Source organism: Clostridioides sp. ES-W-0016-02 (assembly GCF_020641035.1).
GTDB lineage: Bacteria > Bacillota > Clostridia > Peptostreptococcales > Peptostreptococcaceae > Clostridioides.
The window spans coordinates 1,459,282-1,574,624 of sequence record NZ_CP061361.1 but is presented as its reverse complement, the minus strand read 5'-3'; the positions used below and the strand labels follow the sequence as shown (position 1 = coordinate 1,574,624).

111 protein-coding genes, 1 pseudogene, 1 riboswitch and 2 other annotated features are annotated in these 115,343 nt (G+C 27.2%); of the genes and pseudogenes, 32 read left to right on the top strand and 80 right to left on the bottom strand.

What is annotated here, in order from left to right:
* Positions 1-92 precede the first annotated feature (92 nt).
* Entirely contained in the window at positions 93-1,037 is a 945-nt protein-coding gene (locus IC758_RS07615) for a DMT family transporter (RefSeq protein ID WP_227831134.1), read from the bottom strand.
* A 370-nt stretch (positions 1,038-1,407) separates the two neighbouring features.
* Between IC758_RS07615 and IC758_RS07610 the strand changes: the two genes are divergently transcribed.
* Positions 1,408-2,289 carry a polysaccharide deacetylase family protein gene (locus IC758_RS07610; RefSeq protein WP_227482337.1) on the top strand — a complete coding sequence of 294 codons (882 nt, stop codon included), beginning with the start codon at positions 1,408-1,410 and terminating at the stop codon, positions 2,287-2,289.
* Positions 2,290-2,345: 56 nt separating this feature from the next.
* Here the strand turns inward: IC758_RS07610 and tyrS are convergent, their stop codons facing one another.
* Positions 2,346-3,554 (bottom strand): tyrosine--tRNA ligase, encoded by a 1,209-nt coding sequence (gene tyrS, locus IC758_RS07605; RefSeq protein ID WP_227432906.1) that lies wholly within the window; start codon positions 3,552-3,554, stop codon positions 2,346-2,348.
* Between the two features lie 71 nt (positions 3,555-3,625).
* Positions 3,626-3,878 (bottom strand) — a binding site (T-box leader).
* Positions 3,879-4,029: 151 nt separating this feature from the next.
* Positions 4,030-4,998: a DUF2232 domain-containing protein gene (locus IC758_RS07600; RefSeq protein WP_227831136.1), complete on the bottom strand. Its 969-nt coding sequence runs from the start codon at positions 4,996-4,998 to the stop codon at positions 4,030-4,032.
* Between the two features lie 180 nt (positions 4,999-5,178).
* Here IC758_RS07600 and IC758_RS07595 point away from each other — a divergent pair, with 180 nt between their 5' ends.
* The 3 genes from IC758_RS07595 to feoB (IC758_RS07585) all read left to right on the top strand — a co-directional run bounded on the left by IC758_RS07595 (position 5,179) and on the right by feoB (IC758_RS07585) (position 8,319).
* Positions 5,179-5,619 (top strand): GNAT family N-acetyltransferase, encoded by a 441-nt coding sequence (locus IC758_RS07595; protein ID WP_227432904.1) that lies wholly within the window; start codon positions 5,179-5,181, stop codon positions 5,617-5,619.
* A gap of 326 nt (positions 5,620-5,945) precedes the next feature.
* On the top strand, positions 5,946-6,173 hold the full coding sequence (locus tag IC758_RS07590) for a FeoA family protein (RefSeq protein WP_227432903.1): 228 nt from the start codon (positions 5,946-5,948) through the stop codon (positions 6,171-6,173).
* Positions 6,174-6,198: 25 nt separating this feature from the next.
* On the top strand, positions 6,199-8,319 hold the full coding sequence (feoB, locus tag IC758_RS07585; RefSeq protein WP_227432901.1) for a ferrous iron transport protein B: 2,121 nt from the start codon (positions 6,199-6,201) through the stop codon (positions 8,317-8,319).
* Between the two features lie 141 nt (positions 8,320-8,460).
* On the opposite strand, the gene IC758_RS07580 is transcribed toward feoB (IC758_RS07585), so the two are convergent.
* Together IC758_RS07580 and IC758_RS07575 are read right to left on the bottom strand one after the other, a co-directional pair.
* Positions 8,461-9,279, bottom strand: coding sequence for a MerR family transcriptional regulator (locus IC758_RS07580; protein WP_227432899.1), 819 nt, complete (start codon positions 9,277-9,279; stop codon positions 8,461-8,463).
* A gap of 346 nt (positions 9,280-9,625) precedes the next feature.
* Positions 9,626-9,850 carry a BlaI/MecI/CopY family transcriptional regulator gene (locus IC758_RS07575; protein ID WP_227860856.1) on the bottom strand — a complete coding sequence of 75 codons (225 nt, stop codon included), beginning with the start codon at positions 9,848-9,850 and terminating at the stop codon, positions 9,626-9,628.
* A 252-nt stretch (positions 9,851-10,102) separates the two neighbouring features.
* On the opposite strand from IC758_RS07575, the gene IC758_RS07570 reads away from it, so the two are divergent.
* The 4 genes from IC758_RS07570 (at position 10,103) to IC758_RS07555 (ending at position 11,719) form a co-directional block, all read left to right on the top strand.
* Positions 10,103-10,336: a helix-turn-helix transcriptional regulator gene (locus tag IC758_RS07570; protein ID WP_227860855.1), complete on the top strand. Its 234-nt coding sequence runs from the start codon at positions 10,103-10,105 to the stop codon at positions 10,334-10,336.
* A complete protein-coding gene (locus IC758_RS07565; protein ID WP_227860854.1) occupies positions 10,320-10,733 on the top strand; it encodes a hypothetical protein in 414 nt (137 codons plus the stop codon). The genes IC758_RS07570 and IC758_RS07565 overlap by 17 nt, the downstream gene beginning before the upstream one ends.
* 89 nt (positions 10,734-10,822) lie before the next feature.
* Entirely contained in the window at positions 10,823-11,023 is a 201-nt protein-coding gene (locus IC758_RS07560; RefSeq protein WP_227823737.1) for a hypothetical protein, read from the top strand.
* Positions 11,024-11,401: 378 nt separating this feature from the next.
* Positions 11,402-11,719: a hypothetical protein gene (locus IC758_RS07555; RefSeq protein ID WP_227432892.1), complete on the top strand. Its 318-nt coding sequence runs from the start codon at positions 11,402-11,404 to the stop codon at positions 11,717-11,719.
* A gap of 59 nt (positions 11,720-11,778) precedes the next feature.
* Here the strand turns inward: IC758_RS07555 and IC758_RS07550 are convergent, their stop codons facing one another.
* The 5 genes from IC758_RS07550 to IC758_RS07530 form a co-directional block, all read right to left on the bottom strand.
* Positions 11,779-11,946, bottom strand: a complete 168-nt coding sequence (locus IC758_RS07550) for a hypothetical protein (RefSeq protein ID WP_227823736.1) — start codon at positions 11,944-11,946, stop codon at positions 11,779-11,781.
* 6 nt (positions 11,947-11,952) lie between these two features.
* On the bottom strand, positions 11,953-12,180 hold the full coding sequence (locus IC758_RS07545) for a DUF2829 domain-containing protein (RefSeq protein ID WP_227823735.1): 228 nt from the start codon (positions 12,178-12,180) through the stop codon (positions 11,953-11,955).
* Positions 12,181-12,248: 68 nt separating this feature from the next.
* Positions 12,249-12,467: a hypothetical protein gene (locus tag IC758_RS07540; RefSeq protein ID WP_227432888.1), complete on the bottom strand. Its 219-nt coding sequence runs from the start codon at positions 12,465-12,467 to the stop codon at positions 12,249-12,251.
* Positions 12,468-13,111: 644 nt separating this feature from the next.
* Positions 13,112-13,261, bottom strand: coding sequence for a hypothetical protein (locus tag IC758_RS07535; RefSeq protein WP_227432886.1), 150 nt, complete (start codon positions 13,259-13,261; stop codon positions 13,112-13,114).
* Between the two features lie 234 nt (positions 13,262-13,495).
* The gene (locus IC758_RS07530; RefSeq protein WP_227834590.1) at positions 13,496-15,598 is read right to left on the bottom strand and encodes a bifunctional diguanylate cyclase/phosphodiesterase; all 2,103 of its coding nucleotides are present in this window, start codon (positions 15,596-15,598) and stop codon (positions 13,496-13,498) included.
* A gap of 421 nt (positions 15,599-16,019) precedes the next feature.
* Between IC758_RS07530 and IC758_RS07525 the strand changes: the two genes are divergently transcribed.
* From IC758_RS07525 to IC758_RS07510, 4 genes are all read left to right on the top strand, one after another.
* A complete protein-coding gene (locus IC758_RS07525; RefSeq protein ID WP_227860853.1) occupies positions 16,020-16,202 on the top strand; it encodes a hypothetical protein in 183 nt (60 codons plus the stop codon).
* Between the two features lie 232 nt (positions 16,203-16,434).
* On the top strand, positions 16,435-17,349 hold the full coding sequence (locus IC758_RS07520) for a DUF2935 domain-containing protein (RefSeq protein WP_227482332.1): 915 nt from the start codon (positions 16,435-16,437) through the stop codon (positions 17,347-17,349).
* 445 nt (positions 17,350-17,794) lie between these two features.
* Positions 17,795-18,442 (top strand): lactate utilization protein, encoded by a 648-nt coding sequence (locus IC758_RS07515; protein ID WP_227432881.1) that lies wholly within the window; start codon positions 17,795-17,797, stop codon positions 18,440-18,442.
* Positions 18,443-19,005: 563 nt separating this feature from the next.
* Positions 19,006-19,848 (top strand): creatininase family protein, encoded by an 843-nt coding sequence (locus IC758_RS07510; RefSeq protein ID WP_227432879.1) that lies wholly within the window; start codon positions 19,006-19,008, stop codon positions 19,846-19,848.
* Positions 19,849-20,765: 917 nt separating this feature from the next.
* Here the strand turns inward: IC758_RS07510 and IC758_RS07505 are convergent.
* The 3 genes and pseudogenes from IC758_RS07505 to IC758_RS07495 form a co-directional block, all read right to left on the bottom strand.
* Positions 20,766-21,617 (bottom strand): annotated as a pseudogene (locus IC758_RS07505) (4Fe-4S binding protein); the annotation flags it as partial.
* A gap of 10 nt (positions 21,618-21,627) precedes the next feature.
* A complete protein-coding gene (locus IC758_RS07500) occupies positions 21,628-21,777 on the bottom strand; it encodes a CD1871A family CXXC motif-containing protein (RefSeq protein WP_227432878.1) in 150 nt (49 codons plus the stop codon).
* Positions 21,770-22,354 (bottom strand): TlpA family protein disulfide reductase, encoded by a 585-nt coding sequence (locus IC758_RS07495; protein WP_227482331.1) that lies wholly within the window; start codon positions 22,352-22,354, stop codon positions 21,770-21,772. The genes IC758_RS07500 and IC758_RS07495 overlap by 8 nt, the downstream gene beginning before the upstream one ends.
* A 421-nt stretch (positions 22,355-22,775) precedes the next feature.
* On the opposite strand from IC758_RS07495, the gene IC758_RS07490 reads away from it, so the two are divergent.
* Entirely contained in the window at positions 22,776-24,101 is a 1,326-nt protein-coding gene (locus tag IC758_RS07490) for an MATE family efflux transporter (protein WP_227482330.1), read from the top strand.
* 177 nt (positions 24,102-24,278) lie between these two features.
* On the opposite strand, the gene IC758_RS07485 is transcribed toward IC758_RS07490, so the two are convergent.
* From IC758_RS07485 to IC758_RS07455, 7 genes are all read right to left on the bottom strand, one after another.
* Entirely contained in the window at positions 24,279-25,070 is a 792-nt protein-coding gene (locus tag IC758_RS07485) for an ABC transporter permease (RefSeq protein ID WP_227432874.1), read from the bottom strand.
* Positions 25,071-25,946: an ABC transporter ATP-binding protein gene (locus tag IC758_RS07480; RefSeq protein ID WP_227482329.1), complete on the bottom strand. Its 876-nt coding sequence runs from the start codon at positions 25,944-25,946 to the stop codon at positions 25,071-25,073.
* A 3-nt stretch (positions 25,947-25,949) separates the two neighbouring features.
* The gene (locus IC758_RS07475) at positions 25,950-26,318 is read right to left on the bottom strand and encodes a GntR family transcriptional regulator (RefSeq protein ID WP_227432872.1); all 369 of its coding nucleotides are present in this window, start codon (positions 26,316-26,318) and stop codon (positions 25,950-25,952) included.
* A gap of 187 nt (positions 26,319-26,505) precedes the next feature.
* A complete protein-coding gene (gene deoC, locus IC758_RS07470) occupies positions 26,506-27,165 on the bottom strand; it encodes a deoxyribose-phosphate aldolase (protein ID WP_227860852.1) in 660 nt (219 codons plus the stop codon).
* Positions 27,166-27,200: 35 nt separating this feature from the next.
* Entirely contained in the window at positions 27,201-28,745 is a 1,545-nt protein-coding gene (murJ, locus tag IC758_RS07465; RefSeq protein WP_227482327.1) for a murein biosynthesis integral membrane protein MurJ, read from the bottom strand.
* A 696-nt stretch (positions 28,746-29,441) separates the two neighbouring features.
* Positions 29,442-30,326, bottom strand: coding sequence for an RNA polymerase sigma factor RpoD/SigA (locus IC758_RS07460; protein ID WP_227432868.1), 885 nt, complete (start codon positions 30,324-30,326; stop codon positions 29,442-29,444).
* 290 nt (positions 30,327-30,616) lie between these two features.
* Complete coding sequence (locus tag IC758_RS07455) at positions 30,617-31,093, bottom strand: type I restriction enzyme HsdR N-terminal domain-containing protein (protein ID WP_227432867.1); 477 nt, start codon at positions 31,091-31,093, stop codon at positions 30,617-30,619.
* Between the two features lie 267 nt (positions 31,094-31,360).
* Here IC758_RS07455 and IC758_RS07450 point away from each other — a divergent pair, with 267 nt between their 5' ends.
* Positions 31,361-32,551 (top strand): DUF1002 domain-containing protein, encoded by a 1,191-nt coding sequence (locus tag IC758_RS07450; protein WP_227432866.1) that lies wholly within the window; start codon positions 31,361-31,363, stop codon positions 32,549-32,551.
* A gap of 79 nt (positions 32,552-32,630) precedes the next feature.
* Here IC758_RS07450 and proC read toward each other — a convergent pair whose 3' ends face one another.
* The 7 genes from proC to IC758_RS07415 form a co-directional block, all read right to left on the bottom strand.
* Entirely contained in the window at positions 32,631-33,434 is an 804-nt protein-coding gene (proC, locus tag IC758_RS07445) for a pyrroline-5-carboxylate reductase (protein WP_227432864.1), read from the bottom strand.
* Positions 33,435-33,470: 36 nt separating this feature from the next.
* A complete protein-coding gene (locus IC758_RS07440) occupies positions 33,471-34,061 on the bottom strand; it encodes a helix-turn-helix domain-containing protein (RefSeq protein WP_413840640.1) in 591 nt (196 codons plus the stop codon).
* Between the two features lie 1,089 nt (positions 34,062-35,150).
* Positions 35,151-35,759: a DNA-3-methyladenine glycosylase gene (locus IC758_RS07435; protein ID WP_227860851.1), complete on the bottom strand. Its 609-nt coding sequence runs from the start codon at positions 35,757-35,759 to the stop codon at positions 35,151-35,153.
* A gap of 114 nt (positions 35,760-35,873) precedes the next feature.
* Positions 35,874-38,612: a PAS domain-containing sensor histidine kinase gene (locus IC758_RS07430; RefSeq protein ID WP_227823726.1), complete on the bottom strand. Its 2,739-nt coding sequence runs from the start codon at positions 38,610-38,612 to the stop codon at positions 35,874-35,876.
* A gap of 148 nt (positions 38,613-38,760) precedes the next feature.
* Entirely contained in the window at positions 38,761-39,552 is a 792-nt protein-coding gene (locus IC758_RS07425; protein ID WP_227432859.1) for a MetQ/NlpA family ABC transporter substrate-binding protein, read from the bottom strand.
* Positions 39,553-39,589: 37 nt separating this feature from the next.
* On the bottom strand, positions 39,590-40,246 hold the full coding sequence (locus IC758_RS07420) for a methionine ABC transporter permease (RefSeq protein WP_227432857.1): 657 nt from the start codon (positions 40,244-40,246) through the stop codon (positions 39,590-39,592).
* The gene (locus IC758_RS07415) at positions 40,239-41,204 is read right to left on the bottom strand and encodes a methionine ABC transporter ATP-binding protein (RefSeq protein ID WP_227432855.1); all 966 of its coding nucleotides are present in this window, start codon (positions 41,202-41,204) and stop codon (positions 40,239-40,241) included. The genes IC758_RS07420 and IC758_RS07415 overlap by 8 nt, the downstream gene beginning before the upstream one ends.
* Positions 41,205-41,322: 118 nt before the next feature.
* Positions 41,323-41,429: riboswitch (SAM riboswitch) on the bottom strand.
* Positions 41,430-42,087: 658 nt separating this feature from the next.
* On the opposite strand from IC758_RS07415, the gene IC758_RS07410 reads away from it, so the two are divergent.
* The 3 genes from IC758_RS07410 to IC758_RS21205 are packed head-to-tail and all read left to right on the top strand — an operon-like array spanning position 42,088 to position 43,601.
* Positions 42,088-42,654, top strand: a complete 567-nt coding sequence (locus tag IC758_RS07410; protein ID WP_255630965.1) for a TetR/AcrR family transcriptional regulator — start codon at positions 42,088-42,090, stop codon at positions 42,652-42,654.
* Between the two features lie 15 nt (positions 42,655-42,669).
* The gene (locus IC758_RS07405; protein ID WP_227823724.1) at positions 42,670-43,476 is read left to right on the top strand and encodes an alpha/beta fold hydrolase; all 807 of its coding nucleotides are present in this window, start codon (positions 42,670-42,672) and stop codon (positions 43,474-43,476) included.
* 26 nt (positions 43,477-43,502) lie between these two features.
* The gene (locus IC758_RS21205) at positions 43,503-43,601 is read left to right on the top strand and encodes a cysteine-rich KTR domain-containing protein (RefSeq protein WP_227433305.1); all 99 of its coding nucleotides are present in this window, start codon (positions 43,503-43,505) and stop codon (positions 43,599-43,601) included.
* A gap of 152 nt (positions 43,602-43,753) precedes the next feature.
* Here the strand turns inward: IC758_RS21205 and IC758_RS07395 are convergent, their stop codons facing one another.
* Positions 43,754-44,353 carry a hypothetical protein gene (locus IC758_RS07395; RefSeq protein WP_227432853.1) on the bottom strand — a complete coding sequence of 200 codons (600 nt, stop codon included), beginning with the start codon at positions 44,351-44,353 and terminating at the stop codon, positions 43,754-43,756.
* Between the two features lie 244 nt (positions 44,354-44,597).
* On the opposite strand from IC758_RS07395, the gene IC758_RS07390 reads away from it, so the two are divergent.
* Entirely contained in the window at positions 44,598-45,194 is a 597-nt protein-coding gene (locus IC758_RS07390) for a DUF3793 family protein (protein WP_227432851.1), read from the top strand.
* A gap of 115 nt (positions 45,195-45,309) precedes the next feature.
* Here IC758_RS07390 and IC758_RS07385 read toward each other — a convergent pair whose 3' ends face one another.
* The 12 genes from IC758_RS07385 to IC758_RS07330 form a co-directional block, all read right to left on the bottom strand.
* Complete coding sequence (locus IC758_RS07385) at positions 45,310-46,272, bottom strand: NrtA/SsuA/CpmA family ABC transporter substrate-binding protein (RefSeq protein WP_255612921.1); 963 nt, start codon at positions 46,270-46,272, stop codon at positions 45,310-45,312.
* A gap of 33 nt (positions 46,273-46,305) precedes the next feature.
* A complete protein-coding gene (locus IC758_RS07380) occupies positions 46,306-47,037 on the bottom strand; it encodes an ABC transporter ATP-binding protein (protein WP_227432849.1) in 732 nt (243 codons plus the stop codon).
* The gene (locus tag IC758_RS07375; RefSeq protein WP_227482321.1) at positions 47,030-47,800 is read right to left on the bottom strand and encodes an ABC transporter permease; all 771 of its coding nucleotides are present in this window, start codon (positions 47,798-47,800) and stop codon (positions 47,030-47,032) included. The genes IC758_RS07380 and IC758_RS07375 overlap by 8 nt, the downstream gene beginning before the upstream one ends.
* A gap of 88 nt (positions 47,801-47,888) precedes the next feature.
* Entirely contained in the window at positions 47,889-48,599 is a 711-nt protein-coding gene (locus IC758_RS07370) for an AIM24 family protein (protein WP_227432847.1), read from the bottom strand.
* Positions 48,600-48,779: 180 nt separating this feature from the next.
* A complete protein-coding gene (locus tag IC758_RS07365) occupies positions 48,780-48,932 on the bottom strand; it encodes a FeoB-associated Cys-rich membrane protein (RefSeq protein ID WP_227432846.1) in 153 nt (50 codons plus the stop codon).
* Positions 48,933-48,957: 25 nt separating this feature from the next.
* Positions 48,958-51,114, bottom strand: coding sequence for a ferrous iron transport protein B (gene feoB / locus IC758_RS07360; protein ID WP_227860849.1), 2,157 nt, complete (start codon positions 51,112-51,114; stop codon positions 48,958-48,960).
* Between the two features lie 99 nt (positions 51,115-51,213).
* The gene (locus IC758_RS07355) at positions 51,214-51,435 is read right to left on the bottom strand and encodes a FeoA family protein (RefSeq protein WP_227432844.1); all 222 of its coding nucleotides are present in this window, start codon (positions 51,433-51,435) and stop codon (positions 51,214-51,216) included.
* A 12-nt stretch (positions 51,436-51,447) separates the two neighbouring features.
* A complete protein-coding gene (locus IC758_RS07350) occupies positions 51,448-51,657 on the bottom strand; it encodes a FeoA family protein (protein WP_227432843.1) in 210 nt (69 codons plus the stop codon).
* A 510-nt stretch (positions 51,658-52,167) separates the two neighbouring features.
* The gene (locus tag IC758_RS07345; protein ID WP_227823722.1) at positions 52,168-52,776 is read right to left on the bottom strand and encodes a dienelactone hydrolase family protein; all 609 of its coding nucleotides are present in this window, start codon (positions 52,774-52,776) and stop codon (positions 52,168-52,170) included.
* 164 nt (positions 52,777-52,940) lie between these two features.
* Positions 52,941-53,486 (bottom strand): NADH peroxidase, encoded by a 546-nt coding sequence (locus IC758_RS07340; RefSeq protein WP_107594844.1) that lies wholly within the window; start codon positions 53,484-53,486, stop codon positions 52,941-52,943.
* A gap of 118 nt (positions 53,487-53,604) precedes the next feature.
* On the bottom strand, positions 53,605-55,428 hold the full coding sequence (locus IC758_RS07335) for an ABC transporter ATP-binding protein (RefSeq protein WP_227432841.1): 1,824 nt from the start codon (positions 55,426-55,428) through the stop codon (positions 53,605-53,607).
* A 12-nt stretch (positions 55,429-55,440) separates the two neighbouring features.
* The gene (locus IC758_RS07330; RefSeq protein WP_227432840.1) at positions 55,441-57,216 is read right to left on the bottom strand and encodes an ABC transporter ATP-binding protein; all 1,776 of its coding nucleotides are present in this window, start codon (positions 57,214-57,216) and stop codon (positions 55,441-55,443) included.
* Positions 57,217-57,507: 291 nt separating this feature from the next.
* On the opposite strand from IC758_RS07330, the gene IC758_RS07325 reads away from it, so the two are divergent.
* Positions 57,508-59,736 carry a YhgE/Pip domain-containing protein gene (locus tag IC758_RS07325; RefSeq protein WP_227432838.1) on the top strand — a complete coding sequence of 743 codons (2,229 nt, stop codon included), beginning with the start codon at positions 57,508-57,510 and terminating at the stop codon, positions 59,734-59,736.
* Between the two features lie 200 nt (positions 59,737-59,936).
* The gene (locus IC758_RS07320; RefSeq protein ID WP_227860848.1) at positions 59,937-60,506 is read left to right on the top strand and encodes a TetR/AcrR family transcriptional regulator; all 570 of its coding nucleotides are present in this window, start codon (positions 59,937-59,939) and stop codon (positions 60,504-60,506) included.
* A 304-nt stretch (positions 60,507-60,810) separates the two neighbouring features.
* Here IC758_RS07320 and IC758_RS07315 read toward each other — a convergent pair whose 3' ends face one another.
* The gene (locus tag IC758_RS07315) at positions 60,811-61,110 is read right to left on the bottom strand and encodes a rhodanese-like domain-containing protein (RefSeq protein ID WP_227823720.1); all 300 of its coding nucleotides are present in this window, start codon (positions 61,108-61,110) and stop codon (positions 60,811-60,813) included.
* Between the two features lie 207 nt (positions 61,111-61,317).
* Between IC758_RS07315 and IC758_RS07310 the strand changes: the two genes are divergently transcribed.
* Positions 61,318-64,362: a serine hydrolase gene (locus IC758_RS07310; protein ID WP_227860847.1), complete on the top strand. Its 3,045-nt coding sequence runs from the start codon at positions 61,318-61,320 to the stop codon at positions 64,360-64,362.
* 75 nt (positions 64,363-64,437) lie between these two features.
* On the opposite strand, the gene IC758_RS07305 is transcribed toward IC758_RS07310, so the two are convergent.
* From IC758_RS07305 to IC758_RS07280, 6 genes are all read right to left on the bottom strand, one after another.
* Positions 64,438-65,712 carry a 4Fe-4S dicluster-binding protein gene (locus tag IC758_RS07305; RefSeq protein WP_227860846.1) on the bottom strand — a complete coding sequence of 425 codons (1,275 nt, stop codon included), beginning with the start codon at positions 65,710-65,712 and terminating at the stop codon, positions 64,438-64,440.
* A gap of 224 nt (positions 65,713-65,936) precedes the next feature.
* Positions 65,937-68,501 carry an ABC transporter permease gene (locus IC758_RS07300; RefSeq protein ID WP_227432832.1) on the bottom strand — a complete coding sequence of 855 codons (2,565 nt, stop codon included), beginning with the start codon at positions 68,499-68,501 and terminating at the stop codon, positions 65,937-65,939.
* Complete coding sequence (locus IC758_RS07295) at positions 68,502-69,179, bottom strand: ABC transporter ATP-binding protein (protein ID WP_227432830.1); 678 nt, start codon at positions 69,177-69,179, stop codon at positions 68,502-68,504.
* Positions 69,180-69,258: 79 nt separating this feature from the next.
* Positions 69,259-70,509 carry a sensor histidine kinase gene (locus tag IC758_RS07290; protein WP_227432829.1) on the bottom strand — a complete coding sequence of 417 codons (1,251 nt, stop codon included), beginning with the start codon at positions 70,507-70,509 and terminating at the stop codon, positions 69,259-69,261.
* Positions 70,496-71,200 carry a response regulator transcription factor gene (locus IC758_RS07285; RefSeq protein ID WP_227432828.1) on the bottom strand — a complete coding sequence of 235 codons (705 nt, stop codon included), beginning with the start codon at positions 71,198-71,200 and terminating at the stop codon, positions 70,496-70,498. Before IC758_RS07285 ends, IC758_RS07290 begins: the two co-directional genes overlap by 14 nt.
* Positions 71,201-71,468: 268 nt before the next feature.
* Positions 71,469-71,924, bottom strand: a complete 456-nt coding sequence (locus tag IC758_RS07280) for a hypothetical protein (protein WP_227432827.1) — start codon at positions 71,922-71,924, stop codon at positions 71,469-71,471.
* A 206-nt stretch (positions 71,925-72,130) separates the two neighbouring features.
* On the opposite strand from IC758_RS07280, the gene IC758_RS07275 reads away from it, so the two are divergent.
* From IC758_RS07275 to IC758_RS07265, 3 genes are all read left to right on the top strand, one after another.
* Positions 72,131-72,520 (top strand): GntR family transcriptional regulator, encoded by a 390-nt coding sequence (locus IC758_RS07275; RefSeq protein ID WP_227432825.1) that lies wholly within the window; start codon positions 72,131-72,133, stop codon positions 72,518-72,520.
* On the top strand, positions 72,513-73,610 hold the full coding sequence (locus tag IC758_RS07270) for a DUF5808 domain-containing protein (RefSeq protein WP_227482312.1): 1,098 nt from the start codon (positions 72,513-72,515) through the stop codon (positions 73,608-73,610). Before IC758_RS07275 ends, IC758_RS07270 begins: the two co-directional genes overlap by 8 nt.
* Before the next feature lie 118 nt (positions 73,611-73,728).
* Positions 73,729-74,205 (top strand): HD domain-containing protein, encoded by a 477-nt coding sequence (locus IC758_RS07265; RefSeq protein WP_227432822.1) that lies wholly within the window; start codon positions 73,729-73,731, stop codon positions 74,203-74,205.
* Positions 74,206-74,323: 118 nt separating this feature from the next.
* Here IC758_RS07265 and IC758_RS07260 read toward each other — a convergent pair whose 3' ends face one another.
* A complete protein-coding gene (locus IC758_RS07260) occupies positions 74,324-74,875 on the bottom strand; it encodes a tryptophan transporter (RefSeq protein WP_227482311.1) in 552 nt (183 codons plus the stop codon).
* Positions 74,876-75,045: 170 nt separating this feature from the next.
* Positions 75,046-75,312 (bottom strand) — a binding site (T-box leader).
* 146 nt (positions 75,313-75,458) lie between these two features.
* Between IC758_RS07260 and IC758_RS07255 the strand changes: the two genes are divergently transcribed.
* The 3 genes from IC758_RS07255 (at position 75,459) to IC758_RS07245 (ending at position 77,791) form a co-directional block, all read left to right on the top strand.
* Positions 75,459-75,926, top strand: a complete 468-nt coding sequence (locus tag IC758_RS07255) for a pyridoxamine 5'-phosphate oxidase family protein (RefSeq protein ID WP_227432820.1) — start codon at positions 75,459-75,461, stop codon at positions 75,924-75,926.
* A 298-nt stretch (positions 75,927-76,224) separates the two neighbouring features.
* Positions 76,225-76,944, top strand: coding sequence for a hypothetical protein (locus tag IC758_RS07250; protein ID WP_227432818.1), 720 nt, complete (start codon positions 76,225-76,227; stop codon positions 76,942-76,944).
* 244 nt (positions 76,945-77,188) lie between these two features.
* Positions 77,189-77,791: a TetR/AcrR family transcriptional regulator gene (locus IC758_RS07245; RefSeq protein WP_227432817.1), complete on the top strand. Its 603-nt coding sequence runs from the start codon at positions 77,189-77,191 to the stop codon at positions 77,789-77,791.
* Between the two features lie 342 nt (positions 77,792-78,133).
* On the opposite strand, the gene IC758_RS07240 is transcribed toward IC758_RS07245, so the two are convergent.
* The 26 genes from IC758_RS07240 to IC758_RS07115 form a co-directional block, all read right to left on the bottom strand.
* Positions 78,134-78,655: a GNAT family N-acetyltransferase gene (locus IC758_RS07240; protein ID WP_227432815.1), complete on the bottom strand. Its 522-nt coding sequence runs from the start codon at positions 78,653-78,655 to the stop codon at positions 78,134-78,136.
* 142 nt (positions 78,656-78,797) lie between these two features.
* Complete coding sequence (locus IC758_RS07235) at positions 78,798-79,379, bottom strand: flavodoxin family protein (protein WP_227432814.1); 582 nt, start codon at positions 79,377-79,379, stop codon at positions 78,798-78,800.
* 62 nt (positions 79,380-79,441) lie between these two features.
* Entirely contained in the window at positions 79,442-80,539 is a 1,098-nt protein-coding gene (locus IC758_RS07230; RefSeq protein ID WP_227831164.1) for a Nif3-like dinuclear metal center hexameric protein, read from the bottom strand.
* A gap of 13 nt (positions 80,540-80,552) precedes the next feature.
* The gene (locus tag IC758_RS07225) at positions 80,553-81,242 is read right to left on the bottom strand and encodes a tRNA (adenine(22)-N(1))-methyltransferase (protein WP_227432811.1); all 690 of its coding nucleotides are present in this window, start codon (positions 81,240-81,242) and stop codon (positions 80,553-80,555) included.
* Between the two features lie 148 nt (positions 81,243-81,390).
* The gene (rpoD, locus tag IC758_RS07220; RefSeq protein ID WP_227432810.1) at positions 81,391-82,557 is read right to left on the bottom strand and encodes an RNA polymerase sigma factor RpoD; all 1,167 of its coding nucleotides are present in this window, start codon (positions 82,555-82,557) and stop codon (positions 81,391-81,393) included.
* Between the two features lie 17 nt (positions 82,558-82,574).
* Positions 82,575-84,365 (bottom strand): DNA primase, encoded by a 1,791-nt coding sequence (gene dnaG / locus IC758_RS07215; RefSeq protein WP_227823712.1) that lies wholly within the window; start codon positions 84,363-84,365, stop codon positions 82,575-82,577.
* A gap of 263 nt (positions 84,366-84,628) precedes the next feature.
* The gene (gene aroF, locus IC758_RS07210; protein ID WP_227860845.1) at positions 84,629-85,414 is read right to left on the bottom strand and encodes a 3-deoxy-7-phosphoheptulonate synthase; all 786 of its coding nucleotides are present in this window, start codon (positions 85,412-85,414) and stop codon (positions 84,629-84,631) included.
* Entirely contained in the window at positions 85,407-85,901 is a 495-nt protein-coding gene (gene folK / locus IC758_RS07205; protein WP_227860844.1) for a 2-amino-4-hydroxy-6-hydroxymethyldihydropteridine diphosphokinase, read from the bottom strand. Before folK ends, aroF begins: the two co-directional genes overlap by 8 nt.
* Positions 85,894-86,259 carry a dihydroneopterin aldolase gene (folB, locus tag IC758_RS07200; protein ID WP_227432804.1) on the bottom strand — a complete coding sequence of 122 codons (366 nt, stop codon included), beginning with the start codon at positions 86,257-86,259 and terminating at the stop codon, positions 85,894-85,896. The genes folK and folB overlap by 8 nt, the downstream gene beginning before the upstream one ends.
* Positions 86,260-86,269: 10 nt before the next feature.
* Positions 86,270-87,061: a dihydropteroate synthase gene (gene folP / locus IC758_RS07195; RefSeq protein WP_227432802.1), complete on the bottom strand. Its 792-nt coding sequence runs from the start codon at positions 87,059-87,061 to the stop codon at positions 86,270-86,272.
* Positions 87,062-87,127: 66 nt separating this feature from the next.
* Complete coding sequence (gene folE / locus IC758_RS07190) at positions 87,128-87,700, bottom strand: GTP cyclohydrolase I FolE (RefSeq protein WP_003429416.1); 573 nt, start codon at positions 87,698-87,700, stop codon at positions 87,128-87,130.
* A 25-nt stretch (positions 87,701-87,725) separates the two neighbouring features.
* Positions 87,726-88,427, bottom strand: a complete 702-nt coding sequence (locus IC758_RS07185; protein ID WP_227432800.1) for a hypothetical protein — start codon at positions 88,425-88,427, stop codon at positions 87,726-87,728.
* Between the two features lie 36 nt (positions 88,428-88,463).
* Positions 88,464-89,204 (bottom strand): aminotransferase class IV, encoded by a 741-nt coding sequence (locus tag IC758_RS07180; RefSeq protein WP_227831167.1) that lies wholly within the window; start codon positions 89,202-89,204, stop codon positions 88,464-88,466.
* A complete protein-coding gene (pabB, locus tag IC758_RS07175; protein WP_227860843.1) occupies positions 89,194-90,543 on the bottom strand; it encodes an aminodeoxychorismate synthase component I in 1,350 nt (449 codons plus the stop codon). Before pabB ends, IC758_RS07180 begins: the two co-directional genes overlap by 11 nt.
* A 1-nt stretch (position 90,544) precedes the next feature.
* Positions 90,545-91,129 (bottom strand): anthranilate synthase component II, encoded by a 585-nt coding sequence (locus tag IC758_RS07170; protein ID WP_227432795.1) that lies wholly within the window; start codon positions 91,127-91,129, stop codon positions 90,545-90,547.
* Between the two features lie 24 nt (positions 91,130-91,153).
* Positions 91,154-91,873 (bottom strand): polysaccharide deacetylase family protein, encoded by a 720-nt coding sequence (locus IC758_RS07165; protein ID WP_227432793.1) that lies wholly within the window; start codon positions 91,871-91,873, stop codon positions 91,154-91,156.
* Positions 91,874-91,900: 27 nt separating this feature from the next.
* Positions 91,901-92,965, bottom strand: coding sequence for a CAP domain-containing protein (locus tag IC758_RS07160; RefSeq protein WP_227432791.1), 1,065 nt, complete (start codon positions 92,963-92,965; stop codon positions 91,901-91,903).
* 159 nt (positions 92,966-93,124) lie between these two features.
* Positions 93,125-93,934 (bottom strand): MORN repeat-containing protein, encoded by an 810-nt coding sequence (locus IC758_RS07155; RefSeq protein ID WP_227432790.1) that lies wholly within the window; start codon positions 93,932-93,934, stop codon positions 93,125-93,127.
* A 245-nt stretch (positions 93,935-94,179) separates the two neighbouring features.
* Entirely contained in the window at positions 94,180-95,046 is an 867-nt protein-coding gene (locus IC758_RS07150) for a YitT family protein (protein WP_227432788.1), read from the bottom strand.
* A 511-nt stretch (positions 95,047-95,557) separates the two neighbouring features.
* The gene (locus IC758_RS07145; RefSeq protein ID WP_227432787.1) at positions 95,558-96,247 is read right to left on the bottom strand and encodes an LrgB family protein; all 690 of its coding nucleotides are present in this window, start codon (positions 96,245-96,247) and stop codon (positions 95,558-95,560) included.
* A complete protein-coding gene (locus IC758_RS07140) occupies positions 96,240-96,611 on the bottom strand; it encodes a CidA/LrgA family protein (RefSeq protein ID WP_227432786.1) in 372 nt (123 codons plus the stop codon). The genes IC758_RS07145 and IC758_RS07140 overlap by 8 nt, the downstream gene beginning before the upstream one ends.
* 180 nt (positions 96,612-96,791) lie before the next feature.
* A complete protein-coding gene (locus IC758_RS07135; RefSeq protein ID WP_227855086.1) occupies positions 96,792-98,192 on the bottom strand; it encodes a tetratricopeptide repeat protein in 1,401 nt (466 codons plus the stop codon).
* A 130-nt stretch (positions 98,193-98,322) separates the two neighbouring features.
* Positions 98,323-98,916 (bottom strand): GAF domain-containing protein, encoded by a 594-nt coding sequence (locus tag IC758_RS07130; RefSeq protein WP_227432784.1) that lies wholly within the window; start codon positions 98,914-98,916, stop codon positions 98,323-98,325.
* Between the two features lie 64 nt (positions 98,917-98,980).
* Positions 98,981-100,450: a VanW family protein gene (locus tag IC758_RS07125; RefSeq protein ID WP_227860842.1), complete on the bottom strand. Its 1,470-nt coding sequence runs from the start codon at positions 100,448-100,450 to the stop codon at positions 98,981-98,983.
* Positions 100,451-100,572: 122 nt separating this feature from the next.
* Positions 100,573-101,964, bottom strand: coding sequence for a UbiD family decarboxylase (locus tag IC758_RS07120; RefSeq protein WP_227860841.1), 1,392 nt, complete (start codon positions 101,962-101,964; stop codon positions 100,573-100,575).
* Positions 101,965-102,128: 164 nt separating this feature from the next.
* Positions 102,129-102,377: a hypothetical protein gene (locus IC758_RS07115; protein WP_255612780.1), complete on the bottom strand. Its 249-nt coding sequence runs from the start codon at positions 102,375-102,377 to the stop codon at positions 102,129-102,131.
* 264 nt (positions 102,378-102,641) lie between these two features.
* Here IC758_RS07115 and IC758_RS07110 point away from each other — a divergent pair, with 264 nt between their 5' ends.
* Positions 102,642-104,765: a peroxiredoxin gene (locus IC758_RS07110; RefSeq protein WP_227432778.1), complete on the top strand. Its 2,124-nt coding sequence runs from the start codon at positions 102,642-102,644 to the stop codon at positions 104,763-104,765.
* Between the two features lie 184 nt (positions 104,766-104,949).
* Here the strand turns inward: IC758_RS07110 and IC758_RS07105 are convergent, their stop codons facing one another.
* On the bottom strand, positions 104,950-105,549 hold the full coding sequence (locus tag IC758_RS07105) for a viroplasmin family protein (RefSeq protein ID WP_227432776.1): 600 nt from the start codon (positions 105,547-105,549) through the stop codon (positions 104,950-104,952).
* Between the two features lie 24 nt (positions 105,550-105,573).
* Positions 105,574-108,684 carry a helicase C-terminal domain-containing protein gene (locus IC758_RS07100; protein ID WP_227860840.1) on the bottom strand — a complete coding sequence of 1,037 codons (3,111 nt, stop codon included), beginning with the start codon at positions 108,682-108,684 and terminating at the stop codon, positions 105,574-105,576.
* Between the two features lie 224 nt (positions 108,685-108,908).
* Here IC758_RS07100 and pdaA point away from each other — a divergent pair, with 224 nt between their 5' ends.
* The gene (gene pdaA / locus IC758_RS07095) at positions 108,909-109,733 is read left to right on the top strand and encodes a delta-lactam-biosynthetic de-N-acetylase (protein ID WP_227432773.1); all 825 of its coding nucleotides are present in this window, start codon (positions 108,909-108,911) and stop codon (positions 109,731-109,733) included.
* A gap of 94 nt (positions 109,734-109,827) precedes the next feature.
* Here pdaA and IC758_RS07090 read toward each other — a convergent pair whose 3' ends face one another.
* Together IC758_RS07090 and IC758_RS21005 are read right to left on the bottom strand one after the other, a co-directional pair.
* On the bottom strand, positions 109,828-110,613 hold the full coding sequence (locus IC758_RS07090; protein WP_227836039.1) for a GNAT family N-acetyltransferase: 786 nt from the start codon (positions 110,611-110,613) through the stop codon (positions 109,828-109,830).
* 195 nt (positions 110,614-110,808) lie between these two features.
* Positions 110,809-110,943, bottom strand: a complete 135-nt coding sequence (locus IC758_RS21005) for a hypothetical protein (protein ID WP_255287760.1) — start codon at positions 110,941-110,943, stop codon at positions 110,809-110,811.
* Positions 110,944-111,255: 312 nt separating this feature from the next.
* Here IC758_RS21005 and IC758_RS07085 point away from each other — a divergent pair, with 312 nt between their 5' ends.
* The 3 genes from IC758_RS07085 to IC758_RS07075 all read left to right on the top strand — a co-directional run bounded on the left by IC758_RS07085 (position 111,256) and on the right by IC758_RS07075 (position 113,062).
* On the top strand, positions 111,256-111,534 hold the full coding sequence (locus IC758_RS07085; protein ID WP_413926667.1) for a winged helix-turn-helix transcriptional regulator: 279 nt from the start codon (positions 111,256-111,258) through the stop codon (positions 111,532-111,534).
* Positions 111,535-111,612: 78 nt separating this feature from the next.
* Positions 111,613-112,167: a cysteine hydrolase family protein gene (locus IC758_RS07080; RefSeq protein ID WP_227432771.1), complete on the top strand. Its 555-nt coding sequence runs from the start codon at positions 111,613-111,615 to the stop codon at positions 112,165-112,167.
* Between the two features lie 220 nt (positions 112,168-112,387).
* On the top strand, positions 112,388-113,062 hold the full coding sequence (locus IC758_RS07075; protein WP_227432770.1) for an MgtC/SapB family protein: 675 nt from the start codon (positions 112,388-112,390) through the stop codon (positions 113,060-113,062).
* A 43-nt stretch (positions 113,063-113,105) separates the two neighbouring features.
* Here the strand turns inward: IC758_RS07075 and IC758_RS07070 are convergent, their stop codons facing one another.
* Complete coding sequence (locus tag IC758_RS07070; RefSeq protein WP_227860839.1) at positions 113,106-113,774, bottom strand: hypothetical protein; 669 nt, start codon at positions 113,772-113,774, stop codon at positions 113,106-113,108.
* Between the two features lie 440 nt (positions 113,775-114,214).
* Positions 114,215-115,024, bottom strand: coding sequence for a MerR family transcriptional regulator (locus IC758_RS07065; protein WP_227432767.1), 810 nt, complete (start codon positions 115,022-115,024; stop codon positions 114,215-114,217).
* Positions 115,025-115,343: the final 319 nt, after the last annotated feature.

Below are 115,343 nucleotides of genomic sequence, written 5' to 3'. Positions count from 1 at the left end.
ATCACTTTGAAACATTGGTATCAACTAAGTTTTGATGTCAAATTTCTACATAATATATACTTTATTTGATTAATTAGGAAACAATTGTCTATTTAAATACTTTCTAGTGAAGAATCTTTTGACTCTTTAAGTTCTACTTTTTTACTTTTTAAAAATGATAATTTAGTTTCTGCTGTTATAATTGCACCAAATATCAATATACTACCAATAACTAATTTGGCTGTAATAGGTTCTTTTAAAATTATTATAGAAAATATAGTCCCAAATATAGCTTCAGTAGATAGTATTATGGCTGTTCTAGTTCCATCAACTCTCTTTTGACATATAGTTTGGAATAAAAACCCTATTGAAGTACTAAATATAGCTAAATATATAGTTCCCATATATCCAGACAATTCAGCTTCCATTTTCAACTGTCCTGCAAATGTCTGAACTACTAAAGACAGTAAAAATGCTACAGTAAATTGAATAGCTGTTAATGCCATTGGATTGTTATCTTTAGCAAATTCGCTAGTAAAGAATATATGAAATGCAAATCCAAATGAACATATCAGTGTTAATAAATCTCCAAAATTAATAGAGAAATCAGCCTCTAAAGAAAGTATACCTATACCTACAAGAGCTACTAAACTACTTATTAATCCTATTTTATCTAGTTTTCTTCTATAAAGTATAAATCCTATGAATGGAACTATTACAACATTTGCTGCTGTTATAAATGCATTTTTAGATGGTGTAGTGTACATAAGTCCAATGGTTTGTACTGTAAAGGCTAAAAATAAAAATATTCCTAAAAGCCCTCCTGCTTTTAATAAATGCTTTCCCATATTGGCACGAATTTGTTTAAAAAATAATAAATTCATAATTACAGCTGCCAAGAAAAATCTTATAGTTATTATTTGTAGAGGTGTAAGCCCACCATCTAGTGCAAATTGGGTTGCTACAAAGCCACTTCCCCATATAATTGCTATGAATATTAGTCCTATTTCTCCAAAGTATTTTTTCAATAAAGCCCCCTCCTTTTTATTTTTTTGCAAAATTATAAACCCCCTAAACAGCAAGAGAGTTTTTCTATAAGCATTACTATAAATTTATATAGTTATAGTAAATTTTTTCAGTATTTTAAATCTAGATTTATATCCACTATTTAACATTAATATATTAATCATTTTTTGTAAACACCTTTTTAATAAATTTTTACCTTTTTTATATTTTTTTTACTTATATTAAATTTTTTTATAGATAATTTCAATATCTAGGATACTTTTATATTATGCAAATAATGTTGTATAAGTTACACTTTAGTTATTTTAGTTACAACTTTGTCGGTTTACTTTTTCTACTTTCTTCGATATAATTATAATATATTTTTGATACAATTCGACAAAAAGGGGGAATGTTGAAATCATGGTAAAAAAAAGAAAAAAGAAAACTATGGCACTTACTATAATTGTTGTAATAGTTATTGGTATTTTTTCTATGGCATGGGCGGATATGTCCAAGAAAAGAGAAATTAAAGAAACTCAAGAAAAGCTTAAAGCTGAAAAATTAGAAAAAGAAAGAATTGAAAAAGAAAAAAATGAGCCTATCATTGGTGCAAAAAAAGAAGCTGCAAAAGAATATGGATATGACGCAAAATTAGTTTGGGATAAACTTAACAAATACGACTATTCAAATAATGGAGAAAAAATAGTATTCCTTACATTCGATGATGGACCATCTACTACTAATACTCCACAAGTCCTAGATATCTTAAAAAGACACGATGTTAAAGGAACTTTCTTTATTAAGGGGGATTCTCTTGAACGAAAAGGTGCCAATGAAATTTTAAAAAGAACATTTGATGAGGGAAATGCAATAGCTCATCACTCATATTCTCATGACTACAAAAAACTATACCCTGGCAGAAGCCTAAATCTTGATACATTTGTAAATGAACTTAATAAAACAGATGAAGCCATGAAAAAAGTTCTAGGAAAGAATTTTTCATCACATGTAGTTAGATGCCCAGGTGGATATATGTCATGGAAAAATATGGAACCTTTAGGTAACTACTTAAAAGAAAAAAATATGGCATCAATAGACTGGAATGCTCTAAATGCTGATGCAGAAGGTAAAAAGAAAAATGCTCAAGAGTTATTTGAACATGCAAAGAAATCTTCTGAAGGTAAAGAAATAGTTGTACTTTTAATGCATGATACTTATGGAAAGCAAGAAACAGTAAATGCACTAGACCAAATTATAACATATTTTAAAGATAATGGTTACCAATTTAAAACCTTAATATAATAAAAAAGCAAGTTCATTGATTATACTTTTATATAACCAACGAACTTGCTTTTATTTTACTTTACTAACTCTATTTTTACAAATTTTTTCTTTCCTATTTGAACAACAAGTTCGCTTTCTTTAGCAACTGTACTTAAATCTTCCACTTTCTCACCATTTACTTTTACTCCACCTTGAGATGCTAATCTTCTAACTTCACTCTTACTTTTAACAATCTCATTAGAAACTAATACTTCAATTAAATCAAATTCTTCTTGTTTAACTTGAATTGTTTGTATATCTTCAGGTATTTGACCTTTTTGGAATACAGATTTAAACCTTTCCTCAGCTTCTTTAGCAGCTTCTTCTCCATGGTATAAAGTTACTATTTCTCTTGCTAGATTCATTTTTATATCTCTTGGATTTACTGAACCATCTTTTAACTGAGTTTCAATTTTATTAACTTCATCAGGATGAACATCAGTTACTAAATTATAGTATTTAACTATAAGTTCATCAGGAATCTCCATAGATTTTTGGTACATTATTCCAGCTTCTTCATCTATTCCAATATAGTTACCTAAACTCTTACTCATTTTTTCTTTTCCATCTAAACCTTCTATTAAAGGCATCATTATTACTATTTGAGATTCCATACCAAATTCTCTTTGTAAAGATCTTCCCATTAATAAGTTAAATCTTTGGTCAGTTCCACCAAGCTCTATATCAGCTTCTAATGCTATTGAATCATATGCTTGCATCAATGGATAGAAAAATTCATGCACTGATATTGGCATTTGTCCTTCATATCTCTTCTTAAAATCTTCTCTTTCCAACATTCTCGCAACAGTAATAGTTGCAGCTAATTTTATTACATCTTCAAAGTTTAATTTAGCTAGCCATTCACTATTAAATCTTACAATAGTTTTTTCTTTATCTAAAACTTTAAATATTTGTTCTTGATAAGTTTTTGCATTTTCAAGAACTTGCTCTGTTGTTAAAGCTTTTCTAGCTTTAGATTTTCCAGTTGGGTCTCCAATTTTACCTGTAAAATCTCCAATTATAATTACTATTTGATGACCTAAATCTTGTAATTGTTTCATCTTTCTAAGAACTACTGTATGACCTAAGTGTATATCTGGAGCACTTGGATCTAACCCCAATTTTACTATCATAGGTTTTCCTTCTTTTTCTGATTTAATAAGTTTTTCTCTTAGCTCTTTTTCGTCTATTAAGTCGTCTACACCTTTCATAATGATTCGCATTTGCTCGTCTATTGATTTCATTTTCATTCCTCCTAAAATATTTATATAATCTATGATTTTTATTTTTATAATAAAAAAAGCTCTCATCCTATTAAAAGGACGAAAGCATTGCTTACGTGTTACCACCTTAGTTCACTAATATCTCACGATATTAATCTCTGTAGAGTATAATTTGTTTACTCATGTACTATAACGTGTACTATTCCGATATCTCTTAGTGGTTGTTATCTTTCAGAGATATTGCTCCAAGATGTATTCAAACTAAATCAATTTATTCCATTTCACCAAACTGGAACTCTCTGTTAAATAAAATTCAGCTCTACTTCTTCTCTTCACAGCACTTATATATTCAGATTATTTCATCAATTACAAGAAATTTTTCTTAACTTACTCATAATATATTATTATTTTTACATTTTGTCAACCTTTTTTATTATTATATACATGTTTTTTTACATTATACTACTTTTTTATATTTTTTACCAATGTATAAAGTTTATTTTTCAATTAAAATATTTATTTGTTTATCGACAATATTAATTTGAGTCAATCTTATATTCATTTTCTTATTTAAAAATGCATTTATAATTATTAATCCAATAACAGTTATCTTAAACATTAGAAATAAAGATATAACTACTATCAAAAAAGAAATTCTAGCGTATGCTACTTTTCCAAATTTAGTTATTATAAAATTTTGTAGTGACATACAGGAATCTCTAATAACAAAATACATACACAAATATCCAATTGATATAAAAATTGTTTTTAAGTAAACTAACTCAGTTTTAATATTTAATATATTTGTAACTTCAAAAATAGTTAAATAAAACACACACATATAAAAAACTTTCTTTGAGCAACATAAAAATTGATTTAAAAATCTAAAACTCTTAAACACTAGAAACTTTTTTAATGCATTAGAGTTTAAAATATGTAATTTATGTCCCATAATCAAACTTAAAAAGTATATACAAAAAACCATTCCAAAAGGAAACAGTGCTATCAGTAAGTAAAAAATAGAATCTGAGTATTCATTAAAATAAATCAATTTACTATATCCTTGAAATTCTCTCATAAAACTGTATCCTATTAATGCTGAAGCATATATATCAATAAAAACCATTATAATGACTCCAATAATTGAACCATATACTAAATCATCCATAACTGTTGATGATTTACTTATCAAATAACCACATATTATACCAAGTAAGACACTCTGACTTGCCCAAATAGCAGTTCCCAAGTTTCCAAGCACCAAGGAAATTATTAAAAGAGATATAACTCCAGATAAAACAGTATACTTTAAATCACACTTTAAACATATTATACAAAAAAATATTGGCACTATAAAATCTAAATAAATGGCATATCCAAACCCAGTCCCTACAGCTATAATTGTTATTACTATAAATAAAGACGACAATAAAGCCGCTTCAGTTAATTTTTTGGTAGTATTCAAAACAACTTCCTCCACAAACCATAATTTTTCTAACTAATATTTTGTTTTTAATACAGTATAACACTTTTTTAAAATATTTTTAACACATACCTATTTTAATAAAAGTATTACTGTTAAAAATTATAAAATGGTATAATATATCTTAATATTTGGTTTTAATATACTTAGGAGGTAATTATTATGTTTAAAATAAAACACTTTAATGATTTAAGTCTAAATGAGTTTTACGAAATAGCAAAGTCAAGATATGAAGTATTTGCATGCGAACAGAGGATATTTTCATTAAATGATTATGATGATGTAGACAAAAACTCTTATCATATATTTTTAGAAGAGAATGGGTTGATTTGTGCTTATGCCAGAATAATCCCTAAAAAATATAGCTCTTATAATGATGTTTCTATTGGTAGGGTTTTAGTTCTTTCTACTCATCGAAAAAAGGGCTTGGCAAAGAAAATGATGGACTGTGCTATAGACTTTATAAAGGTTAATTTGCATGAAAATAATATAACCTTATCAGCACAGGCTTACATAAAAAATCTTTACTTATCTTGTGGTTTTAAAGAAATTTCAGAAGTGTATGATGAAGCAGGTATTGAACATATTAAAATGAGATTATAGTGTTGACAAGCTAACATTGTTAATATATAATTAAATCATAAATTAAATATTGAATTGATATCTAGGTATTTGAAAATACCTTATATAAGTCAGAAGGCTTTTGCGCTTTCTGACTTTTTTATTATCAAAATTCAATAATTATATAGATTCAAAATGTTAATTTTTATTCTATATTCTACTTTCCCCAAAAGTAAGAATTATACCCAACTTTGTGATAGGCATATTGCCTATCTTTTTTTTGCAAAAAGTAACAAGGTAATAGCATAGTGCATAGTTTAAAATAAGAAGATTAGCTCAGGCTAAATTTCATGCATGGAGGTGCTACTATGAAAAACCTTAATGATATTCAAGTGAAAAAAACTGTTAAAGTTGAAGATATATTATCTAGTGGTAATTTAAGAGAGAGAATGTTAGCGCTTGGTCTTACTAGAGGAGCTGTTATAGATGTAGTTAGAAAAGGACCAAAAAATAATTTAACTGTCTACAATATCAGAGGTAGCAAGATAGCTCTACGACAAGAAGAAAGTAGACTAATATTAGTTTCTGACATTTAAAATTTTCTAGCAGGAGGATATTAATATGGGTTTAACACACAACTCAACTAAAATGAATTCTTTAAAAGACATGTTTGATATAGATAACAAGGAAGACCAGTTTGTAATTGCACTAGCTGGTAATCCAAATACAGGTAAAAGTACTGTATTTAATCATCTTACTGGACTTAGACAACACACTGGAAATTGGCCAGGAAAAACTGTAGCTACAGCTCGTGGTAATTTCAAATATCAAAATACAGAGTATGCATTAATAGATTTACCAGGAACATATTCTCTATTTGCTTTGTCACAAGAAGAGGTTGTAGCTCGTGATTTTATATGCTTTGGTAATCCAGATGCAGTAATAGTAGTGTGTGATGCTACATGTCTTGAAAGAAATTTAAATTTAGTTTTTCAAGTAATGGAACTCACAGATAAAGTCATTTTGTGTATAAATTTGATAGATGAAGCTAGAAAAAAAGGTATTAATATTAATAAAGATTTCTTAGAGGAATCTCTTGGAATTCCAGTTGTTTTAACTGCTGCAAGAAATGGTTCTGGTATGGGTGAACTATTAGAAATTTTAAATGATGTATCTTTTGATAGATACAAGTTTAATAATAAGCCAGTAAAATACAGCGAAAATATAGAAAACACAGTAAAATCAATTCAACCAGAGTTAGATGATATCATGCCAAATATAAATTCTAGGTGGTTGGGTCTTAGACTTATTGATGGCGATGAAAGTATTTTTGAATCTATGAGTAATTATATAGATAAAGATTCTATAGATGCTATTAACGAAGTAAAGAAAAAAGTTCCAAATGATATAAACAAACAGAAGACTAGAGATGAATTTACTAAAATCAATTATGATTATGCTAAAAAATTAAGTGATAAGTGTTGTTCTAATAATGCTAAAAAACCAACAGATAGAGAAGAAAAAGTAGATAAAATATTAACATCTAAAATATTTGGACTTCCAATAATGCTCTTATTATTAGGTACTATACTGTGGATTACTATAGAAGGTGCTAACTATCCATCCACTTTATTATCTAATTTATTACTTGGATTTGAACCAAGTATTTCAAATATATTAAATAGTATTAATTGTCCATTGTGGTTAAATGATATGTTAGTATTAGGATTATATAGAACTTTAGCATGGGTAATTTCTGTAATGTTACCTCCTATGGCAATCTTTTTTCCATTATTCACATTACTTGAGGATTTTGGATATTTGCCAAGAGTTGCATTTAACTTAGACCATCTATTTAAAAAAGCATGTGCTCATGGTAAACAGTGCCTGACTATGTGTATGGGATTTGGATGTAATGCTGCTGGAGTTATTGGTTGTAGAATAATTGACTCTCCAAGAGAAAGACTTATTGCTATACTTACAAATAACTTTGTACCTTGTAATGGTCGTTTTCCTACTTTAATAGCCATATCTACAATATTTTTTAGCTCTGTTGTAACTAGCTCTTTTGTATCTAGTATAGCAACTGCATTTTGTATAACCTTATTAATAATTTTAGGAGTTATAATAACATTGTTGGTTTCTTATACTCTTTCCAAAACATTATTAAAAGGAGTTCCTTCTACATTTACATTAGAACTTCCTCCTTATAGAGTTCCTCAAATAGGTAGAACTTTATATACTTCTATAATAGATAGAACAATATTTGTTTTAGGAAGAGCTGTAATGGTGGCTATACCTGCTGGTGTAATAACTTGGATATTTGCAAATATCTATATAGGAGATTTGAGCATATTATCACATGTTGCAAACTTTTTAGACCCTTTAGCTAAGCTAATTGGCCTAGATGGCTTCATATTAATGGCTTTTATTCTTGGTTTTCCAGCAAATGAGATAGTTGTACCTATACTTTTAATGGCTTATCTAGCAACTGGTTCTATGATAGAATTAGATAGCTTTAGTGCTCTAGGTCAAGTTCTTAGAGAACATGGTTGGACTTATTTAACAGCTTTAAATGTTATGTTATTTAGCTTACTTCATTGGCCTTGTGCAACAACACTTTTAACTATAAAAAGAGAAACTGGAAGTTTAAAATGGACTGCCTTAGGATTTTTAATGCCTACTGTACTTGCTTTTGTTGTTTGTTTTTTAACAACTTTTGTTTATAATTTATTTGTATAATTAGCATTTAGTTAACATTAAACTTTATCCTATAAGTATTATTTAAAAATTCATATACTTTATTATTAAAATAGAGGTATATTCAGGTGATAAGTAAAATTACTTATCACGTGAATATACCTCTATTTTAATTTTTAATTCTTATATAGATATTTGAATTGAAATCTCAGTCATATAATTTTCTTCATTATTTTCGCAAAAAAAGTCAAGTATACTTTCTTCATATGAATTACCAATAATTTTATAGTTATTATCGTATATATATTTTTTTAATTTTTCATAGGACTTATATGAGTCTTCATATCTCCCAATATGCTTTATACACACATACATTCCTTCTGGCTTTATATATAGCTTTTTATCTTTTATTTTTTTATCTATTTTTAAATAAAAACTTGATATACTTAAATATTCTCCATTTTTTATATTTTCATTACTTACTATTGCTCCTAGTTCATACCCCTGATACAGATTTTTTGACTTACAGTAATTTGTAAAATCAATCAATTCCATCATAAAATTGCCATCATTTATACTACTCAAATCACTTGATAATACTAAGTATTCTTCACATCTATTGGATATATAAATTTCTTCATTATATATCTTAGAAATACCTTCAACTGTAGTATTTATCCGGTTTTGTATTTTAGAACTTATTTGTTTTAATTTTTTTATTTTCTCTTTTATCTTTTTTTCTTCTTCTTTAAGCATTTCTACACAATGTTGAGGGCTTCTATTTTTTATATATTCTTTTATCTCTTCTAAACTCATGCCTATTTCTCTTAATGATTGTAATATATCTAATGTATCGTACTGATATACTGAATAATATCTATAATTGTTTTTATCTTTATATTCAGGTGAAAAAATCCCTATTTTATCATAAAAAATCAACGTCTGCTTAGAAACACCACATAGTTTTGCAAATTCACCTGTAGTAAAATACTGTTTTTCCAAGGTTTGTACACTCCTTTTCGCTTTGTTGTCTATATAGTTACTATATCCTTTAGTATTTACTAAATCAAGTAGTTATTATTTAATAAAATCAATATTTTTTTAATTTTAAAGGTCAAATGTCAGTTAGATATCAGTAAAATATGTTACCCACAATTTTATATAACTTTTCCATATTTTATCCATATCAATAAAAAGGTAGCACTTATATTAGTAGCTACCTTTTACTCTATTAATCTTCATATTTCCAAGTTTTTATCCATTCTCATATTTCTGTTATTTTGTCTTCTGTTATTTCCTCTTTATGTAGCTTTGAAATTAGTTCTGATAAAGGATTGTTATGTAAACCTCAAAAAATTCTTTTACTTTCTAATTTCAAATATTCTTTTTCTTTCACTAATACTGTATAGTGTACATGTTTTCTAATTCTCTGAGATATTAAAAAACCTTTTTTAGTTAGTCTTACTAAGATTGTAATTGTAGTTGTATGTTTCCACCCATAGTTTTCATCCATTTCATCTGCAACATCTTTTGATATTACAGTTTTATATCCCGAATTCCAAATAAATTTCATGAGTTTTCATTCTGCATCTGGTAATTTTTTATTTAGCATAATATATTCCTTCTTTCTATATAACATAAAATTTAACTTAAACTAATAGTAGGAACTTTTTAATACAAAAACTACAGATAAAATTTACAATATATTCTACTTTTTTAGTTTATTTTTATCTTTTCTCTAAAAAAAATTGACATTTTACTCTTTTTAGGATATCATGAAGCTAACTTCACATGAAGTTAGCTTCATATAGAGAGAGGGTATGGAATGAAAACAAAAGTGCGAGAATTTCGAACAAATATGGGTTTAACACAGCAACAACTTGCTGATTTAGTCCATGTATCAAACAGAACAATTATTTCTATTGAAAAGGAGCAGTATAGTCCTTCTCTTATGCTTGCCTATCGTATGGCACAAGTGTTTGGTACAACTATTGAAGAACTATGTTGTTTAATAGAAAATAAAGAAATGGAGGACAAAAAACATGAAAGTAAAGAATAGACGAGGTTTTATAGTAGGTATTATAGCTTCTATGTTATGCTGTGCTAGCATAGTTATTTACTGCATTTTAAAAGAACAAAGATTCCTAATTTCATCATTCCTTTTAATTACAATAGCAATCTTTAATTTTTACAATGCTTTTTCAAAAAAAGGCATTGTTGAAGAATTACAAGATAATGCAGATGAAAGAGACTTATACTTAACAATGAAAACAAGTCATATATTAGTTAAAATTATGAATTATACATTATGCGCTTTTACATTTCTTTTCATCATAGCTTATAGTGCATGGAAAAATCAATCACTTCTAGTTATAGCTATAACACTATGTGTCATTGAGATTTTTTTATTTGTTGCATATTTGCTCATAAATATACTTTTAGATAAAAAAGAGTAAATACAAGTTTATTAAAAACACAAGTTAATGTAACTATTTTAGAGGCTAATATATGTTTAATTTTTTTATAAATATGAGAGGTGATATAAGTGCGTTTTAAAACTTACATACTAAAAAGAACTCTAAACAACAATCAACTAGAAATAACTCGAAGTTTTGACTTAGATAATCTAATTTTTACTGCAACAGAAATATTAGAAGAAAATGAGATTGATTTGATAATTATTGATGAAGTAAATAATATTGTTTGGAAAAATGAAAAAAGCACTCCCCGACATGAGAATGCTTAGTTATAACTATAGAAGTGTATTGGCAGTACACTTCTATTTTTTTATTATATCATATGATTTAGGTTGTTAAAAAGACCTATTTAAATCAATTTTAAAGTGTGTTGAGTAATGTTCTTAATAGTTCATATATATTAATGAATTCAAAAAAAATAAGCACTCTTTTGCAGAAGTGCTTTTAGTGTAATTAATGAAACTTTGTAATACAATTATAACATGTCTTATGTTTTAGTATGATAGTTTTTGTTCGTTTTATTATTAAAACTTTTACTATAATTTTATTCCCTTTGTTAATATTTGTAATTTTTTAGACACTCTTTATGTTTATACTACTGATATACTTTGATTAAGAAAATAAATCTAAATGGAGGTATCTCTACTATGAATTCTTGGAACATTATATTTTTAAGTTATGGAGTAACATTTACAATAGTAGTTACTGTAGGATATTTAATCAAGGGTAAAACTAATTATTGTAAGAAAAAATATTTAGATAAATTAGAATTAAAATATGGGAATATAGATAGAGAAAAAGCTACTAAACTAGAAATATTTTATCACTATTTAATAGGTTTAGAATATATAATCATGGGTTTATTAACAAGAAGACTTGATACTGCAATAATATCAGTAATATTAGTGTCTATCATAACAATAATATCCTATTATTTAATTAGGAAAAGATATATTGTTTTATAAACTTTAAATTTATTAAAAAAGAAGGTAACAACTATTTCCAGTTGCTACCTTCTTAAGCATCAATTCTTAAGTTTTAATATACTAAAATTTTCAACTTGAGACTTGAATAACTGTTCAATCTCATAAACGTATATTGATTTTAACTGTCTTTTTATCTTGAGAAGGTCTATTGCTGGATAAATATTATTTGGATAAAAACTCTTATCATTTATTAACATCTTATCCATCCCTTATCATTCTCCTCTTATTGCTTCCCAATCCTCTGCAAATATATCACTTACGCTTGGAACCCATGTATTAAAAGAATTCAATGTGTTTTTTATTACAAAGAATGGATAAATTTCTGAAAACTCATAACTTCCGCCTTTATCCATTTGCACATACATTCCTTTCCCATTCCAACATAATCTAAATGCTTTTTCTTCATTTTTTATTAGTGGTAATACTTCTTCAAATTTCATAATTCATTCTCCTTTTCAATCTATTATATAAAAAAAGACCATCTACAAAGATAGCCTTTTAACTTATTCTATTTTTTTATATTCTTTATTCTCTTTATCTGCCAATCCTCATCAGTATTTTCCATTATGTATGTTCTAACTATTTCACCACAATCCAAACATAAATCAGAATATACGGTTGCTACTCCTAGTAAACTATATCTTAATCCAACATTACCAGCATTTCCTTTTCCTCCCCATTTAATATTTTTTTGAATTTTCTCACTAGCACAGTTAGGACATTTCATGTTTATACCTCTCAAAATTATCATATATTTTATGTACAAGTATGTATATTTGAATTCATTTAGTGTCTATACAATCTTTGATTTACTTATATATTACCAAAAGTTTGTGTACTGAATATGAACTGCATTAGAAGAATTTTAGAATTTAAAAAGACTAAACTTACCCAAACTTAGTCTTTTTAAGGTGGAATTACATATTATGTCTCAAGTTCTATGAATCGAACCTAGATTAAACACCAGTACCTGTATAATGAGTGAAGTTACCAAGTCCCACCCGATTTTTAGACTTTGAATTAGGATACAAAATTGTATGAGATTTTAATCTCAATTCAAATACTTAATATAGTGTATTAATAGATTTTGAACACAATTAGAATTGAACTAGCATCATCAATCATATTACTAGCTTTATTAGCTTTTCCTGCTTTGACACTATCATAGCTTATACCTTTTGTTAAATCTCCAGTGAGCTACAAATAGTTCAATTGATAGCAGCTATCACATACATAAATTACTGCAAAATTTATATAATTATATCATATTATATAAATATTTTTTTTGAATAATTGTATCAATTTGTGGTATAATAAAAAACAAGAAGAACTACAATCTATTGTCAGTAGAGTGGAGTTCGTAATTTAAAATTACTCATTTTTACGGAATGTGATTTTTAAATCAAATTCCCAACCACTCTTAGTTGCCGCTTCGAGTGGTTTTTTACATTTTCCAAATAGTTTGTTAACTATAAAACTGGCAACTAAACGTTCTAGTACACCTCGTAAAAAAATATCCATGCACAATTCACCTCCCTTCTTAACGTTGGGAGGATATTCTTTACGCATGAACCTCACTCTTTAGATTGTAGACTGCTTCTTCTTGTTAACCCTATTATAGCATATATATTTACATAATCTACCTATATTTTACTTTTTCTTTATTTTTATCTAAGGTTAAATGTCAGTTAAAATTAAAATATATTTACTTGCTAGATTATATAAGTAAATGTGAAATTGAAAATTTGATTAGTATTAGATATCTAATTTTAAAATAGCTAAAATTTCTCTTGCTGTTTGCGGCTTTCCAAAAAAATATCCCTGTATGTAATCTGGTTTCATTTGCTTAACTAAATCATACTCCTCCTGTGTTTCTACTCCTTCTAAACACACTCTTATGCCTACATCATGACAAATTGCAACAATAAATCGTATGAATGTAGCATCAAACTTACTTTTTAATATGTCTTTGACAAATACTCTATCAATTTTAACTATATCTATTGGAGAAAATTTTAAAATCTCTAAAGAAGAGTACCCTGTACCAAAATCATCCATAGCAATACGAATTCCTAAACATTGTAGAATTTCAAACTTATCTTGTAAAATACTCATATTTTGTACTGTATGACTTTCTGTCAACTCTAATACAAGATTTTGATAAGGAAAACTTTCCTCAGATATAATTTTAATTACATCCTCAATAAACGTCTCCTCTAATATTTGTACAGCTGAAATATTTACGCTTACTGTAAAAAGAGGATTATAATCAATCCAATCACTACAAGTACGTAATGCCATTCGAAGTACCCATGCTCCCACATCATTTATCATGTCATTTTCTTCCAAAATTGGAATAAATTCTAAAGGAGAAATTGCTTCACCTTTTTGGTTAGTCCATCTTAAAAGTGCTTCTACACCTATTATTTTATGACTTTGCGTGTCTACTTGTGGCTGAAATCTAAGACTAAATCCTCGAAAATTATCATTAATTGATGCTTTCAACTCCCACATCATTTCCAATGAATGCATTTTATTTTTCAAGATTTTTTCAGAGAAAAAAACAAGTTTATTCTTTCCATGTTCTTTAGCATACTGTAAAGAATAGCTAGCATATTTATAAAGTTCTTTTACTGTATCTCCATGCTTTGGATATATAGCACATCCAGTAGAAATTGTTATATTTAATCCATATTTTCTCCACAAGTGAAGATGTATAATCAAATTCTGTATTTGTTCATATAGAATTCGAATGTCATTTTCTTCAACATTATCAACAAGAATTCCCATTTCATCACCATCAAGTTTATAAAGTTCAGCATTACCTGGCAAAATAGATTTTATAGATTGTGCTAAAGTTTTTATTATGTTATCTCCAAAGGCTCTATCATATATCTCATTAACATTCTTAAAGTCATCAATATTTAGTAGCATTATGCATAATTTTTCAATCATGGGATTTGAAAGTTTTTCTTCAAATACACTCATAAACTCATAGTAGTTCAATAACTGTGTTAATGGGTCAATCTTATTTTGTTTACCTAACTGCGTCATAATTCCTGCAAAAATACTTGGCTCTCCAAATTCATCACGCATTAATTGGCCTTTACACTTTAACCATATATATTCTCCACTACGATTTTTAGCTCTAAATTCAACTGTATGATAATCCATATAATCTTTACCTATTTCCATATTTGACTTATAAAAACGATTCCAGTCCTCTGGATGTACAATTTTTTTCCAATATTCAAGTGGATTTTCCACAATTTCTCCTGGTAAATCAAATAATTCAACTTGTGATGGTGAATATCGAAATACTCCTGTTTTGAAGTTACATATATATATATATTCATCTGTACCTCTAATAAGAGCATCATAAAGTAAAGTGGAATCATAATCAAATTTATCTCTTGATATATTTAAATACTCAAAGTTCTCTTTTTTTTCATCGTTATCTGATACGTGACAAAACTCATCAATCTTAAGTTGTTTGTTTAAATCTATAGAGTTTGTAATATCTATAGATTGATGTATATGAACAGTTGTCCCATCATACCATGTAATTAAACTATCATAATTCTCAAAAACTCTATTTAACTTATTACATTTTTCATACCATTTTATTGATACTCCTTTTTTATTGCTCGCTAGTAATTCTGAAATCTTACAACAACTGCAAGGAATATTTTTTTCGGGATATAATACTTCCCAACAGACTTTTCCTTCTGGAACTAAAATACTGTATTCTTCTTTCATATTTTCATTCATAAAAATAATTTTATTAGTATGAATATCTGTAATATATATATTAGTCTTTATCTGATTTAATATAATTTCAATGTTATGTCTGTTCATATACATGCCTCCTTCATTGTTACTATTACTTATAACAACATTTCCAAAATTATTTTTTATTACAGAGGATTGCTTAATCATTTATATATACACATTAAATAGCTTAATTTACTGGAGAAATTTATCACTTCATATTCTAAATTATAGTTGATAAAAAAAAATACATCAATATCCTATTTACCAATTTAAATGATATATAAAAAATCTATTTGATAATGGATTTGCCCAATATCTTACTTGGTTTCTTATTCATGAACATATAACAAAACAGCTATCCAGTTTTGCAATTATAACAACCAGTTTTGCATACCCACTTGTAAAATTTTTCTAGCCAATATATCATACTATATAGGTTATCAAATGAAATAATACATGCTATTTACTGAATATTTTAATTTTTCGTTTTTTAGGGGGATTGGTTGTGTTTAAAGATAAAATTGATGAATGTGTCCATATAATGACTGCATATATTGCTAATTTAAAAGAATACTATTCATTTATAGAAACTCAAATCGATGATTTTATTAAAAAATATGGCGAAGATACTGTGGAGTCATATCTCCATAGAATAATGATTTTATTATGTGAGTGTGGTTTGGCATAAAGTCAAGTATATTAAGTAGGCAAAAGAATTTTATATAAGATTCTTCTTGCCTACTTTTATGTATTTTAGCTTTAATAGTTTTATCCAAAAGTTATGTATTCAAAACTAAAATCTAATAATAAATCTTAAAACTAGTAACAAGAGAATTTAATTAATTTATTTCTAATATACATAAAATCAAATCTTAAGAATAAAGTATTATAAACAAGATAATTTTTAAAGGGAGGAAGTTATGATAGATAATCAAAAATATGTTATTTTATCACTTGAATTACACTTATTTTTTTCAAGAATCATGAAAGAGCATTCTCTTTTTTTGGAAGCAGGATTCACACCTAAGGATTACAATCTTGCTCTAGAAGCTGACCACTATAAAAAGCAATTTGAGGAATTATTATCATATGCTGTTAGTGCTAGCAATGGTGTAATTAGACCTGATATATTATATTCAGAAGAAATTGTCACTAGTCATACATTGAATGCAGAAAAAAAGACAGAGGAATTTACAGGAATAGAAATAAATCAAAACATAACCACAAGAGAATTAAATTTACAAAGTGGTGTAAATCCACAGGTTAGCCAAGATTTAGTAAATTATGTAGCTCAGCTTAACTCAGATTCACTAAAGTTACTTGATGGACTTATTAATCTAAAGGAAAGAGTTCTAGATGGAGTGCTATCATGCAATCTATTTACCTCAAATTACCCTCTACTTATTGAACATATAATACATGAAGCTAACTTATATCGTTCCTATGTAATTGACCTAGAAAATAAAATAGATATTGATTCAAAAGATTTTAAAGAGATAGAATTATTTTGGGATCAAATTATGATGGAGCATGCATTGTTTATAAGAGGATTACTTGACCCATCTGAAAATGAACTAATCAATACTTCAAACGAATTTGCTGCAAAATTTAAGGAATTAATAGAAGAAGCAAATAAAATGAATGATGCTACTATAAATAGTATGACAGATAAAACTCTAGATGAAACAGTTGAATTCAAAGATTTTAAAGAGGCTGGAGTATCTGGAATAGAAGAATGTAAAATAAAATCTATAATATTGCCACTTTTAGCAGACCATGTGTTAAGAGAAGCCAATCATTATATCAGAATATTGGAAAACTACAAAAATATGTAATTAAAAAACTCTAAACAAATTTATATAACATAAAATTAATTAAAGTAAAGATGCATCTAAACTGCTTCTTTACTTTTTTATTATTCAATAGAACTTAAGTCATTTATTTATAATAAATATTTGTGAAAAAATCATATAATCAACTACAATTTACAACATTCTTATATAGTAGTTTTAAAAATAAGAACTCTTAACAGAACTATTTTTCCACTTGATTATTTACTAAAAATTAATAATATACATCTTATAATAAAAACTTATTTGTGTTATAACTATATTGTAACTATTTTCATAATTTTAGGAAAAGTTAATAATAAAATTGGTTTTATGTAAGCTTATTTTGTATAATCTTTTCTTTATCTTTATTTATACAATTATCTAGTAGGTAAATTTAATTAGCATAATAGTTACAACTTTAAAATTTAAATACAGGAGTGATTTTAGTATGATAAGACAAACACCATTAGAAAAACGTTACGATAAGTTAGGTCCAAACATCGTTACAGCTCTTAAAAAACGCTATTTTGATGCTTATTACTGTAAAACTAAAAACGATGCTTTACAACAAATTTTAGATTTAATTCCTCAAAATCATACAGTCTCATGGGGAGGTTCTGAAACTCTTAAGGAAATGGGTGTACAAATTGCTGTTAAAAATAAAGGATATAAAGTTATTGATAGGGATTTGGCAAAAAGTCCAGAAGAAAGAACAGAAATTATGCGTCAAGCACTTCTATGTGATACTTTTTTAATGAGTAGTAATGCTATTAGTGAAGATGGTCAGCTTTTTAATATTGATGGGAATGGAAATCGTGTAGCTGCAATGATTTTTGGACCAAAAAATGTTATAGTTGTTGCTGGCATGAATAAGATTGTAAAAAATATTGGTGATGCAATACAAAGAACTAGAACAATTGCTGCACCAGCAGTTGTACAGCGTTTTCAAGATGTTAATACTCCTTGCTATATTAATGGTAGTTGTATAGATTGCACAAGTCCTGAAAGTATTTGTGCATATATGGTAACTACAAGAATCAGTCGTCCAGCAAATAAGATAAAAGTAATATTAGTTGGAGAAAATCTTGGTCTATAAAATACATCTGTAAACAAAAATAATTACATAAATAATAAAATAATGTTACATAGTTTACCTACATAAGTGATAGAGAGAAAATTCTATATAAAATTTTCTCTCTATCACTTTTACCTTGTCCTCAAATTTCTATATTCCAATTTTCTTAAATACTATTTCCCTTAGAAATCAAAATATCTACTACTTTTATTATTTAAACTTCTATAATATATAATTTAAATTGTATTTCTAATAAAGTTTTCATAAATACCATAAAGTTTTTTGTTTTAATTTCCGATTGGTGTTTTTTGAATAAATATCTTCTATTTTTTAATAGTACTATACTTGCTCTTTATATTTAGTCCAAAAAATATTGTAATAAATTTATAAGCATTAACTTTTTCACTTAACAATTATTAAAAGAATCGTCGTTGTTTTTAAAATCAGAGTTATTTCTTTCTTGACACTAATATGTATATATATTACTATTTATATAAAGTACTATATATACATATTAGTGTTAATTATTATGTATATAGAAAATAATATCACTACTAAAATAAATTTTCAGGAGGTTCAAGGCTATGAATTATAACTTACTTACTCTTTCATGGGAAGATATTTTGAATTTAGACAAAGAAAAACTAGTAGTATTTGTTGGTATAGCTCCAATTGAGGAACATGGTAGACATTTACCAATAGGTGTGGATATTTATGAAACAGATGAATGGATTAACCTTGCAATTAATAAACTAGACTCAATTTTACCTAGCTATTGTTATGGAAAACTGCCTATAATACCTTTGGGCTTTGCAGATATGGGAACTTTCCCAGGTAATATTCATATTAGCCGTGAATTAATTTACAAAATAATTTATAGTACATTAAAGAACATAGTCAAATGGGGTGTTAAAAATATCGTTGTTATATCTGCTCATGCTGACCCACTACATACAATTGCTATAGAACAAGCCTGTGAATCAATCAACAAAGAATATGGCATAATTTCCATTGCACCTATGGGTTCAATTTTTAATTGCGAACAAAAGGGAATCTTAAGAAAATTTTCTAATTCTATTAAAGAAAAAATCAAATTATTTCCAAATGATTTTCACGCAGGCTGGATTGAAACATCTAATATGTTATCACTCTATCCAGAATTAGTAAATGATAATTACCAAGAACGCCCTGATATATCTATTCAAGATAACGAAATGATGAACATCCAAAAAGTTATCAATACAATTAAAAATGAAGGTCATATTGGATTTCCTAAAGAGGCAAGTGAAGAATTGGGAGTTGAACTAAACAATGACATTGGAGAACAAATATACATAGCTACACATAATTTTATTCTTCGTTCTAATTATGAAAAATATATGAATCATCCTTTATATCATGTCCCAAACCTAAAACTTAAAATTTAAAACTTATAATTACTATAATACTTAATTTTTCAAATCAATATAATCTATTTATAACCTATAAAAAATACCTACATAAACTCTTATAAATAACATAAATAGTATAATAAAAGTGGCACTTATAATTAAGTGCCACTTTTATTATACTATTTATGTTACATATTTAATTATTCTTATATAATTCAAGTAAATATTTATATTGCCAATTATGTTCTTTATTAGCATCTTTATTTCTATAAGAAACAACTTTTACATAATAAACTTCTACATATTGACCATAATTTTAATAAATTATTGAGTATGTTTTATCTATAAATTTAGTTTTTTTATTCTCCATCAAGTTTTTTAAAATAATCTTTATTATACTCAGCTAGATAATCTGTACCTCCTCCAGTAATTACATTTAAAAGTTTCATTGCAAATTCAGGGCTAGCTTTACATATATAATTTTCCCCAGACTTAACGACTTCTAAAGCAATTGTAAACTCTTTTTTATTTGCAGAATCAATGTCCTCCATAGTTGGATTAGGCATCATTTCTCCTAATTTAGGAGGATTCTTTTTTAATATAGAAACCATATCTGTATTATTAATTTTTAAATCTACAATAACTTTATCGTCTTTTTTCTTTATATTTTCGATTTTCCAAGACATATTTTTAGAATACATTTTAAATCCTTCTTTGTCACTATAGATAAAACTACCTAACCCTGATTCTGGAAAATATTTATCTACTTTATCAGAATCTTGAGTCTTTATTGCATTAAACATATTATCTACTTCACTTTTTATTTTATTGTCATTATTACACCCAGTTAATACTAATACTGAGATTGCAAACATCATAATACATATAGTAATCTTCTTCATTAAATTATTTCCCCTTACATTTTTTTTAAATATTGATTTATTCTTTATATTTTTTGAAAAAGTTGCAGTAATTGCATTTTGAGGGCACACTTTTATACAATCACCACATCTAATACATTCTAAACTATTTACATCTTCATATATTGGAATATCAAGCTTACATTTTGACTGACATACTGTACAATTTGTACATTTATCTTTATCAATTTTAAATCTATATATTGAAATAGGATTAAAGAAACTATAAATTGCACCTAAAGGACATAAGTACCTACAAAATGGTCTATAAATCATTATTGACACTAATAAAATCAATATCAAAATACTTAATTTCCAGCTAAATAAGAATCCTATGGATTCTTTTAAACTTTCATTTTCTAAAATAAGAGGTACCCCACCTAATAATGTACCTGAAGGACAAATCCACTTGCAAAACCAAGGATTACCACCACCTGCTACATTTACAATAGTAATTGGTAAAATAATTACAAAAACTATTAAAACTATGTATTTTAGATATTTTAAATATTTGTCACCATAAACTTTTTTTACTTTTAATGGAAATGGTATTTTATATAATAAATCTTGAATAAGTCCAAAAGGACAAAGCCATCCACAAACAAAGCGTCCAAAAAAAGCTCCAAATGCCATTAAAAATCCTACAACATAAAATGAAAATTTATAATCCCTACTTGATAAAACGGCTTGTAGTGAACCTATTGGACATGCACCTAGTGCCCCTGGACAAGAATAGCAATTTAATCCAGGTACACACAAGTTTTTACTTTCTCCACCATAAATAGTCCCTTGCAAAAAACCATTTATATATCCATTTGTTAATGCTGTAAATGCAATCTGAGTAATAATTCTTATATTATTGTTTATTTTTGATAATAACTTCATGATTGCTCTCCTAACCAATACCAATACATTCAAGGCAAATCATAATTGCTTTAGTTAATACTATATTTGCTTCTCCACGATATATGCCCAATACAATAAATGAAATACCAATTACAATAATAGAAATACCTTTTTTATTTTCTTTAATAAAGTTACTCATTACTTTTTACCATCTTTAATCTTTCATCTATAATTTTTTTCCATTCTTCTTTGCTATTTGCACCTGCAACTTTGTCACCTACAAATTTCCCGTTCTTGTCTACAAAATAAGTTGTTGGAAACTCTATAATTCTTTTAAAATCAGTCTTTTTCAAACCTTCAGATACTGTTAATTGTTGATAGGTAGCATTTGATTTTTTCATAATATCTTTAACTAAGTCTCTCTCTTCATCCGAAAGACCAGTTTTCATATCAGCTCCATCCACTTCTACAACTAATCCCTTTATAGCTACATTTGAATTATTACTTTCATATTCTTTTGATAAAGCTTCAAGTTCTGGCATCTCACCTACACATGGACCACACCAGGTAGTCCAAACATTAATAAGAGTAAGGTCTTTACTTGAAAACACCTCCTTTGTTACCTTATTTCCATCTACATCTTTGGTTTCTAGATTAAAAAACCATTCACTATTCTTTTCGCTTGTGTCTATAGGCTTAGACTCTTTTTTACTACAACCAGAAAGTATACCTAAAGCAAAAACACATCCCAAAACTAACACAAAAAACCTTTTCATACTTCACACTCCTAATATCTATATAATATATAAAATTGTTGATTGAAATAAAAGTAATCTATTCTCTATACTATAGTTATTATATTTAATAAATAATAGCCAACCTAAAGAAAACTATATTGAATATATATAGTTACTAAAATATACTTCTTATCAAACAAAATCTTATATATATGATAAGCTGTAAAACTTAAGATTATATACCTATATTTCTAAAGATTTTCTTAAGATATAATTATCTTTTTCAATAGAGTATAATTATTCTTTCAATAAAAGTTCATTAATCGCTATTCTATAAATCATACGAAACATAAGTTATTATTGATTTAAAGCCATTTATAGTATTAGCAAAGTTTTTCTTGACTATATAGTTACTATATACCTTATTATATATAGAGAGTAATAAAAGGAGGTAAAATTTATGGAAAATTTATTTACAAGAAAATTCACTACTTTTGAATTTCTGAAATTTGTTTCTCCTGCAATTATATCCATGGTATTTATATCTTTATACACAATAATAGATGGTATATTTGTATCAACATTAGTTGGCTCAGATGCTCTTGCTAGTATAAATATTGTACTACCCATAATCAACCTTGTTTGTGGTTTTGGAATAATGATGGCAACTGGTGGAGGAGCTATAGTTTCTATACGTATGGGGGAAAATAGACAAGATGAAGCCAATTCTACATTTTCTTTTATAGTTTTATTTTCATTGATTATTGGAATTTTATTCACAATAATCTCGTATTTTTTTGTCAAAGAAATATCTATTTTACTTGGAGCAACAGATAAACTACTACCTTATTGTATAACTTATGGTAAGGTTATGATTTTATGTACACCTTTTTATATTTTAAAATTTATATTTGAATATTTTACAAGAACTGATGGAAACTCTAAATTTAGTTTATTTCTATCAGTAATTGGAGGTGTAACAAATATAATATTAGATTATGTGTTTATTAAATATTTTGGAATGGGTCTTCTAGGTGCTGCGGTTGCAACTGCTATAGGTATCATTTTAACTTGTATTTTAGGTATAGCCTACTTCTTATCAAGTAAGTCTACATTAAAATTAAAAAAACCAAAAACTGATTTTAGACTTATAAGAGATACAATGATAAATGGTTCTTCTGAAATGGTTACAGAATTATCTACAGGAATTACAACATTCTTATTTAATATAGTTGCTTTAAGATTAGCAGGAGAAACTGGACTTGCAGCTCTTACTATAGTACTTTATGCTCACTTTTTGATGACATCGGTTTATCTAGGTTTTGCTGCTGGAGTATCACCATTGATAAGTTATAATTTTGGTGCTGAAAATAGTAATAAGTTAAAAGAAACATTTAAGCATTCTTTAAAATTTATATTTGCTTCTTCTATTTTAGTTTTTATTGTAGCTTTAGTTTTTGCACCACTTATTGTTAGAGTTTTTGTAAATCCTGATAATGGGGTATTTGGTTTAGCTTTACAAGGTCTAAAAATATTTGCTTTTGCTTTTTTATTTGTTGGTATAAATATATTTGCATCAGGATTTTTCACAGCATTTCACAACGGAAAAATTTCAGCTATTATATCTTTTAGTCGTGCCTTTGTTTTTGTAATTATAGGAATTGTAATTCTTCCTCCTATATTGCATCTAAATGGATTATGGCTTACTGTTCCATTTGCTGAAATTATAACTATATTTATATCTATATTGTTTATAAAAAAATATAAGAGTAAATATAAGTATTAGTAAAATATATACTTGTTAAAATTAATAAAGCTAGCTTAAAGTAATTGTATTCAAATTTCGCTTTAGAAACTTCATATTTGTAATGAAATTAAAGCCCTTAAAATCCAAAACAAATGGTTTTTAAGGGCTTTTTACTAGTAATATTTAAATCTACTTTTAAGGTAATTTCTATTTTAATTATAATAAATCATTTGCATAATCCTTAATTGGAGCTCTTCTAAGTAGTAATATTATTAAGGCTATACAAACAAATATAGTTCCTACTTTTAACCCTAATAAAATAGAAGGATTTTCAAATAAAATAATAATTTTATCTAAATATGTAATCATTTTTTGCATATGTTTAATTGCAAAATTAACTACATAAATTAATATCAATATTGGTAGTCCTATTAATATGGTAAAGCTTGTAGCTTTTCTAACCCTATACGTAAAAGCACCCAATAAAGCGCCTATCAAACCTATACATATTTCACTAATACATAAATTTATAAAATAATTTAAATAAGCTAGTGGCATATTTGTTGTTGATGATTTTATTATCATGGGTATAGAGGTCCAAATTAAATCTTGTTTCAGTAAAGCTAACATATCTACCTTATAACCAGTTATAAGCTCAATAGATAACTTTGATAAAAATATCAAAACTATACTTACAATAGAAAGAACAAAGGCTAAAATAATTAAAGTTAGTATAATAGCTTTTATACAATTCTTTCTATCTGCCCTTATACTTAAAGCACCTGAAAAATCTTTATTTACTATAGATATTCCATATACAAATATTAGTATACTTATATAGTTTAAAAGTGGAGTTGTAAATGAAGATAAGTCTTCTTTAGGTAAATTAGCAAAATTTACAATAATAAGTGGTAAAACATTTAAAAAAACACCTATTACCAAAAATAAAATTATATACGTTTTTGTATTTTTATTAAAAAATTTCATATATGGTCTTAATTCATTCAATTACAAAACCTCCTTTTTAGTCATACTTACAAACATATCTTGTAATCCTATATATCCTACATCTATATTTGAATTTTTAAGTATATTTTCATCGTTTTTATTAAAGTCACCATAGTAAAAATAGGCAACTGTATTTCCAAATGATTTTTTAGGCTTTACATTTCTTATTGCTTCTAATTTTTCTACTTCTTCTCTGCTTCCAGTAATATAATGAGCTTTTTGTTTTATAGTATCAATATCTTCATCTATAATAATCTTACCTTCATTTAATATTATTACATGCTCTAATAAATCATCTATTTCATCAATCAAATGAGTTGATATTATTATCGTTCTTGGATTTTTTATATAATTATCTAAGATTACATTATAAAATTCTTGCCTGTTTACTGCATCTAGACCAATTGTTGGTTCATCAAATATAGTAATAGCTGAATTGGAACAAATTCCTATTATATTTGAAAGTATAGTCTTCATTCCCCTAGACAATTGTCTATACTTTTTCTTTATATTTAAATCAAAATATTTACATAGTTTTTCTTCTAATGCCTTATCATAATTTTTATAGAAGCTAGAAGAAAACTCAAATATCTGACCTACCTTAAAGTCTGAATTATAAAATTCTTTTTCTCTTACAATACAAATATCTTCCAATACTTTTAAATCTTCTTTTATATTTTTTCCTGAAATTTCTATATCTCCTTCACTTTGAATTAATTGATTTACTATTATATTCAATAATGTAGTTTTCCCAGCACCATTTTTTCCTAATAAACCATATATTTTATTTTCTTCAAAATTCAGAGATACATTATCAAAAATCTTTTGTTTTTTGAAGCTATGAGACAAATTTTTTATCCTGATAGAGTTACTCATACATTACTCCCCCTTAAAATTTATTATAATATCAACTAATTCTTCTCTGTTTATTTCTAATTTATCTGCTTCTTGAAGTAGATTTTTTATAAAATTATTTTTAAAGTTTTCTTTCCTAACTTCTTTTATTATACTTCTTGCCCCCTCTGATACAAACATTCCTATCCCTCTCTTCTTGTATAAAATATTCTTATCAACTAATGTATTTATTCCTTTCAAGACTGTAGCAGGATTAATTTTATAAAGCTTTGAAAGTTCAGTTGTTGATGGAACCTGCTCTTCTTCTTTTATTCCATCTGATAGTATTTCATCTTCAATTGCTCGTGCTATCTGAATAAATATGGGTTCTTCATTATTTAATATTAATTTCATAGGTTCCTCCTTCCCAAGTTAGTTAATTACTTAAGTAACTAACCATAAGACTATAATATATTATAAAGTTTTCTCTGTCAAGATTAAATAAAAAAAACAGAGGGAAATTTCCCTCTGCCTTTTGTTCTATAAATTTATAATTAAACTAATATCTAGTTGTCATTGTTTTATCCATTAATTAATAGTTTTAATAACCTGTTATGTCTTCATTTTTTAATATTTTACATATTGAACTAGTACCTAATCTTTCAGCACCTGCCTCTATAAATTTTTCTGCATCAGAAATCGATTTAACACCTCCAGCAGCCTTTATCTTAACATTTTCTCCAACATGCTCTTTCATAAGCTTTATATCTTCTAAAGTAGCTCCACCTGTTCCCATTCCAGTAGATGTCTTTATAAAGTCTGCACCAGACACTGTTACTATCTCACACATCTTTACTTTTTCATATTCCTCTAAATAACATGTTTCTATAATAACTTTTAATATTTTATCTCCAATAATTGCTTTTATTTCTTTTATCTCATTTTCTATCTTCTCATAGTCCCCATTTTTAATATCTGAAATATTTACAACCATATCAACTTCATCTGCTCCATTTTTAATTGCATCTTCAGCTTCAAATACCTTTGTTGCAGTAGTTTGATATCCTAGGGGAAATCCTATTACTGTGCATACCTTTATTTTACTATTTAAATATTCTACTGCTCTTTTTACATATGATGGTGGTATACAAACTGATGCTACATTCATGTTTATAGCCTCATCACATAAAATCCTAATATCTTCCCATGTCGTTGTAGCCTTTAAAATAGTATGGTCTACTGTTTTTAATATGTGTTTCATAAAATCCTCCTAAATATATAATTAATATAGTTAAACTAGTTTTTTAAGTGTAACTTTCTTTTTGCAATATTTAATATCATATCAACTTCTTCAACTTTAAAAATGGTCATTAGTAATGTATAAATTCCACCTCCAACTATTACTGAAATGGTTAATGATACTAACTCGTTAAGTGTACCTACGCCTAAAAGTCCAAATATAAATTTATACGTAAAATATGATAAAATTCCCATAATAACTGATGCTACTAATGATTTTAAGGTTGCTTTTATTATCTTATCTTGTCCAAAATAACCTACTTTCCTTCTTAAATTTATGAAAAGTAACAATATACATGCAATTGATGATGAACTAGTTGCAAGAGCAAGACCACCATGAGCCATAGGTTTTATTAAAATTAAATCTAGCACTATATTTACACAAACAGATATAATACCATTTACCATAGGTGTTTTTGTATCTTGTAATGAATAAAAAACTTTACCTAATATATCTCTAAGTCCAAATGCAGTCATTCCAACTGCATAGAAAACTAAAGCAGTTGCTGTCATTTGAGTTGCTCTAGCATCAAAAGCTCCTCTTTCAAATATAATTCTAACAACTGGATTTGCAAAAACAATAGACCCAACTGAAATAGGAATCATAGAAATTATTATCATATTGACACTAGATTTAACTGAACTAGTAAATTTTTTTTGATTATTCTCTGCACTTAATTTTGACAGCATTGGGTACATAACAGACACTATTGAGGCTGTAAATGTCCCTGTAACAAAACCATTTAACCTATCTGCATAAGTAAGTGCTGGTATACTACCTTTAACTAATGTAGATGCTAAAGTTGTATCAACTAATGAGTTTACTTGATTAACAGCAACACCTATAAACACTGGTGAAAGTAATGCCAGCAATTTTATAAGACTATCATCTTTAAAATCTAAGTAAAATGAATATTTGTAATCTGTTTTTTTAACAAAAAACATGTAAAAAAGTAGCTGAACTATCATAGCAACTACAGCACCAACTGGAAGTACATATGGTCCAAACACGGTACTTATCATTATTGAAATAATTATTACTATATTATAGGGGATACTACCAAATCCAACTATGATAAAATTTTCTTTTATTTGTAAAAATGCTGACATAACACTAGTAATACCTATAAATATTATTCCCGTTATAAGTACTTTAGTAAATTTTACAGTAAGCTCAAATCTTTCGCCTTCAAATCCTATAGCAAATATACTCACAAGTTGTTTTGAAAAAATCACACCCAGTATAGCTACAATTATGCATATACCAACTATTATATTTAAGACATTGTTTAAAAATTTTACTGCTTGTTTTTCACCTTGTTTACTACTTATGTCTTGATACATTGGTATAAAAGTAGTAACTATAGCAGTTCCTATTGCTGCAAATATAATATTTGGTATATTCATAGCTGTCAAATAACTTTCTGTATACAAACCTGTTCCATAAATTGATGATAAAACTAATTCTCTACCCATGCCAAGAATCTTAGATATTACAGTAACTATCATCAAATAAAAAGTTGCTTTAGCCACTTTGCTCATTTCATCACTCCACTTCTAACACACTTCTTTTAGTTCAGTAAAAGCTAGCCTCTTATATATAATTTAATCTATTATTCCTACATTTTCTGAAGATAATAGTAGTTGTTTATTCTTTAATATATCATAAATAACATTATTTTTTATGTTTTTTATTTATACAACATTTTCTATAATCGCAATTTAAATCTAATAGAATAAATTTAATTGAATTCACAGAAATGGAGTTATTATTTTCTAATCTAGGTAAAACAAAACACTTATATTAGCAATATCTTTAAATTTCATTTTATTCATTTCTTATAACTTAATAATCTCAACATAAGGAAAATATATAATCATTTTTAAGTTATATTTTAACATATTTTATCTATTTTGAAAAATTTTAATCACTTTTACTAAATAACTATTTATTTAAAGAAAATCCAAAAAAGTATTCTCCTCAATGAAGAATACTTAACAGAGATATATAAGTGCATTTTAAATAAAGTACATCAATATGATTATTAATAGTCGTCAATAAGCTAATAAAAACTCAACTTTTCTGCAAGTTAAAGTAATGTAAAGGTAATTTTTATTTTATTAATCTCATATTTTCCTATTGAAAAACCATTATTGATTATGTGTAAGTATGACAAAAGAAAAAACAAAAGTAGGAGAATCTTTCTCCTACTTTCTTTTATATTCGCTTTATAAATATTAATAAAAATGCTTTAATTGTTTTAATTTACTTGGATGTCTTAATTTTCTTATTGCTTTAGCTTCTATTTGTCTTATTCTTTCTCTAGTAACTCCAAACACCTTTCCAATTTGCTCTAATGTCTTAGGGTCATCATCATCAATGCCAAATCTCATTCTCAAAACCTGCTGTTCTTGTTCTCCAAGACCTGTAAGCAATTCTTCTATTTTTTCTTTTAAATTATGTTGTTCCACTTCATGCATTACAACATCTTTAAAATCAGCATCTGATGGTATAAATTCAACTAAACTACTATCTTCATCTTCTTTTAATGGTGTATCCAAAGATACAACATTTTTATCTCGTTTTAATAATTCCAATACTTTCTCAACCTCAAGACCACAAGCATCTGCAATCTCATCTACAGTTGGTTCTCTTAATAATACATTTAAAAGTTCTTGTTTCTTTTTCTTTACAAAATTTATTCTTTGGTGAAGATGTATAGGTATTCTAATAGTATTTTCGCAATCATCAATATATCTTGTTATGCTTTGTTTTATCCACCATGTAGCATAAGTGCTAAATTTGTATCCTTTTTTATAATCGTACTTCTCTACTGCTTTTATGAGTCCTATATTTCCCGCTTGAATTAAGTCTAGCATATCAATACTATCTCTTTTATATCTTTTTGCTATGCTCACTACCAACCTATAATTTGAATTTATAAACTTTTCCTTTGCTACTGAAGATGAGTTGATTATTTCCTTTGCCAGCTCTACCTCTTCTCCTGCTGACAACATTTTGTATTCCTCAATTTCCTTTAAATACATTTTCATCGCATTTGATACATTTGATGAACCCACACAAATATAATTTTCATAATTATTTTCTTTTTTAGTATCCATAATCAAACCCCTTCTATTCATAGAATTTGCTAAAACAAAAATAAATAATTTAAAACTACATAATCTACAACTACATAATATCCCCTTCTTCAAATAAGTTGTTTTGTATATTATGTATACAAAGTTATAAAAACTATACCTATAATATTATTCTACCTCTAACCCTAATATCCTCCTTATATATATAATTTATTTTATTATATATTGTTATATCCTAAGTTTTTAGATTGATATATGTCTAAAAAAAGACTGTTGATTAAACAGTCTTTTTTAATATATATGCTTGTTATTTACTTTTCATGATGATTGCATCCACATCCACAATTTTCATCGTGATGATGATGTTCTTCTTCTGAATCTTTAACTTGTTGTTCCATCTCATTAAACTCTTTTACCATTATATCATAAGTTGGAAGTGCTGCCTCAGTATCATATTCTTCGCCTCTCCAATCAGCATACATCATAGCATCACCATTAGTTAAAACCAATCTACCTGACATAGTTATGTTATCTACTTCTTCTAAAAATTCTATTTGTTTTTGTAAAACTTCCCCTTCTAATTCTACATCTTCATCTAAACACTGCACTATCATTACTGGAGCGTAATAATCCTCATCATCTTTAACATTTACAATAATATCTAAAGTTCCCTCTGCACCTTCTTCAAATTCTGCTAATTCAACATTTGTATCAATCATGTCCTGAGGTACCAATAAATCTTCTATTAAATATTTTATTACTCTGTCTTTTACTAATTCTTTTGACATTTATTTTTTCTCCTTCCGATTCTATAACATTATCATAATCATTTCTATATTATAGTATACTACATTAATTGTTTTTTCAATCTCTTATAAAAATTATTTTTTTATTATTTACCTTATATTACCTTTTTTATTACAAACTTGTAATCGCATTGATTTAAAAAATAGTTTATATTTAGTATAATAGAAATGTAGCACATATTTTTATTCAGTATATTGATAAAAATGTATATTGAAAATGTAATGTATGTTAAATCTAGGAGGATTATTATGAAGTTTAAAAAACAAATTAGCTCTATTATTATATCTACTATGCTTGTGTTTGGAAGTTTAAATCTTGCTTATGCAGATGGAACAAATGTTGTTACACTTGGAGCTAACTTATCAGAATCTCAAAAACAACAAATGCTTAATTATTTTGGAGTTAAAAAAGACCAAGTCTTAGTTTTAGATGTAACAAATGCAGAAGAAAGACAATATTTACAAGGTGTTGCAACAGAGAGCCAACTTGGTAAAGTTACTATTTCTTGCTCTTATGTTGAGCCTACAACAAATGGCAATGGAATTAATGTTAAAACAGCAAATTTAACTTGGGTAACTAGCTCAATGATTGCTTCAACACTTACAACAGCTGGTCTTGAAAATGCAAATGTTATTGCTGCTGCTCCATATCCTGTAAGTGGTACTGGTGCATTGACAGGAATTATGAAAGCATTTGAAGATGCATCAGGAAAAAAACTTGACGAAACAAAAAAGGAAATTGCTTCTGAAGAGTTAGTGGTTACAGGTGATTTAGGAGATGATATAGGTCAAGAAAAAGCAACTGGTGTGATGAATGATATCAAAACAGAAATTGTAAAAAATGGTACAAAGGATACTAATCAAATAGCTAATACGATAAATAATGTTGTAAACAATTACAATATTACTATTACACCAGAACAAAAAGAACAAATTCAAGGTGTAATGAAAAAAATAGCTGACCAAGATTATGATTACAATAGTATGAAAAATACATTGGATAATGTATCAGACAATGTAAATGAACAACTAAAAAAATTAGGTGATAGTGTTAAAGGTTCTGGAATACTAGATACTATAGGTGGATGGTTTAGTGGAATAGGAGATTGGTTCTCTGGTTTATTCTCAGGAGGAGATAAAAAAGATTTGGGAATCTTAAATAACACTAATGATGAGTCTCTTGGCTCAAATGCTGTGATAAACTCTACAGAAGGTGTTCAAATAAATCCACAAGATAATACTAACTCTAATAATACAGATAACTCAGAAGATAGTACTAACTCTAATAATACGGATAACTCAGAAAATAATAGCGAGAATAATGATAACACTCAATCAAGTGAAAATAACACAACTAATAATTCTGAAAATCAATCCAATACTAATGACTCAGTTGGTTTCTTTGAAAAAATAAAGAATTGGCTTTCAGGTTTATTTTAAAAATTAAGTAAATAAAAGAATTGCCTAATATAGAAATTTTCTATAAAAGGCAATTCTTTTTATCTCAAATAAATTCTTATTACTTGCTCATTTTTTGAGATTTTTCTATACATGCACATATAGCTTTTATAACAGAGGCTCTAAAACCTTCCTCTTCAAGGACTTTAACTGCTTCTATAGTAGTCCCTCCAGGTGAGCATACCATATCTTTTAGTTCACCAGGATGTTTTCCTGTTTCAAGTACCATTTTTGCAGAACCCATAACTGCTTGTGCTGCAAATTTATATGCTTGTTGTCTTGGCATTCCTGCAATTACTGCTGCATCTGCAATAGCTTCTATAAACAAAAACACATAGGCTGGTGCAGAACCACTCGCTCCAATCACTGCTTCTATAAGATATTCTGGTACGACTTCAGTGTTTCCAAAAGAACTAAATACTTCTACCACTGCTTCTAAATCTTCATCTTTTATATTTTTATTTATAGATATTGAAGACATAGCCTCATTTACAAGTGCAGGAGTATTAGGCATAGTTCTAACTATTTTTTTATTTTCACCTATAATTGCCTCTATATCTTTTATAGATTTTCCTGCTGCTATTGTAACTATAATCTTACTATCATCTACAAAATCTTTTATCTCTTCTAAAATATCATCATATATGTCTGGCTTAACAGCTACAATTACTATATCAGAATTTCTAGTAACCTCTTTTGAATCTTTTGTAGTATTTATACCAAAATTTGCATGTATTCTATCAAGAGTTCCTTGAGTATATGCTGATGCTGTTACCATATTAGGTTCAACTAATTTTGAATTTACTATACCACCTATCATAGCACTGGCCATATTCCCTGCACCTATAAATCCAATTCTTTTCACTGTAATACTCCTCCTTAAATAAGTAATAACTAAACTTTAAGCTTCTTTAACTGTATCAGAATTTTCAAATGGATTTGGTATACTTACCACTAAAATTCTTACCATCTTATTAGTATAGTTAACCCAATTGTGATTGTTCTTTTCACTATTGTAGTGTATTGTATCACCTGGATACATTTCAATTTGCTCGTCACCCAAAAACACTGTAAGAGTGCCCTCTAAAACATATACAAATTCTTCACCACTATGTACATAGCAACAAATTTCTTCACTACTTTTACTTGGAAGAATTTCAATTAATCTTGGTAACATAGTTTTTTCTTTTAAATTAGATGATAAATGATAATGTATAAATGTTGAATTTTCTACATCAAAAACTTCTTTTTCATAACTTCTTAATACAGGTCTCTTATGCTCCTTTGGTTTCATAAAAAAGTAAGTTAAATCTACATCCAATACATTTGCTATTTTACCTAATGAATCTGTTGCCACACTTGTTAATCCTCTTTCAAGCTGTGACAAAAATCCAATTGATAAGTTTGTTTTCTCACTCATATCTTTCAGTGTCATTTGTTTTTGAGTTCTAAGTTGCTTTATTTTTGCTCCTATGTCCTTATTCAAAACCATCACCCCTAAATAATTTTAATTTTTTCATAATATAAATATAAGAATATAAATATAGGCTATTATATCTATAATATTTCACCTCAAAAAAACTTTATTAGTATAAATATAATTTATTCACTTTCTTTTGTCTACACATTTATCATTATTTATAATTTATTATATATATCTCTCTACCTAATTTAATAAAATTTATTAATCATTTTTCTATTTTTTAATATATCTGATTATAATGACTTTTTTTATATTATAAAACTATATTATAAAACTTAAGTTATTCCTATAATTTACTTTATTATTTATATAGTTCATAATATATAAATCCTATTAGTATAATTTTTATCAGATTACTATCTTTAATTTATGTATATTGCATTATATAGTTTATTTGAATTTAACTATTAAAAATCAAGCTTATTACATTGCTATTTCTACAGATTTTTACATCCTTTACAATAATTATAACATAATTTTACAATTTAATAGTATCTATTCAATGCCTTTTTTTATTTCTACAATATCTTATATTTTACAGTCTAAAACTATACATATTTTTCTAATATTTATACAGATACAGACTTGTTATTTCCTAATTTAACAATCGTTATCAAAATATTTATCATCTTTTTAAATTCCATTTTTAAATTTTCTGTCTAACAATAATTTTCATAATAAACCATATGAAATCACCTTATAACCTCAATCATACGATTTTAAATATATCTCTATTCTAAAGATACTTTCTTTTTTTGTCAAAATTTTTCTATTTTTTATAAATAATTATTTGTTGTAATAAATAATCTGTTTAATATAAAATAAACTAACTTTATATATAAACACGACTATTCTTAATAAAATGCGTCCAAAAGTTAATATTCATTTATTTTATAGTATAATATTATCATACTTATTTTGTTGAAATATATCTTTGTTTGTATAAACAAAACAATTGAAAATAATTATAAAAATCTACTGAAAATACATCTCCTGCTTTATAAATTTATTTATACTAAAATAAAAATTCTATAAAAAATAAGATATATATTTATAAAAAATAATTTTTATAAATATATATCTTATTGATATCAGTACCTATTCTATATAAAAACGCCATAAAAAGTCTTTTGCTTCTTCTGCATAGTCTATATTTATACGTTTACTAGTTTTTATATCCAATTTATCTTCACTAAATACTTTTTTTCCTTCATTATCATAATAAAAGTCACTTATATACAATTCTTCGCCCATTATACTCTTACTATTTAAGCTTCTATCTATTTTTAAAGCCTTACAAAGTTTTCCTGGTCCATTAGTAATATTTTTTATTTGATACTTACTCAAATTATCATACAGTTTATTATATCTATTTACAGATATCTCATTTAAAGAAGTTATTGGTTCGACACCTCTTATTAACACACACTCTGGTACATTTTCTGTATTTGCTGATAGATTTAGACAATTGTACATACCATAAATTAAATAAACATATATATGTCCACCATCTAAATAGAGAGGCTTAGTTCTCTCAGTTCTTTTATCACCATATACATGTGCGCCTTTGTCATTTATACCCATGTATGCCTCTGTCTCTACTATCTTGGTAACAATTGTTTTATTTTCATATTTTCTTATTAAATATTTACCTAATATAGATTTAGCTAAATCAATTCCATTTTTCCTAAAAAAATCCTTTTCCAAAATTTCACCTCATAAAGTTTATTTATAGTCAGTTAAATACAGCTAAAATCATAAGTAAAATTAGTCTGCTTTTAATTGTATATTAATATATAAAATAATGGATTTCAATATTTACTACTTATATATATCAAAAAATTCTATCTCGAATTTTTCAATATTATCGTTGTAATTTGATTTATCATAGACTTCTTCAACTACTTCTTTAATTGGGAATATTATTTTTACCTTTGTTCCTTCTCCTAATTTACTATCTATATAAATTTCTCCATTTTGAATTTCAATTAACGATTTTGCAAGACACAATCCTATTCCACTGCCGAATTCGTTTGATATACCACTATTTTCAATTTGTTTAAATCTATTAAATATGTCGTTTAATTTCTCCTTTTCTATACCTATTCCAGTATCTTTTATAAGTATTTCTACATTTTCACCCTCTTTATATATTCCTACAAGTATTTCTCCACCTTCTAAAGTAAACTTTATAGCATTTGATAATATATTCAATATTATCCTCTCTATAGATTCTGGGTCAAGTCCTACTCTCATGGTTTCTTCATTTGTATCAAAAACTAAGTCTATTCCCTTAGATTTTGCATAACTGCTAATGGATGTAACTATTCTTTCTGTTATATCGATAATATCAAAGTTAACCGCTTTAATCTTATATATTTCTGATTTAACTTGAGAAATATTTATTATATTATCTATTAATCTTAATAATCTAAACATGTTTTGTTTAGTTATTTTTATGTGTTCTCTTAATATATCTTGACAGTCAATTATCTTTCCTTTTTTATAAAGATTCTCGATAAGCTGAACTGAACTATAGATATTATTTAAAGGGGTCTTAAGTTCATGAGATATATTAGCATAGAACTCCATCTTCATCTGGTCATACTGTCTTTGTTTTATTAATGCTTTTTTAAGTCTCTCAGACTCTCTTTGTACACTTAAATCTTTAATTATTCTCACTCTACTTCTCTTCTGCCCAAAGTATAAGGTTCTTGATATCATCTTTACTTCTTTAATATGATTGTTTTCATTTACTATATGAATACTTTTTTCTCTTTCACCTATATTTAAATTGTTTATGTATTTTTTTACTAAGATATTTCTATATTTTTGTGTTGTTACGCCTAGTACATCACTTGATATTCCAAATAATTCTCTAAAAGCTCTATTCGTATAGAGTACTCTTGATGTACTTAAATCTTCAAGAAAAATAGCCTCTGGTATAGCATCTAATAATTTTTCATATATTATTTTTTGTTCATTTACTGTTCTAAGTATATTTATTTCTTTAGTTATATCTCTAAATGTAAGTAACTTAAATAATTTATTATTTGACCAATAATCTCCAACTCTCACTTCTTCAACATGTTCTTCGCCCTCTGAATCAGACATTACAAAATTAATTATACAATTTGCCGTATCATTATAACTTACTATTTCAGCTTTCTTTTCTTTTGTTAGATTTAATCTTTTAAACTCTCTATTATCAAAAAAATCTATGTTAAAGGTTTCAAAATATTTTTCTAATGTCATATTAACTAGCTCTTTTGGTGTACATTTAAAACTCTTTTCATATTTTTTATTTATGCTTATTACTTTATTCTTCTTTATACCACCTTCTGCACTTCTTACAAGTATAGGAGATGGTATATTTAATATTATATTTTCATAATCTTTATTTATAGCCCTTATCTCTTTATCCATTTTTATTTCATTTGTAATATTATTTAAGCTTATTAAATAATTACTTTCTTCTTCATTATTACTTAAACTTAACAAATATATTTTATTATTCAACTCTACTTGTTTATCAATTATACTTATATCCGTATCAAATTTCTTTAGCTTTTCAGCTACATGCTCATCTTCCTTTATAAAATTTAATATGTGATAAAAGTTTTTCATGTCCTTTGAAAATTCATCTTTAAATGCATTATTTGTATAACTTATATTAAAATCATAATCTGTTATTATCCATACATTTGGTATAGTATCAAGTGCTTGTCTTAATAACTCTTTTCTTTCATCTATGTAATTTTTTAATGTTTTCTGTATAGTCATGTCCTTTTCTATTGCTAGATTTATCTTACTTAATTGTTCTGACTTTTTACTTAATTTCTTATTTATTGAATTTAATTCATAATATGGATATACCACTCTATTAATTAGACTGTATACATACACATAGTAAGTATAATTACATAACAATAAATACACTACTCCTATTAATCTATCTGTATCTACTATACTAATTTGACAAGTTGTTATAAAACCTATAATAGTTGCAAATAAAGCAAAGTATGATAAATTTTTTATTAAGCTATAATGTTCAGTTTCACTATTAGTTTTGTTTAATACAAACAATAAATTGAACAAGGACATGACAACATTAATTGCCATAATAATCATATTCAAATAAAAGTTATTAAAAATACTTCTTAGAAGATAATCTACTATTACAAAAGTACTGTTGAAAATCAACAGGTGACTTATTCTCAGTTTTTTTATTTTAGAAATTGTTAAGTATATAAATGTAGATATATTAATTATACTTAAATTGAGTATCATAACTTGGAATTTTTGAATCTCTAATTCTGCTATGCCTAAAATCCCCACAAAAACTAATACAAGGCATCCTAATTTTAGTATGTTTATAAATTCATCTTTTTCAAAACTAGTTATATAAACTATAGAATATCCAAATATCCAAAGTAAAATTATTCTATACATATTTATGGAAACTGTATACAAATTTATATTCAAAAGTGCAATAATTAAAAATAACCCATTAGCCAATATATAGCCCTTATTCTTCCTTAAAGTTCCTTTAGATTCCATATTCTCCACCACTTCTTCATTTTTATATAGTTTTATCTATAAATATGTTACCACAATTCTCCCAAAAAATTTGTCACTTTCTAGTTATAAAAAAAAATGAGTAAAGTTTTTAAAATTTTACTCATTTTATAGATTTTGTATATTTAATTTAAAAAGCTGGAACTATACTTCCTTTATATTCATCTTGTATAAACTTTTTAACTTCTTTACTATTCATAGCCTCTGATAAAGCTTTAATCTTATCGCTATCTTTATTATCTTCTCTACAAGCAATTATATTTACATATGGAGAATCGCTTGATTCTATTACTATTGCATCTTTAGTAGGATTTAAATTCGCTGTTAAAGCATAGTTAGAATTTATTACTGCTCCATCAACATCTTTTAATACTGTTGGTAATTGTTCTGCATTCATTTCTTTTATTTGTATATTTTTAGGATTTTTAGTTATATCTTTTTTAGTTATAAGTTCGCCATCCTTTACTTCTATTAATTTATGCTTTGCTAATAATTTAAGTGCTCTAGCTCCATTAGTCGCATCATTTGGTACAGCTATAACTGCTCCATCTTTTACTTCATCTAATGATTTAACTTTTTCTGAATAGAATCCCATTGGCTCTATATGAACTTTAGATGTATAAGTAAGTTTATATTCCTTTTCCTTCACAGTCTCCTCTAAAAATGGAATATGTTGAAAGAAGTTAGCATCCAAAGAACCTTCATCTAAAGCTGTATTTGGAAGCACATAATCATCAAATATCTTTACTTCTAAATCATATCCTTTTTCTTTTAATAAAGGTTTTGCAACTTCCAATATTTTTGCATGTGGATTTGATGATGCCCCTACTAATATTTTTTTATCCTCTTTGTTTGAACATCCTACTGCTGATATTGCTATTGCTGACACTAATGCTACTGATAATAATTTTTTTAATTTCATTTTTTACTCCCCCTTTAAAAATGTTTTATTGATTAAATTATTTTAGTTTCTTATAAGCTAGATTTCCTAAACCTTGTATTATTTGAACTAGTATTACAAGTGCTATTACTGTATAAACCATTACTGCTGTGTCAAATCTTTGGTATCCGTAAATAAGAGCTATATTACCTAGTCCACCAGCTCCTACTGCACCTGCCATAGCTGTATAGCCAAGTATAGAAATTACTGATAATGTAATTCCAGATACTATTGAAGGCATTGCTTCTTTTATCATAACTTTAAATACTATTTGTTTTTTTGTAGCTCCAAAAGATTTGGCAGCCTCTATTAGTCCCTTATCAACTTCGTTTAATGAACTTTCTATAATCCTAGCGATAAATGGTGCTGCACCAATAGTTATTGGTACTATTGCAGCAGTTTCTCCTATACTTGTTCCAACAATTAATCTTGTTATTGGAATCATTGCAACTATAAGTATCATAAATGGGAAACTTCTAAATATGTTTACTATAAATCCTAGTGCACTATTAATCGTACTATTTGGTTTTAATCCATCTGGTTTTGTCACTACTAATATAATTGCTAGTATAAATCCTAATATTGTTGCCACTACAGTTGGTACTATGACCATATATAAAGTTTGTAGTAATGCATTTGGAAATAGTGTTGTTAAAAAATCAATTAGACTATTCATTTATCATTTCCTCCCATCTTATGTCCTTATCTGTAAGATACTGTTTTACTTTATCTCCACTTTTATCTGAAACATTTATAATAAGTGAACCTAAAATATCTTCTTTAAATTGTTCTAATTTCCCAAATATTATAGATACATCTATGTTTAACTCTCTTGCCATTGTTGTAATAATAGCTTCATTAGAAATGTCTTTAGGGAATAGTATTTTTATATTTGTTCCTTTTGGTAAAATTATACTTTCTTCACCTATTAATTTTCTAAGTCCTTTAGTATTTCTCAAGAAAATTTCTTCTGTATCTCCTATTTCTAATACCTCTCCATTTTCCATTATTGCCACTCTTCCACAAATTTGTTTTATAACTTCCATTTGGTGAGTTACAACTATTATTGTTATTCCTAGGTTTTTGTTTATATCTTCAAGTAATGAAAGAATTGATTTTGTAGTATTTGGGTCTAGTGCTGAAGTTGCTTCATCACAAAGAAGTACTTGTGGGTTTAGTGCTAAAGCCCTAGCAATTGCAACTCTCTGTTTTTGACCACCACTTAAGTTTCTTGGTTTATCATTTTTCTTTTCAGATATACCAACCACTTCTAGTAACTCTAAAACTCTTTTTTTTATTTCTGCCTTTGTATATCCAAAGCACTCTAAAGGTAATGCTACATTATCAAACACTGTTTTTCTTTCAAGTAATGAAAAGTGTTGAAAAATCATACCTAGCTCTTTTCTTAAATCCCTCATTTGCTTTTCATTTAATGACTTTACTTCCTTATTAGATACAAGCACACTACCTTCTTGATATTCTTCTAGCCCATTTATACATCTAAGTAGTGTTGATTTTCCAGCACCACTATGACCTATTATTCCAAAAATTTCTCCAGATTCTATCTCAATACTTACATCTTTAAGTACTTGAGTCTTTCCATAATACTTATTAACATTTTTTATGCTAATCATAAAATTTCCTCCCCACATATTCTGCTCAATTTGTATGTTTATTTTTATTTATGTATTTTAAATTTGTATCTAACAAAATAAAAGCCTGAGTATAAACTCAGGCTTAGAAAGCTATTTATACTCATCTATCAACTATATTAGTTGCAGGATTTAGCACCAATGTATATAAAATATACTGGTTGCCGGGTTTCAAAGGGCCAGTCCCTCCACCACTCTTGATAAGACGTTATTTAATTTGATTCGATTATCATTTCTTGCTATGTTATATATAATATATTTATTAATAATATTTGTCAATAAATTTATTTGAAATTTTTATTTTTTATTATTCTGAATTGAAAACAAAGTTCATAAAACCTCATATCAGTTTAGAAAATGGATATCAAGATACTACTCTTTCAATTATTTTGACAAAACTGATACTTGTTCTATCTAATTTCTATTTGGATGTGGATTTCTTCGAGTAGAATGTTAGTGATTTTCCAGCAAAAGTAGAAGCATATAAAGAACTTATTTGCAAAGAACTTGGAGTAAAAAATAAAAACGAACTATTTTAAAATGCGAATTAAATATTTGTGAAAATATTAATCATCTGAACTGGAGTTATTGGAACTTTAAATACAGTCTCGTTGGCAGGCAAAAACCAAATACGTCACTATGTAAGAAAAGATTGTAATAAAGCATTATAATATCTCCACTTGTAACATTTTTTTGAAAAACTCATTGACAAGTAAGTGACTAATAAGTATACTAAATATCAGTGACCACATGGTCACTAATATTGTACAACGGAAATGACCAGTCGGTCATTACATAAGGAGATATCATGCCTACAAAATTATTTTTTGAGCTTAATGAAGACAAACAAAGGAATATTATTAGTGTGGGAATATCTGAATTTGCAACATATGGTTATACAAATAGTTCCACCAATAGAATAGTTAAAAGCTCTGGTATTAGTAAAGGTAGCTTGTTTAAATATTTTTCTACTAAAGAAGAATTGTATTTTTTCATACTTGATATCGTCACAGCAGACTTTATTGAAAGTTTAGAAAAAAAGACAATCGCCATTTCACCAGAGTTATTCCAACGAATAATTGAATATTCTGCTTTAGAATTTTCTTGGTATATTCAAAATCCTGAAAAAGCAAAATTGTTAATAGGTGCATTTACAAGAAGTGATACTGAGATTTACCAAAAGACCATAGAACGATATAGTATTAAGGAATTTGATGTATATGACAATCTAGTTAAAGATATTGATTTGAGTAATTTTCGTTGGCATAAGCAGAAAACTATCGACATTTTGAAGTGGTTTCTAAAAGGTTTTAACGATTCTTTTTTAGTAAGTACTCAAATAGATAACTATTCATTCGAACACATACAAAATGAATATGTAAAAAGTCTAACAGAATATCTGGAAATATTAAAAATGGGGCTTTTAAAATAAAAGGAGGATACAGTTATGTTTTGGAAGGCAAAAGGTGGATGCGTCAGCATTGACGATACAGATATGGACTATATCTCTTTTGGAAATGGTAGTGATATTTTAATCATGCTTCCTGGACTAGGCGATGGATTAACCACAGTCAAAAGAATGGCTATTACAATGGCTATCGCATATCGCATGTACGCCAAAGACTATAAAGTATATGTTTTTAGCAGAAAAAACCATTTAAAAGAAGGTTATTCTACACGAGATATGGCTAAAGACCAAGCGAAAGCCATGAAAATACTTGGTATCACTAAAGCTAAAGTTTTAGGTATTTCTCAAGGTGGAATGATAGCACAATACCTTGCTATTGATTATCCCGATTTAATTGAGAAACTCGTACTAGCAGTTACGCTATCAAAGCAGAATAAAAACATACAAGAAGTTGTTGGGAATTGGATTACATTGGCAGAGCAAGAAAAATATAAGTATCTAATGATTGACATATCAGAAAATTCTTATTCAGAGAATTATCTAAAAAAATATCGTTTTCTTTACCCCTTGCTTGGGAAAATCGGTAAACCTAAAGATTTTAGACGGTTTCTCATACAAGCATCCTCTTGTATTCAGCATGATGCATATATGGAGTTGAATAATATTATATGTCCCACTTTGATAATTGGGGGCGATAACGATAAGATAGTTGGTGTAACTTCTTCTGTTGAATTAACTGATAAAATTAAGGACAGCGAATTATTTATATATAAAGGTCTTGGACATGCTGCGTATGAGGAAGCAAAAGATTTTAATAATCGTGTTCTAAATTATTTATCGAAATAAAGTAAAGCATTATAAAAATAGAGTAGATACGCTATCCTGTATGTGGCAACAAAACAAGGCTAAAAATTCGATTAGATACTATACCTGAAAATTTCTCGTTTTATATTTTTTTACTGTTTTTATAAGCCATCATTGAATATTGAAATCAAATAGGCGTAAAACGGAATTTTTAAGCAACTAAAATAGAAACACATAAAGCCACACAAACATAGTGTTCGTGTGGCTTTACAGCGCTTTATAAAATAATTTTTATTGTTGATATTGGCAGGTTATTCTACTATTTTTTATTATTTCCTGTTATTCCTAATCTATCATTCATGTCTTTTATCATTTTTCTAAAACCACTACCTATATCATTTCCAACATCTTCTGTTCCATGAACTAGTTTCATAAAGTCATTTTGACCTTTTTTCATATCTTCATCAGATACTTTATCTAATTTCTCTAATCTAGCATCTATATCTTTTACTAATCTTTCACCTTCAGTTATTAATTCATCATTCATTTTCTTTAATTCAGCATCTTCTGTTTTACCATCTTTTTTAAGAGATGTTACAAATGATTGTATTTTGTCTCTACTGTCTTTGTATGCAGCCTTTACATCACTTAAATATTTTTCATTTCCTGGATATTCTTTATCTTTAAATTGATTATTTATACTTTCTGGAGTATCATAAATAGAATATCTATTTAAACCTGCTATATAATCATTATAGCTTGTTGAATAATAATTCATATAACCTTCATTGTTGTTTACTGATTCATTTGGATTTTTTCCTGCATTTTCATTTGGTTTTTCAGTTTTTTTAGTACAAGCAGTCATACCTATAGCTAATACTAACGCTAGTCCTACAAATAAAGTTCTTTTTAATTTCATTTTTATTATCCTCCTAGATGTTTTATATTACAAAAAGTTTTAATAAAGTTCTTTCTCAATTTAGTATTTCTATATTTTTATTTTTTATTTACTAAAATTAAACAATTTATAATTTATTTTTTGGGAAATTATAATAGATAAGTAATTAATAAAAAAAATATAATTTTATTATTGATATTGATTATCATTCATAGTATAATTTAATTAATTGATATTAATTTTCATTTGAAGGAGGTTATCTTTTATGCATTGTTGCAATTCACAATTTTGTTGTAAGAATAAAATTGAATCATCATATATAAAATGGCTTTTAGAAGTTTTAGGTCCAGTTTTTTTAGGCTCTAAACCTGCTGAAATAATAAATATTTCATTTACTGATGTAAATAGAGAGGAAAAAATTAATGATATTTACAAATATCTATATAATTGTAAAAGAATAGATTTTATAGTTATTGATAAAGAAAAAAAAGGATTAAAAATTTTATTTGTAAATAAAACAGCATTGTCAGAAAGATTAAAATGTAAAAAAACAGTAAATTTCTTGAAGTTTTTAGGATACAAACAAAATACTAATGTAAATGCTTATTTAGAGCATCTAGTTGAAAAGCTTAAAACTGATACTTTTCCTGATGAAATAGGTATTTTTTTAGGATATCCCCTTAAAGATGTAATTGGATTTATGGGATATAGTAACTATGAAGTTTCTATGATTAGGTATTGGAAAGTTTATGGTGATCCAAAACAATCAGAAGACACATATTCTAAGTTCTTGCTTCATCGTAAAAAAATGAGAAAATTACTTGACTACATAAGTGTAGATAAAATAGTAAGCTGTTTCTAATTAGATTTTATTCTATAAAATAATTAAAAATAAAAATACATCCTTTTTTATCATGTTATTATCACAATAACTTAAGGATGTATTTTCTATTTTAATATGCTAATTTCTTAATATACTAATTTTGGTTATATAACATATCTTTAATATTTATTTTCTTTTCTTGCATTCCATTAGACATCAAGAATTCTTGTGTATCCTCTAACTCTTTTATGTCCTTATCTGTTATCTTAGAACTAAAATCATACCAAGAATACATTTCCTTTGTTTCATCTAAAGTTAAACCAACTTCTTTTGATACCTCTTCCATTACCTTATCTTTATTCTCATCCATATATTTTAAAGTATCTTCATGAACTTTCATAAATCTTTTTACTAATTCAGGATATTTTTGAGCAAAATCATCACTTACTGCAGTAACTATTATTCCACTAACTAAACCTTCTCCATTTACTATCATTTTGCTACCTGCATTTATTGTTTTTAAAGCCACTGGCCCTGCAAGCATTGCAACATCTGCACTTTTACTTTCTAATGCAGAGGCAGCACTAGGAATATCCATGTTTACATATTCAACATCATCTATCGTATAACCTTCCTTAGCAAGTGCAGCAATCAATAATTGATGAAGTATAGTCCCTTTTGGACCTACAATTTTCTTACCTTTTAAATCTTTTATAGATTTGATATTTTCATTGTTAGTTATAAGCATATATCCTTTTGGTGATCTACTATAGATATTTGTAACTTTAAGTCCAACTCCATTAGATGCTGCTATTATAGCAGATGTTCCACCTAATGCATGTAAAAAGTCTAATTCTCCAGCAGCTAGTGCCTGAGTTTGTTCTGGGCCTGTTGTTAGTTCATGAAAATTAACTTTTATATTATCCTTTTTAAATTCCTTACCAAATGAATCATCTTTCTTTTCCAGTATACTTGGAACGTTAAGTGGAGACTTCACATAGGTTAAATTTATTTCCTTAGGTAAACTAGTCTCTTTTTTTGTAGGAACATCTTTATTACCCTCTTCTTTGGTTGAACATCCCACAGTCCCAACCAATACCATTACTAAAGATGTCATTACTGCTAAAATTTTTTTGTTTGTCTTAATCACTTAAAACTCCCCCAATTCCCTTAATATTTCTTTTTTTAAGCTTATATAATAGCTTTTAGTTAAATCTCTATTATATTCATCTTCGACACTAAATTGTTTAATCCCTTTATTTTTACTAAAAACAATTATTTTCTTTGCTATTTCCATAGCTTCTTCTATATTATGAGTTACAAATACTACCCCTTTTTTAGTATTTTTATGGATATTTACTACTTCTTTTTGCATTTTTCTTCTTGTAAAATAATCTAATGCTGCAAATGGCTCATCCATCAATAGAATATCTGGGTTAAAAGAAAGAGCTCTTGCAATACTTACCCTGTGAGCCATTCCTCCTGATAACTCATTTGGATATGAGTTCTTAAACTTTTCAAGTTTCATCATCTTTAAATATCTATCTAAATCAACTTTATTTCTATTATTTTTTTCAGTATGTAAAAGTATATTTTCACTTACATTTAGCCATGGCATTAGTCTACTTTCTTGAAAAACAACTCCTACTTTTGGGATACACTTTTTATCATTATTAAAAAAATATACATTTCCACTAGTAGTACTTTCAAGACCTGCTAAAATTCTAAGCAAGGTTGTCTTCCCACAGCCACTTTCCCCTAGTATAACCGTTATTTCTTCGCTAGATATACTTAATGATATATCATCAAGCACTAAATGTTCTTTATTATCAACTAAATACTTTTTATGTATATTCTCTAATAAAAATCCATTTCTAACCATTTAAATCAACCTGCTTCCCTTTACTAAATTTTGCTATTGCCATTGAAAATAGATAATCTGAAAGTATACCTAAAAAACCAATAACAAAAATTCCAACCAGTACAATATCAGTTCTTGACATATCCTTACCGTCAGAAATCAAGTATCCTAAACCTGAAGAAGCCGCAATAAGTTCTGCACCAATTATAGCTCTAAAGCTATACCCAAGACCTAAACTAAGTCCAACAACAATATCTAACATAGAATTAGGAATTATTATTTTGCAAAAAATTCTTTTCTTAGATAAATTAAAAGACTTGCCTACTTCAATTAATTTACTGTCACAATTTTTTATCCCTTTTAGTGTATTTAAAAATATTGGAAAAAACGATGCTAAAACTATAATTATAATTTTAGACTCTTCACCTATACCAAACCATAAAATCAGCATAGGTATTAAGGCTAGTGGAGGTGTACTTCTCATAAATTCAAATAGTGGCTTGAAATATTCATACATTTTTTTATTTACACCAAACACGATTCCAAGTGGTATTGCTATCAATGAACTTATTAAAAAACCTATAAATATCCTCTTCACACTAGCATAAACATTTAAAAAAATAGAACCATCATTTATCATTTTTATAAAAGTTTCCAAAACTCTTTCAGGCGGAGGCAAAATATAGCTACTCCATATACCTAAAACACATACAATTTTCCATAAAATTAAGATTAGTAAGAAAATGTAATATCCTTTAAACTTTCTATGAATTCTCTCCAGCATCTAATACTCCTTTTTAATATACCTACCCCTGCTACCCTTTTTATTCTTTAAATATATTTTAAGCTACAATTAAAATTCACTATAAAAATTAATCTATGCCAATTCTTACTCCACCTGACCTCATTCTGTCAGAAGGTGTTGCATCTGTATTCAAGCTAGACAATCTTTCAGATGGTTGTATAATAACAATTTGACCATGCTCAACAAACTCCATATGATAAGATTCCCCTGAAGTCTGACCAACAAAAGTTTTCCATGATAGTTTTGCTACTTTAGGATATGGTTCCCTTCCAGTCCATGCTACTAACGCATCTGGGTCGACACAACAAGGCCCTTCAAGTATTAGAGGGTTCCCATCTGTTATTATGGCAATATCTTGATTTTGACTTGTTTTATTTATTAAATGTGTAGTAAAAAGTCCTTTTTGAGATATTACTCCTGAACCAATTAATTTTACACTATAATCTAGTTGTTCTGAAAATGCTAATAAGTTTTCACTCTCAACACAAATCGAGTCACCTGGGTCAATTGATATTACATCTACATGATAAGCATTTTGCGCTAGGTAAATTTCACCTTCACCTTCAACAACCATTATTGGCATTTGTTCTCCTGTCAATGACCTTTGAACATGTCCTAGCAATGCTCTACCTAAACCACCACCATTATTTGGGCCTAATATTAATTTTTCAAAGTTAAAATTTCCTTTAAATGCTACCATAGCACCTTTTTTAGCAAAAAATTTACCACTTCCTCTTGCTATACACATAAGTTCATTTGTTACATCAAATTTAAACATAATAAACATTTATATTGCTGTATTTAGCAATAATCCCTCCTAATCATATATTTGTCTATAATTATACAGTAAAAATATAATATAGTCTAATTGACTTCAAATATGAAATTTATTATTTATATATAAAATAAGAGCCTGATAAAAAGTTTAACTTACTTTATTATCAGACTCTTATTTTATCTATCTTTTAGTATCATGGCAACTCTTACTACTTGAGCATCCAGAACAACCACATCCACAACTACTGCCATTCTTTTTCTTGTTATTAACCATATGCATCACAGCCAATGCCATTAATACTACCACAATAGCTGCTATAATAAATGTAGCCATAATCATCACTCCTTATTTATATGAACTAATTTTTCATATAGCTCAAATTACCAATTTTATCTTTTTTTATTGTTCGATTTGAATAAGTTAAAACCCCAAATACTACAGCTATTGCTATAACTATAGATATTATTGCCCCAGCAATACTTCCACCAGTTCCTAAAAGTACACTTCCAACTTGATTGATAAGAAGAGCAACTATATAAGCTGTTAAAGTTTGGAACCCTAATGTAATCCATGTCCATTTCCATGAACCCATTTCTCTTTTTATAGCACCAATAGCTGCAAAACAAGGTGCACAAAGCATGTTAAATGCCATAAATGAAAATGCACTGACTACTGTAAACATACTTGCAACTGAACCAAGAAGTGTTGGGTCTTGTTCTGTTGCATCTGATATACCAAATAAAACGCCAAATGTTCCAACTACATTCTCTTTTGCTACTAGACCTGTAACTGTTGCTACTGATGATTGCCAGTTTCCAAATCCAAGAGGTGCAAATATTGGTGCAACTATATTTCCTAGACTAGCCAATATACTATCTCCTGCATCTACCATTTGTAGTGACCAGTTAAATGATTGTAAGAACCATATTACTCCACAAGCAACAAATATAATTGTACCTGCTTTGATTATAAATGCTTTTCCTCTATCCCACATATGAATTAAAACTCCTTTTGCACTAGGAACATGATATTGAGGTAGTTCCATAATAAATGGAGATGGTTCTCCAACAAATAAAGAAGTTCTTTTTAATATAATTCCACAAACAATTATCATTACAATTCCTAAGAAATACATTGATGGTGCTACCCATGAAGCCCCTCCAAACAGTGCTCCTGCAAATAAAGCTATTATTGGAATCTTAGCTCCACATGGAATAAATGTAGTTAACATGATAGTCATTTTTCTATCTCTGTCATTTTCTATAGTACGAGTTGACATAACACCAGGAACTCCACAACCTGAACTTATAAGCATCGGTATAAATGACTTTCCTGAAAGACCAAACTTACGGAATATTCTATCCATTATAAAAGCCACACGTGACATGTATCCACAATCTTCAAGTATTGATAATAGCAAAAATAAAAGCATGATTTGTGGTACAAATCCTAATACAGCTCCAACTCCACCAATTAAGCCATCAACTACAAGACCTTGTAACCAATCAGCTACATTTACGGAAGCTAGGAAATTACTTACATTACCTTGAATAATTTCTCCAAACAATACATCATTTGTCCAATCAGTTGCTATAGCACCCAATGAACTTACTGCTATGTAGTAAACTCCCCACATTATAAGTGCAAAAATAGGTAGTGCTAATATACGGTTTGTTACAAACTTATCTATTTTATCTGAAACAGTTTCTTTACCATTTCTATTTTTCTTTATTATGCTTGAAATTATTGAACTAATAAATTCATAACGATTTGCTGTGATTATACTTTCACTATCATCATCCAATTCATCTTCACAATTTCTAGTTATCTCTTCTATGTCATTTAATATTACTTTAGAAATATCAAGCTTTTGTATAACATTTTCATCTCTTTCAAATAACTTTATAGCTAACCAACGTGTTTCCATATCTATATATGGAGTTTTTTCCTCTATTATCTTTTCGATTTTTTCTATTGCTCCTTTGCTTTCATCAACAAAAGGTAACTTAAAATCTAATTTATTGTTACCACTTGCAATTTCAATTGCTTTTTGAGCAGCTTCCATAATTCCTTGCCCTTTAACAGCTGTTACTTCTACTACAGGGCAACCTATAACCTCTGATAATTTTTTAATATTTATCTTATCTCCATTTTTCTTAACAACGTCCATCATGTTAAGAGCTATAACAGTAGGTATACCTAATTCCAAAACCTGAGTTGTTAAATATAAATTTCTCTCTATATTTGATGCATCTACAATGTTTATTACTGCATCTGGTTTATCATCAAGCATAAAATTACGTGTAACAACTTCCTCTAATGTATATGGTGATAGAGAATAAATACCTGGTAAATCTACTATTTCTACATCTTTATTTCCTTTTAATTTTCCACCTTTTTTTTCAACTGTTACTCCTGGCCAGTTACCAACATATTGTGATGAACCTGTAAGTCCATTAAACATTGTTGTCTTGCCACAATTAGGATTTCCTATGAGACCTATTTTTATTGACATTTCCATTCCCTCCATTAATATTTAGATATATAAATTATTTTTGATACAGAAAATCATTCTCACTATATAATTGCATTAACTCTACTATAATTAACTTTATTATTCCACAATAATTTTTTCTGCATCTGATTTACGAATTGATAGTTCATAATCTCTAACTGTTATTTCAATTGGGTCTCCAAGAGGAGCTACTTTTCTCACAAATACATCAACACCTCTTGTAATTCCCATGTCCATTATACGTCTTCGTGTAGCTCCTTCTCCTTCTAATTTTTTAACTTTTACAGTTTCCCCACACTTAATATCCTTTAGCTTGTTCATATTACTACCTCCCTATATTATTATTCTACTTGCCATTTTTTTATCTAATGCAATTCTAGTATCCTTTACATCTATTATTAAATTACCATCTATCTTAGAAATTATTTTAACATTTGTTCCTACTACAAATCCTATGCTATTTAAAAATGTTCTTGTCTTATCACTTCCTGAAATCTTCTTTATAACTACTTCTTCTCCTATATTTGATAATACTAATGGCATACGATATTCCTCCTTATACTAATTTAAATTTATATGTAGACTTTTCCTTCTATTTAAATTCTAGTATCTTATTTTTAAATTGTGGTTCATTAAAATGATTACCTATTTTTTTCCTTCTTTTTACAATTCTTAATTTTGATTTAAGTCTATCATAATAGTATAGTTTTTGCAAGTGATTATTGTATTCTTTTGATTTTTTCTCTCAATTAATTTTATTCCTCATACAAATCTTATTTGTCTTAACATAATTTTTATAAAATAAAGATGCTTTTAGATAGTATCTTTGACTATCTAAAAGCATCTTTATTTTTTATCTATTTTATATTTATTTATATACTTAATTCTTACTTGGAAACATTTTCATTATTACTTTCATCTTTTTCTGTAAAAATGTCTTTATCTAATTTTAAAATATCAACAAACAAATGTATTTTGACATACTCTCTTCTTCTATGTATGAGAGTGTGACAAACAAAGTTTAAATTCTATTATAAATAATTATATTCTCTATTAACTTGAATATTTAGATAGAAATTCTATTTGTTGAAGATTAAATGTTTGTGTATGAATATTGGAATAATTTTTTGAGTATGTATCAACAAAACCATGATTTGCATCTGCGATTTCAATTTGAATATTTTGTTTTTTGGCAAGTTGAGAGGCAACAAACTCAACATCAAATGAATCGTATTTTGCAAATACTAATAAAACAGGACATTTTGGAATTACATCCATATAATCTCTAATTCGAGAACCATAACAGCAAATTATTCCATCACATAAGGAATTTTCACTGCATCTCCATGCAATTGTTGCACCTACACTATATCCAATAACGAATACATGCTTATATTTTAATTTTAAATCATTTATAGGTTTTTCTACTTTTTCATAGACATTAAATCCTATATTACTTATAAAAAAATTATATGCATCTTGAACTTTTAAATAAGAAAAAACTTTCCCGCTACCCAAAAGTTCAGGGCAAAATACATCATATCCATCTTGATAGTATTTTTCACAAATATCCTTTATAAAATTGTTAACTCCATAAATTTCATGTAGCACTACAATAGCTATATTACTTTTATGTGTATACTTAATCAGTTTATCCACCACCTTTATTAAATAGTCAATATTTTTATACTTAGTTTAATGTATTCCTATATGTATGTCAATTTACTGTTTTAGAATCTAATTTACTCAAAAAGGAGTATTTCACTCATAATCTTTAAAAACCATGAATGAAATACTCCTAAAAGTTTACTTAATTTATATTAAATTTATTTTCCAAAATATCTATTTAATAATCCTAAGAATGCTTTACCATGTCTAGCTTCATCTTTACACATTTCATGTACTGTATCATGTATAGCATCTAATCCTAATTCTTTAGCTTTTTTAGCTAATTTTAATTTTCCATCAGTTGCACCATATTCAGCGTCAACTCTAACTCTTAAGTTTTCTTTTGTATCTGCAACTACAACTTCTCCAAGAAGTTCTGCAAATTTAGCAGCATGTTCTGCTTCTTCAAAAGCTATTCTCTTATAAGCTTCTCCTACTTCTGGATATCCTTCTCTATCAGCTTGTCTACTCATTGCTAAATACATTCCTACTTCTGTACACTCACCAACAAAGTTAGCTCTTAATCCTTCGATTACTTCCTCATCTACACCTTGAGCTACTCCTATTCTGTGCTCATCAGCCCAATTCTTTTCGCCTTTCATTTCTTCAAACTTATCAGCTCCAACTTTACATACTGGACATTGTGCTGGTGCAGCATCCCCTTCATGTATATATCCACATACTGTACAAACAAATTTTTTCATAATTAATTTCCTCCTAATATTTTATATATCAAATTTAATTTTTTATTTTCTAAGTTAGTCTATATATACCCGTGTCATATACCTTCAAACAATTTTTTTTAAAATTTTTTATTAATTTTTAATTTCGATTTGTCAGCAGTATATTTCTGTAGTAATGACCTTTGAGTTTCATTAGTTCTTTATGATTTCCAGATTCTACAATTCGTCCATTTTCTAAAACTATTATATTGTTACAATTTGATATAGTACTTAGTCTATGAGCTATAATTATACTAGTCTTTCCATAAGTCACATTATTTATTGCATCTTGAATCTTAGCTTCAGTTGCTATATCTATATTACTCGTAGCTTCATCCAAAATAAGTATTGGTGCATTTTTTAATACCGCCCTAGCAATACTAATTAATTGTTTTTGCCCCTCACTTAAATCCTCACCCCTATCTGATAAAACAGTCTCATATCCTCCATGCATTTTAATTATAAACTTGTGTAAATTTGCTATTTTACTAGCAGATATAACCTGTTCATCAGTTGCTGTTAGGTTTCCATACCTTATATTTTCCATAACAGTGTCATTAAATATATAACTTTCTTGTGGAACTACTCCAAAATAATTTCTTAAACAATTCCTATCAACTGAATATATATCATTCCCATCTAAAAATATCTTCCCTTTTTCTACTTGATAGAAATTTGTAATCAAATTTATAATTGTCGTTTTTCCACTGCCAGTTTCTCCTATTATAGCATTTGATGTTCCAGCCTTGATTTTTAAGTTTATATCACTTAGAATATTCTTTTTTGAGTCATATGAAAAACTTACATCTTTAAATTCAATATCTCCATTTATAAAAGATTTTTTTAAATTATTATTTTTATTGTTGTAAATGTCACTTTTAGTGTTACTATTTATTTGTTCTTCTTCTTGCTCATCCATAACTTCAAAGACTCTTTCACATCCTGCTACAGCTGAAAGCAATGTATTAAATAAGTTAGCTAATTCATTTAAAGGTCTTGTAAATTGTCTTACATAACTTAAAAAACTTGCTATAACGCCTATAGTTATAACATCTTTAGACGCAAGTACTCCACCTATAATACATATAATTGCAAATCCTATATTACTAATTACGTTCATAATAGGCATTAAAAGAGATGTATAAATCTGTGATTTAAGTGAAATACTCAAAAGCCTATCATTGATTGCTTTGAAATCACCTACAGATTTTTTCTCATAATTAAAAGCTTTTACTACATTTATATTTGATATCATTTCTTCAATATGAGAATTTAGTTTTCCTAATTCTACTTGTTGTTGCTTAAAAAAAACTCTAGTCCTCTTTGCAATGAAATTGCTTAGAAACATTACTATTGGTATTAACACGATACTGCAAAAAGTTAAAATAGGGCTTAATATAAACATCATAATGAAAGTTAGCAATATGTTCAAAATTCCTGTAATTAATTGTACTAATGAAGTTGAAATACCTGTACTAATATTATCAACATCATTTGTTACTCTACTCATAATATCTCCAGTAGGACTCTTATCAAAGAAAGTTATTGGTAAATTCCTGAATTTTAGAAATAAATTACTTCTCATATCTCTAACTATGCTTTGAGATAATCTAGCTGTAAATATCCCCTTGAACAACTTAACTAAAAATTCAATTATATAAAATAAAAGTAAAATAAGTATTCCTTTTAAGAAAATAGACTTTGAATATATATCAATATTTATTATGTCAACTACTTTTCCAAGAGTATATGGTATTATAGTTGATATAATTGAATCAATTATTACTAGTAAAAAAATTAATCTAGTAATTTTTTTATCTTTTTTAAAGTACATAAAAACTCTTTTAAATGTTTTTTTAAAATCTTTAGGCTTTGCTTTTTTCTTTAGTCTACTCACCTTTTGATTTCCAGTACTCAAATTCAATACACTTCCTCCTTAATTTACATCTTCATTTACTAGATTTTGCAACTCAAAAATCTTTTTATAAGTTGGAGAACTAACCAGTAAATCTTCATGTGCAGCAAATCCAACCACCTCTCCCTCATCTAAAACTAAAATCTTATCACAGTCAATTATAGAACTAATTTTTTGTGAAATAGTTATAATAGTACATTTCTTGTTTTCATTTTCTCTTAAATTATTTATATAATCTTTTATATTTTTCCTTATAACTGTTTCTGTATTGATGTCCATCGCACTAAAACAATCGTCAAGAATTAATATTTGTGGTTTTTTTGCTATAGCTCTAGCTATTGTAACTCTTTGTCTTTGTCCTCCTGATAGGTTTTTACCCCTTTGAAACAAAACTTCATCATAAGAATTTTCAAGTTTTGTTATAAATTGATTTGCATTTGCTATTTCGCATGCTTTTACAACATCTTCTTTACTTATATCTTTACTTCCCATAATTATATTTTCTGATATACTCTTTCCAAACACACTGCTATTTTGAAAGACTACACCTATTTTTTCTCTTAAACTATCTTTAGATATACTGTATATGCTATGCTCTCCAATCTTAATATCTCCTTTATCAACTATATATAGTTTTTGGATTAAATTGACTAAAGAAGTCTTTCCTGAACCAGTTTGACCAATCACGCCAATATTTTGCCCTTCTTTTATTTTAAAAGATATGTCTTTTAATATCTTCTCATCTATATTTTTATTATACGAAAAATCTACATTTTCAAAAATTATATCACCATTTATAAATTCTAACTCTCTTTCTTTAGCATCTAAATCAGTATTTTTGATAATTACTTCTTCATTCTCATCAATTAGGACTTCACTTATTCTTTCATAAGAAGCTTTTGCTCTCACAAAAACATTAAAAACGTGTGAAATCATTATAAGTGATGTTAATATTCTAGTCATGTAGTTTACATAGGCAACTATAATTCCAATTTTAATTTCTCCAGAATAAATTAAATATCTCCCAATTAGCAATATTATTATTATAGCAATGTTAATAATTATTGTAATTGTTGGTCTAAAAAATGACATCATTGTTGTGGCTTTTCTACTATTTTGAAAAAGTTCATTATTTAATTCTTCAAAACGTTTATTCTCATAATCATACCTACAGAATAATTTAACTACCTTTATTCCACCTAAAAACTGTCTCAATTTTGAGTTTATCTTATCTGTACTTTCTTGTACTTTTTTAAACAACTTATATCCAATCTTCATGTTAAGCAATATTATAATAAATATAATTGAAACTGCAATTAAAATAATTATTGACATTTTTAAATTTAATTTTATCGCTATAATTAAACTTCCTATACACATAATTGGTGATTTTATAAAAACTCTCATCATTCCATGAACAAATAATTGTATCTGATTAATATCATTAGTAATTCTTGTTATTAGTGAGGCTCTACCAAATTTATCTACTTGCTTCAATGAATATGTATTTATCTTTTCAAATACATCCTGTCTTAAATCATAAGAAAAACACTGAGAAACTCTTGCTGAGATTATACTTCTTATTATTGAAAATACTGCTCCTAAAAAAGTTATACCTATCATTAATGCTCCCGTTGATAATATGTAATCTAAGTCCTTATTTGAAACCCCTATATCAATTATTTTAGCCATTATAGTTGGTTGTGCCAAATCACAAAAAGCTTCCAATGTTAAGAAAAATATTGCTGTTAAAAACAACACTATATATTTTTTTATATATTTTTTAAAATACCTCATTCAACCATCCCTTCATAGCATTTTCTAACTATTAAAAGTATATCACAATCAATAATTTAATTGATTATATCAATTATAAATATTTGATTTATTCTTAATTTTTATACTATATATTTTATAAATTATTTGTTTTTATTTCCCATATTTATATATATTTATAGCATACTATTATATATAATATATATGTATTAAAATTAAGACAAAACTTTAACTTTACTATTTGTGTAAAAAGTAATATAATTTAAAATTGATTATAAATCTAACTTTTTTATCTATTAAAATATTCAGGAGGTGAGAGATTTGAAAAAAACAAATGGTTTAAAAGAAATTTTAAACTGGAATAATATGAAAAATTTAAGACCTTCAAAGGGTTTAAAAAATATATTAGAAATTTTTAAAAATGACCTAAAAGATATACGTGGAAATTATGCAGTACTTATAATAGTTGTAGGACTTGCTTTTTTACCATCTTTATATGCTTGGTTTAACATAAAAGCATCTTGGGACCCATATGGGAGTACTGCTAATATGCTTGTAGCAGTAACAAATGAAGATAAAGGTAATGAGATAGCAGGACAGAAAATTAATATCGGAGACCAGTTAATTGAACAGCTTAAAGATAATAAAAGTTTAGGTTGGCAGTTTGTAGATGAGAAAACGGCTCTTGAAGGTGTTAAAAAAGGTACTTATTATGCATCACTTAAGATTCCAAAGAATTTCACAAAAGATTTAACTTCCCTAATTACAGATGATGTCAAAAAGGGTGAACTTATCTATACAGTAAATGAAAAGATAAATGCAGTTGCACCAAAGATTACTGACAAGGGAGCTTCTGCAATACAGTTACAAGTTAATCAAACAATAATAAAGACAGTGAGTGAAATAGTTCTTGGTGTATCAAATGGAGTTGGTGCAGGAATTGAACATGGTCTTCCAAAACTAACAAAAGTTGAAAACTCTCTTATGGACCTTCAAAAAAGATTTGACCATATAAATAAAACGGTCGATTTAGCTGCTGATGCTACTTCAAAATTATCAGGTACAGTTAGAGATATTAAGGCTGATTTACCTACAATTAAAAAGACTTTAAATGATACAAAATTATTATCAAGTGATGTAAAAAAATTCTTAGAGGATACAAATAACAATGTAGATGAACTTTCTCCTCTTATAAAGTCTGATTTAAATTTAATGGTTGACCTTTCATCTTCTGCTTCTTCTCTTACATTAAATTTAATTGATGCTGTAAACAGTGGAAGTGAAGATGTACCAAAATTGATAGACAATTTATCAGAAAAGCTTTCTAACTTACAATCTTTAAATGATACTTTAGAAGATTTTTTAACTAAATTGAATCAGCTTACATCCAACAATAGACTGGATGATGTAATAAATAGCCTTGAAGATTCCAGTAATAAAATAGATTCTTCTATATCAACATTAAATGATATTAAAGATAAGGTTATATCTGGGCAACAGCCATCTATAAGTGCCTTAAATAATGTTTTAAGTTTATCAAATGGTATAGGAAGAATTAATTTAAATATTTTGAATAATTTTGACTCAAAAATATCAAAACCTATAAACAGTATATTTGAAAAAAGCATAAATGTAGCAAATGATATAATTACTGTTTTAGATAAAGCAGAAGCAAAACTTCCAAAGGTTGAAGAAATTCTTACTACTTCTTTAAGTCTTTCAGGAAATGCACAAGAAAGTATATCATTAATAAGAGAAAAACTGCCTTTGGCAAAAGGAATGTTGGATGACTTAGTTGATACTTTAAGTAAAATTAGCAATGGCGAGGATATGAAAAAATTAGTTAACTTACTTGAAAGTGATATATTGACAAAATCAAACTTTTTAAAGGAACCTGTTGAAGTAAAGACAGAAAAATTATATCCAATTGCCAACTATGGTTCTGCAATGACACCATTTTATAGTGTTCTTTCTACATGGGTAGGTATATTACTGCTTTCAGCATTATTATCTACATCTGTACATGGAAACTATAAACCTTATGAGATTTATTTTGGAAGAGGACTTACTTTTTTAAGTATAGCCCTCGTTCAAGGATTTATAATTGGAACTGGAGATATATTATTATTAGGAGTAACAGCAGAACATCCAATTTTACTAATAATTCTACTCATGTTTACTAGTATGGTGTTTAATTTTATAGTTTACTCTTTAGTGTCTGTGTTTGGAAATATAGGAAAGGCAATTGCAATAGTACTACTAGTTGTACAGATTGGTTCTTCTGGTGGTACATTCCCTATACAAGTTACACCTACATTCTTCCAAAGAATAAACCCTATAATGCCATTTACTTACGCAATAGGTGCCACAAGGGAGGCTGTTGGAGGTATATATCCTCCAAATTTAATTAAGGATGTATTAGTATTACTATTATTTATGATTTTGTTCATCTGCTTAAATGTACTTTTAAAAGGGCCTATAAATAGAGTTATAAAACCATTTAACAAAAAATTTGGTGATAGTAATTTAACTGGACATTAAACACTTGATTATATCTTTAAAAATCCTATAAAAATAATCTATAGTTTAAGTTTATATTAAAGGTAGTAGCTTCTCAGTTACTACCTTTTTCTAGTTAATAGACTATCCCTCACAATTACTTATAAATGACTGATATTCATTCATTGACTTTCAAAATCCCATATGCTATTATGTACTTGAAATCAGAAGGAGGGTGCTATATGCCACGTATTACTAAAGAACCTAATGAGCGTAGACAAGAAATTTTAGATACTGCAATGAAGTTATTTTATGAAAATGGATATGAAAAAACTTCTATTACTGATATTGCAAAATATATGAATGTTGCACAAGGTTTATGTTATCGTTATTTTCCATCAAAAGAAATCTTATTTGATAGTGCTATAGATCAGTATGCACAAACTTTAGTAGATAAAATGCTATCTATACTAAACGATAAAAATAAAACATTAAAACAAATAATTGAAGAAGTACCAACATTTATTGATATAGAAACTGATGATAATCTTTATTACAAAATATGTCATGGAGAACAAAACAAAAAAATTCATGACCAGTTATCTTTAAAAGTCTGTGAAAAGCTTGTGCCAATTGTAAAAAAACAAATTGAACTAGCTCATTTGCGAGGAGAAATTGATGTTCCTGATTCCGATACAACAGCATACTTTTGTGTATACGGTCAACAAGGTATATTACTACGTAATGACATTTCTAATGATGAAAAGATAGAAAGAATTCGTTCTTTTCTAACTTATCTTATGAATATTTAAATATATACCAGCTCAATATCAGAGATACATATATTTTACAAATACAATTTAGCATTATACTCTATCTCTTACTTCTATATCTAAAGATACACAGATTGACACTTTTTATACCACTCTGCATATCTTTAGATAAACTTGTAGTTACATTAGTCCTTTGTAATTCTCTTCCTCTAAAAAATAAATATAACTTTTACATATATTCTAGCTTTATTTTCTTTAAATAAAAATATGCCTTTATAATTTATAAAAGCATATCATAAAAATTTAATATTAAATTACTTCACCTAACATATAACCTAAGTATTTAATTCATATAATCAGTTATTCCAGATTTTAAGTTATACAAATGCTTAAAACCCTCCTCGGCTAATAAATTACATGCTGTAACACTTCTGTGACCACTTCTACAATAAACTATTACCTTTTTATCCTTATATTCATAAATTTCATCTATATTATTAATTAACTCTTGTAAAGATATATTTATCGCATTTTCTATTTTACTTTCATTAAATTCATCTTTAGTTCTTACATCTAACAATAAAACATCTTTTTCATTTTTCATCATTTCCTTAAGTTGATTTTTATTTATAGTTTTGTACATAATTTAAGATTCCTCCATTTTATTTATATATTACTTATACCCTTTATTTTTTATCAGATAACAAAATATTGTATTTTTATTTTTCTCATATATATAAAATGTATACTTATTATAAATACACTTTTCTTGAACAATAATCTGTTGATTAAAATAATTAAGAATGTTATGCTAATTATAATTATTAAAAGGGAAAAGAGGTAATTTAATATGTTTAAGCAAAGATTATGTAAGTTATTATCTAGCACATTGGTACTTAGTATGTTATTTACTGCTACTCCAAGTATTACTTTTGCTGATAATGACACAAACAATGTATCCGATAAGTATCAAAGCTCTGATATAGAGTTAAATGATTATAGTAAAGGTTCGGAGTCTTACACAAAAACTAGAGCTCTTGCTAAAGAGAAAATTCAAACTTTACTATCTAAATATGGTGCTGTAAGCGCTCAATATGCTCTAATTGATAATGGTAAAATTGAGATTTCTGGAAATGGTGGAGTATACAGCAAACAAGATAATAAAAATTTAACTAAGGATAATATGTATAATATTGCCTCTATCAGTAAAGTATTTACTACTACAGCTGTTATGAAGTTGGTTGAACAGGGAAAAGTAAATTTAGATACTCCTGTTGTAAAATATATACCTGAATTTAAGATGGCTGATGATAGATATAAAGAAATCACTCCAAGAATGTTATTAAATCACTCATCAGGGCTAATGGGAGGAAGTTTAAAAAATGCCCTTTTATTGGGAGACAATGATTCTTATAGTCATGATAATTTCTTAGAAGAATTAAAGAAACAAAGATTAAAAGCTAAGCCAGGAGCTTTTTCCGTTTATTGTAATGATGGATTTACTTTAGCTGAAATTTTAGTAGAGAAAGTATCTGGTATGTCATTTACTAATTTTCTTGATAAGTACATAAATAATCCACTTAACTTACAAAACACAAAAACTCCAGAAAATAGCTTTGATAGTTCAAAACTTGCAAAAGCCTATGTACCTTATTGGGAAGATGCAGTTCCACAAGATAACTTTAATACTATAGGTATGGGTGGCTTATATTCAAGTGCAGAAAATCTATGTACATTTGCACAAACATTTATGAAAAAATCAAATGGAATTCTTTCTCCTGCTTCAGTAAAAGCTATGGAAAATAAAGAATATTTAAATGGTCTATGGCCTGAGGGAGAAGACTCTATCCTTGGATATGGTTTAGGATGGGATTGTGTCAACACTTATCCATTTAATCAATATAATCTAAAAGCACTTACAAAAGGTGGAGATTCTTTATTATTCCATAGTAATCTTACAGTGCTTCCAGATGAAAATATGGCAGTTGCAGTTGTTTCTTCTGGTGGAAGTAGTCAACTTAACGAAGTAATCGGACAAGAAATTTTACTATCTGCATTAAAAGAAAAAGGTAAAATTAAAGAAATAAAACCTGATAAAACATTTAGTAAGCCACAACAAGTCAAAATGCCAAGTTATTTAAAAGAAAATAGTGGACTTTATGCTTCTTCAAATATGCTAAAAGTTGATGTTAATGATAATGGTACTCTAACAGTATCTTCTCCATACATAGAAAATGGACCTGAAGATAAATATGTATACATAGGTCAAGATAGATTCGTATCTGAAAAAGGTAATAGTTGCCTAAAATTTGTAAAGGAAAAAAATAATATCACATATTTAAATATGAGCTCTTATGATGATGTTCCTGGATTAGGTCAGACAGCAAGTTTATACTACGTAGCTCAAAAGGTAGATGACAATGATATATCAGATAGTGTCAAAGAAGCATGGGAAAAAAGAGGTGAAAAAGGCTACTATATAGTGGATGAAAAATATACTTCTCAACACTATATGCTTGGTTCTGTTAAAGCAATTCTTGGTGTTTCTGATAAAACTCCAGGTTTTTTAGCTAATACTAAAATAATAGATGAGAATAATTCAAATGCTTTTATAGAAATACCTGGTGTAATGGGTCGTGATTTGAGTGATATCAAACTGTATAAAGAAAATGGTACAGAATACCTAAAATTTGCAACACAAACATATGTAAGTGAAGATTCCCTAACTAATTTATCATCAGAAAAATCTTTTACATATCAAATAGATTCAAAGGGGTATACAAAATGGTACAAAATTGGCGATGATATAGCAAATAAAAAAATAGAAGTTAATCTTCCTCAAAATTCATCTTTTGCAGTTTATGATGATAAAGGAACTCCTGTAAATTACTCTTTAGTGACAAAGAATAATAGAGTTAGATTGCCAAAAGGAGGTGTAATAGCTTTCTTAGGAAGTCCAAATGCCAAATTTGAAGTTACATACCAAGATGAAGTAAATGCAAATGCATTAACAGGAACTGATAGATATGAAACTTCTATTAAGATAAGCCAAGCAGGTTGGGAAAATGCTGAAAATGCCGTTTTAATAAATGATTCTGCAATTGCAGATGCTTTAGCTGCAACACCATTTGCATATAAAAAAGATGCTCCTATATTGCTAACTGGAAGCTCTCAAATAAATGAAAAAACTTTAGCTGAATTAAAGAGATTAAAAGTTAAAAATGTATATGTAATCGGTGGTGAAGCTTCTGTAAACGAAAAATCTTTAGATACTATAAAGTCAGATAATATGTCTGTATCTAGAATTTCAGGAAATGATAGATATGAGACTTCTCTAAATCTTGCTAAAGAATTGAAAGTAATTAGTAATGTATCAAAAATATCAGTAGTTAATGGTGAAAAAGGATTAGCAGATGCAGTAAGTGTTGGTGCAGCATCAGCTCAAAATGATATGCCTATAATACTTACTAATGAAAATAGTAATATAACTGAAATAAATAATTTATTCAAAGATAAAAAAATAGATAAATCTTATATAATAGGTGGAGAATACACAGTTTCTAAAAATATAGAAAACAAACTTAAAAATCCACAAAGAATATCAGGTAGTACTAGAAATGAAACAAATGCAAAAGTAATAAAAGAGTTCTACAAGGATTCTAATATAAATAACCTATATGTAGCTAAAAATGGAATCAATAAACAAGATGATTTAATAGATGGTTTATCTGTTGGGGTTTTAGCTGGAAAAACTAAATCTCCTGTAATACTAGTAGGAAATTTACTAGACTATAGTCAAAAAGAACTATTTAAAACTATGAGATTTAAATCAGTAACACAAATTGGTGGAAATGGAAATGAAAATTCATTTAAACAAATTAAAGAAATAGCTTAATATTTTAAAACGGGCTATATTCAAATAATTTTATTTGAATATAGCCCGTTTTTATTACAATTATAAAATTAATCTTTATTTATCATTCATACTTAGTAATTTATCTAAGTATACTGATTTTAGCTGCTTACTAGCCAAAGCTTTTTTAGCTGGTTCAAGTTTTAATATAGCTGATAGTATCGCTCCCATAGCTCTATGACTAGCTAAGGCATTATTATCAAAAATTAGATTTTGTAATTGCCCTTTCTCGATTGCCATGAGAACTGCTCTATGTACTGAATTTGCAGGAGTTATTATTTTTTCATCTCTCTTTAATAGCATAATACTATTTTTGTGACAATTTCTAACACAAACGCCACAACCTAGACATCTATCCTCATCAACTTTTATATATTCTTTATCATTTTCTTTTACTTTACTTATTGCATCTATTGGACATGCAGATATACATTTACCACACTTTACACAACTTTCATGGTTTATATTTGGTATAAAACTAGTTGTTTGTACTGGGTGAAGATTTCCAAATCTTTTTGCTGCTACTAGCGCCTCACAACAGCAACCACAACAATTACATATAAATGTAACTCCTTTTCGAACATTTTCTCCACATTGAACTAAATTATGTTCATATGCTTGATGAAGTAATTCCTTACATTCTACTTTATCTACACGTCTTGCAAATTTATTGTTTATTAAAGAATTAGCTACATTGTCAAATGTCATACATATATCTATAGGAGCATCACAGGCTTTTCCAACGTGTTGCATTCTATGTCTACAATAACACATGCTTATACCTATATGAGTCGATTCATCAATTATATGAGTAGCTCTTTCATAATCTAAAATACTTACTTCATTATCATTAGTCAATACTTCTTCTTGAACGTAAACTCTTCCAAGTTTTGTTTCTGTTGAATAAAATAAATCTTTAATAAAATCTTCTTCTACATTCATATACTGATAGTAAAGTTCTGATAAAAGTTTTTGGTCTATATCGTGTCTTGTTCTCATCATGGCAAACTCAAAAAAACCAGCCATTGGAGGAGGCATTATATATTTTTTACCTTTTTTATCTTCTATATCTAGTATTAGTGCCCTGCTAGCTAGCTTATCTAGCACCCTATATGCTTCACTTTCACTTATACTCCAAATTTTAGCTGCTGTTTTTACTCTAAAAGGCTTTATTGGAAGTTGTGCCACTAATTTTGCCTCTTGTTCTGTAAAAAGTACATTTAGTATTTTATATAATGTATCGGAGGGTGGAGCACCCTGTGGAAATTTATTTATTCTTTCCTCTAAGCTTTTATACATGTTTTTAGCAGTTATATGAGAAATAGTAATCACCTTCTTTTTCTTTTGTTTTGCAATATAATCAAATATCTTTCTTTATTATCTAAACTCCTACTTTATATAATACCAATTCTTTCTAAATAGTTAAATACCTCTAGCAATTTATTTATTAGATTTCTTATATAAATAAAAACCGTTTAATCAGCATAATTATAGTTTATACCAATTAAACGATTTTAATAATATTTTACATATCTATAAATTATTTTTATAGTATTTTATATACTTTCCTTTCTTATATTATCTATTATATTCTCCTTATTTAATTTATTCATAGGTATATATGCTGCTATAAAGGTTATTATAAAAACACTAACTATGCATATGCCAATTGCTGTCCATGGTATAACTGTAGAAAACTCAATTACACCTGAAACTAATTTATTCATAATTAATATCAACCCAATACCAATTGGTACGCCAAACAATAAAGATAAAATACCATAGATAAAACTTTCTAAGTATATCATTTTTCTAAAACCTACAGGAGTAACACCTATTGATTGTATTATTGCTAGTTCTCTTTTTCTTAGATTTATACTTGTACTTATTGTATTTAGTATATTTGTAACACTTACTAGAGATATCACTACTATAAACCCATATACAAAAACTTTAATAGCTTTTAAATTTTGCTTTTCACTTTTGTCACTTGTATTTTCATCATGAAAATTGACATTATTTTTCTTAGCCAAAGACTCTATACTCTTCCTAGTCTGAGCACTTCCCCCTGAGTCAATAAAGACAATACCTTTCTCTAACTTTAAATCCATATTTTCAGCAACCTCATCATAAGTTAAAAATTGCAATCCCATATTTTGATAACCCATTCCTAGACGTTTTTCATCTGTTATACCAAGAATTTTTATGTTTACTTTTTTCTTTGAATCATTTTCGCCAGTATATTCACAAGTTACAGTATCTCCAACTTTGTAATTAGTTAACTCTATTACGCCTTTCTTACCCTTTGATTCAAAGTAACTTTTTCTAACAAATATCACTCCATTTTCTTTAATCGCTCTTTCTTTATCAAAAGAGCCTTTTATTAAGTTTTTTGTTTTATTTTGTATTGCAGTTTCTCCAGGAAAAATTAGTTCGTTGTTGTTAAACTCATATACATAACTATCTCCAACCTTACGTTGTTGATAATAATCCTTAATTAGATTTTCTTTAGATTTATTTATTTTATCCTTATCTACTCCTATAGAAATATACTCTCCTACAGCTACTTCAAAGTTTTTTATTCCAGATATATTTTTTAGTTTATTTATAGTATCATCCATAGACTTAGATATTTGTCTTGAACTTAAATATAAATCGTAGTTTCTTTGAGAATTTCTGATTTCTTCACCTTTTAAGAAATTCGCCATAAATCCGCTAAAAGATATAAATATTACTATACTTACTATTAAAGAAAAAAGTGTCACAATAAATTTCTTTCTATTTCTTCTTACACTTTTATATGCAAGTACACCTTCTGTTCCAAAAACTAATTTAATAAGTTTCGAATTTTTAACCTTACCTACTTTGTAATCTCCACTACTCCTTATTACACTAAGAGGAGAAATATTAGAGGCTGTTATTGCAGGTAGGAGAATTGATATAAAAATTGTAAGTAAAACAATTATTATACTGATAATTATTATTAATGGATTATATACTATTTGTAAACCCATCTGTGATACAACTGATTCTGTAAGATATTTATTTATAGCTTTAAATACTAAATCTATAGCTACTGTTCCAGACAATAGTCCTATTGGTATTCCAATACAGCTAATTATAATACCTTCAATAAAAACTAATCTTTTAATTTGATTAGTAGTAGCTCCTATAGAATTTAATATTCCAAACTGCTTTTTTCGTTCAGTTATAGAAATACTAAAAGAATTATATACTGTAGCAATTGTACATATAATTACTAAAATAGTTACCATAGTAATTATAGCTTTTATAGAACTATTTATATTTGCATACTTACTAGCTCCTTGTAATCTCAATAAATGTTCATTGTATTTTATCATTTCAGAGTTTGATGCTTTATCTTTATTTGTATATATATTATTACTTATTTTTCTTGTTATTTCATATATATCTTTAGGATTTTTTGCTGTTATTGATATATTCACTGTCTCTTTATTATTATCTATAGGATTAAAGTAAGTTAAACCAGTAGCAACTTGGTCAGTGAGTTCAAATCCTGGCCTTTTGATTATACCTACAATTTTAAATGTCTTTTCTTTTTCATTGGCAATATAATCACCTTCATGAAATACACTCATATCATCAATTTTTTTGTTATTACTATCAAACATATCACCTACTTTTAAGGTTATCTTATCTCCTATTTTTAGCTTTTTCTCCATAAGATTAACTATGTTTTCACTTAAAATAATTTCTCCATCTTTATCTGGAAATCTACCTTCTTTTATAGAAACTCTATATCCTTCCATAGCATTTTTATCATATTGCTTAACGCTTAATATACCATTTACAGTATCTTCTATTCTAGAGTATCCAAGTTGATTAGTAAGTGCATAACTTTTTATTTCAGCCGATTTTGTTGCATAGTCTATATTTTTTTTGTTTACATTGTAGAATTTAGCATGAAAACTCCCATCATTTTTTATGGTTTCTCTTATTTGATAATCCATAAAACTTTCAAATATGTTACCTATACCACAAATTAGAGCAGTGGAAAGTATTATTCCAATTATAGTTACAATAGTTCGTCTTTTATTTTGTTTTAAATATCTAACAGTTAGAGATGTATATAGATTCATTTATATCACCTCATCACTTTTTATAATTCCATCTTCTATGCCTATAATTCTATCCGCCTGAAGTGCTATATTTTTGTCATGAGTTATCATTATTAATGTTTGATTATATTTTTTCACTGATAATTTTAATAACTCTAGTATTTCTTTTGAGTTTTTGCTATCTAGATTACCTGTTGGTTCATCTGCTAATACTATAGATGGTCTATTAATTAAGGCACGTCCTATAGATGTTCTTTGTTGTTGACCTCCTGATAATTGATTAGGAAGATGATTTTCTCTATTGCTTAGACCCAATGTTTTCATCAAATCATTCAAGTATTCTTTATCAATCTTTCTATTATCAAGCTCTGCTGGAAGTAATATATTTTCTTTGACATTTAAAACTGGAATCAGATTATAGAATTGATATATAAGACCTATATTTCTTCTTCTAAAGATTGCCAAATCCTTAGTTTTTAGATTATATATATCTACATCATTTATATAAACCTTACCACTAGTAGGTCTATCAACACCTCCTAATAAATGTAATAATGTACTCTTTCCACTTCCGCTTGGACCTGTTATTGCTATAAACTCACCTTTTTCTATAGACAAGCTTACATTTTTTATTGCATCGACTTTTGTTTCATTTTTACCATAACTTTTAGTCAGATTTTCTACTCTTAAAATTTCCATAACTACCTCCAATATTTATATTCTATACTTCATATATTAGACTCAAGCTATTACTATAAAGTGAATTAAATATTACAGATTAGTCACTATTATCATCATATATCTTATGAAATGCTATATGAAATTCAGTTCCTTTACCTTTTTCACTATTTACATAAATATCTCCATTTTGGCTTTCTATTATGGATTTTGCCATTGCAAGCCCTATACCTACACTATCCTCTTTTGAACTACTTTTCCCTCTATAGAAACGTTTAAAAATATGTGGTATATCTTTTTTATCTATACCTTCACCATCATCTTTTATTATTAACTCTGAAAATAATGGATTTTCTTTGTAAATTATACTTATATTTCCAAACTCAGGAGTATGTTCTATACAATTTTTTATTATATTTACTAAAGCCTCAACTGACCAATCAATATCACCAACATAAGATACATTACCATTGCCTTCTATACTTAACTTTTGGTTTTTAATCTCCATAGGTATTTTCATTGGTTGGATTGCTCTATGTATAAGTTCACTAAACTTTATTTTTTCTCTCTTAAACTTTATAACTTTAGCTTCTACTTTTGATAATTTAAGCATACTTTTAATCAACCAATCCATACGATTTAGTTGATTTTTTATCTTGTCTAAAAAATCTATTTTCACTTCATATGGTACATCATTATATAATAAATCACTTAGTATGATTAAGGAAGTCATGGGAGTTTTTAACTGATGTGATATATCTGAAATTGTATTATTTAAAAATATTTTTTCTGAATTTAAAAGTTCAACTTTTTCATTAAGAATTGTTGTCATCTTCAATAGCTCTGTTTTTAAAAGACCTATCTGCCCTTCTTGATTTCTATTTTTCATATCAAATTCTTTTCCTTCTGAACTATAGTAAACATACTTAGTCATATCTGATAAATCATTATATATAGTTCTAAAATATTTAAGTATCAACATAAATATCATCATAAAAATTATACAAACTAAGATTATATTTATTTTTATAGTGTTTGAAAGTAATTTGGAAGTAAGAGGCTCAGAATTTATTCTAATAGTTTTGTCATAGTTATACTTACTTAATATTTTCTCACCAAATTCTACATTTTGCATGGACTTTCCTTGTGTTATTATATCTACGATATCACTTTCTAGTTTTGGATACTTGTTAACTAAGGTTCCTATTATAGCTTGATTATTTTTTACAATCGTATTTTTAGTTGTATTTATATTGATTATACCAAATCCAATTGATATAAGAATTACCATCAACATTAAAATAATATATTTACTAAAAAAGTTCTTTACTTCAGGATTATATAGAAACATTATTTTCACTTCCTATCCATTTATAACCTAGTCCTCTTACAGTTTCTATGTAAATTGGTTTACATAAGTCATCTCCTATTTTTTCTCTAAGTCTTTTTATATAAACAGTTAAAGTATTATCACTAACAAAATCATAAGTTACATCCCAAAGCTTTTCTAGTATTTGACTTCTACTCAAAACTGTATTTTTATTCTGTATAAGAATTAAAAGAAGCTTATATTCAACAGATGTCAGAAATATTTCCTTGTCATTTTTATATACTCTAGCTTCTAATGTATATATATTTAAATCTCTATATTTAAATATCTTCTTATTTTCTTCTGTAGCGTCACCTTTTCTTCTTAAAACAGCTTTTATTCTCGATATTAATTCTCTAATTCTAAAAGGTTTTGTTATATAGTCATCTCCACCTATATCAAGACCCAGTACAATGTTTACTTCTTCATCACAAGCAGTTAAAAATATTATGGGAATCTGAGAAAACTTTCTTACATACTCACAAAATTCATATCCTGTTCCATCTGGTAACATTACATCCAGTAGTACCATACTATATTCATTAGAAGATATCATTTCTTTTCCACTTGATAAATCCTTTGATATATCTACACTAAATCCCTCTTGCTCCAATGCATACTTTATTCCAAAAGAGATAGTACTGTCATCCTCAACTATCAATAACTTTAACATAACTATTTCCCTTCTTAACATTTTAATTTTAAACTATTTACATATACAACTTTTATTATACACAATTGTTTTAGATACTAAAATATATTTAGAATTACAAAATAGTCACAAACAATTACTAAAAAACATAAAAATAAAAATGCAAGTTGACACTTAACTATTTTGAAAATAGTATAGATTTTTCTCAAGTTAAGCTACAACTCACATTTTAGATATTTAATTTTATATAAACTGGTATTCTCATCTGTTTAACTATTTAAAGCTTACTTTATTCTTCCTCATATTTTTTATATTCTTCTTCTTTATAAATATTATTTTTTTTGTCATCTTCATGTAAATCAATGTCTTTTTTATCATTTTTAACACTATTTACATAATGCATCATTTCTTCTTGAGAAACATGTGGACAATTTTCACAATTTATTCTTCTTGAATTAAATTCTCTTACTTTTTTTTTTAATTCTTCATATTCATAATCTTGTTTTTTATCACTACAATCACATTCATAACCAAACTCATCATATTTATAGTCATTGTATTGATTATTTCCATAATACTCTGTATCAATCATTTGAGACATTTGAGATTTAGATTTAATGTTTTTTATCATCCTATAAGTTGCATATGCACCCACTCCTGTAATCACGGCTCCTGCAAACATCATTGGCTTACTCATTCCATCATCTTTTTTATTCATTTGTCTTTTAATTAAATATGTTAACATATTTTTTCTCCTTTCTGATTTCTATTTATAGATAGTATCTGTATTATTTTGATAAAAATTATGTTATTTTTAAATTACAATTTTTACAAATAATATAAATCATCTTGTAGAATATAAATTTATATTTTGTACTTGATAATGTTTTTTGTGTTATACTATATATATAACAAGTATTTTTATTTATAACGATATTATGGAGGTTTTTTATGATTTTAAATTTAGATTTTAATAGTGATAAGTCTATTTATGTACAAATTAAAGAAGAGATAACTAAAGCTATAGCTTCAGGAGAATTAAAAATAAATGAATCACTTCCATCTGTAAGAAGTATGGCTGAAAATATTGGTGTAAATCTACATACTGTAAATAAGTCTTATAATGAACTAAAAGAAGAAGGATTTTTAAATATTGATAGGCGAAAAGGTGCAATTGTAGCTCAACTTCCAATGGAAACAGAAAATTCAACTCGCCAAAAAAATAGAATTGATTTAGAACTTTTAGTAGCAAAATCTTATTTATCAGGTATCAATAAAGAAGAGTTCTTGACGTTAAGTAAAAATCTATTTGATAAGTATGAGGTGAAATACTATGAATAAGATTGAATGTTTATTTACAATATTTTCAACCTTAATTTTGATGTATGCTACTTTTTATTTTATGCCACATCTTATTGGCAAAAATCACATTTATGGTGTTTCTATAAACCAAGAACATAGAAACTATCCTGATTTTATAATACTTGATAAAAAATTTAAAAAACTTTTATCTATAGGATTCATTGTGATTTTTATTTTAGTTTTAGCTCTAGTTTTTATGTTTGATAAAATAGAATTTTCTTATTCTATTAGTATTATAGGGTTTTTACTATATGAAAGTATATTATATATCTATATTCATAAAGAAGTTAAAATGACTAAATCCAAGTTTTTCACTGAATTAAGTCAGATAAGTGCAGACTCAAAATTGGTAATAGATATGGATTTTATAAATGAAAAAAATAAAATAATAAAAAAATTTAAGATATTGTATTTAATACCAGTATTACTTACTTTTGGAATAAGTATTTTTATATTGCTTAACTATAATCAATTACCAGATTTAATTACTACGCACTCTACTATAACAGGAAAACCTGATGGATTTATGAAAAAATCCTATCTTGGTGTGTTTAAATTAATAGGTCTTGAGTTTTGTATAATGATTTTATTATATATAACTTCTATTGGAGCTATAAAAGCGAGAATTAAAGTAGATACAAATAAAATTGAAGAAAGTAAAACTAAAAACATTAAATATCTAAATAAAATTGGTTATTTGTTTTTTATATTGATGATTATGATGATAGTACAATTCTTTATCGTTTTTTTATCATTAAAAACAAATCCAAATTTATTAACTGTTATAAATATAATAATGCTTTTAGTTATAATTTATTTAATGGTAACATATATTAATTCTCCAAATTTAAAATCCAATTCTTCTTATACTCCAGATAATGATGAAAAGTACTGGATAGGAGGTATTATATATAATAATCCAAACGACCCATCATTTATGGTTGATAAAAGATTTGGCATAGGATGGACTATAAATTTGGGAAATCCGATTGGAAAGATATTATATATTCTTATAGCTATATTTTTAATTTTTTCACTTTTTAGTGTTATAAAATCTCTTTTACTTTAAATACCATAAAAGGTATCTTACTTGTATTATTGGGTATTATATTTTGTAAGATAAGAAATATTTCATATTATCATTGAAATATAGTATTTATATATTACTAGGAATGGAGATTTGCATAATGTTGTCAAAAACTGAAATTAAATACTTTAATGATTGTGCTTCTGAGATACTTTCATCTGAAAAAGTACAACTTATGAGAACATTTCCTCATCATGGCAATGTTTCATGTCTTGAACATAGTTTATCAGTAGCATATTATAGTTATCTATTATGTAAAAAATTGCATTTAAATGTTGAAATTCAAAGCGTTATTAGAGGGGCTCTACTGCATGATTTTTTTCTTTATGACTGGCATTATAAAGGTGATAGAAAGGGATTACATGGTTTTACTCATCCTAAAGAAGCACTAAAAAACGCAAATTTATTCTTTCAAATAAATGAAAAAGAAACAGACATTATTTTAAAACATATGTGGCCACTTACTGTTAGACCTCCTAGATACAAAGAAGCATTAATTGTTTGCTTATTAGATAAATTTTGTTGTCTAGTTGAGACTCTAAGGATACACTCACTACTCTCTCCTTACCACATATAAAATAGGTCTTTGATATTGTTATAATTTAATTTAAAAAGAGGTATTAAGATTACATTTAACTTAATACCTCTTTATTAATTTATTATTTATTTTTGTCATATGCTTATAAAATATAATCTTATCCTTGATAACTTATTCTTCTTATAGAGATACTTACTACTTTAAATAATAACATACCAGCTATTAAGTTTATCAATATTGCTGGTACCACTGCTACCATAAATAACGCTGTGAATGAAGCTCCAGGAAGACCTACTATAGCTTGAGCAACTAGTAAAAATAGAGTTCCACTTATAACTGTCCCTACTGGGAATATTATTGTTGCAGCTATTAAATCTTGTTTTTTACTGTTCAATTTTTTCATAAATGGTAATTTATAAATTATATACATTATCATGAACATTATATTTATTGTAATAGTTTTATCAAGTATATTTGGAATCTGACCACCTGGGAATTTAGTTGTTAATGCTGCAAATATTCCTGTTACAATTCCTGCTACCAAACAAATCTTATAATCATCCTTATTTAGTATCATTATTATAAACATCATTGCTAGTGATATATCTGGTTGCATTGGAAGTCCTATAGCAGGTGTAAGTTGATGTATCAATAATCCCATAGCTAAAAGTATTGCATTTAAAGTTAATTTTTTTGTATTTGTTTTCATTGTAATATTTCCCCCTAATTTGTTTAATATTTATTTCATTTTCGCTCCAATTTTCCATATCATTCTCTTTAGCTTTAGAAGTTCATAACATCTCTCTCACCACCTTTTATTTTAAATTATATAATTTCTTTATTAATAGTTTTTGCAAAATAAAAAACTCCGTCCTAAATCAATAGGACGGAGATTATCCGCGTTGCCACCTAAATTATATAAAAAATAAGCTTAAAACTTAATTCTTATATATCTCATTATCAAGTACTTACATACCCTATTCGCTGTAACGTGCGACTGACGATAAAGTCTACTCTCATAAAAATATGATTTCAATTTATTCCTCTAAGGTCCATTCACTATATTCCTTCTTGCTAAGATTCCACCATCCTCAGCTCTCTATGTTGAAGCTAAACATAATTACTCTTCCTTGTCATAGGATTTTTAATTTGCTGTTGCTATTATAATATTCTAAATTTTTATAATTGTCAACTGTATTTTTTATTTTATTTAAAATTTACAAAAAGTGTAGAATAATTTTTATAAATGCTTTAAACTTTTATTTAAATATTGAATTAGGAAGGATGATATTATGTTTAGAGAAATGAGATTAAAAAAGAGAGAAATGACAAAAGAAGATACTATAGAAGTATTAAAAAATGGTGAATTTGGTACTTTTTCTACTATAAGTGAAAATGGCTATCCTTATGGAGTTGCTGTAAATTATGTATACTTTAATGATTCTGTATATTTTCATTGTGCAAGAAGTGGACATAAATTAGATAATATCTCAGCAAATAACAAGGTTTCTTTCTTAGTAGTAGCTAATGAAAGTGTTCTTCCAGATAAATTTAGTACTACATATGCTAGCGCTGTAGTATTTGGAAAAGCTTCAACAGTAGACAATGAGGAAAAGAAAAATGCTCTTATAGAAATAATAAAAAAATATTCTAAGGGCTTTATTGAAGAAGGTATGAAGTACATAGAAAAAGATATAAATTTGACAACTGTAGTTAAAATAGAAATAGACCATATTTCTGGTAAAGCTTCTCGTTTATAATAATCTAATACGATATAATAAAGTGGCTATATGTATGGTCACTTTAAATATATTTATTTATCATTATTTTTATTAATTGAAAATGCTCAAAACACTTTAAGAAACTTCCTCAATACCTATGTAGATACAACACAAAGTTACTTGTATCCAAGCTGACATAAATTTTTCCATACCCATATAAAAACTTGAAAATAATACAGTCATATATGTCAAATATCAACATAAATTACTTACTTTTTTTGCCATTAAAACTATCAAAAAAAGTAAGTAATTATTGAAAGAGAGGTTGAAAATAATTATGAAATTCAAGAAAAAACCAAAGTTTTTACTCCTCATTACATTTTTAATAATAACTATATTATCAACAGGAGCAACAGCTTTAGAAATCCATACATCATCACAAGTACATGGTGATAGTGATATCAGCAATAGAGGAAATTTCAATACCTCTGCTAATTCCAAGGTAGGTGCAGACTCACAAAAAAGCAGTGATAGCTTACCTCACAATGCACAAAACCTTAATGTTTCTTTAGACATCTGCAATGGAGGAGTAGAAATACTACCAACCTCATCCAACAAAATAATAGCAAATTACAACAACCAATACTACAATATTAAAATGATAGAACAAAACGGAAAATGGGTTGTATCTATATCAGGAAAAACAGCTAAAATGGGCAATTCTAGCTATGTTCAACTCCATATTCCAAATATAAAATGCAATATGGATGTAAATGTGCTTGATGGTAGCTTTAGTTATGATTTACCCGAAAATTGTATTGATGCAATAAATGTTACTTCAAAAGATTCAAGTATAGAATTTACTTCAAAAAATCAATACAAAAATAGCACTATTTCTCTATCCGCAACAGATAAAGAATTTCTTAAATATGGTCTAATTAATTATCCAGACTATTTTACTAAGATGAATAAAGGATTTGAATATAAGAATGGTACGAGAAAAAATCAAATTGACATTTCGCTAACAGGATTTACTAATGTTGATTTTAGAGATTAAAACATAAAAAATTGAAGACTTTAGCCTTCTTTTTCTTTGACTTTCTGTATTCATATTTATATTTTATTGTTTATTTTTCCTTTTGGATATGAGTACATATATCATAGCACTAGGTAAAATTGAACATATTACTCATCCACAAATAATAATTATAAGAACATTATTCTTTTTATTATTGACGTTATTTATACATTGTGATATTCTTTAAGCAAAACACCATTCTGTTTAAGGGAGGATTAAATAAATGGCACGAAAACCTATTTTAGAAGGTGGTAAAAGAGAAGAAATACTTAAATGCGCTTTACAGTTGTTTCTAAAAAACGGTTATGAAAGCACCTCTATTCGCATGATATTAAATGAGGTTGGTGGAGAAGTTGGAATGTTCTACCATTACTTTTCTTCCAAACAAGAATTATTTGATGAAGCCTTAAGACTCTTCATGAAAATGCAAGGAGAGCGAACTTCTAAACTGATGAGTCAGAAATCCGATAAGATTTCCCCACGAATGAGATTGGAACAACTTATAGAATGCTATGACAGCGGAATGGATGAATTTTCGAAATTATCTGATGGAGCTATTCATTGGTCAGTTTTATCATCTATTCACAGCTTAACCTTAGAAGCAATTCTGCCCTCTTTTAGGACAATGATTATTGAAATACTCAGATTAGCAGATAAAAAAGACTTAAGTGAGTCTAAATGGCTTGCGCCATTTGTACTAAAAGGTATCAGTGGATTATTACATGATAAATCATTTGCTGAATTAAGCAAAGAAAAACAGATGCTTTTAATTATAAATTTACTATGCAGAACTTTACAAGTTCCATATAGCTTGTTTGAAGAATAAGAGAATATCGACAATGAACATCTATGTATTAAAATTGAACAATGACATCAAAAGTATATCTGAGAGAAAATGGCATTAAAAACTGATATAAGATTTGGCACTCGTTATTATGAGTAAGCAAAGAAAACTGAGTTAAAAATATAGAAAACACCAACAACTCATAAAAATGTAGTGTTTATACGAGTTTTGGTGTTTTCCTTATTCTTGACTTGCATGAAAATATGATTGGCAAGAATGGGCTGGTATATACCACTCTTTCATGCTTGCCATTTTTAAAAACAGCAAAAATGATGTTTCGTAAAATATCTCAATAAGGCACATATAAATTATACCTACTCTGAATCATAACCCCATTACTGTTCTTCTTAAATACTGATTGAAATTACCATACTCAACTTTTGTCAATGTTTCTGGATAAGACATCAAAATTAACTGATGTCCATTGCATTCTTCATGGTATGGTGGGTGAATATGTTCAAAATCATTTACCTTATATCCAACCCTCTCATAAAAACCTTGTCGCTTGATGGAAATTTTATTAATGGGAGGGTCGATTTCTAGAATAACAGTTTTGCCTCGCTGGTTTAACAGCTCCAAAGCTCTTTTTCCATACTTTTTATTGCGCATTTCAGGATTGATACAGAAATGTTCCACGTAAATAAAATTCTCTGTTTCCCAGCATAAAATGATACCAACCATGTCGTTTTCATCATAAATTAAGTTAAATTGATATTCTTCATGACCCATAATTTCTGCTTGTAAAGATGGGTTTCTCTGTTCATGAAAAGGAAAACTTACATTGTATAACTTTATTGCCTCTAAATACAATTTATCTTCATATGTTCTTAGCCTCTCAAAGCGCATTTTGCTATCCTCCTATTATATAAAACAACCTTCGCACCACATCTTTTTAGTCTAATGAAACTCTAATTAGCTCTTATTTAGATTATAATATCTGTCCAAGTATAAAATGAATTGTAAGGTTAAACCATTGCTGAAAATATATCTATTTTTTATATATACTAAGACTGTTTAGATAATCTCTTATACCAAACTTAACATCATCACTTGGTCTTATATCAGAGTTATCTCCTGCTATATGAAGTATTCCATATGCTGGATGACCTCCTCTTACTGTACATGGAACTGATAAAAGCGTCATCCCCATATGTTGAGCAAATATATTCATTGATTGTAAAGCTAGTTCTCCTCCTCCATGTTGTGAACCTGCAGTAGCAAAACAACCAAATATTTTTCCACTTAAAGGTGCTCCTACCCATACATCAGAAAAACTGTCCATAAACATCTTCATTTGACCAGATACATTTCCATAATATGTTGGTGAACCCATAAATATTGCATCATAATCTAGTAATTCTTTTCCAGATTTAATTACATTTATACTTTCAAATTCATCTTTATGTTCCTTTGAATTTATCAAATAGTACTGAGGAAGTGTTTTTGCAACCTCATCACTTACTTTAAATATATCTACCTCTATATTCATTTCTTCAAGTACCTTTTTATACTCCCTTGCTAATAAATATGTACTTCCACAAACGCTATGAAAAATCACTGCTACTTTCATTTTTATCCCCCTAATCAAAATCAAATTTATTTTTTATATAGTGCTTTTATTATCAAGTACCATTAAATGATACTAAATGGATTTAAATATACATTACTTTTTATTGTTTCAATCTCTTCAAATTCATCCAAAAATCTCTTCATAACATGTTTAAATATATCTTCTGTATCAAAATGTCCACAATCTACTATACATATTCCCATATCAAGTGCATCTTGTGCCTCATGATATTTTACATCACCAGTTATTAGAACATCTGCGCCTTGTCTCTTAGCCTTTTTCACAAACTCAGAACCAGCTCCTGTTACAACAGCAATTTTTGTTATCTCGGTATTAAGACTTCCAACTACCCTTATATGCTTCATATTTAATTTTTCTTTTATTTTATTAGAAAGATTTTCTAATGTTGTACTTTCATCAAGTTTACTTATTCTACCTAATCCAAATGTTTTTCCTTTGTTTTCTAGCTTGTACAAATCATAAGCAACTTCTTCATAAGGATGTGCATCTATCATAGAACTTATCACTCCACCTAAACGCTTCTGTGGTACTACAGTTTCAATTTTAACCTCATTTACACTTTCTATATCATTTATACTTCCAAGAAACGGATTTGAGCCTTCTAATGGCTTAAATTGACCTTCTCCTTCTATCGAAAATGTACAGTTACTATAATTTCCTATATGGCCTGCTCCTGAATTACTTAGTGCCTTTCTCAACACTTCTGAATAATTACATGGAACATATACTGCAAGTTTGTATAAAGTCTCATTTTCAGTGACATCTAAAACTTTTGAGTTATTAAATTCCATAATTTCCATGAAATAATCATTTAGACCATCAAATGCTATGTCAAAATTGGTATGCATAGAATAAAGGGCTATATCATTTTTAATGAGTTTTTGTATAAGTCTACCTTTTAAGTCTGCGCTATTAATCTTATTAATTTTTCCAAATATAAAAGGATGATGTGTAACAATTAAATCAACATTTTGAGATATAGCTTCATTGATTACATTTTCATTGGCTTCTAAGGATACCAGAATCTTCTTTACATCCATATCAAAATCTCCAACTATAAGACCTACATTATCCCAATCTTCAGCTAAGCTTAGAGGATACTTTTTTTCAATTTTTCTAGTAAGACTCTTCAGTAACATATTTACCTCCTATTTATTTTATTAAATTTTCAAGTTTTCTTATTGCTATTTTACTTTCTTCTCTCTTCCTATCTATTTCTTCTCCATGTTTACCTTCTAGTTGATTAACTATAGCACTATATGTTTTTATTTTTTTTTCTACAAAGTCATAAAAAAGAGAATCTTTATTTTCTAAAAGTTTTATTCCAACTTCAAACTGTATCTCATCTTCTATTATAGTATTTTTACCTGTATATTTGGCAACTATTATTTCATATATCCTAAAATCTTCTCTCACTAAAACCTCTGTTAAAATTTCATATCCATTATTCAGAAGATAGCGTCTAAGCTCTTCTTGTGCCTGCATAGGCTGTAATATCAATTTTTCTATACTATGTGCTACTTCTTTTTTAGCTTCTAGAAGCTCACTTATCAATATACCTCCCATACCAGCAATTATTACTTCTTCAACTTCACCTATTTCTAGTACCTCTATACCAGAACCCAATCGTAAATCGACTTTCTCTAAAAGATTGTTCTGTATGACCTCTTTTCGTGCATTGTCAAGAGGTCCTTTATTAACATCTGCCAACACTGCAAATGGAACTCTTTCCTCCTTTAGCAAATAAACTGGTATGTATCCATGGTCCGTTCCTATATCAGCTATCTTTTTACCATCTGACACCAATGATGCTATTTTTAATAATCTATCTGTTAGTTTCAAAGATATATCTCCTTTCAATCTTTTTATTTGTTCTTGATTTTAAACTAAAACCAAGATAAAAAATAATATAAAATCTCTACCACAAAATAGCCATGAGATATCACTTATCCCATGGCCTTTATTGCAAAAACATTAATGATGTATCTTTTTAATCTAAATAATCTCTAAGTTTTTTTGATCTACTTGGATGTCTTAATTTTCTTAGTGCTTTTGCTTCTATTTGTCTTATTCTTTCTCTAGTTACATCAAACTCTTTTCCAACTTCTTCAAGAGTTCTAGCTCTTCCATCCTCAAGACCAAATCTAAGCTTTAATACCTTTTGCTCTCTATCATTTAATGAGCCAAGTACATCTTCTATTTGTTCTTTAAGTAAAGAATATGCTGCTGCCTCAGCTGGAGCTGGTGCATCATCATCTGGAATAAAATCTCCTAAATGACTGTCCTCTTCTTCTCCTATTGGAGTTTCTAAAGACACTGGGTCTTGAGCTATTTTCATTATCTCTCTTACTTTATCTTCTGTCATTTCCATTTCTTTTGCAATTTCTTCTGGTTTTGGGTCTCTTCCAAGTTCTTGAAGTAGTTGTCTTGATACTCTTATTAATTTATTTATAGTCTCTACCATATGCACTGGTATTCTTATAGTTCTCGCTTGGTCTGCTATAGCACGTGTTATAGCTTGTCTTATCCACCATGTTGCATAAGTACTAAACTTATAGCCCTTTGTATAGTCAAATTTTTCAACAGCTTTTATAAGACCTAAATTTCCTTCTTGTATTAAGTCTAAGAAAAGCATACCTCTACCTACATATCTTTTTGCTATACTTACAACTAGTCTTAAGTTCGCTTCAACTAATCTTTGCTTTGCTATCTCATCACCTTCATGCATTCTTCTAGCAAATTCTACCTCTTCATGTGGCTTAAGTAGAGGAATTTTTCCTATTTCTTTTAAGTACATTCTAACAGGGTCGTCTATACTTATCCCTTTTGGTAAAGATAAATCCACAGTTTCTATTTCTATTGCAGAAGAGTCCTCATGTGAAATTACTTCTGCATCTTCATCTATGTGGCTCATATTTAAATCGTCATCAGTAGCCGAAAAGTCTATATCAGCTTTATAGTTCTTTGTTTCTGTTATTTCTATTCCCAAATTACCTAAAGTTTCATAAAGATTTTCTACCTGATCCTTATCAAGTTCAGTTTCAGAAAAAGCTTCCATTATTTCTGCAAGCGTCAATGAACCTTGCTTTTTTCCTTTTTCTATTAGTGTCTTAGCGGTAACTTTTTTTAACTCTTTTTTATTCGACTTATTTTCCACACTCAAACCTCCTTTCTCTACAAGCTTTTTAAAATTTTATTTATCTCAACTATTTTTAAAGCAATTTCCATAACTTTACCATCTACCTCTTTCATATCATTATTATTTTCTAATTCCTGTTGTTCTTTCAACAAGTTATTAATTTGTTCTTCTAATGAGTTCTTTCTGATATTTGTTATTATTCCTTCTATTTCTTTTGTGTTCTCTAAGTTTATACTATTCAAAGAAATTGAATTTAATTCTTTTAAGTATTCTTCGGATATGTTTAAACTTTTCAATTTGTCAATAGTTATTTTGTCCAATTCTTGATTTTTAATCATGTAATTTAAAATTTCTTTACTTTCATTCAATAAAAAATCACTTTCTTCTACTTTAAGTAGAGCTATTTCTCTAATTTTTTTGTCTTCTAACATTATTTTTATTAGAGTTTCTTCAACTAATTGTTTTCCATCTTGTCTAACTTCGACTTTTTCAATTACTTTTTCTTCTATCTTTTTCTGGTTTTTATTATTATATGGCTTATTGTAGTTTTTACCATACACTTCCCTTTTTATAGACTCGACATTAATATCTATTTGATTACTTAAATATTTTGTATAAAAATCAATTTCTACAGGACTTGTCAATTGTTTTATAATCTTAGAAGCTTCTTTTGCAAACTTCACTCGTTCTTCATCTTTTTGAATATTGAATTCTTTTTTAAGATGATCTATTTTATATTTTATGTAGTGAGTAGAAACATCCATTGCCTTTTTATAATCACTAAGTCCGTACTTTCTTACAAATTCATCTGGGTCTTTAGAGTCTTTCAAATCCAAAACTTTTACAGTAATACCTAATTTAATAAGTATATCTATAGCTCTTAAAGTCGCTTTTATTCCAGCTTCATCAGAGTCATAAGATATAATAGCAGTATCCGCATATCTTTTTATTAAAATACCTTGTTGTTCAGTCAAGGCTGTTCCAAGGGTTGCTACTACATTTCTTATACCATACTGATAAAGTGAAATTAAATCCATATATCCTTCAACTAAGACTATAGTTTTATTATCTAAATTTTTTCTAGCAAAGTTTAGTCCATATAAGTTTTGTTTTTTATTAAAAATTAATGTGTCTGGAGAATTTAAGTATTTTGGTAAAGAATCATCTAGTACTCTTCCTCCAAATCCAATTATATTTCCTCTATAATCAAATATAGGAAACATAACTCTATTTCTAAATTTATCATAGCAATTAGTTCCATCTCTATTTCTTGCAATTAGACCGCACTCCAATAAATCTTGTTTTGTATACCCTTTATTAATAAGAGCATTCATAAGAGAATTCCATGAATCCAAAGAAAATCCTAGACCAAATTTTTTAATTATTTTATCATCTAATCCTCTAATCCTTAAATATTCATACCCAAGATTTTTACTTCCCAATAAGTTTGAAAGATAAAATCTAGCAGCTTCTGTATGAATATCTTGAAACTTTTTAGATTTCTCTATTTTCATTCTAGTTTCTTCATTCATGTTGGTATTAATTTCTATACCACATTTATTTGCTAAAATTTTTACAGCATCCATAAAATCTAAATTTTCCATTTTCATGACAAAATTTATCACATCTCCACCTTCACCACAGCCAAAACACTTATAAATTTGTTTTGATGTATTTATATAAAAAGATGGAGTTTTTTCTCCATGAAATGGACATAATCCTTTATAATTAGCTCCAGATTGTTTTATATTCATATATTCAGATATTATACTTGCTATATCACATCTAGCTTTTATTTCTTCGATAACGTCTTTTATATCATTCATATTATCACCTTCTGGTGTAATTTTTTGTGTTAACATTTCTATTCTACACTATATTCTAAATTTGTCAATCACTCAATATACAGAATTCGACTTTTTTTATTGATATCCTTCTTATTAATCAAAAAATTTTTATTTTTTATGTTAATTACATCAATATTAGATTTTTATTTATGTCAAATAATCTAACTATTAAATTATATATCTATTATCTTATAAATTTACATCAAAACTATCACGAATAAAAAAGAGGCTCTTGCCTCTTTTTAATAAACACTAATTGATTTCATCAAATCTTCAAATTCATCAAAGCAGAGAGATTGAATCCCATCTGATAGAGCATTTTCTGGGTCTGGATGAACTTCTACCATTATTCCATCTGCTCCACATGCAAGTGATGCCATTGACATAGGTTTTACTAAATATCTAACTCCAGTAGCATGACTTGGGTCTACTACAACAGGAAGTCCCGTTTCTTTTTGAATAATCGGTACAGCCGCTAAGTCTAATGTATTTCTAGTATAATCATTGTATGTTCTTATACCTCTCTCACACATTATAATGTTACTATTTCCTTCTATTGCTATATATTCTGCTGCACCTATCCATTCAGTAATTGTTGATGCAATTCCTCTTTTTAACATAACAGGCTTATTTTGTTTTCCGATTTCACTTAAAAGAGTAAAGTTTTGCATATTTCTTGAGCCAATTTGAATTATATCACTGATACTATATAATTCATCCATATCTCTTATATCCATAAGTTCTGTAATAACAGCTATCCCAACCTCTTCTTTAACTGCTTTTAATATTTCAAGACCTTCTTTTTTTAATCCCTGAAATGAGTTTGGTGATGTTCTTGGCTTATATGCTCCTCCTCTTAAAATATTTGCACCATGACTTTTTACAAATTTAGCAGTCTTTAAAAGTTGCTCATAACTTTCTATTGCACATGGCCCAGCTATTACAAGTTTATCTTCTTTTACAGTTATTTCTTTATTATTTGTATTTATCACTATCTTTGAATTATCATTAAATAGGTTTTTACTCATAACCTACAAGCTCCTTTACTTCTTCTATTTCTTTAGCAGATAGGAGATTTAAATATTCTTTTATTGATTTTTTATTTATTAAAAGTTCCTCATTCAAATCCATAAGTGGTATCAAAACAAAAGCTCTATCTTGAATCCTTGGATGTGGTATTAGTAATCTTTCATCAGTTGAAACTACATCATTAAAAAATAGTATATCTACATCAATAGTTCTTGGACCCCAATGTACTATTCTCTTTCTATGCAATTCTTCTTCTATTTTTTGACAATATTCTAACAACTCATAAGGTTCAAACTCTGTTTCTATCTCTACACACATATTTAGAAAATCTGCTTGTTCTGTATATCCCCATGGCTTTGTTTCATATAATTTTGATTCTTTTACTTCATATATAGAATCACTATCTCTCAAAAGTTCACATGCTTTTGATAGATTATCAAATCTATTGCCCATATTCGTCCCTATTCCCAAATAAGCCTTATTCATCTCTTGTTCTCCTTATCTCAACACCAAAGTAGTCATAAATTCCATTTACAGGAGCTTCTGGCTTTCTAACTCTAACCATAACTCCATTTACAAGGTTAAATTTATTTAAGACTTCTTCAGCAATATTCTCTGCCAAAGCCTCCAAAAGATTAAATTGTTTATTTTCTGTAATATCCTTAACAACACTATAAACTTCAGCATAGTTTACAGATTTATTTATATCATCACTAAGTCCTGCTTCTCTTGAATCAACATAAAGTTCCATGTCGACAAAAAATTTCTGACCTAGAAAATTTTCTTCTTTAAGCACACCATGATATCCATAGAATCCTAGATTACTAAGTAATATTTTATCCATTATACTACACCTACTTTCTATATATTGCATCAGTCATTTTAGCTGCCATTAAATTTTCATAAACATCATGCACTCTAACTATATCTACACCATCTCTTATTCCAAGTACAGTAGTAGCTATTGTTCCTTCCAATCTCTTTTTAGGTTCAACTGGAAGTACTTTTCCTATTACTGATTTTCGAGATGTTCCAAGTAAAATAGGATAGTCTAATTCTTTCAATTCATTTAATCTTCTTAATACTTCTATATTTTGCTCAAATGTCTTCCCAAACCCTATCCCTGGATCAAGAACTATTTTTTCTTTTTTTACACCACAGTCTATTGCCATTTTTATGCTCTCTTTAAAGAAGTCCTTTATTGACTCCATTATATCTTTGTCATAGTTTGTCCCATCTTGATTATGCATTATACATACTTCTGCATCATATTTTCCTACTACAGAAGCCATATTCTTATCTCTTCTAAGCCCCCAAACATCATTTACCATAGTGACACCTAATTTTAGAGCTTCTTCTGCAACATCTGCCTTGTAAGTATCTATTGATATTGGTATATCTAATTCTTTTTTAAGTTTTTTTATCACAGGGATTACTCTTCTTAGTTCTTCCTCTGAATCTACATATCTATGACCTGGACGTGTAGATTCACCACCTAAGTCAATTATATCAGCACCTTGTTCAACCATTTCTTTTGCATGTTTTATTGCTATGTCTAAATTACTAAAGTCTCCTCCATCAGAAAAACTATCTGGAGTTACATTTAATATACCCATTATATAAGTTCTTTTACCATAATCAAACACAGTTAATGACACTCCCTTAAATTAAAATTTATATCTTATCAAACGATTTTTATCTACAATAATTTACTACTTCATAGTAATTAAACTCATAGCCTCAGCTCTTGATGCAATATCTTTTTCAAATATACCTCTAACTGCTGATGTAACAGTTTTTGAACCAGGCTTTTTTACACCTCTCATTGTCATACACATATGTTCAGCTTCCACTACTACTAAAACACCATATGGCTGTAGCTCTTCCATTATTATGTCTGCTGCATTTTTAGTAATTCTTTCTTGTAATTGAGGTCTTTTTGCTAATGTGTCTATTACTCTAGCAAGCTTAGAAAGCCCTGTAAGTCTTCCACCTTTTGGTAAATAAGCGATATGTGCCTTTCCAAAAAAAGGAACCAAATGATGCTCACAGCATGAATAAAATGGAATATCTTTTACTAGTACTAGTTCTTCATGCTTTTCATCTGCAAAAAGAACTTTTAAGTGGTCTCTTGGTTCTTCACTAAGACCAGAGAATATCTCTTCATACATTCTAGCAACTCTATTTGGAGTCTCTATTAGACCTTCTCTATCTGGGTCTTCACCAATTGCTTCTAATATTTCTCTTACTGCATGTTGTATTTTTTCTTTATCTACTTTATTCATTTAAACTCCCCCCATTGACTCGTGACTAGAAGATTAATTTTATAATCTTTTTTGTCTCAATTTCTTTAAAAATATAATTATAAACATCTAAAAGTTTTTGATAGTCATAACTTTCACTTACCTTTGATACTAGGTTAAAAAGTTCCTTATTTTCTTTTTTCAAAACTTTTAGCAATTTTTTATCTTTTGGTACCCATTTATCATTTATATTAAAGTACCCAATTATTATATCTTTTAAATATAAATTCGTCAAAAAATGATATTCAAAAACATCAAATTTTTCTTTATTTTTCAACTTTGATATTTTTGTTTCAATATCTTGTTTTAAAAAAGACTTTTCTTCTAAAGACAATTTGCTAGGACCTTTTAAGTAAATATCTCTGCTCATATCTTTTATAGTATTGGATATATTCTCCATATCAAATAGTACTTTAGCATCCTTCATCTCTTTCACAAAGAAGTACTCTCTATCTGACAATAATTTTTTTACACCATCTTTTGAAAAATAATTTATATCAAATTCTATTCCCTTTTGTTCAAACAGTACTCGCTCTTGTTTTTCCCCTTCTTTTACAAAAACGAATACATCAATATCATTAACTTCTACATTATAAAAACTAAAATCTACATCTTTACTAGAACCCACTAGAAATACTGCTAATGTATTTGGATTGTCTATTATTTTTTTAATATTTTCACTATATACTTTATAAGTATGACTTGCCATCTCTTATCTCCAATAAATTGTTAATATTTTAATTTATTACAAACACTCTATTATTTTATTAAAAATAATATTTTCTCTGCCAAATTCTGTCTTGTCAATTTCTGTAACTTTCATTGCTCCCATAAGACTATTTGTGACAAAAACAAAATCAAAACTACTAATTTCTGATATGTTAATTTCATTTTCCATCAACTCTATATGTAATTCGTCACAAATCTTTATAATCCTTTTTTTTATTGTTCCATTTAAAATTGGTAATTTACTACTGGGTGTATATACTTTACTTCCTCTTATAAAGAATATATTACTCATAGAACATTCTAAAATCACACCATCTGAATTTATAAATATACCATCATTGTATCCATTCTTATTTGCAATATTTTTAGTATATATATTTTCAAAATAATTAGTAGTCTTATGTCTATAAATTAGGCTATCTCCCCTAACTATAGGAGATATAGTCAATTTAAAACCTTTATTATATGCTTCTTTATTATATGGAATTTCTCTAATAGATATATTGTAACCTTCATCAAAAACGGTAATCCTAAGTGCTTTATTAATAATATTTTCTTTTTTTATGTATTTAATAATTTCATCTATTAGAAATCGCTTTTCATAATTTATATTCAAATCCAAACATGTTATCGAATTGAGCATCCTATCTATATGTGTATTTAAATCTATAGCTATACCATCTTTAACTTTAATAGTCTCAAATAACCCAATTCCAAATTTACTCAAGCTACTATTAAAGCTTAAATTATTCTTCATAATATCCCCTCAAGGCTTTCATTATAGATTTTGCTTTATCTAGTGTTTCTTGGTATTCTTCATCTGGGTCAGAATCCCAAGTCATGCCTCCTCCAACTTGGAAGTATACTTTTTTGTCTTTTTTTATTATAGTTCTAATTGCTATATTAAAATCCATATCACCATTAAAACCTATATATCCAATTGAACCAGTATATACATTTCTCTGTGTTGGTTCCAGTTCGTCTATGATTTCCATTGCTCTAATTTTAGGTGCTCCTGTTATAGAACCACCTGGAAAAGTTGCTTTTATTATATCAGTAGCATCCTTATCATCTTTTAGTTCACCTACAACTGTTGAAACCAGATGATTTACATTTGCATAAGGTTCAATTACAAACAACTCTGGAACTTTGACACTTCCAGTTTTGGATATTCTACCAATATCATTTCTTTCTAAATCCACTATCATAAGTAACTCTGCTCTATCTTTTTCGCTATTTTTAAGTTCCTCTTGAAGCTTTAAATCTTCTTCCTTATTTTTGCCTCTTGGTCGAGTGCCTTTTATTGGTCTTGCCTCTATTTTTTTATCAATACATCTTATAAATCTCTCTGGAGAATTTGATAAGATATGTGCTTCTTCAAAATTTAAAAATGCTCCAAATGGTGCTGGACTAAATCTTCTTAAATCTCTATATAACTCAAAACTTGTCAATTCTGTTTCCCCACTAAACCTTTGTGTCAAATTAGCTTGATATATGTCACCTTGTCTTATGTACTCTCTAACATTTCCAACTGCATTTTTAAATTCTTCCTTTGTAAAGTTAGATTTAAGTTGAATAGGTTTTACATCTTTTTCCTGATAGCATATACTATCTATTCCTTTTTTCTCTCCTGTTAATATTTTTTCTTCTATATCAGCTATTATTTTTTCTTCTACTTTTATATCTATATCTGGAGTGGCTATGTAAGTTTTTCCCTTCAAATGGTCTATTACTATAACATGGTTATAAAATCCAAAATACATATCAGGCATCTCAATATCATCTATAGCAGTTCTAGGTAATTTTTCTATATAATTTCCCAAATCATAAGACAAATATCCTACAGCTCCACCTATAAACGGTAAGTCAGTTTTATTTACAACTTTATATTTATCTAATTCTTTTTTCAAATTTTCTAATGGATTTTCATCAGTATTTTTATATCTTAACACTTTAAATGGCTGGCTACTTATAAAAGAATATCTTCCTAACTTTTCTTTGTCCATAGCACTATCTAATATAAAACTATCATTTTCATTTTTAAAAATAGTAAATATCTCAAAAGAATTTAATTTAGTTTTTATTTCTCTTATCATTTTATCTATGTATCCTTTCCCTAGCTTCTTTTATAAAGTTTTTCAGCATTTCATGACCATACTCTGATAAAATAGCTTCTGGATGAAATTGTACTCCTTCTATTAAATACTTCTTATGTCTAATTCCCATTATTTCACCTTTACTTGTTGTTGCTGTAACTTCAAGTTCATCTGGAACTGTATCAGAATCAATTATAAGCGAATGATACCTAGTAACATTTAAAGGATTTTTAAGACTACTAAAAACTCCCTTATTACTATGGTTTATACTGTATACTTTTCCATGAACAGGTTGTTGTGCTTTTATTATGTTACCACCAAAAACATGTCCAATAGTTTGGTGACCTAAACAAATTCCTAGTATAGGCTTCTTATCTTTGAAATATTCAACAATATCTATACAAACCCCAGCTTCTTTTGGAGAACATGGACCTGGAGATAACACAATTATCTCTGGATTTAGTTCTTCAATATCTCTTAATGTTATTTCATTATTTCTTTTTACTATAACTGTTTCCCCCAATTCTTCTATGTATTGTACTAAGTTATACACAAAAGAATCATAATTGTCTATCATGAGAATCATACTATAAATCTCCCCCCAAAAAAATTATTTAATTAATTCAGAAACTGTAACAAACTTAAAACCTTTTTCTATCATCTTTGGAATAAATATATCCAAAGCTTTGACTGTATCATCAGTTGCATAGTCATGTAAAAGTATTATATCTCCATTTTGTACTTTATTAATTATTTTATCTGCGATACTATTAGCTCCAGGATTTTTCCAATCCCTCACATCTACGCCTGTCCATAAAACTACTTTGTAATCATGCTTTTTTGCAATTTCTACTAAATCCTTTTCTCTGTAACTCCCAAATGGTGGTCTAAATAATGTAGGTTTCTTTCCAGTAACTTTCTTTAAAATTTCTTCACACTTAACAATCTCCTCTTCAATTTGACTAGAAGTTAAATTGCTTATATCAGGATGATTAAAAGTATGATTTCCTATTTCATGCCCTTCTTTACTTGCTCTTACCAGTGGTTCTTTATACCACTGTGCATGTTTTCCAGCTATAAAAAATGTAGCCTTTACATTATACTTCTTTAACACATCTAAAACTTGATCAGTTTCTTTAGGATGAGGTCCATCATCAAAGGTAATTGCTATTAGTTTCTTTTCCCTTGAACCATGTTTAATTAAAATATTTTCATTCGTTTCCATCATTAAAGCAGAAACTTTACTAAAATTGGCTATTAGTATTATTCCACAAAACAAGACTACTGCTATTAAACTCTTAAATATTGTCTTTTTTTTCCCTGGTGTCATTTTTAAACTTCCTTTCAAATATTTTAGTTATTTATAAAAATTTTGAGTGTAGTACGTTTTATAACTTCCTCCAAATATTACTCCAACTCCAATATTATTATAATTCCCCAAAATATTTTTTCTATGTCCTTCTGAATTCATCCAAGCTTCATGTGCATATATTGCATTAATCTGTCCTGCTGCTATGTTTTCTCCTGCTGAAGTATATATTATTCCTTCTCTTTTCATTCTATCAAAAGGAGTTTCATCTTTTTTGTTTATATGGTCAAAAAAATTATTATCTCTCATATCTTCACTGTGTTTTCTTGAACTTAAAGTGGCTTGCTCACTGTATCTTAGTGAATTCAATCCTCTTTGATTTCTAACACTATTTACAAGGTCTATAATTTCAAATTCAAAGCATTTTTTAAGTTCTTCTTTATCAGTTGGATATAATTCTTTGAACTCATCTTCTGTACTTTTATCAATTATTAAATATGAACAAACTCTATTTTTTTCATGAATATCGTAGAAAATTGTAATATATTTACCTTCCTTATTTATTATATCATATTGATTTTCTGAATTTATTATATATCTAGTATTTCCTTTTTTCTTATATTTTAATGGAGTAATCTTGTTTCTTACTGTTTGTCTATCTTGATTTATTTTTATATCTTGATTTTCACATGAGTTCATAGAGTTACTGTAAAGTGCAACTACCTCATCATTTTCAACACCAACCATTGCAAAATCTTTTCCATATTGATTATATACATACCAGTCAAATCCATATTCACTAGTATCAATTCTACCAGGCTTTCCAATATTAGCTAAAACTTGATTTAAGTTTTCTCCTAAATTTAGTTTTTCAAAATTTTTTATATTAGTCTCGTTTAAATTATTCTCTCCATTATTATTTAGTTGTGAGCTTTGATTTTTCTCATCTTCCTTTTTCTTTGAATTATCACTTAAGTTTATTTTATCTAAAAACTCATTCCATATTTCGCTTTGAAAAAATTTTTCCTTCAAATCATCTACTTCTCTCAATAATTCAGGACTATAAAATAAAACAATAAGTATTACTAATACTAAAGCAATTAATTTTTTCAATATATTCCTCCTTTAAAAAGCTTCACTAAAAATTTCTAATATATACATTATCATGTATTAATACTGATAATATATACTAATTAAATCCTATTAACATCTCTTTATATGTTTTTTATTTAATAAGTATTATAAAAAAGCTTTACCTATTAATAGATAAAGCTACAATCTTAATGAAAATATTTCATCTAAAGTTCTATCAAAGATAGATGGCTTATCAAATTTCCAAGTTCCTTCATAAACTAATTCATTATTTAGATAAAAAGTACCTTGACCATGTTTTTTACCATGCATAAACTCTCCTACATACTTCTTTCCTTTTGACCATATGTAAGTTCCTTTTCCATGAATCAAATTATTTTTCCATTCTCCTTCATAAAGTATTTCTCCTTCACTATTATAACAAATACCATATCCCTCCATCTTTCCACCTTTAAATTCTCCTGCATATATACATCCATCATTCCATTTATAAATACCTTTTCCATCTTTTTTGCCATTCTTCCAAGTTCCAATATATTCATCTTTACTGTTATAGAGCATATTCCCAATGCCATTCATCATGTCTTCCTCAAAATAACCTATATACTCATTACCGTTTGAAAATACAAAATTTCCTTTTCCATTTTTTTTATCTTGTTTAAATTCTCCTATGTACTCCATATCAGTTCCTTCATCTACAAAAAAAGTATATGAACCTTGACCTTCCATCTTTCCTTCTAAAAACTTTCCTACATATACATCTCCATTAGAAAATTTATATATTTTGTTTTTTGGCTTTTTTGTATCGACATCATCTATATCACGAATTGTTTTTCCTTCTAATTCCAAGACTTCACTTTCTGATGCAAAATCACCCTTTTTTAAAACACGTTTTTTCATATTTTTTATGCTCTTAATCTCTTTATTTACTTCATTTATATATTTTAAATAATTATCATACAAATCAACATATTCTTTAGATAAATTCATAATGCCATTCCTCCAACGTTATTCATAGATATTTTATTAAATCTATTAAATTTATTATATCCTAATACTGGTCATGTTTTCTACACATTGAGTAATTTTTTCAATTTTAATTTTAAAATAACCTCTTTTAAAGTGATACACAAATAGTAAATAAACCATATTTATTATATTTTTAAATAAAAGAAGCTGAGGACTATAATATATAAATTTACATATTACAAACCCTCAGCTTATATTTTTATAGTTTATAAGTCTTTTGCTTTAAATCCTCTTCCTTTTACCTCTGTAACATCATTTACAGATATAAATGCTTTTTTATCATATTTTAAAGCTATATCCTTTATCTTTGGTATCTCACTTGATGCAACTATTGTATATATAATCTTCTTTTTTTGATGAGTGTATGCACCCTCTGCATCCAAGAAAGTTACACCTCTAACTAAACTTCTCATTATGTCTTCTGCTATCAAATCGACTTCAGTTGACATTACCATAACAGATTTTTGATAATTCATTGCATCTTTAATAAAAGTCATTGAATATGCATTTAGAAATAATCCTATGAGAGTATATAATGCTAAATCTAAACCAAATAAAAAGCTTCCTGTAAGTACTATCAAACCATTTATTGCTAAAGCAGTATCTTTCATTTCTATATTTTTCTTAATTTTTAGTATTGCAGCTATAATGTCTGTACCACCTTGAGAAGACCTAGTTCTAAATACAATACCAACTCCTAAACCAGATAATATACCTCCATACACACTTTGAAGTAATATATCATTGATAGGTATGATATTACTTACTTCCTGAGTTGCACCTAATAATAATGAAAATACAATCATATTTAATAAACTTGAAATACAAAATTCTTTTTCTAGGTATATAAAACCTAAAATAAATATTGGAATATTGATTAAAAATGTTAATAGACCCACATTGATATTTGTCAAATAGTTTATAGATGTTGCTATACCTGTAGCACCTCCACTTAATAGATGTGCTGGTCTTAAGAACCCATTTATTCCTATAGATGTCATCAACATCCCCAGTAGCATTGTTGAATATCTTAAAGCTGGATGTTTTTGTAGGGTATTCTTAACTTCACTCATTTCTTTCTCCCTTCAATTCTTATAAATCTTTAGAATTTTAAAAACTTACTTTTATATATATTATTACTGATGTAATAGATAATATTTCAAGCAAATTTTTTCATAGAGTTTCTTGAACTGTCATCTATTACATCATCTATTATAGTATCTTTTATATATATGTCTAGTGCATTTTTTTATATTCCAAAATTTCAAAGTACTTAAATTCTCTCATTTATGCTCCAAATTAAAATTCTTCTAGCACAATATGATACTATATATTATGCAACTTGCAATATAGTAAATTTATAGTATTTTTTCTTAAATATTTATTTTTATAGTATTTTAGTAAACTTAACCATATAATTCTTTATTCATAATTAAGTTTTAAATGAAATTTTTATTTTTATAATTTCAGTACATGATTTTTTTATTTCATTATTTGCAATTTTTTCATTCAGTTTTTACTTTAAAATTTTTTTATTTTATTTTGTTTTAAGTATTCAAAGACGCCTATTGTTACTTTATATTTTTACATAAAATTCATTATAATTGGGATTAATATTACTGTAATCGTACCAGAAACCCCAATAGAAACTCCACTCATTGCTCCTTCTACTTCTCCAAGTTCAAAAGCTTTAGTTGTTCCCAGAGCATGTGCTGATGTCCCAAGTGCAATTCCTTTAGCAACTGGATGATTTATATTTCCAAGTTTAAATACAGTTGAAGCAACCATCCCACCAAAAATACCTGTAAAAATTATAGCTACTACTGTTATTGACTCTACACCATTTAAAGAATTTGCTAAAGATATTCCCATTGGTGTTGTTATAGATTTTGGAATAAGTGAGTTTATTATACTTACATCTGAATTAGCTATTTTACCAATTATTAATACAGATGCAAAAGAAATTATTATACCACAACCTATTCCTATAACAATCTCAAGCATATGCTTTTTAAATAATTCAAACTGTTTATAAAGTGGAACTGCAAGCACTACTGTAACAGGTCCTAAAAAGAAATTTATGCTATCTGCTCCTATCTTGTAATTTTCATACGGAATTTTTGTTATGCTTAGAAATAATATGATTCCTACAATAGCAATTAACATAGGGTTACATATAGGATTATTTGTTTTTCGCTGAATGTATCTCCCTAAATTAAAAAACACGATTGTTACTATTATACCAAATACTGGTGTTTGTAATACATTATACATTCTTTTGTCCTTCTTCCTTCTTTTTTATCATTTTTTCCACTATAATTCCAGTGGTGTACATTACTACTAATGTACTTAGACATATAACTAGTAAAAGTACTAATACATTTTCTTTTATTAGGTCTAGTGATTTTATAAGAGACACTCCCGCTGGTATAAAAAATACAGCCATATTATCAAGGAAAAATCCACTTATATTTTCTATACTGCTTAAATCCAACACTTTAAATTGTAGCAATAGGAATAATAATAGCATGCCAACTATACTCCCAGGAATAAGTATAACACTTTGTATAAATGAACTTATATACTCTCCTATTACCCATATACATAAAATTATTACTAATTGATTGAAAACTTTCATTTTCCACCTCCAAAAACTAAAGAGATTGTTTCAAACCATATATTTGTAGTCTTATAAACAAGCAAATATCTTTCTTCAAATAGAAAGTTATGATTTAATACAATCTCTCTTTAAATTTATTTTTATTTTAATTTAATAAAATACATACTTGGTTGTTTCAAAAAACTTAATTATATAAATCTATTTTTTGCTTAAAATTTCTTTTATTTTTGAATTGTTATACATACTATCTGGAACTTCACTTCTTAAACTATAAAAAGTTTTTTTTGCATTTTCTAAATCTCCATTATCATAATATAGCATGCCTAACTCATAGTATGAATCATCATAGTACTGGTCATTTTTAGTATACGTATTTATATACTTCTTATAATACTTTATAGCTTCATCCTTATTTTTCAATGCTTTATTTGTTATTGCTAATTGATATATTGATTCAGAAATGTATTTTTTAGTTTTTCCTGAGGAAACTATACTTTTGAAACTATCTATCGCTTTTTCATACTCTTTATTTTTCTTTAAATCTAAAGCCTTATAGTATAAGTCTTCCTCATTAGCTACAGTGATTTCTTTTTCTGGTTCTTTATTTTTAGCTTCATCTAACTCTTTATTTGTTTTTTCTAATTCTTTATTTGTTTCACCCAGTTTTTTATCAGTTTCAGTTAACTTCTCATCTTTCTTACTTATCTGATTATTCAAGGTTTCTATTCTCTTTTTACTTTGAATAAAATATACACCCATTGCAATTACAATACAAGCAAATATAATATATGGTAAGCTATTTTTCTTCTTCTTTTTAACTCGTTTTTCCTCTTCTTTTTTACTTGTATCTTCTGGTTTCTCTTCTTCTTTTTCAAATACTGGATTATCTTTATCTATCTCTTTGAGTCTATCCAAATATCCTTCTCTCTTTTTTACATTACCTAGTTTATCATACAATAAAGATAGGATTACATATGGTTCTATTAGTTGTGGTTCTTCCTCTACTATATTCTCCAAAATATGTATTGACTCATAATTCATTTCTTCATTTATAAACCTTATAGAATGATTGTATCTGCCTAAAAATGTTTTGAAATCTTCAGATGAAATTAAATTAACATATTTTCTTGATATATGATTATTTTCATAACATAGAGCAGTATAAAAACTTTCAAATGATTTAGCAAAATCGCATTTTAATAACTTTAGAAGCCCTCTAAGATTTAATATATCAATATCTTTAGGATTTATTTCTAAAGCTTTATTTACCATATTAACAGCACTAGTTATATAGTCTTTATACGCTAAGTCCAATGCATTATTGTACCTTTTATATGATTCTAATTTTAACTCCTTTGATGTTGTATCTGACTTTGACTTCAAAGCTCCTTGTAAATTTAAAAGAGTCTCTTCTTTATAATTAGTAGTCACATAGCTTTGTTTTAATGCTTTTAGTGTCTCATCACCATCTTCTTCTTCTATGTTAAAAAAAGTTAAATCGCTTTTATTTTCTTCTATCAAAGATATATCTAAAATTTTTCTAGGCATGTTTTCTATATCTTGTTTTATATCTTTTACTAAAATAATAATCACCTCCACTTCAAAATATATATTTAAGATAACATATTTAATATGTCAAGTCAAAACTATACATTTTTTGCCATTATTATCACAATAAAAAAGGTAATCCAATTCTTTTTATGAAAAGGTTACCTTTTTTACAATATTACTAACTTTTAATGTTGAATTTTTTTACTTTTCTATAAAGAGTAGCTATACCTATATTCAATGCTTCTGCTACTTTTTTCATTCCTTCTGTATTACTGCCATATTTTTTGATAGCATTTTCTATAGCTTCTCTTTCAAGGTCATCCATAGTCTTAACCTCTTGTTTGTATAGTTCATCCAATTTAAAAGATATTAAATCAGACATACTCCTTACAAAAGCAGTTAATTCCTTATCTTTTGAAAGTATCTTTTCTTTTTGCTCTTCATTAAATGCAGCTATACCCAATATTCCAAGTATATGTTCTCCCATTTTAACAGGAGTACAGATATCTGCTAACTCTTTACAGTTTTCTCTATTTGCACACTTATTACAGTTCTCTTCTATTTCCTTATTTATAACATAGGATTTTCCATCTTTTAAAACAAGAGAATACACAGATTTCTCTGATATTGTTTCTCCTATTTTACCTCTGAATATTCCTGTTCCTGCTATCCTAGTCAAATCTTTTGTAACTAAAGTAACATCTACATCTAACACATTAGAAATATTCTCGCAAATACTTTGAACGTAATTAGTTATATTATTTAAATTCAAAGTAATCCCTCCTATTTAGATTTATATTTTTTAATACTCTACATAAATCCTATTCTTGAGAACTTTAAGCTTGTGGTTGTGGTTGTGTCTCACTAGGTTTATTATCAGTTGGTGGTGTTTCTGGTTTTGGTTTATTATCTGTATTTTGATTATTTGTATTTTGATTATCTTTATTTTCATCTGTCTTTGGCTTTTCTTCTGGTTTTGGTTCCATAGTTCCAACTAATATAATACCTTCCTTCTTAGGATAATATGAATTAGCTATTTTTTCAGTTTTAATTTTCTTGCCATTTGCACCATTAAATGTTCTATATGTTGATACAGAGTATGCATTTCTTCCACTCTTATCTACTTTTTCTTTTCCTTTAGGCATTGAAGAATCATTGACCCTCTTCATTGTAGTTTGTGAAACTCCATCTAATTTTGTTGATATTGTTATATTTTGTTTATCCTCTGCACTTCCATATATATTGCAAACAATTTGATTTCCTGAAACATAATTTTTTATGTAAATTGGATGCTTAAGATTGTTTTTAAATAAGAAATCTATTCCGCTGTCTGCAACAGTGGCATCCCTTCCTTTTGGAACATAACTTGATGGTATAGTATGATTTTTTACATTAGTAATTTCTAAGCCTGCATATAAAACAGAATTATATAGAGTTGATGAAACTTGACAAACTCCTCCACCATAATCCTCTTCCATTTCTCCCTCTACTATAACAGGAGCACTTTTGTAGCCATTCGCTTTGCTTCTTTTTCCTGTATGTTCATTAAACGAAAAAGTTTCTCCTGGCATAAGTAAAATATTACTTATACTATCTGTTGCTAATTTTATATTTATACTTCTATTTACCTGAGAAGTTTTAAATGTTGTTGCATATTTACCTAAATTTGTGTCTATATTAGCAAGTTGCTCTTTTTTTATTTTTGCTGAAGTAGCTTTTACCACTAACTTATTTGTATACTTTCCTTTTTTAATCTGACTGTCAAAACTATTCATACTCTTAGAAATATCCATTTTAAGGCCATCAGAATCTGGTACAACCTTTACCTTATCACTACTTATATCAATTGTTGCATCTTTTACCTCTACATCTATTTCTTTAGCTATTTTTTCCATTTCTGTTTTTAACTTATTTTTATCATAATTTGTTACTACTACTAAATCACTCTTTTTACCAAAATTTGCTGAAATAGTTTTTGATAGGTTGCTAAAGAAACCATTCTTTCTATTTAAATTATATGCATTTTCTACAGTTTTATCCAAATCAGCAGATAAATTTAGGTCTTGACTTTTAACTTTCCAATTTCTATCGTTGTAATTAAATTCAACATTATCTAAATTGTATTTTTTAGCTAATTCCTGCTTAGCCTGAGATTTAGTTAATCCTCCAACACTTATGCCATTAACATATGTGTTTTTTGCTATTTTCTCCCCTTTAAACTGTATACACATTATACCTACAAATATTACTAATAATAATGCTACAGCTCCAATAGCTATAACTAGCTTTTTGTTCACATTAATCATCCCTTACTTCTCCTTACAATAAAATTATTTATATACACCTACTATTATATTACTACATAATGTGCCTTAAAAACCCAAAAACTTTTTAATTATATAATAATTTAACATTATAATATAAATAACTAATATTCACTCAATCCTTTTTCTGATATAGAATATATTTTTTCATTGTATATGTTGATAGCATAAACTTCTTTTCCTCTAAATAAACCTTTGTTTACTACAGCATAATAATAAATATTTTTTTGTTTTCCAAATAATTCTTCTAAACTTTTTTTACTTTTTACATATTTATCAGCTTTTTCTATATCCAATATATCAACCTTTTTGTATTTATTTTCTTTTTCATCAAGAGTACTAGTCAACACAAATTTAGCTTTATCTTTAGTAATACCAAATTGATAGCTTCCATCTTCTAATATTCTAAAATATCCTTCTCCATAGTCCACCTTATAATGTTTTTTACCATCTTTATATGAATATAAATCTTTAGTTTTTGCACTTATTAAAACTTCATTTATTAATTTATCATACTCATATACCTCAGCATAATAGTATTTATCGTTTTTTACCATTTGTGGAAGTGAGTTTATAGATAGATTTGCCTTTTCTTTCCCACTTTTTTTAGAGATTATATTTATAATGTCATCAGATGTTAAAGTATACAATGATAAATTCTTTTTATATTTCTTCTCTAAACTTTGTACCTTTTCATCGTCTGAATAGTCTTCTTTTAGATAGTCTATATACTGTAATGCTTTCTCATAATCACCAGAAGTGTTTGCTTCTTCTGCTTTACTTATATAGTAATCATACATTTCTTCAACACATTGTTTTTTAGCGTTTTGAGCTAGGTTGTAATATTTTTCGTCTTCTTTTAATACTTTATTATATTTTTCAATAGCATCATAATATTTATATACTTTTTGGTCTTTTACTGCAGAGTCATAAACATCTCTGGATTCTTTAATTGTTTCTACATTTTGCTTGTATACATCTAAGTTGCCACCTATACCATTTAAAATTGAAATAGTATTTATGTAAGAAATTGCCACATTGTAAGTAATATTTTCTTCTTTATACATTTCTCCAACTCTATTAGCTTGAGTTATTAAATCATCTACATTTATATTTATTTTATCTAATGATTTTACTGTATTTATTAATCCAATAAAACTTTCTTGACTTATATCTCCATCTAAATATTTGTCACCACTATTTAATAATAATTTATTTATTTTTTTAGAAATGGATTTATTAAACCTTTCCATTTTTGAATCAGAAAACTTTTTATCTACACTTGCATAGTAATCCACAGCAATAGAGTATTGTCTTTTCTCTACAATTTTTAACAACTCATTTGCTTCATTTCCTACACTAAATTCATTACTACTTAAGAAAAATACTATGATTAAAACAAGTATGCCTAATGCTGATAATGAAACTGCTACTATAGATTTTCTTTTTTCATCAATAAAATCTACAGTTTTTTCAAATAAATCTCTAAAATTCATTATAGTTCCCTCTCTATTTAGCAATATTTATATTTATGATAAACTAAATTTCTTATTGGTTATTATATCATAATTCCTGAAAAAAAATAAAAACACAAGTTAAATCGTGTTTTTATTTTACCTACCAATCATTATTTTATACATAAATATTTCCTTTACATAAATTATGATATCTTTCTCTTTATATCCCTAGAATGACTTTTTTGTTTTTTATTAGCACTGACATTTTTCATTCTTGTTGTATGTATAGTTTTGTTAGCAAATATTTTTCTAGCATTGCATAAAACAACTCCTGTAGTCAAGCATACTGTAAGCACACTCGCCATTAAAAAGTAATAATCCAATCCTACATGTACTCCCATAACTGAATTTATTAATACTAATGCAAAAGTCATTGCAAAACATATCATCATGGAGATAACTAAAATTCTTAGAATTTTTTTCAATCCAATCACCTCGTATAATCACTAATATTGACACTACCCCTTATCCATTACTATACCAAATTAGTAAAAAAATAGCAATTATTATTGTCATTTATATTACGAAAATATTAAATATTTTTAATAAATATCTTTTTTTGACATTAGTATTCCTTCATTTTAATAAAATAGTAACACTAATCTGTGCTAATTAATAGAATGAAATAAATGATAATTTATTGAGGGGTGATTTACATGCCAAATTTGCCAAGTTTAGGATCCAAGGCTCCTGATTTTAAAGCCAATACAACAGATGGCCCTATTAGACTGTCTGATTACAAAGGTAATTGGGTTGTTTTATTTTCACATCCTGGTGATTTTACACCAGTTTGTACTACTGAATTTTTATGCTTTGCTAAATATTATGATGAATTTAAGAAAAGAAATACAGAATTAATCGGCCTAAGTGTTGATAGCAATAGCTCTCATTTAGCTTGGATGTACAATATGTTTTTACTTACAGGTGTAGAAATCCCATTCCCTATCATAGAAGATAGAGATATGAGAATTGCCAAATTATATGGCATGATATCAAAACCAATGAGTGATACATCTACTATCCGTTCTGTATTTATTATAGATAATAATCAAATATTAAGAACTATTCTTTATTATCCATTGACTACAGGAAGAAATATACCAGAAATACTTAGAATAGTAGATGCTCTTCAAACTAGTGATAGAGATAATGTAGTTACTCCTGCAAACTGGTTCCCTGGAATGCCTGTTATCTTGCCATATCCTAAAAACTATAAAGAGTTAAAAAATAGAGTAAATAGTTGTAATAAAAAGTATTCATGTATGGATTGGTACTTATGTTTTGTGCCAGATAATTACACAGATGAAGAATATACTAAAAATATTGATGATACTTACAGTTGTAAAAAAGAACATACTAAAAATATTGAAAATGATTACGAACAAGAAAATATTAAGTGTATAAACAAATCTCATGACCATAAACAAGAATACAATAAGGATGTTAAAGATAGTTGTGATTGTGAACAAAAACATACTAAAAATACTAACAAAATTCATAACTCCAAACAGGATAAACTTAAAGATAAATCCTGTGATGAAATAAAATACAAATACGATAAATGTAGTAAAGAGGATAATAGCTATGATAAATGCGATAAAGAAGATAATAGCTATGAGGATTTCTATAAACAAAATTATAAAAACTATGATTATACAAGTGAAAAAAATTCTAAAAAAATAGCTATGAAAACATTAAAAGACTCAAAGAAGTTAGTTAGACCACAAATAAATGACCCATATAATCCAATAGTTGAAAATATAAATTGTCCAGATATAAATCCTATTGTAATGGAATATGTTCTTGGTAATCCAACTAATGTAGATGCTCAGTTATTAGATGCAGTTATTTTTGCATTTGCTGAAATAGACCAATATGGTAATTTATTTATTCCTTATCCTAGATTCCTAAACCAATTGCTTGCGCTTAAAGCTGAAAAGCCTAGCTTAAAAGTAATTGTAGCCATTGGTGGTTGGGGAGCTGAAGGATTCTCCGATGCAGCTTTAACGCCTACATCCAGATATAACTTTGCAAGACAAGTCAATCAAATGATAAATGAATATGCTTTAGATGGAGTTGATATCGACTGGGAATATCCTGGAAGTAGTGCAGCTGGTATAAAATCGAGACCTCAAGATAGAGAAAATTTCACACTTTTACTAACAGCTATAAGAGACGTTATAGGAGATGAGAAATGGCTTAGTGTAGCTGGAACAGGGGATATGGGATATATAAACTCAAGTGCTGAAATAGATAAAATAGCTCCAATAATAGATTATTTTAATCTTATGAGTTATGATTTCACAGCAGGTGAAACAGGGCCAAATGGCAGAAAACATCAGGCAAACCTTTTTGACTCAGACTTATCCTTACCAGGATATAGTGTTGATGCAATGGTTAGAAACCTTGAAAATGCTGGAATGCCTTCTGAAAAAATCCTTCTTGGCCTTCCATTTTATGGAAGATTAGGTGCCACTATAACAAGAACTTATGATGAACTTAGAAAAGATTATATAAATAAAAATGGATATGAATATAGATTTGATAGAGTTGCTCAGGTTCCATATTTAGTTAAAGATGGAGAATTTGCAATGTCATATGATGATTCATTATCTATATTCTTAAAAACTCAATATGTGCTTAGAAACTGTTTAGGTGGTGTATTCTCTTGGACATCAACTTATGACCAGGCAAATATATTAGCTAGAACTATGTCTATTGGTATAAATGACCCTGAATTGTTAAAAGAAGAACTTGAAGGTCTTTATGGTCAATTCTAATTAGACATAATATAAAATTTTATACTTTTGCCATATAAAAAAGCAGATTGCATTATATTAAATGAGTTTTACTTAATTGATAATAATATCAATTATTTTGAAATCAGAAACTTATCTTATTATAATACAATCCTGCTTTTTTGGTTATAAGTCAATGTTTTTTTAATAGCATGCTAATTCCTAATTATATACCAATAGCTTTTTTGGCTAACTTATCAGCTTCTTCATTATATTTATTTCCAGAATGCGCTTTAACTTTCATAAATCTGACATTTAACTCCGTTTTGATACTATCATAAAAGTTTTTATATGCTATAGTTCCTTCTTTATTTGTTTTCCAAACTCCAGTGCACCACTTTTCAATACCTTCATAGTCAAAATATAAAATCAGGTTTTGAATATTATTATCAATACAGTACTGCATTGCAATTTTAGAAGCTTCTATCTCACCCGCCACATTTCTCATACCTACTAAAGTTTGCTCTTTTCCATTTTTACTATAAGTTTTTATAACTTCATTCTTCTTTAGAATTACAACACCTGAACCATACATCTTTATTGAATGCTCATAACTACCATCAACATATGCTTCTATAAATTCTTCATCTTCTTTAAATGTTGGTTTTGTTGCTCCATAAACATACTCTTTTGCTTCCTGTGATGTAGTAAAACTCTTGTATTCAGCTCCTGAAAATCCATTTACTTGTTTTTTACACTCATCCCATGTCTCATATATTCCAATTTTTTTGCCCTTTTTTACAGCATAAAACTTTTGTTTTGCCAAATATATCACTCCCACCATTAGTTTTTATGTTTCTCTCATAAATATATCTAGATTTATTAGATAATTTTTATCGAAATACTTTACTCTCATATCTTTGTTTTCAATATCTATATGATATACTTCTCCTTTTACAGCTCTTTGCCTTATATTTTCATTGATATCTTTTTTTATAGTATTTTTATCAACTTCATCATTTTCTATTTTAGTATTGACCTGTAATGCTTTTATAGTATCAAATATAACAGATTTTAGTATTAGGCTTCTAGATTTATTTAAGTGTTTTTTTGCATAAGTATAAAAATCGTTACTATTCATCTTTAAAATTTTACAACCATGCAAATCTTGCTCTAGTCTTTTTAATGTGCTTATATTAGTGCCAACATCAAAAATCACAAAGCATCCATAATCATATTTACTTCTTAAAAGTCTTCCCATAGCTTGCTTTACTTTTATAGTCATCTGGGGATAATTTATACTGTAATAATCTATATTATACTTCTTCATTATAGTATAATACAAAGGGTCTTTAGGGTTTAAATTAGGAAGCTTGTCCAAAGTTACACATACCAAACCATCACCTGGAATGTCTACACCTTCAAAACATCCTTTTGAGCCAAGTACTACACACTTTCTATTTAAATCATTAAGATGTCTAACGCCTTTTTTATTAGCATAAATTTCTAAATTTAAACCATACAAATATTTTTTTAATATATCATAAGTTTTTTCTTGTCTATTTTTACTATTAAAAAGAGCTAACATATGCCCTTCTGTAATGCATGATATATTCGATATAATTTTACTTATTTCATTTGGAAATTCAGCATTTTTATACTCACAAATATCAGAAAACGCTACTACAGAAACCATATTCTTATAATCAAAAATTGGTTCTATAATTTTTTCTATATTCTTAACCCTATCTATTCCCAATGTAGTTTTAAAATAAGACATATTTTGAGATAAACTTAAGGTTGCTGATAAAAATATTCCTTTCTCTAGCTGAGATAAAATATTTTCTTCAAATAAATCTGCTATTTTTAATGGAACTACTCTAAATTCAAAATCATTATAATTCTTTTCAATTTCAACTATTCTTGCATAATCATCATTCTCATCATACTCTAAGAAAATTTCAAAAACAATTTTTATATCCTCTAAATCTCTTGTCTTTGCTTTTCCAAACTTATATATATCTGTTTCTTTATCTATACTATCATCATCAATATTCCTATAAATTACAATTATTATTGAAACTAAATTTTTTATTATTTTTTCACAACTTAGTTTTATCTTTTCACTATACAATCTATAGCTAACTTCAGTATCTATATCATCTTTTTTTATTTTTCCTGCAATTTCATCTATTTGTAAATTTAATTCCCATCTTAGGTTATAATTGCTTACATTACCATATTCACTACAATTGCCAAATGCTAATATTGAATCTATTTCTTCAATAATAAGATTTATACTCCTAGCAATCTTTTGTTTATCTTTTCTTTCAATTTTTAATATATGATAGAATTTATCAAAAGCCTTTATTTTCTTCATGTTTGTATTAGTTTTTTTATACATAAAACTACTATCTTGTATAAATTCATAAGGATAAATTTCTTGCAATAAGTATCTTAAAGACTTTGAATTTATGATACTTGAAAAAAAATCATATCCTTTTTCAGTTAAATTGTGAGCCTCATCTACTATTATATTTTCTAAAGGCTTTTCATCTTTATATGGCCATTTAGCCAGTAAAGAGTGGTTTATTACTGTTATATGTTCATCTTTTAACTCTTCTGTCCTATTTTTATATAGACAATCTTTTTTACATTTTTTAGGTTTACACATGTTTGGGTCACAACTTATATTTCTTAAGTGAGTATTTATTTCCTTGAAGTTATCCAACACCCAATAATTTATTTCTTCTATATCTCCATATTTACCACCTTCAACTAATCTTTCTAAAAATATTAAAGATAATATTTCTTCTTTAGTAGGTTCTTGAGACTCATAATCTGCTATATATGCTTCTAATCTATCTATACATATATAGTTGTTTTTTCCCTTTATATATCCATAACTTACTTTACCATTTAACCCTAAAGAATTTAACACATTTGGAATATCTTTATTTATCAATTGTATCTGCAATTCTTTTGTATCAGTAGAAATTAGCAATCTTTTTTTATTAATTCTAGCTTCTAATATAGCTGGCAATAAGTATCCAACACTTTTTCCTATCCCTGTTGGCGCCTCTATGCACGCAATTTTTTCGTCATCTTCATTATTTCTAAACAATTCTCGTATTGCCTTAGTAAGCTCATACTGACCTGGTCTATATTCATATGTAAATCCCTCTTTACTCTCCCATATATGCTTATATTTTAATAATTCTTCATATTTCTTTTCTTGCTCACGTAAAATTTTTAAAGTTTCTTTTTCTTTTATATTTTCTTCTTTTGGATTAAACTCCTCATGTTCTTTTATAATACTTACATCATGAGATAAATCATAGTTTGCTTCTTCTAAAAATTTACTCCATTCCCATTTTCCAAGATTAAACTTATTTAGATATGAATTTATTTTAAAACTTAATGGCTCTAAATTAGTTTTCTCATGGTTATTAAATCTTATTAAAAGAGAATTTACAATATTTATAGTATTAATAGCATCTGATAAAGCTCTATTCTTGGTCTCAGATTTATCGCTAGTTAAAATACTTTTTAAATACACCAAACTATAATCCTTATGATATGGCTCTAAAATAATTGCCAACTCAATTGAATCAATAAATTTATTTTTTAGCTTTGGCATATAGTACTCAAAAAACTTTATTTTAAAACTTAAATCATGACATATAATCAGACTATCTCCTACAAAATTTCTTAACTCCTCTTCTACCATTTTTAGATTAAAAGCATCTTCTAAATCAATTTTTTTAAGATTATCACATAGAGAGAATACTTCTATAGGTACTTCAGCTTTATTTTTTATTAACGATTGATATGTCTCAGCTTTCCAATCTTTAATTTTAACAGCTCCAACTTCTAAAATTTCTGAATTTAAATAGTCTATTCCACTAACTTCTATATCTAAAAAAACAACATCATTCAATATACTTATTATATTATTCATTTTTTTATCCCTTCAAGTTAAACCAATTTCACTTCTACACAATAATTGCTCCTTATATTTTATCATTTATAATGTATTTTGTTTAAGATAATTAATGTTATTTTATATATCTTAAAAGAAACTTCTTTAATTTATTATTTGTATATATGAATATTTTTAACTATAAATATTCAAACTATATTATAAGAAAGATTTACTTGAAATTTTAAATAAGAGGTGACATTGTGAAAAAAGATAGCCTGAAAAAATACATTATGATAGGAGCATTCGCTTTAATACTTTTTGGAATTGCTAGTATGAACTTTAAATCCCTAGATAAAACAAAAACTCAAATTTCTAGTCCAACACTTGATACACATGAATATGATTGGTATTTTAATCCTAGAGAGGATGGTAAACAACCATCACCTATAAAAGAAGCCAATTTTTTTAAGAAATATGATTCATATTATGTAGGAAACCCTAATGAAAAAGTTATATACTTATCATTTGATGCTGGATATGAAAGTGGGAACACTCCAAAGTTGTTAGATACACTAAAAAAACACAATGCAAAGGCACAATTTTTCGTAGTTGAGAGTTATATAAAAAGTAATCCAGATTTAATAAAACGTATGGAAAAAGAAGGTCATTTGGTTTGTAATCACTCAAAAAGTCATCCATCAATGGCTGGGATTACAGATTTTGAAAAATTCAAAGAAGAAATTACAAGTGTAGAAAAAGCATATAAAGATGTTACTGGAAAAGAAATGCCTAAATATTTTAGACCACCAATGGGTAAATTTAGTGAACAATCTCTAAAATATACACAAGACTTGGGTTATAAATCTATATTTTGGAGTTTTGCTTATGTAGATTGGTATGAAAAGAAACAACCTACTCATGAGTTTGCTAAAAACAAAATTTACTCTAGAACACATCCTGGTGCAATAGTTTTATTACATCCAAATTCTTCAACTAATACTGAGATATTGGATGAAGTACTTACACATTGGGAAAAAGAAGGTTACAAACTTAAAACACTTGACTATTTAAGCAGTAAAAAATAACATTTTAATTAAAATAAAACTCCCTCATGAATTATAGTAAAAATAAATCTATTTATAAATACTTTAATTCTTGATGGAGTTTTGTGTTTTAGAATTATTTAAAAAGCATTGTCCATTCATTTATCTCTTCATATCCTATATCGTGATATATTTTTCCTGCTATTTCATTATTATAAAAAAGACATGGTATTTTCCCTTCTGACAATAGTTCTTTACTTAAATTGTACACCATATAACTAGCAAGCCCTTTTTTTCTATGCTGTTTGTCTGTACTTACAGAAACTATCATTGCTAAAAAACTAGTTTCCATACCAGTTGATACAGTACTAATCATAGTATTATTATCTTTTATGAAATATGCTCTTACGTTACCTTCTTTTAAGTACTCTTTTCTTGCTTCTATGTAATTTGGACTTACCTTATATCCTGATTCATTTAAAAGTTTTCCTATTTCATCAATGTCTCTTTCATATGCCTTTTCTATCCTATATTCATTCATAGTAGAAAAATCCAGCTCTTTTATTTTCTTTAATATACAAAATTTATTATCCAATTTTTCATAAAAATCTTTGTATATACTCACTAGTCTATCTATTACACACTTTTTTCCACTTATACTTTCTATATCTAATCCTTTTATATGGCTTTTCATTTCTTCTACATCAAAATTATTTTCTAAACTATAGATTATAAGTGTTGACTTATTTTTTAATATTATAGAAGTTATACTTCCTTCTTTTGTCTGAGACCATACTTCTTGAGAATCAGAACTAAATCCATAGTTTTCAACATATCCAATTATAAATAAGTTTAAACTTTCTTCATGTGATACATATTGCCAGAATTTTTTTTCTAAAGTATTATCTATTTTTACAATCAAGTGTACATCCTCCTTTTGTGTTAATAATGATATACCTTATAATTTATAGTATCATTTAAAGTTATTAACTTCTACTAAATATTCTAAATTTTTGTAAATAATTTAAATTTGTAAATTTATAATTTTTTCAGAAAAATCAATCAGTGATTATATTATATTTTCTACTTTACAAAATTGAACTATATTTTTAAATTTCTATGCAATATGTTGGTATTTCTGTTTATATTCTTTTAATGCCTCATCCCAGGCTTCTTCTACTGAGATACCTCTCTTGGTTGCAATCCTTTGTGCTAATTCTATTATTCTCATAGCTTTTCTTGATATATTCATATATTTTCCTCCTCTAAATTATCATAAATTATTTTAAAATTATTTAATTTGTATCAAATATATTACTTACTTATATATTACTAACTATTTGTGTACTAAGTGTGAACTATATTAGAAGAAATTTAGAACTTAATAAAACACAAATTTTATATATACTTCATATAGATTTGTCATATTATAAAAACAGTGATATAATTTATTATCATTTTATGGAGGTGATATATTATAAAAATAAGAGATGAATATACATGCCCTCTTGAAATTGTACATGATATCATTAAAGGGAAATGGAAGACTATAATTGTATTCAAGTTGAGACAATGTAATAAAACATTCTCTAACTTAGAGCATAGTATAGATGGAATAAGTCAAAAAATGTTAATCCAACAATTAAAAGAACTTAGAGAATTTGGTATTGTTGATAAAATCAGTTCAACTGGATATCCATTACATACTGAATATTTTCTTACCAATCGTGGCAAAAAAATGCTACAAGCTGTAGAGATAATGCAAGAAATAGGTATAGAATATATGCTTGAACATGGACAACAAGAATTTTTAGACAATAAAGGAATCTGTTATAATAAATAATTCTATACATACCAAAAAGTAAGTAATTTACATTTCATTTAGCAGTATTATAATTAAAATATATAAGGAGGTATAAATATGTCTATAGCTTTAATTTTAATTGATATTCAAAATGATTATTTTAAAAATGGGAAATGTGAATTATTTAATACAGAAAAAACTGCTGAAAATGCTAAAAAAATACTGACACTCTTTAGAAAAAATAACTTACCAATTATTCATATACAGCATATATCAATGAGTTCAACTTCATCATTCTTTCTCCCCGACACTTATGGTGCAAAAATAAATAAAAATGTTTTTCCACTTGAGAATGAAGAAATTATCATTAAAAATACACCAGATAGTTTTTTTAAAACACGTTTACAAAGTTGTCTTGAAGAAAAAAACATAGATAAATTAGTGATTTGTGGAATGATGAGTCATATGTGTATTGATACAAGTGTAAGAACAGCAAAGAAACTTGGATACGATATTACGCTTATAAGCGATGCTTGCACAACAAAAAATTTATTTTGGGATGACAAAGAGATTAATGCTGAAATTGTACATCAAGTATTTATGGCATCCTTACAATCTAGTTTTGCAGATATAAAAAATACAGACATTTTTTTGTCTAATTATTGTAAATAAAAATATTTACCATTATAAAGAGCAAACTTAATTAATTTAAGTTTGCTCTTTAATCATATAATCTTATATATCCCTTCTAGTATTTTTATATATATAAAATACTTTTTCTGATTTTAGATTTAGGTGCAACAATCATATAATTTTCAAATGTTACTATATCCACATAAAAAATGTAGTGTTATAGTATATATAATATTACATAAAAGGGGGTGCTAAATAGATGAATAATCATATACTTATTCAATTTGAATATATAGCAAGAATCATTATTGCTGGTTTATGTGGAGCTTTGATTGGATATGAAAGAAAGAATAGGCTAAAAGAAGCTGGAATCCGAACTCATTTTATAGTAGCACTAGGATCAGCACTTATAATCATTGTTTCTAAATATGGGTTTGATGATGTAGTAGGTACTCCAGGTATTGGTTTAGACCCTGCCCGTGTTGCAGCACAGGTTGTCAGTGGGATAGGTTTTTTAGGGGCTGGATTGATATTTATCAGAAATCAATCAGTGAGTGGACTTACTACAGCTGCTGGTATATGGGCGACAGCAGGTACAGGGCTTGCAATTGGTTGTGGATTATACTTACTTGGTATTGTTTCAAGCATTATTATCGTTATCACGCAAATACTACTTCATAGAGATAGGAAATGGATGAAACTCCCTACAGCAGAGCAGGTCTCTCTCAAAATTTCTAACAGCACTGATTCAATCTCATATATTGAAGAAAAATTTAAGCAGTCTAAAATTGAAATTATAAATATGAATATTAAACGCATTGATGGAGATTGGCTAGAAGTAATTATCTATACTAAATTACCCAAAGGATATAAAAAGACAAATCTGTTAAAGTTGTTTAGTGATAATCCTCTTATAGAATCTTTAGAGATATAATATAAAAAATAGACTAGCTAAACACTAGTCTATTTCTTTGTTACTAATAACATATTTTACAAGCTACATATCCATTTGCTTCTGCTTCTTCTCTACTCATTGAAATTGCACCTTCCATATTATGTGCAGTAGGAGAAGAATGATATTTATTTGATTTAGATTTTCCTCCATTTGCATATACAGTTTCAGATGTTTTTTGGTTGTTTGGATTTGATTCTTCAGTTTTAGGATTTTGAACTTGAACGTTTTCAGTTGACTTATCGACACTTTCTTTATCAAGTTTTTCTGCTTTTTCCTTCTGAGCTAACTCTAACTCCTCTTGTTTTTTCTTTTCTTCTAACTCTTTTTTCTTTTGTTTCTCTAAGTTATCTTTTTCTTCTTTTGCTTTTAATTCTTGTTTTTCTTTTACTTCCTTGTCTTTTGTATCCTGTTCTTCTTTTCTTTTTATTTCCTGTTGCTCATTTAAGTTAGGTTCCGTTGCTACTTTAAACGTTGCTCCCCACCATACCCAATTGAACATTAAGAGTATAAACACTACAAATAGGCTTATAACAACTTTTAATGTTTTTACTATTTTATTACTATTTTTATTTATACTTTTTACTAAAAATAGAATAGACAATAATAATAATGTTAATGGTAATAATAAAATTCCTATAATAACAATTAATATCTTTTGCCAACTTTTTAATACTTTAAACTTCTCAAACATAAATTCCCCTCCAAAACAATAAGTTAACTACTTTATCATCCATGACTATCAATCTAATAAGATTTAAGTCTGATAAATATTGATGTTAATTTTTAATAATCCCTTAATTTTCATCCTATATCCCCCTGTTTATACATTATTAATTAAATTATATAATAAACAAATAATAAATGTTGTCGAAAATCAAAATTATATATTGTTAATTGGGTATAAAGATAATTATTACTAATTTTCAATCTAAACACTATCTACTTATACTTTAACCAATATAAAACATAATTAAGACTTATTCTTATGTCACACATAGAATGGAAATGAAACAGTAAATATTTTAGAAGTTCTTAAAATACAATTTGCCACCGATTTTATAATAAAGTGGCAAATTGGTGGCAAATTTACATTTTTTTACGTTATTTATTGTCTAGTTTATTAAAATTTAGCTATTTATTTACAGGAACTTGAATTTCAGTTACAAATTCATCTACAATTCCAGTTTCATGTATATCTATTTTATATATCTCTATTGGCGCAGCATTTATTTTATAATTATTTTCTTCTATAAATCTAAATACTTTTTCCATATATATTTTATTATTAGAGTTACTTCCAGTATAATTTAATGTTACATAGTACCCCTCATCAAAAACTATATTATATATCTCCTCATTATCTTCCAAAAAACAAAATACAGACTTAAACTCATTAAAGATACCATTATTGATTGCTTCAATAGAAAAAGCAGAACCAATATTATTATTTCCAAGTATATTAAATCTGTCTTCATATTCTTTTTGAAGCTTTTGAATTAAGAAATCAAAATCCTCATCTCTTTCTATATCAGCATTTAATTCTAAGGCTTTTCTTTTTTCTATATATACAACTTCTATCTCATCTATTTTAGTATTTTGAATCACACTTTCAATTGAACTTAATCTTGTTATGATATTTTCCTTGTGACTTACAAGTTCAAGCATCTTTTTGTCAATTAAATCAAGTTCTTCATTTAATATAGTTTTTGTAGATTCTATACTTCTATCGTCTAAATATTCTTTTATCTTTTTCATTGGAAAATTCAAACTTCTAAATTCTTTTATCAAATTCAATTTCCATATATCAGATATATTATACATTCTATATCCATTGGTATCTCTAAATGGTTTTAGAATTCCTATTTCTTCATAGTACATTAAAGAATCTCTTCCTATACCATATATTTTAGATATTTCTCCTATTTTATAATAATCTTTCATTTATATATAAAGACCTCCATAATTATATTTTTTCTTAAAAATAAATAACTCGTCTATTTCCCTAATTCTATTTTAGAATATACTAAAAAATCGTCTAAAACAAGTTTTCAAAAATAAATTGTATTTTGTTAACTATCTAAATATATCTATATTTTGTTCATTATTCTATTATAATATTGATTATGATGTTTCTGACTCTACGCTTTTCAAAAGATATATTTGACTTTGTATTTACATCTATGCCATTATGTTTTTATATGATATTTTTTATTTCCAAAATATACCTTTATAAATTTAATAATATTGATATATTATTTCA

Bases quoted from the DNA above. Each gene is read 5' to 3' on its own strand.
- IC758_RS07350 (WP_227432843.1), bottom strand. From the start codon at position 51,657: ATGCCATTAGTATTATCAAATATAGGAGAAGAAGTAGTTATAAAGAAG.
- deoC (WP_227860852.1), bottom strand. From the start codon at position 27,165: ATGAAACACATATTAAAAACAGTAGACCATACTATTTTAAAGGCTACA.
- IC758_RS07340 (WP_107594844.1), bottom strand. From the start codon at position 53,486: ATGAAAAAATTTGTTTGTACAGTATGTGGATATATACATGAAGGGGAT.
- IC758_RS07300 (WP_227432832.1), bottom strand. From the start codon at position 68,501: ATGAATCTATATACATCTCTAACTGTTAGATATTTAAAACAAAATAAA.
- IC758_RS07510 (WP_227432879.1), top strand. From the start codon at position 19,006: ATGAATTATAACTTACTTACTCTTTCATGGGAAGATATTTTGAATTTA.
- IC758_RS07075 (WP_227432770.1), top strand. From the start codon at position 112,388: ATGAATAATCATATACTTATTCAATTTGAATATATAGCAAGAATCATT.
- IC758_RS07475 (WP_227432872.1), bottom strand. From the start codon at position 26,318: ATGAAATTAATATTAAATAATGAAGAACCCATATTTATTCAGATAGCA.
- IC758_RS07065 (WP_227432767.1), bottom strand. From the start codon at position 115,024: ATGAAAGATTATTATAAAATAGGAGAAATATCTAAAATATATGGTATA.
- IC758_RS07495 (WP_227482331.1), bottom strand. From the start codon at position 22,354: ATGAAAAGGTTTTTTGTGTTAGTTTTGGGATGTGTTTTTGCTTTAGGT.
- IC758_RS07610 (WP_227482337.1), top strand. From the start codon at position 1,408: ATGGTAAAAAAAAGAAAAAAGAAAACTATGGCACTTACTATAATTGTT.
- IC758_RS07255 (WP_227432820.1), top strand. From the start codon at position 75,459: ATGTTTAGAGAAATGAGATTAAAAAAGAGAGAAATGACAAAAGAAGAT.
- IC758_RS07565 (WP_227860854.1), top strand. From the start codon at position 10,320: ATGAAAGTAAAGAATAGACGAGGTTTTATAGTAGGTATTATAGCTTCT.
- IC758_RS07260 (WP_227482311.1), bottom strand. From the start codon at position 74,875: ATGAAAACAAATACAAAAAAATTAACTTTAAATGCAATACTTTTAGCT.
- IC758_RS07440 (WP_413840640.1), bottom strand. From the start codon at position 34,061: ATGGTTTTGAATAAGGACATAGGAGCAAAAATAAAGCAACTTAGAACT.
- folK (WP_227860844.1), bottom strand. From the start codon at position 85,901: ATGAATAAGGCTTATTTGGGAATAGGGACGAATATGGGCAATAGATTT.
- IC758_RS07575 (WP_227860856.1), bottom strand. From the start codon at position 9,850: ATGAAATTTATTTGGAATTCGGGATATAAAACTGTAATATCAAAAGAT.
- dnaG (WP_227823712.1), bottom strand. From the start codon at position 84,365: ATGAATGATATAAAAGACGTTATCGAAGAAATAAAAGCTAGATGTGAT.
- IC758_RS07295 (WP_227432830.1), bottom strand. From the start codon at position 69,179: ATGGAAATTTTAAGAGTAGAAAATCTGACTAAAAGTTATGGTAAAAAT.
- IC758_RS07390 (WP_227432851.1), top strand. From the start codon at position 44,598: ATGCATTGTTGCAATTCACAATTTTGTTGTAAGAATAAAATTGAATCA.
- IC758_RS07490 (WP_227482330.1), top strand. From the start codon at position 22,776: ATGGAAAATTTATTTACAAGAAAATTCACTACTTTTGAATTTCTGAAA.
- IC758_RS21005 (WP_255287760.1), bottom strand. From the start codon at position 110,943: ATGAATATATCAAGAAAAGCTATGAGAATAATAGAATTAGCACAAAGG.
- tyrS (WP_227432906.1), bottom strand. From the start codon at position 3,554: ATGAAATCAATAGACGAGCAAATGCGAATCATTATGAAAGGTGTAGAC.
- IC758_RS07555 (WP_227432892.1), top strand. From the start codon at position 11,402: ATGAATTCTTGGAACATTATATTTTTAAGTTATGGAGTAACATTTACA.
- feoB (WP_227860849.1), bottom strand. From the start codon at position 51,114: ATGTCAATAAAAATAGGTCTCATAGGAAATCCTAATTGTGGCAAGACA.
- feoB (WP_227432901.1), top strand. From the start codon at position 6,199: ATGGGTTTAACACACAACTCAACTAAAATGAATTCTTTAAAAGACATG.
- IC758_RS07080 (WP_227432771.1), top strand. From the start codon at position 111,613: ATGTCTATAGCTTTAATTTTAATTGATATTCAAAATGATTATTTTAAA.
- IC758_RS07545 (WP_227823735.1), bottom strand. From the start codon at position 12,180: ATGAAATTTGAAGAAGTATTACCACTAATAAAAAATGAAGAAAAAGCA.
- IC758_RS07430 (WP_227823726.1), bottom strand. From the start codon at position 38,612: ATGGAATCTAAAGGAACTTTAAGGAAGAATAAGGGCTATATATTGGCT.
- IC758_RS07185 (WP_227432800.1), bottom strand. From the start codon at position 88,427: ATGGCAAGTCATACTTATAAAGTATATAGTGAAAATATTAAAAAAATA.
- IC758_RS07395 (WP_227432853.1), bottom strand. From the start codon at position 44,353: ATGAAATTAAAAAGAACTTTATTTGTAGGACTAGCGTTAGTATTAGCT.
- IC758_RS07250 (WP_227432818.1), top strand. From the start codon at position 76,225: ATGAAATTCAAGAAAAAACCAAAGTTTTTACTCCTCATTACATTTTTA.
- IC758_RS07070 (WP_227860839.1), bottom strand. From the start codon at position 113,774: ATGTTTGAGAAGTTTAAAGTATTAAAAAGTTGGCAAAAGATATTAATT.
- IC758_RS07370 (WP_227432847.1), bottom strand. From the start codon at position 48,599: ATGTTTAAATTTGATGTAACAAATGAACTTATGTGTATAGCAAGAGGA.
- IC758_RS07180 (WP_227831167.1), bottom strand. From the start codon at position 89,204: ATGAAGAATAATTTAAGCTTTAATAGTAGCTTGAGTAAATTTGGAATT.
- IC758_RS07460 (WP_227432868.1), bottom strand. From the start codon at position 30,326: ATGGATACTAAAAAAGAAAATAATTATGAAAATTATATTTGTGTGGGT.
- IC758_RS07520 (WP_227482332.1), top strand. From the start codon at position 16,435: ATGATAGATAATCAAAAATATGTTATTTTATCACTTGAATTACACTTA.
- IC758_RS07550 (WP_227823736.1), bottom strand. From the start codon at position 11,946: ATGGATAAGATGTTAATAAATGATAAGAGTTTTTATCCAAATAATATT.
- IC758_RS07120 (WP_227860841.1), bottom strand. From the start codon at position 101,964: ATGAATTTTAGAGATTTATTTGAAAAAACTGTAGATTTTATTGATGAA.
- IC758_RS07285 (WP_227432828.1), bottom strand. From the start codon at position 71,200: ATGTTAAAGTTATTGATAGTTGAGGATGACAGTACTATCTCTTTTGGA.
- IC758_RS07280 (WP_227432827.1), bottom strand. From the start codon at position 71,924: ATGTTAACATATTTAATTAAAAGACAAATGAATAAAAAAGATGATGGA.
- IC758_RS07235 (WP_227432814.1), bottom strand. From the start codon at position 79,379: ATGAAAGTAGCAGTGATTTTTCATAGCGTTTGTGGAAGTACATATTTA.
- IC758_RS07415 (WP_227432855.1), bottom strand. From the start codon at position 41,204: ATGATTAGCATAAAAAATGTTAATAAGTATTATGGAAAGACTCAAGTA.
- IC758_RS07375 (WP_227482321.1), bottom strand. From the start codon at position 47,800: ATGCTGGAGAGAATTCATAGAAAGTTTAAAGGATATTACATTTTCTTA.
- IC758_RS07420 (WP_227432857.1), bottom strand. From the start codon at position 40,246: ATGAATAGTCTAATTGATTTTTTAACAACACTATTTCCAAATGCATTA.
- IC758_RS07595 (WP_227432904.1), top strand. From the start codon at position 5,179: ATGTTTAAAATAAAACACTTTAATGATTTAAGTCTAAATGAGTTTTAC.
- IC758_RS07355 (WP_227432844.1), bottom strand. From the start codon at position 51,435: ATGAACAAGCTAAAGGATATTAAGTGTGGGGAAACTGTAAAAGTTAAA.
- IC758_RS07310 (WP_227860847.1), top strand. From the start codon at position 61,318: ATGTTTAAGCAAAGATTATGTAAGTTATTATCTAGCACATTGGTACTT.
- IC758_RS07170 (WP_227432795.1), bottom strand. From the start codon at position 91,129: ATGATTCTCATGATAGACAATTATGATTCTTTTGTGTATAACTTAGTA.
- IC758_RS07230 (WP_227831164.1), bottom strand. From the start codon at position 80,539: ATGTTACTGAAGAGTCTTACTAGAAAAATTGAAAAAAAGTATCCTCTA.
- IC758_RS07240 (WP_227432815.1), bottom strand. From the start codon at position 78,655: ATGCGCTTTGAGAGGCTAAGAACATATGAAGATAAATTGTATTTAGAG.
- IC758_RS07455 (WP_227432867.1), bottom strand. From the start codon at position 31,093: ATGTCAAAAGAATTAGTAAAAGACAGAGTAATAAAATATTTAATAGAA.
- IC758_RS07110 (WP_227432778.1), top strand. From the start codon at position 102,642: ATGCCAAATTTGCCAAGTTTAGGATCCAAGGCTCCTGATTTTAAAGCC.
- IC758_RS07270 (WP_227482312.1), top strand. From the start codon at position 72,513: ATGAATAAGATTGAATGTTTATTTACAATATTTTCAACCTTAATTTTG.
- IC758_RS07480 (WP_227482329.1), bottom strand. From the start codon at position 25,946: ATGAGTAACTCTATCAGGATAAAAAATTTGTCTCATAGCTTCAAAAAA.
- IC758_RS07535 (WP_227432886.1), bottom strand. From the start codon at position 13,261: ATGGATATTTTTTTACGAGGTGTACTAGAACGTTTAGTTGCCAGTTTT.
- IC758_RS07165 (WP_227432793.1), bottom strand. From the start codon at position 91,873: ATGACACCAGGGAAAAAAAAGACAATATTTAAGAGTTTAATAGCAGTA.
- IC758_RS07450 (WP_227432866.1), top strand. From the start codon at position 31,361: ATGAAGTTTAAAAAACAAATTAGCTCTATTATTATATCTACTATGCTT.
- IC758_RS07500 (WP_227432878.1), bottom strand. From the start codon at position 21,777: ATGAGTAACTTTATTAAAGAAAATAAAAAAGGTATTTCTATTATTGTA.
- IC758_RS07365 (WP_227432846.1), bottom strand. From the start codon at position 48,932: ATGGCTACATTTATTATAGCAGCTATTGTGGTAGTATTAATGGCATTG.
- IC758_RS07320 (WP_227860848.1), top strand. From the start codon at position 59,937: ATGCCACGTATTACTAAAGAACCTAATGAGCGTAGACAAGAAATTTTA.
- IC758_RS07570 (WP_227860855.1), top strand. From the start codon at position 10,103: ATGAAAACAAAAGTGCGAGAATTTCGAACAAATATGGGTTTAACACAG.
- IC758_RS07590 (WP_227432903.1), top strand. From the start codon at position 5,946: ATGAAAAACCTTAATGATATTCAAGTGAAAAAAACTGTTAAAGTTGAA.
- IC758_RS07405 (WP_227823724.1), top strand. From the start codon at position 42,670: ATGTTTTGGAAGGCAAAAGGTGGATGCGTCAGCATTGACGATACAGAT.
- IC758_RS07100 (WP_227860840.1), bottom strand. From the start codon at position 108,684: ATGAATAATATAATAAGTATATTGAATGATGTTGTTTTTTTAGATATA.
- IC758_RS07150 (WP_227432788.1), bottom strand. From the start codon at position 95,046: ATGAGTGAAGTTAAGAATACCCTACAAAAACATCCAGCTTTAAGATAT.
- IC758_RS07125 (WP_227860842.1), bottom strand. From the start codon at position 100,450: ATGATTAATGTGAACAAAAAGCTAGTTATAGCTATTGGAGCTGTAGCA.
- IC758_RS07155 (WP_227432790.1), bottom strand. From the start codon at position 93,934: ATGAATTTATCTAAAGAATATGTTGATTTGTATGATAATTATTTAAAA.
- IC758_RS07515 (WP_227432881.1), top strand. From the start codon at position 17,795: ATGATAAGACAAACACCATTAGAAAAACGTTACGATAAGTTAGGTCCA.
- pabB (WP_227860843.1), bottom strand. From the start codon at position 90,543: ATGATAAGAGAAATAAAAACTAAATTAAATTCTTTTGAGATATTTACT.
- IC758_RS07115 (WP_255612780.1), bottom strand. From the start codon at position 102,377: ATGATGATATGTTTTGCAATGACTTTTGCATTAGTATTAATAAATTCA.
- IC758_RS07290 (WP_227432829.1), bottom strand. From the start codon at position 70,509: ATGTTTCTATATAATCCTGAAGTAAAGAACTTTTTTAGTAAATATATT.
- folB (WP_227432804.1), bottom strand. From the start codon at position 86,259: ATGGATAAAATATTACTTAGTAATCTAGGATTCTATGGATATCATGGT.
- IC758_RS07380 (WP_227432849.1), bottom strand. From the start codon at position 47,037: ATGGTTAGAAATGGATTTTTATTAGAGAATATACATAAAAAGTATTTA.
- folE (WP_003429416.1), bottom strand. From the start codon at position 87,700: ATGAATAAAGTAGATAAAGAAAAAATACAACATGCAGTAAGAGAAATA.
- IC758_RS07140 (WP_227432786.1), bottom strand. From the start codon at position 96,611: ATGAAAGTTTTCAATCAATTAGTAATAATTTTATGTATATGGGTAATA.
- murJ (WP_227482327.1), bottom strand. From the start codon at position 28,745: ATGAGCAAAGTGGCTAAAGCAACTTTTTATTTGATGATAGTTACTGTA.
- IC758_RS07245 (WP_227432817.1), top strand. From the start codon at position 77,189: ATGGCACGAAAACCTATTTTAGAAGGTGGTAAAAGAGAAGAAATACTT.
- IC758_RS07265 (WP_227432822.1), top strand. From the start codon at position 73,729: ATGTTGTCAAAAACTGAAATTAAATACTTTAATGATTGTGCTTCTGAG.
- IC758_RS07315 (WP_227823720.1), bottom strand. From the start codon at position 61,110: ATGTACAAAACTATAAATAAAAATCAACTTAAGGAAATGATGAAAAAT.
- IC758_RS07385 (WP_255612921.1), bottom strand. From the start codon at position 46,272: ATGACATCTTTAGTAATGGTATTGGTTGGGACTGTGGGATGTTCAACC.
- IC758_RS07540 (WP_227432888.1), bottom strand. From the start codon at position 12,467: ATGAAATGTCCTAACTGTGCTAGTGAGAAAATTCAAAAAAATATTAAA.
- IC758_RS07330 (WP_227432840.1), bottom strand. From the start codon at position 57,216: ATGAGGTATTTTAAAAAATATATAAAAAAATATATAGTGTTGTTTTTA.
- IC758_RS07530 (WP_227834590.1), bottom strand. From the start codon at position 15,598: ATGAACAGACATAACATTGAAATTATATTAAATCAGATAAAGACTAAT.
- IC758_RS07145 (WP_227432787.1), bottom strand. From the start codon at position 96,247: ATGTATAATGTATTACAAACACCAGTATTTGGTATAATAGTAACAATC.
- IC758_RS07425 (WP_227432859.1), bottom strand. From the start codon at position 39,552: ATGAAATTAAAAAAATTATTATCAGTAGCATTAGTGTCAGCAATAGCA.
- IC758_RS07275 (WP_227432825.1), top strand. From the start codon at position 72,131: ATGATTTTAAATTTAGATTTTAATAGTGATAAGTCTATTTATGTACAA.
- aroF (WP_227860845.1), bottom strand. From the start codon at position 85,414: ATGAGTAAAAACCTATTTAATGATAATTCAAAGATAGTGATAAATACA.